Below are 110,718 nucleotides of genomic sequence, written 5' to 3'. Positions count from 1 at the left end.
TCGGCTATCAGGCCTATCCTCTCAACGACGCTCCGGACGAAAATGACAAAAAGGCGGCCTCGGAGTTGCTTCGCGCATTGGCGGTTGCCGGTTTTGCAGCCATGAACGTGATGCTGCTTTCGGTGTCGACCTGGTCGGGGGCTGATGGGGCAACCCGTGACCTGTTCCATCTGATTTCCGCGCTCATTGCCATTCCGGCCGTTGCCTATTCGGGGCGTATCTTTTTCCGCTCGGCCTGGTCGGCCCTTCGCGGCGGCCATCTCAACATGGATGTGCCGATATCGCTTGCAGTGCTTCTTGCCGTGGGGATGAGCCTATATGAAACGCTGAACCATGGTCAGGAAGCCTATTTCGATGCGGCGGTATCCCTGCTGTTCTTTCTGCTGATCGGGCGCTATCTCGACCAGATGATGCGCGACCGGGCGAGAAATGCCGTCATCGGGCTGAGCCGCCTTGCGGTTAAGGGTGCCAATACGGTCGGCCCGGATGGAAAAACGGTGTACCGTCCCATCGACGAGATCGAACCTGGGATGCGCATCCGCGTTTTGCCGGGGGAGCGGATCCCGGTAGACGGTGTGATCGTCAAGGGATCAAGCGATCTCGACCTTTCCCTTGTTACCGGCGAAAACCAGCCGGCCATTTTGGGCAAGGGCGATGCCTTGCAGGCTGGCACCTACAACCTGACGGGGCCGCTTGATATCGAGGTCCTGCGGCCGGCCTCACAGTCCTTTCTGGCCGAAGTCTCCACCATGCTGGCTGCGGCGGAGAAAGGGCGCGGCCACTACATGCGCATTGCCGACCGGATGGCGCAGATTTATGCCCCGGCTGTTCATCTGCTGGCGCTCGTTGCCTTCCTGGTATGGATGGCCATCAACGGGGACTGGCATCAGGCGCTTTATGTGGCGATATCCGTGCTGATTATCACCTGCCCTTGTGCACTCGGTCTTGCCGTTCCCGTGGTGCATGTCGTTGCTGCTGCCCGGCTGTTCGAGGAGGGAATTCTCGTCCGTGATGGCAGCGCCCTGGAACGGATGGCGGAAATCGACCATGCGGTCTTCGACAAGACCGGAACGCTGACCCATGCAATTCCCCAGATTGTGCGCGCGCCGTTTTCGAGCGTGCGCCATGAGCAGATGGCCTATTCGCTGGCGGTGCTGTCCTCGCATCCGGCATCGCGGGCACTGGTTCAGCACCTTGGCGAGCGCGCCGTACTGCCGCTTGATGATGTGCGCGAGGTTGCGGGCTGCGGTATTGAGGCGCTTGCAGGCGGAAAGCGGGTTCGCCTCGGAAATCAGGCGTGGGTGGCGAAGATCGCAAAAGGCGAAGTGCCGGACCGGGCTTCCTCCGGTATCTCCTTTGCTGAAGAAGGCGGCGGCCTGATACATTGCGAAATTCGCGAGCGGGTCCGGGAGGATGCAGGCGCTGCCATCAGGGAACTTGAGGCAGATGGCATCGCCGCCGAGCTGCTTTCCGGCGACAAGCCGGGCCCTGTGGAGGCGATTGCCAAAAAACTTGGACTGCAACGCTGGATGGCGGAACAGAAACCGGCGGACAAGATCGCGCGGATCGAGGCGCTGAAGGAACAAGGGGCCCGGCCGCTGATGATCGGAGACGGGCTTAACGATGCCCCGAGCCTTGCGGCTGGTTATGCCTCCATGGCACCAGCGTCTGCTTCCGATATCGGCCGGGCTGCGGCGGATTTTGTGTTTACGCGGGACGGCATTGACGCGGTTCCCTTCACCTTTCGACTGTCGCGGTTTGCGGGAAGGCTGGTGCGGCAGAATTTCGGTCTTGCCATCCTTTACAACTGTATCGCGGTGCCGCTGGCTTTCCTCGGTCTGGTAACCCCGCTGTTTGCGGCGATCGCCATGTCGCTTTCTTCCATCGTGGTCGTGACAAACAGCTTGCGGCTGTCGCGCTTTGGCGTGCGAAAACGCCGCAATGCAACCATGCGGGAAGACCGGCGAACCGGCCACGCGATCGGGAACCAGGCAACATGAATGTACTGCTGTTTCTGATTCCCGTGGCGCTGCTGATGGGATTGGCCGGACTGGTCGCCTTTATCTGGAGTCTCAATTCGGGACAGTATGAGGATCTTGACGGCGCTGCAGCGCGCATTCTCGAAGATGACGACGAAAAGCCGGGCAAAGAGGAATAACCGGCAGTACTGCCTTTCAGGCTCGCTCACATGATGAGCGCGGCAACCGCAAGGCCGGCAAAAGCTGCGAAAAGCCCGGTTGCCAGCCCCAGCCAGTACCCGTCGACAATCATCGATTCTGGCGTGGACTTCTGACCAAGCTGCATGCCGACCAGTTCCGACAGGGCGGTTTTGAGTTCAGTGTTGTTCAATTCATCAATTGAGCGATTTTTCCAGCGCACCATTTTGGCACTCCCATTGCAATCTGTGCAACGGGGTTCAAGTTTCGTGCCAGTATGTTGAGTACGGCTGTGCCGGTCCTATCAAAGGTTAACTGCGCTGGGAAAGTACATCGACGGACTTTCTAACCGCGCCGTCGGCTTTTTCGATCAGGTCGCTGACCGCCTCAAAATTGCGCTGTACCGTGATCAGGTTGGCCAGCTCGCGCATCGGGTCTGTGTTGGAAGCTTCCACATAGCCCTGCGCGATGGAGGTGTTTGCGCCAAGGGCTATCGGCTGAAGTTCCTGTTTTGCCGTGAAAGCGGAATTGCCATAGCGGGCGCTGACCATTTCGGGCGGAAGATCAAACACCCCGATATTGCCGACGGTCTTGCCGCCATCAAGAATTCGTCCGTCGCCGTGAACAACGATGTCCTTGCCACGGGAGGGCACCAGGATGGGTGCGCCGGACGCGTCCAGCACCGGATAGCCCTCCAGGCTCTGCAGTTCGCCGAAGGGACTTACCATCATGCGGCCATCCCTTGTGTAGACGGTGCCGGCGGGAGTCTGCAGGGAAAGATAGCCCTTTCCGGTAATGGCTATGTCCAGCGCATTGCCGGTCTGTATCTTGGCGCCTTCAGAATGGGAGAACTGGACATCGGCAACTTCCACGAAATGCGTTCTGTCCGGCGTCGCGTTGGAGACAATGCTCTCAAAATCCACCGATTCTGAACGAAAACCGACCGAGTTGGCATTGGCGATATTGTTGGCGACGACATCGAGCTGCCGCAGGAATGTGCGCTGGGCCGATAGGGCGACGGAAATGGAGGTGTCCATGAAAGTGCCTTCAGAGTTTCTTGAAATTTTGCAGGGAAGCGAGCAAGTCGACGGAAAACCCGGTAATGCCTCCAGCGCCGGAAATCAGCGGCGGAATGGTAACGGGCGGCGCATTAGAGAGATCCCAGAGCGGCAGAAAGCGGTCTATGAGTTCATCCACCTTTTGAGGATCGGACAATTCGGTGATGTCGAGCCGCTGGTCGATCATTTCTGCCTGGTCTTCGATGGGGCGGAAGCTCATTTCCGCCGGCAGCTGGAAGACGGTCTGGACAACCTGAAGCAAAGCGGGGTCGGCCAGAATGTCGTAGGCGGTGGTGATGTCTTCGGCCTTGCGCTCAAAGTACATCGCAAGCCGGGCACCGTCGTTCTGGTTGCCGGCATCGATTTCCATCGTCTGCACAAGATATTTGTCGATGACGCCGGAGCGTGTCCGTTCGAATGTGGTAGTGGTCTCCCCGTAGCGTGCGAAGTTGAAATCGGCCGCAAGTTCCTTAAAGCGCGGGTCGGTCATCTGGTTGGCAAGGGCTTCGGGGTCGTCAATGCCTTCCTCAAGCACTTTTCTGACCAGCGCCTTGGCATAGGACAGTTCTTCAAGGCCATAGGCCCGCATGACGAAGTCCAGGACGCGGCGATCTGAAACGAGTGCTTCGGCGCTGTCTATTCCATCGATCGTTTGACGATAATATTCGACTTCCCGGCTGACCTGGGGACGCCGGGATATGTCTGCCAGTGTGCGTTCTGAATCCGCCGCAAACAGCTTGTAGACGGTCAAGGCCTGCATCAGGGGTCCTGCTGGTCATTGCTACCGGAGGCAGTAAAACCTCGCATCCTTGTGCAAAGCTGGTGAACTTCTCTCCTTTGGCTGAAACGATCATTCGCCTGCAGCGAAGGTGGAAAATTCAGCTTCGCGCAAGCTGCAGTGCCTATTCCAGAATATAGCCTGCATCGGCAGGGTTACTGGGCAGGTTTACTGGGAAGATACGGAGAGTTGCCGGAATGACGATCATTATAGGTCTGGTTGTTGTTTTCGGATGCCTGCTTGGCGGGTTTGCTGCGATGGGCGGGAAACTCGGCGTTCTGATGCAGCCCTGGGAGTATTTCATTATCGGGGGTGTTGCGGTTGGCACCTTCATCGTTGCCAATCCCATGGCAACGATCAAGGATACCGGGAAGGCGACCGTTGAAGCCTTCAAGGCCAAAGCACCAAAAAACAGCGACTATCTGAGCATTATCGGCTTGCTGTTTGTCTTGATGCAGGAAGTGCGCTCCAAGACACGGGCCGAGATCGAGGCGCATATCGACGATCCTGAATCATCCTCCGTTTTCACCCAGTTTCCCGATATTCTGGAAGACACGGACCTGCTCAGTTTTATTACCGACTATCTGCGGCTGATCATTCTCGGCAATGCACGGCCTCATGAAATCGAAGCGCTCATGGAAGAAGAGATTGCGACGATTTCCCGCGACAAGCTCAAGCCCTATCAGGCAGTACAGGCGGTTGCCGACGGGTTGCCGGCGATCGGGATCGTTGCCGCGGTTCTGGGTGTCATCAAGGCGATGGGCTCGCTCGACAAGCCGCCGGAATATCTGGGCGCCATGATTGGTGCGGCATTGGTGGGAACCTTTGCCGGTATCCTGATGTCCTATGGCCTGGCCGGGCCGATCGCCACTTCCATCAAGGTGGTGCGGGAAAAACAGAACCGGCGCTTTGTGGTGGTCAAGCAGACGCTGATTGCCTTCATGAACGGGGCAACGCCGCATCTGGCTGTCGAATACGGGCGCAAAACCGTTTCCTCCAAGGATCGCCCAACCCTGGAAATGGTCGAAGAGCAAATGCTCAACGCACCGGTTCCGATGGCGGCGGAGTGAGGGGCGGCTGAACGATGCAAGGCGAAAGCAACCAATCTTCTGCTGGAAATGACATCGGCCTTGGTTCAGACAGCCAACTCGCCGCCGATGGCAGCTTTGTCGACTCCTCACAAGCCGACATGTTCATTGAATTGCTGAAAACCCGTGACCAGGCCGATGAAGGCAATGCCGAGCTGGCCGGCGTGGAGGCAGCCGTCGAGACGATCCGCACTACGCTCAACGAATTGATGGCCACCCTGGTACGCAAGCGCAGCAAAACCGGCCTGGTTTCCGTCGGCATGTTCGAATCAACATGGCTGGAGCCTTCGCCGGAGCAGCAATCCTGCGCTCGGATTGACAGCACGCAGGGTGAGCCAATCGGCTTCATCGGCATGCAGAACAAGGTTTTTCGCACCCTGACGCAGGCCATGATGGGAGCGGCAGCCGGTGGCGAGGAAACAGATTCCGGACCGCTGGCCAACTCTGAAAAACAATTGCTCGCAGTGGTCGCGGACCGCCTGCTTGGCAAGCTCTACACATCGGATGATCCGATCGAGTCCATCGCGATGCCGGCGCCTGCCAAAATCTGCCAGCCGGAAGATGTGCTGGATCTTGCCGACCGTGGACATGAACTGGTGCTCGTCAGGTTTGAAGTAAGGCCTGGTACGCTGGTTCTGCCGGTGGAAATGCTGTTTCCGATGGAAATCCTGGAAACTGCGATGGCAGAGGACGGCGCTGCCGGTTCAAGGCACGGAAACCGGTCCCAGGCGACAGACAGTGACGCCCCCGATCCGCATGCGGGCGCAACGGCAAAGCTGGCGATTGACGATGTCCCGGTGGCGGTCAACTGCGAATTGTTTTCAGCCGAGTTTCCGCTTTCTGACGTCAATCAGCTTTCCCCCGGCCAGGTGTTGGGGGAGGGCGGACTGATGGGGGATGTTAGCATTCTCGATGCGGAGATGAGGCCGTTTCTTTCCGGTGCGCTGCAGGTTGAAAACGGCAGGCTGAGAATGGTTGCACGGCACGCGATCAAGAACACCAATGATGGAGCGGCACGATGACCGGTATTGTCGAACAGTTGTTGCTGGCGGGCATCCTTGCGGTTGCCGCAGGAGGGCTGGTGTTTGCCGTTCGTGCCCGGCGCAAGACGGCTTCGCGGCTGGAAGCGCTTTCCGATACCGTGTCGATCCTCGTCAAGACGAATTACCACAACTCCAAGCAGCTTCGCGAATCCGGCGACCTGTTGAAGAATGTTCATCAAACAGGCCTTGAATCCCTCGCCTTTCAGCGCAAGGCTCATGACCATCAACGTGTTCTGATGGCTTCGCTCAACCGCCAGGCGGCACAAATCGGGCAGATGCTGGGTGCGCCGGAACAAGGCCGGGAAACCAATGGCCAGGAAAGGCGAGCAACCTCTCAACCTGCTTCGCGCTTGCCGCGACGCGCCGGGTTCCGCATGGCACCGGTTCTCGGGGCCGGTCAAACCGGCCGGGTCGGAACCGTTCCGCTGGCAAGCCTGCTTTCAAAACAGCCGCAGCAGGCGCCCGCCCCGCAGGTTCACAACAAGGACAAGGTCGTTGCAGTTGAAGAACTGTTTGGCGAAACGGCAGGCGGACATCAGAGCAACGCCGACAGCGAGCTGGATAATGCGGCTGATGCACTGGCCGAGGAATTACGCCAGATGGCAAACACAAATCACATGACAGCACAAAAGGTGGCCAATGGCTGATCCGATGCAAAATGAACGCGGCGGGAGTGCCGTAAATGCAATGGTCGATCAGGCGGCGGAGGAAAGCGCTCCTTCGGCTGCACAGATGCAGGCAGAAGCTGCGCCGGTTGCAGCAAGCCCAACTGCGGCGAAACCGGCTGCTGATGGCCAGACTGGTGGTAGCCAGGGGGGAGACGGCGAAGCCGTTGCCGCCGCTCCAGCAGAACAGGCTTCCACGGGGGGTTCTGCAGCCGAGACCGCCGGAGAGGCGCCAGATGCTTCCCGCGCTGCGGCCGCATTGTTCGACACCGGCCGAATCCAGTCCATCAAGGTCAAGGTTCAGGCGATGCTGGGCGGCGCCACACTGACCGTATCGCAACTTTCCGAACTAAAGCGGGGGGATACGGTTTCCCTGAACTCGAAGATTGGCGACCCGGTGCAGATACTGGCCAATGGCCAGTTGATCGGACATGGGCAGCTGGTGGTGGTGGAAAGCGACCCGCCAAGCTTCGGTGTCCGTCTGGAAAGCATCGTGGACAACGGCTAAGCGAGGGTTGCGGGAAGCGATGGCGGCAACAACGTCTCAGCAGGATTTGCGATTATCGGGGCCGCAGAAGGCGGCTGCCCTGCTGCTGGCAATGGGCAAGGACAATGCCCGGCGCGTGACCGAGCACTTCAATCAGGATGAAATGGCTGCCGTTGTTGCAGCAGCCAAGAGCCTGCCGGGCCTGAGCATCGGACAGGTGGCAAGGCTCCTGTCGGAGTTCGGTGAGAACTACGAGCGAAGCGGGATTTCGGTCGGTGCCGATGACTTTGCCAGCCTGCTGGGTGACAAGGATCAGCCGAGCACACCGAAGACGGGGGATGGCGGCACCGGTGAAGCCGAAGTTCTTGAACCCGATCCTGAATCGGTAAAGGCATTTTTCGAGAATGAACCGCCGGCCATGTGCGCTGTGCTGCTGGGCGAACTGCGTGACGAGATGGCTGCCAGTGTTCTCGGGGAATTGGACGCTGACAAGCGAAACCGGATTGTTGCAGCCTTCTTGACCCGCACACAGCTTGAACCCGAACTGGAAGGGCCGCTCCGGAAATCCATGATCAGCCTGGTGGCAGGCCAGGCCACAGAGTCGGAAGACAATGCCCAGGTTGAAAAGACAGTGTCCCTGATAACCTTTCTGCAGCAGGAAGACGGAGAGGCAATGCTCGCAGCCATCGAGGGAACGGATCCGGCGCTGGCCGCCGAAATTCGAAAGATGATTTTCCGCTTCTCCGATGTGAACAAGCTGGAAGCCAAGGATATTGCCTTGCTTGCCGACAAACTGGAGACCGATGACATTGTTGCCGCCTTGTCGGGTGCACCGGACGATATCACGGAGGCCCTTGTGGCGCCCCTTAGCCAGCGCAACCGCCGCATTGTCGAATCCGAGCTTGGGCGTGGCGGAATTTCAGAGGAGCGAACCGAGACCGCCCGCCGGAAGATCGCCGGAACAGCCGTAACGCTGGCCAAGGACGGCGTTATCGAACTGCCTTCCGGCTGACGGGTAAAATCTCTTGGCGGAAGAGGCAGCGGACAAGAGTGAAGACCCAACCGAGAAACGGTTGCAGGATACGCTCGACAAAGGCAATGTTCCTTTTTCACGGGAATTTGCCGCCGCTGCATCCATCGGTGCCATATTGGTTGCCTATTCGCTTTTCCTTCCCGATTTCATCTATGATTTGACGCTCCTGTTGCGATCCCTGCTGGGCAATTTGCATGACTGGCCACTCGATACACCGTCGGACGCGCAAAACCTTATGTCGCTGGTCGCGCGCTTTCTGATACTGGCAATGGCACCGATAATCCTGCCGCTGATTGCCGCCGGTGTTATTGCCTCTCTCGTTCAGAATCAACCCAGGCTGGTCTTGAACCGGATTGTCCCGAAGTTCAGCAAGATTTCGCCCGCCGCAGGTTTGGGCCGCCTGTTTGGCAAGCATACGGTGGTGGAGCTGTTGCGCTCGCTGACGAAATATGGCGCTGCGCTGATTGTCGGTCTTGCCGTGTTCGGATGGTGGTGGCAGGACGTCATGTCGCTCTATCAGCGCCCGGTCATTGCCATTCCGCCAAGCATCCTCGATGCGTCTCTCAGTGTCATTGGCAGCATTCTGTTCTTCGTGATGATTCTCGGTGCGGCGGACTTTTTCTATGAACGGCACCGCTGGTTCGGTGAAATCCGAATGTCGAAGCAGGAGGTCAAGGACGAACACAAGCAATCGGAAGGTGATCCGGCGATCAAACAAAAAACACGCGCGGTTGCCCGAAGCAGGGCTCGCGCAAGGATGATGAGTCAGGTTCCCGACGCGACCGTAGTGATTGCCAACCCCACGCACTTCGCGGTCGCGCTGCGTTACCGAAACGGGGAGGACCGTGTGCCGAAAGTTCTTGCCAAGGGACAGGATTTGATCGCCCTGAAGATCAGGGAGATTGCCGAGCAAAACGGAATCAATGTTGTCGAGGACAAGCCTCTGGCCCGTACCTTGTACAAGGCGGTGCGGGTTGATGCCGACTTGCCGGTTGAGTTTTACGTTCCGGTTGCGCAGATCATCAAGACGGTCATGGAGACCGAGAAGGCGCGAATGGGCCGATGATTGCGACCTTCACGAATTGCGTTGCCGAGCGGGAGAGCATTCTTGCTGAAGCCTGCGGCAAACTGGCATCGGATCTGCGCCTTATCGATCCCCTTTCCTATGCGAACTTCTTTCACCTGAGCCAGTCGCCAGGGGTGTATGAGGACATTTGCCGGCTGGTGATGGCGAATTTTCCTTCCGGCAGCATGCAGTTTTCCTGCAGCGGTGATGCGCTGATAGCCTGGTCGGGCAGTCCGGTTGTCGCGATCGACCTGGAGTTTTCCGACGACAGCCTGCACGTGTTCTTCAGGCTCGTTCTCAATGGCGAAAAAACGGCTGTTGAGCTGCACCACATCGCATTTCAGGCAGCAGATGGCGGTGAGGAGCCCCAGCCGCAGGAAAACAACCAGCGCCTGTTGAATGCTCTTCAATCCGCCCGCAGGGCAGCCTGAATCGGCGATCGGCATTCCCCACCCTTGCTGCAGCAAGCTTCACGCAAGCCACTCCGCCTAGCCTGACTTCGGGATATGGAGGTCTTTGACGGGCTATGTCGGAAATCTATCTTGGAAAACTGGCTGACGTGCATGCGCAATGGTCGAGCGTGCGGCAATCGGTGATTGCCGGGAATATCGCCAATGCGAACACGGTGGGGTTCAAGGCTTCCGACGTAACCTCTTTCGACACGGTGCTGAACAATGTTTCTTTCGACAAGCCGGGCGAAGGCGCTGATATCTCCATTCATCAGGACAAGCCGTGGGATGTGCTGCATTCAGGCACTGCGGTCAGTCTTGCCAATGAGATGATCAAGGCGGGAGAGACCGCCGGCGGATTTGAACTCAACACCTCTGTCATGCGGTCCTTCCACCGCATGGTGATCTCGGTGTTCGGTAGCTGAGGAAACCGGGAATGGATCCGATCAAGGCCTCAATGAGCGTTTCGGGTAGTGCGCTGGCGCTGCAGAGCCTGCGCATGCGGGTAATCTCCGAGAACATTGCCAATGCGGAAGTGGCGCCGACCAAGCCCGGTGAGGAGCCTTACCAGCGCAAATATGTCAGCTTTGCCTCCATGGTCGACCGCTCGTCCGACGTCACCTCGGTCAGGCTCGACAAGATCGGTTCCTTCAACAACGAATACCGGCTGGTCAGCAATCCGGGGCACATTGCCGCCGATGAAAACGGCCTGGTGAAAATGCCCAAGGTCGACATGTTCATGGAGATGGCGGACATGCGCGAGACAATCCGCTCCTATGAAGCCAATCTTCAGTCGATGAAACGCGCCAGGTCGATGATCTCGATGGCGATCGACATGATGCGAGGATAACCATGGCAATAGAAATGACCTCCCTGGTGTCGGGATTGCAGCAATCGGCTGCGCTTGAAAAAGCCTTTGGCGCGCAAGAGACATCGGCGGGCCAGAGCCTTTCAACGCACCTTGCCGATACCGGGAAGAACTTCGTCGATACGCTTCAGTCAGCAGAGGCCATGTCGATCAAGGGCATCAAGGGCGAGGCTTCAGCCTATGAGGTGGCTTCCGCCGTCATGGAGGCCGAACAGGCAATCCGCATGGCAGTCTCCGTGCGTGACAAGATCGTCAACGCCTATCTTGAAATCAGCAGAATGCAGATCTGACCACAGGTCGGAGGGGATAAATCATGACAATCAACGCTTTGGCCATTGCTGCAACGGGCATGAAAGCCCAGCAAACCAATCTTGATGTAATCGCCAACAACATCGCCAACATCAACACAACCGGCTTCAAGCGTGCGCGGGCGGAATTTACCGACATCATGTATGAAACCATCCAGGCACACGGCATGGCGCGGCAGGCCGGCCTTGAAGTCATTCCCGAGGGAGCAAAGCTCGGTATCGGTGTCAAACTGGCGGCGATCCGTGATGTTCATCTGCAGGGAGTGATGAACCAGACCGGCAACTCCTTCGACATCGCGATCAATGGCGAGGGCTGGTTTCAGGTAGCTGCGCCTGACGGGTCGACAATCTACACAAGAGCCGGGGCCTTCAATCTCAATGAACAAGGTCAGTTGGTGACGCTTGGCGGCAATCTGGTGCAGCCGCAGATTACGGTTCCGGTCGAGGCGACCAAGGTGACCGTGACACGCGAAGGCCAGGTCTATGCCTATATCGACGATCTGACGGCGCCGGTGGAGCTCGGCCAACTGACCCTTAGCCGGTTTGCCAATGAGGCGGGTCTGGAGCCGCTTGGAAACAATCTGTTCGCGGAGACTGAAGCTTCAGGCACTGCGACACAGGGGACACCCGGCAGTACGGAATTTGGAACCCTGAGCCAGGGCTATCTTGAAGCATCGAATGTCGATCCGATGCGTGAGATCGCAGACATGATTTCAGCGCAGCGTGCCTATGAAATGAACTCCAAGGTCATTCAGGCTGCCGACGAAATGAGCAGCGTCATCACGAAGGGTATTCGATAAACCATCATGACCGTGACCGGCCGCAGGATAATTAATCGGTTCCTTCCAGCACTTGTCTGGCTGTTTCTGGCTGCCGTGTCCGTCAGGGCTGCGGAGACTGTCGATATTCCCGTGCCCAATGGCGTCATATACCCCGGACAGCAGATTACAACCGCAATGTTGATGCCGCGCAGCGTGCCATTGGCCTATCTTGGCCGTGTGCACGTGTTTGCCGGTCATCCGGGGCTCGTGGGCAAGGTGGCCAGAACCACGCTGTTGCCCAACCGCCCCATCCAGCTCAATCAGGTGGTCGAGCCAAATGTCGTGCAGGCCAATGTGCCGACCATCATGCGCTATGAAAAAGGCGCGCTTCTGATCACGGCCGAGGTACAGCCGCTGAATTCGGCCAAGGCCGGGGAACTGGTGCGGGTCAGAACGCGGTTCTCGAAAATGATTGTTTCCGGGGTGGCACAGCCGGACGGAACGATTTCCGCCGGTCTGCAACCTGCCAGCCGGCAATAGGTGTGAAAAGGTTGAAAGCGCGATGCCAGCGTTTGTACGGATTGCTGCCAATATCGTTTCAGGTCTGTTTCTAGCAGCCTGCTTGATCTTTCCGCTCGCCACGGCGCAGGCGGACGTGCGCATCAAGGACATTGTCAGCATTCAGAGCGCCCGGCCCAACCAGCTGGTTGGCTACGGATTGGTAATCGGGCTCAGCGGCTCTGGCGACAGCATGCGCAATTCGCCGTTTTCTGAATCTTCCATCCGTTCGATGCTCGATCAGCTCGGCGTCGGCGTCAACGAGGTGGATATCAGAACCAACAACGTTGCGGCGGTTCTGGTGACGGCGGACCTGCCGGCTTATGCCGACAAGGGCACGCGGATCGATGTCAACGTTGCCTCGATCGGAGATGCCTCGTCGCTGCGTGGGGGAACACTGGTGTTTACCCCGCTTTATGGCGGTGATGGCAAAATCTACGCGTCGGCTCAGGGCAGTCTTGTGGTGAGCGGCTTTGCTGCTGAAGGTGATGCGGCAGAAATTTCCAACAACACGCCAACGGCGGCGCGCATTCCCAATGCAGGCATTGTGGAACGTTCGGCCCCTGGCAGCTTTTCAGACGAGGACCTGCTGGTTCTTTCGCTTTCCAATCCGGATTTCGAAACGGCAATCTCCATTACCGACCGCATCAATCAGTATACCAGAGAAGTCTTCGGCCAGAAGCTTGCCCAGGAAGTCGATAACCGGTCCGTGCGTGTCGCCGTTCCGAAATCCTCAACACCGGCGCGGTTTTATGCCTCCATCGGCAAGCTGATGATTTCTCCCGATACACCGGCCCGGATCGTGGTTGATGAGCGGACGGGAACGGTCATCATCGGTGCGGACGTCAAGGTGTCCAGGGTGGCGATCACCCATGGCGGGCTGACGGTCAGTGTTGCAGAACAGCCCGCCGTCTCCCAGCCAAATCCGTTCTCACGGGGTGAAACGGTGGTCGTGCCGCGCACGGACCTTGTCGTTCAAAGCGGCGACTATCCGATCAGCATTGTCGATGGCACCGATCTGCAGCAGTTGGTGAACGGCCTTAACATGATGGGTGCGGATGCTACCGCGATCATTGCCATATTGCAGGCGATGCGGACGGCAGGCGCGCTGCAGGCGGAGCTTGTGGTGCAATGAGGTTTGGCCGCTCCCGCATACCGTTCTTCCGGCCAGTACCGCTTGCAGCATTTGCCCTGTTGAGCATTTCGGTTGCGTTTGCGCAGCAAACGGACGGAGCAGGGAACACTTCCATCCTTGTCGATCCCTATGCGGCAGGCCAACAGGTTCAGGCCTCGGCCACCGTGACGGGAGCTGACGGCGAGATCGATCAGGTGGAAACGGGAACCGTGGTCAGTGAGAACGAACTGCTTGCCTACTGCATGAACATATCGAGCTCGGCTGTCGAATTGCGGGGGCTTATGGTCAAGGAAACGCTGACCAAGGTCGAAGACGAGGTCGATGGCAAGCTGACGGAACTGGAAAGCAGAATTGGCGAGCTAAAGAGCTGGCTTGAAAGAAGAGAGGCTTTTCTTGCCAGTGCCAATGAGACGATGGTCGAGGTCTATCAGAAAATGCGGCCGGATGCGGCAGCATCGCAAATGATGGAACTCAATCCGATGCTTTCTGCTGCCATTGTCGCCAAGCTCGATTCGCGGGCAGCGAGCGCCATCATGATGGAAATGAAGCCGGAATCTGCCGCCCGTATCACCGAACTTCTGGCAAGCGCTGCAGGAGGGATCGATGTTACCAATTAGGGCACTCTTGCTTGTGGCTTGTGCCGCACTGTTGTCAGCATGCGCTGCGCCCTCATTCCATGACATGGGCACTCCGCCGCCGATGTCGGCGGTATCGACCAGCGAACCGCTGCAACAGTCGCTGATTCAGCCGGAACCTGCGGTTATCAAGGCCAGCCATCGCGTGGAGATGGAGGACAACGGCATCTGGAACCGTCAGGATGCGATCTATTTCCGCGATACCCGTGCCTACCGGGTGGGTGACATTCTGACGGTACGCATTCTGATCAACGACAGTGCGCGGCTCAACAACCGTTCTGATGTCGATCTGGAGGCGAACGGCTCTGTGGGTCTCGACTTTTCCGGATCGTTGCTCAATCACGACCTGTCGGCGACCGATCTGGGCGGCAATCTCGATGCAAAAACCGGATTGGCCAAGGGCGGGACGGTAAACCGGGCCGAGCGCATTCAGTTGCAGATTGCAGCCTCGATCATTGATGCGTCACCGAATGGCAACCTGCTGATCCGGGGTAGCCAGGAAGTCCGCGTGAACCACCAGATGCGGGTGCTGACGGTGACCGGCATCGTTCGTGCAAAGGACATTCTGCCCGACAATTCAATTCCGTACGAGAAAATCGCAGAGGCCCGGATTTCCTATGGCGGCAATAACAGCCGTTATGTCACCGAAAGACCCCGCTCCTTTCTTGCCCGGCTGACACGGACACAATAGGGCGATGGCAAAACCGGAACCAAAAGAGGAAGAACAGGAAGAGGCGCCAAAAAAGGCGTCTCCGCTGATTTCAATCGCCGTTATCGCGGTATTGTCCCTGGTTTCGGTCGGTCTGGGCTTTTTCATGGGCCAGATGATCCAGGGATCGGCTCAATCCGACACGAAGATGGCAACTGCCGCCGGAGCTGCCGCTCACGGCACAGGGTCGAAATCCGGCCGCGGCGATGAACTCTCCCATGGTTCGCAAACGGTGATGCTTGAACCGATCATTGTAACGCTGCCGAAAAACGACAATGCCTGGCTGCGTCTTGAACTGGCCCTGGTGCTTGAGGACGGTCAGTCGGTTCCCGATGAAACGGCAAAGACACGCATTCTGGCCGATGTCGCACGGTATCTGCGCAGTTCCGACATGAACCTGCTCTATTCTCCCAGCGGGTATCTGCATTTACAGGATGATCTGCTGGACCGGGCCAGGCTGGCAACCGATGGCTCCGTCAGCGATGTGCTGATCCTGACCATGGTGGTGGAGTGAGCGGCGTGCGCTGGTTTGCGGCATTGCCGGCAGTGGCATTGGTGATACTGGCGCCGACCGTCGTGCTTGCCCAGGATGCCAATCTGCTGACGGATCTCATTCCGGAAGGGTCAGCGACTTTTTCAGGCCGTATCATTCAGGGCATTATCCTGCTCACAGTGCTTTCGCTGGCACCGGGAATCTTGATCACCACGACCTGCTTTACCCGCTTTATCATCGCGTTTTCCTTTCTGCGAAGCGGATTGGGCCTGCAATCGACACCGTCGAACCTGATTGTCATCTCGCTTTCCATCTTCATGACCTATTTTGTCATGGAGCCGGTTTTTCAGAAGGCCTGGCAGGACGGCGTCCAGCCGCTGCTCGACAATGACATATCGCAGGAACAAGCCTATGAGCGCGTAACCGGCCCGTTCAAGGGCTTCATGATGCGTAACGTTCGCCCGGCCGACATTGCCTTGTTCGAGGACTTCAAGCGCGGCAACCGGCAACGCAGTGCCGATGAAGACCAGTCGCCTCAATCCGGCGAGTCAGAACCCGTGCAAGACCAGGATGCGCAGATCGGTGGCGATGAAGGGCAGGCAGACAGTGGTTCAGCCTTGCCTACGGCTGAAAACATCGCCCTGGGCACGATCATACCCGCCTTCATGCTTTCTGAACTGCGCCGCGGTTTCGAAATCGGCTTTCTGATTTTGCTGCCGTTTCTGGTCATCGACCTGGTCGTCGCCACCGTCACCATGTCGATGGGCATGATGATGCTTCCGCCGACGGTCGTCGCGCTTCCTTTCAAGGTACTGTTCTTCGTCCTGATCGACGGATGGAACGTGTTGGTGGGCGAATTGCTGGAGTCGGTTACCTTCGTGCTGTAGCTCATGACCCAGGCCCATTTCAGCCGGCAATGAGCAGTCCAATCGCACAAATATGACAGCGATTGCGACTGCCAGGCGGCTCGGTTAACCAATTTTTATTTTTTGCGATCTAGAGTTTCGGCAACCTCGCGCAACGGACCCGGGGAAGGGGTCTGTGGCATGATGCCCAGCGTGTGAGCCGGAATTCCGGAATGTCCCAATTGCTTTTTGCTAATGAAAAGGGACGTAATCAATGTCCAGTATCAATACAAACGTCGCGGCGATGACGGCTTTGAAGTCGCTGCAGATGACCAACGCGTCCTTGGAAAAGACGCAGAATGCAATCTCTACGGGGTACCGGGTTGCAGATTCCAAAGACAACGCTGCCTACTGGTCGATTGCGACCACCATGCGCTCCGACAACAAGGCCCTTGGCACGGTGCAGGACGCACTGGGTCTTGGCGCTGCCAAACTCGACACCACGTATACTGGTCTTAACGCCGCTATCGATGTGGTTGACGAGATCAAGGCCAAGCTGGTGGCTGCTCGTGAACCGGGTGTTGACAAGGCCAAGGTGCAGGCAGAAATTTCCGAGCTGCAGAGTAACCTGACATCAATTGCCACTGCGGCTTCATTCTCAGGTGAGAACTGGTTGAGTGTTGATTCCGGTGCAGCTGACTATTCAGGCACGAAAGATGTCGTTGCATCTTTCAATCGTGCTTCGGACGGTAGTGTTTCAGTTGGCACGATCTCAATCGATATCACCAGCACGGAGCTGTTCGATGCTGATGACCAGAGCGGTATCCTGGACACTACTACTACTACCACCGGTGGCGGTGCTGTAACTGTCTCGGTCTCCACGCTCGACATTACCGCTGCCAACATCGACGATACGGATATGGATGAACTCATTTCCCATGTCGATAGTGCGCTGCAGGACATGACCACAGCTGCCGCCGACATTGGTTCGGCTGCCAAACGTGTTGATCTTCAAACCGACTTCATTGGCAATCTGATGAATGCCATTGATCGTGGCATTGGCCAGCTCGTCGACGCCGACATGAGCGAGGAATCAACCAAGCTGCAGGCGCTGCAGACGCAGCAACAGCTGGGTATTCAGGCCCTGGCGATCGCCAACGCCGGTGCTCAGAGCATCCTGTCGCTGTTCCGCTAATAAGGGGGCACTCCCTCAACTGACGCCATTTTTCGTATTGAAGGGAAGGCATCAGTCACAGGAAATCGATTGGCCGCTGCCCATACGGGCGGCGGCCTTTCCATTTTCGCGCAAGCTTTGGCTGCTACCTAGCGACAGGTGCCAGAGGGTTTGAACTGCATTCCAACTTCGCCTGGCAGCCACGAATGTCAGCGAGGTAGACCATGTCCAGTATCAATACCAACCCCTCGGCCATGACTGCTCTGCAGTCTTTGAAGGTTACGAACAAGGCTCTGGAAGATACCCAGAACGCCATTTCGACCGGCTTCAGGGTTGCGTCAGCGCGGGACAATGCAGCCTATTGGTCGATCGCGACAACCATGCGGTCGGACAACAAGGCACTTTCCACGGTGCAGGATGCACTCGGCCTGGGCGCTGCTACTGTCGACGTGATGTATACTGCGGTTTCTTCCAGCATTGATGCAGTCGACGAGATTAAGGCCAAGTTGGTTGCTGCCCGTGAGCCTGGCGTTGACCGGGCAAAAATCCAGTCCGAAATCAGCGAATTGCAGGCCCAGTTGCGGGGAAACGCGGAGGCAGCTTCATTCTCCGGAGAGAACTGGCTGGCAGTCGATTCAAGCCTCCCGAACTATACAGCGACGAAAGAGGTGGTCTCTTCCTTCAGCCGCAGCGATACAGGTGTGGCAGTCAGCACGATTACCATCGACCTGACCACTGTGAAGCTTTACGACGACAACGACCAGAGCGGCGTTCTTGATACGGAAACCACTACCACCGGCGGCGGGGCGGTCACGGTTTCGGTTTCCACACTGGATATTACCGCCGCCAACATCGACAACACCGATATCGACGAGTTGATCTCGTTCGTGGATTCGGCGCTTTTGCAGATGACAACCACGGCAACCCATTTGGGTTCTGCCCAGGCACGCATTGAATTGCAGCAGAGTTTCGTGAGCAATCTCATGGATGCGGTGGATCGCGGCATAGGCCAACTGGTTGATGCCGACTTAAACGAGGAATCAACCAGGCTGCAGGCGCTGCAGGTGCAACAGCAGCTTGGCATTCAGTCGCTTTCCATTGCCAATGCCAACAGCCAGAATATTCTGTCGCTGTTCCGCGGCTAGCAGAACAGCCTCCCAATCAAGCCCAGACCCCAGAACCAGGCTCCTCCCTCAAACTTGCAGCGCCCTCTATGGCGCTGTTTTCTTGCAGCGGCGCCAACCTGCAATTTTCAGGCAAGGTAGCTGATCCATGGTGGTTTCATTATCGGAGGTCACATGGATATCCAGTCTCGTTTGCTTAACCTGCTCAACGTCCTGAACGGGCTCGATACACGCAAGAAAATCGGCATCATCGCCGGCGTGATGATTTCGATCATTGCGGCTCTTGTTATCAGCGTCACACTGAACAAGCCTGCGACCCAGTCGATCTATACCAATCTGAGCCGCGAAGACATCAATGCGATGAGCCGGATCCTGGCGGAAAACAATATCGGGTTTTCCGCCAATCCCGATTCAGGATCGCTCAGTGTGGGGCCGGCGATGGTCGGGCGTTCGCGAATGATATTGGCAGAACACGGCCTGCCCTCCAGCCAGGAAAGCGGGTACGAACTCTTCGACCGCATGAATACCATCGGCCTTACCTCCTTCATGCAGGATGTTACCAACAAGCGGGCGATCGAGGGAGAACTGGTGCGGACCATCCAGATGATCGCCGGCATCAATTCTGCACGGGTTCACATTGTGATGCCTGAAAAGAACGTCTACCGCCGCGCGCTTGGAGGCGCGCCCACTGCGTCGGTGGTATTGAAGACTTATGGCCGCCTGCCATCTTCCTCGATCTATGCAGTGCGTCACATGGTGGCTGCAGCAGTGCCGAGCCTGGATGTTGCCAATGTCACGATCGTCGATGCCAATGGCACCTTGCTGACGTCTGCGGAAATGACCGCGACCAACAAGCTGGTCGACCTTGAACGGGAATTCGAGAAAGAAGCACAGGCCAAGGTTGCCAGTGCACTCGGAGCCCATCTTGGCGGCGAGAACTATCGTGTTTCGGTTACTGCCAAACTCAACAGCGATCTGCGCCGTTCGGAGGAAACCCTGTTCGATCCCGATTCGAAAGTCGAGCGTTCGACCCAGATCGTGCGCGAAGCAGGATCGAGCCAGAACAAGGAAACTTCACAGGCCACAACGATAGAGCAATCCCTGCCGGATGCTGCAGCAGAAGGTGCTTCAGGACAGTCATCGCTTGAAAACAACGAGCGGCGCGAGGAAAGCACCCAGTACGAGATCAACCGCAAGCGCGTTGAGGTGGTGTCGGAAGGTTATGCGGTGGAATCGCTGTCCGTGGCTCTGGTGGTCAACAAGGCCCGCATCAACGCACTGCTGGGCGCCAACCCGTCCCAGGCAGATGTTGATGCCAAGCTTGCTGATCTTGAAGCCATCGTGCGGTCTGCCTTGTCGATCCGTGACGACAGGGGCGATGCGGTAAAGGTCAGCATGGTGGAGTTCATGCCGACCGAGGCAGAAGCTGCCGCCGGCGAGCCGTTCTCGCTGATGCGGCTGTTTACGATGCATACCGGAGCGCTGATCAATGCAATAGGCCTCATCATCGCCGCCTTGCTGTTCGCACTTTTGGGTATTCGCCCGCTGCTAGCCTTTCTCAGCCGCTCCAATCCCGATTCTGCACCCCGAGTTGGCGCGTTGCCGCCAAACGGCGGAGCCGCTGTGGCGCAGGCTGAGGGAAGTCCGCAACTGACGGCAGGTGCGGCTGCCGGAAGCAATCCGGCCTTGTCGAGCCAGGGGCAGACTGCCGGCCTGGCCGGGGTCAATCCTGCCGCCGAATCAATTGAGGCCATCGCCCGACAGGAAGCTGAACTGCGCGACAAGCTGGAAGAGTTTGTTTCAGAAGGCGGCCACCGCTCCGCCATCGCCATTCGCCAGTGGCTCAAGCAGGATGGCGTGCCGGTGACCGTCGATGCGTAGCAATTGGTTTTGTGAAAGCGATATTGCCAGGAGGATCGCATGAAGGAAGATGAGATGGCCCATGGCGAGATCATCATCATTCGGCGCGGCCATGGCGATCATGACGACCATCACGGCGGCGTGTGGAAGATTGCCTTTGCCGACTTCATGACGGCAATGATGGCCTTCTTTCTTGTCATGTGGCTGATCAATGCATCCAACGAGGAAACCAAGAAGGCCGTTGCCAGCTATTTCAACCCGGTCAAGCTGATGGATACGACCACCAATCCGCGGGGTGTGAAGAATCCGAAATATGGTGACATCACGCAGGATGAGGACATCGAGTCCGATACGACAACGATTACATCCAATCGAAGCCCCACCGAGGAAGGCGAGCAGAAGCCGGTTTCAAAATATGAGGAACAGGCAATCTTCGTCGATCCGTTTTCACTGATATCGGATATTGCCGGCGGGATTGGCGATGACACCAGCAAGCCGGAAGCGATTGCCGACGGCAAGAAGTCCGCTTCCAACGCCAAGGGGCTGTCGGATGGCAAATCCTTTCAGGACCCGTTTGACCCGACCGCCTGGAATCTGAAATTCGGTGATTCTGAAAACACCGGAGAAGGGGCGGTGCCCCAGCCATTTCCCAAGGAGGCCGAGGAGCAGGTTACCACGCCAGCCGGCGAAGAGGCGGTAAAGCCGCAATCTGCAGAGAAATTGCAGGCCGAAGCAGCAGAGGGTGGGGGAGAGGAAACTCAGAACGTTTCTGATGCGGATGCGGAGAAAACCGCCGATGCCAATCAGAAAATCGCAGAGGATATTCGTTCAGCGCTGGAAAACCAGCAGCCGGTGGATGGCGAAAAACTTCCCTTTGAAGTGGAAAACATGGCGGACGGAACGATCAAGGTCGCCCTCATGGAGGGAAAGTCTGCCCTGATGTTTTCAGTTGGTTCGGCAAAGCCGACAAAGGCGATGATCATGGCGTTACGCGATGTGGCAAACACAATTTCCGGTTCCGGGAAGAATGTATCGATCCTGGGGCACACCGATGGTCGGCCCTATCGCGGCAAGGACTACGACAATTGGCGCCTGTCTACTGCCCGTGCGCACATGGCGAGGTATGTGCTGATTGATGGCGGATTATCCGATGAACGGTTTGAACGCATTGAGGGGCATGCCGACCGCACGCTCAAGTTTCCCGATAACCCGTTTGCTTCCGGCAACCGGCGCATCGAATTGATTTTGCGGAGCAAGTAACCGTGGCGCTGTTTCGACCCGCAACTGTTTTTCCAGTCCTGCTTGCCATGCTGGTCGCTACAGCGCTGCCACAAGATGCTGCAGCCGCTGGTGCCAAAGACGGTTCTCACGGCGCGGCGGAGCATGCACAAGCTGAAGGGGAGCGTGCAGAAGGCGCGGAAGAAAGCGAACAAAAACCGCAACGGCGGCAACTTTCCTATCAGCCTTTGCCGATAGAAGGTATTCAGCCCTGGGTTCTGTTGCGCGATTTGCAGCTTCTTCAGGATACGCTGGTCAACGGCAAAGCCAGCGCACTGGAACAGTACCGCCAGGAAATTCTGGTTGTTGGCGCCCGCATGAAGCGGGCCGACTGGTCGGTGTGGAACAACCAGCGAAATCTTGATGCAGCCGCTGTCTTTGTGCTGATCGGCGGCGATCCACTGGTTGCTGAAATCGCGCTGAAGGCAACGACGTTGTCGGAGGGCGATACCTTGCCGTTGAGGATAGCCAAGGCATATGCCGACAAGGACATGAAGGCAGCGGAGCGGTTTTTTTCCGGTTTCTCGCCGCTTGATTATCCACCCTCCATGCGCGGGCAATTTGCTTTCGCTGCTTCCATTGTCGTGGGGAATGCCGACATGGCAAAGGCCGAGAAATTGCTGAATACGTCGCGGCGGCTAGCGGTTGGAACCCTGATTGAAGAGACCGCATTGCGGCGTCTGGTTCAGATTGCCGGCATGAAAAAGGATGCCCGCCAGCTCAGCCGCGTGGTGAGAAATTACAATGAGCGCTTTTCGAACTCGCCCTATTTCGGCGATTTTGTCCGGGTTTTCTACCAGTCATCCTTGTTGATCACCGAGCAGGATTTCCCTTTGATCGAGCCGCAATTGCGCGAAGTGATCACCAGGCTGAGCCCTGAAAAACAGCTAAAGGTCGTCTCGCTGATTGCGCAGAAAGCGGTTGGTCTTGGCAGGTTACCCCTTGCGCGCTGGGCAGCCGACACGGGACTTGCGTTGACGGCTTCCAATAGCGCGGTCGAGCACCGGCTCAATCTTTACCGAGCGGCAGCTTTATTGCCGAACCGCGAAACCATGGATGAAGCCAAGATGCTGCTTGGTGGCATTTCGCGTGAAAAGCTTGACCACAACCATATTCGCCTTCTCGACGCTGTCACCGAACTGGCCGGCAGGCTGGGTTTCGATTTTCAGCAACGCGAAGAGGCACCGCGTATCAAAACCGCAATGCTGGGCCGGATGGCAGGCAAGCAGATGGCAGATGCACAGACGAAAGAAGGCATAGCGGACGAAGTTGCCACTGAAAGCCAGAAGGTCATTGCACGCCGAGATGCGTTGTTTGAACAGCTGAATGAACTGGAACCCGTGGAGTTGAAATGAACACTGCCAATTTCATCAGCGGTTTGTTGAATGCTGCCGGGCTGAAGGAGCGGCTGGTAGAGCATGGCGGAAAAGCCAAGCTTCATTTGCCCGAGTTTCCGGCGAACGATCTTCCGAAAGCAGCTTCCGAGCCCGCAAGCAACACCTCGTCAGGGCAAACTGATGACTTGACCGACGGTTGGGATATCGAAATCGTGCCTGTTGGCCATGAAGTAGATCCCGACGCGGCGCAGGCCGGCGAAAAAACGGCTGATATTTTCGATGTGGGTGCGGGGGCGTTGCCGCTGGATTCGATCGAACCGGAAGAACCGGAAGCTGCCGGGTCCTTTGTAGTGGAAAATAAAATGGTAGAGGACGCTTCCGATGTTGCCTCCGGCACGCATACAGAAACTCTGCAGTCATCTGCCCCGGAGGATGAAGCCGCCTTCCAGGCCGCGCCGGTGGCGGCTGAAGTCCCGATGGAACAACAAGCAGCGCAGATTGTCATGCCGGCCCATGCGTCAGTTGCCGGTTCGCCGGCAGGAGCAGGTGAAACCGGGTTTGCAAAGGCTGCGAGTGCGGAAGTGCGTCCCTTGCACGCCAGCCTGAATGCCGCCCATACAGGCATTGACGTTCGCTCCCGGCCAGTGAAATCCGCTGATGCGGGGAGCATGCAGCGTGCGTCATCGACTTCTGAATTCCGGCCGCTTGTCAGTGTCACCGAATTTAGAATGTCTGCCGGAAGAGCTGACTATCCGCAGAATTTCTCAGCCAAACTCTCAAACCAATTGGACATGTTGCGTCCGGCATTTCAATCCGTGACGGGCAGGGAGGGTTCGATCCGGGCAGGCGAGGCTGGCGGACAGACGGCTGCACTGTCGTTCGCAAATGCGGTGACCGCGACAGTACCTCAGGCCCAGCAATCGGTACAAACCGCACTCATCAGTCTTGCCAGGGAGAATACTAGCACTACTCCCCTTGCAAGAACGATGGAGCTGTCCCTGGTCCCGCGCAGCCTGGGCGAAATAAAGGTCCATATGGTGCGCAGCGCAAGCCGTATCGATGTAGAGATCATTACAAACAGCGCCTCGGCGACCCAGGCGATGGAAACGGCCAAGGCCGATATTGTCAAAGGCTATTTGCTGATCGGAATCCAGCCGGAGGAAGTCAATATCAGGATTACCGAAAGCCGTGAGGCTGTGCATACTGCTCTGGCGCCAGGTTCCGAACAGGACCGCAACGGCCAGGGCCCTGCACGAAATGGTCCTGGCTCCACAATGAGCGAACAGCCCTCACATGGCCGGCAGGAACGCGAGCCGGCAAGCCGGGATGACAGCGATGATCCACACGAGTCAACCGGAAGCGAAAGGCGGCCGGATGGCGGGGTAATGGGGAAGGTCCAGTACTTCTGAAGCAGATCCGAATTCGCTTCGACATGCCTGCCGCTGCCGGGAAATTCAGTCAGCCAGATGACAGTTCAGTGCCCTGGAGACCGCCAAAGGGGCAGGGCGATTTTAGCGGGATGGCTTTATAAACCAGTTATATTACCCTTGGTAAAACCCGGAGATAATTGAAGAAAGTTAACAGCAAAACGGCCTCTGTTTTTCTTGTGGATAACGATATTGGCAGCCGATTGACCACGGCCGCTGGCGGGTAAACGCCACGTGCCAGTTCTGCCTACTAGTAAGAAATCACCTATTGTAAAGTTAAAGATTTGAGAAAATCTCTATAGCTCTAGATAAAATATGTAATAAATCACGTATTGGTCGATATGTGCCTGCGCTTTTAATCCTTTGTTTACGGGGAAACAGAGTGATTCGGAGGGCGGGCGATGATCATCTTTTCAGAGTCTCGACAGATTGTAGTTGAAAGTTACCGCAAGCAGTTTGAGCGGGTCGGAGAGCTTCTTGTGCAGATGCAGGGAGACGACCTGATTGAATGGCTGACCTTGTCCGGCAAGGATGAGGTATCAGCGGTGGAAGCGGTATTGATCGGCGACGGCGAAAAGGATCTCGAACACGTCACTGCCATCAGGCACCGGCTTGAAGTGCCGGTTATCGCTCTACTCGACAATCGCAATCTTCAGGATCTTGTCAGCCTGTATCACGCCGGTGCCGACGACGTGGTTTGCAAGCCGGCTCACTGTGAAGAGCTGATGGTGCGCATTGCCGCAATCAAGAAACGTATTCTTCGCGTCCCCAACGAAATGCTGGGTCAGCACGCTGGCGGCTGTTCGGAGGGGCAGGACAGAATTACCATCTTCTTCGATGGTGCCGATCCCATGATCAATGGCGAGCCTTTGAGCCTGCCGCGGCGCGAGCGCCGGATACTCGAATATCTTGCGAGCGTTAACGGGCGCCGTGTGACGAAAGCGCAACTCTTCAGCGCGATATACGGCCTGTTCGACGACCATATCGATGAGAATGTGATCGAGAGCCACATCTCCAAGCTGCGGAAAAAGCTCCGCGAGGCGCTGGGCCGCGATCCGATCGATTCAAAGCGCTATCTCGGCTACCAGCTCGACCGGCAATTCGTGACGATGGTCAACGACAGACCGATGGCCTTGAGTGCCTGAGGATGCGGGATTGCAGGCCTGCGGTCAGTTTCAGGCAAGATTCAATTCCTAACATCGTTCCATCCAAGGCAAAATTACGGGGACTCCCATGAGCTTGTACGGAATGATGAGAACCAGCGTTTCCGGAATGACGGTTCAGGCGGACCGGCTTTCCACCGTAGCTGACAACATCGCAAATGCCGGTACCACCGGCTACAAGCGCACCTCCATCGAGTTCAGTACACAGGTGCTCGACAACGCCACGGCGAGTTATGAATCGGGCAGCGTTCAAAGCGTTTCGCGTGCGGCGATCAGCCAGCAGGGCGCGCTTCGCGGAACCAATTCGGCAACGGATCTTGCAATCAGCGGTGAAGGGTTCTTCATCGTTCAGGATGAAAGCCAGGAATTTTACCTGACCCGAGCAGGCTCGTTCAATACCGATGAAAACGGCAATCTGCTCAACGCGGCAGGGTATGCCCTGATGGGTTACGACATTGCCAACCAGACCAGCGCTCCGGTTGCCAACGGGTTTGCCGGCCTTGAGCAGATCAATGTTTCGACTCTAGCCCTGACTGCGGTTGCCAGTACGCAGGCGGAAATGGTGCCGAACCTTCCGGCCGGTGCAACTGTTGTGGCGCCGGGGGATCTGCCGTCAGCCAATACCGCCACCGCAGAATTTTCCGGCAAGACCTCATTGCTGGCCTATGACAGCCTGGGCAACGAAAAAACCATCGATGTCTATTTTGCCAAAACGGCGCCTGAGACCTGGGAAGTCACAGTCTATGACAAGGATGCCTCCACCAATGGCGGGTTTCCCTACTCTTCAGGCCCGCTTGCCCAGGAGACGCTGGATTTTGATCCTGCCAACGGTTACCTGCTGGGCAGTTCGCCAAGCACTTTGACCGTACCGTTCGCGCCGCCGGCGCAATTGGAGCTCGACCTGACCGGCATCAGCCAGCTTGGCACCGGCTATTCCGTGCCGACTGCCAATGTTGACGGCAATTCGCCTGCTGCAGTCGAGCGCATGGAAATTGACGGTAACGGCATTGTCTACGGCATCTACCAGAACGGATATGCAGAACCGCTTTATCAAATTCCTCTGGCCTCGGTGCCCAGTGCCGACAATCTCAGGGCGCTTCCCGGCAATGCCTATGCGGCCACCATTGAATCGGGCGACGTGCTTGTTGGCCTTCCCGAGCAGCCCGGCTTCGGCAGCCTGGTTTCCGGTGCTGTGGAGGAATCCAATGTCGATATGGCGACCGAATTGACGATCATGATCGAATCGCAACGCAGCTACACAGCCAATTCCAAGGTGTTTCAGACCGGATCAGACCTGATGGATGTGCTGATTTCGCTGAAACGTTAATGAGCCGCCATGACCCTAACTGATGCGCTAAGGACTGCAACGCATTCGCTCAACACCAGTTCGAACGTGTTGTCGACCGTTTCGCGCAACATCACAGGGGTCAACAATCCGGACTATGTAAGACGCGATCCGCGAGTCTATTCCGACACGCTGTTTTCATCACGGGTACAGGTGGCCCGGGAAGTCAACACTTCGATTTTCAGGGCATCGCTGTCGGCTGGTGCCAATCTCTCGCGGTCCGGCGTCATCCAGGCTGGCGTGGATCAACTGACCCAGTTGCAGGGTGGCGAAGGTTTTGCCAACACGGCGGCATCATCCCTGCAGCAGCTCAAGCAGAGTCTGGAACTGGCGGCAGCAAATCCGTCGAACGAAATGCTGTTGTCGCAAGCGGTATTAGGCGCGCGGGGCTTCGCCGGTACGATCAATCACAACTATGAGGGCGTTCTGCGCCTGCGCCAGGAAGCCGATGCTGCAATCTCCGATGGCGTTTCGCGACTTACCGAACTTTTGAGCCGGTTTGAGGAAGCAAACGATACCATCGTCAAAGCGGCCGCGGCAGGCCAGGATGCGTTTGACAGCGAGGACACACGCGACACGCTTATTGGCGAGATTTCCGAATTGATCGGGGTTTCCGTCCTGCGGCGCGAAAACAACGACATGATGCTGGTAGCGTCGAACGGGGCTGTCCTGTTTGACCGCAGGCCCAGGGAAGTAAGCTTCGAGCCGATTCCGCTCTATGGGCCCAACACCACCGGCAATGCGGTGCTGGTCGATGGCGTTCCCATTGCCGGCAACAACTCCCTGCCCATTCATTCGGGCAGCCTGGTAGGGCAGATGGAGTTGCGTGACACCATTCTTGTGCAACAGCAGGACCAGATGGACGAGATCGCCCGTGCTGCCATTGAGCTGTTTGCGGAAACGGATCAGACCGGGGGTGGCAAGCCGCTGCTGGCCGGGCTGTTTACCTGGAGCGGCGGCCCGGCAGTGCCGGCATCAGGCGTGATTGAACCAGGCATTGCATTGAGCCTCGTCGTCAACCCGCTCGTGGATCCCGCAGCAGGAGGCGATGTTCGTTTGCTGCGTGATGGCGGCATCAACGGCGATGCGGATTACATTTCCAATACCGGCAATGCGGCAGGCTATGCCGACCGGTTGTTCGAACTTTCCATGGCGTTGGATAGGCAGGTTTCCTTCGACCTGCAGGCGGGCCTCGGCGCCAGCCTGAGTTTGGCTTCCTTTGCATCGGGTTCGCTGGACAGCCTGCAGCAATACCGTCAGGAAATCAGCGACAAGGTTGCCTATCAGCGTGATCTTGCCTCGCACATCAAGGAGACCCTTCAGGAGGATTCAGGCCCCAATCTCGATTATGAGATGGCGGCGCTGCTACAGGTCGAACGCGCCTATCAGGCGTCTGCCAAGGTGATGAACACGGTAGACAAGCTGCTGGCGCAGTTGTTGCAGGCGGTGTGAGGCAGCAATGAAGCTTGGGCAGATCAGCACCTACGCACTCCATCACAGCCTGCAATCGCGCACGCAGTCGGTGCAGCAGCAGCTTAACGTGGCCAATCAGGAAATGCTCTCCGGGCGTGTTTCCGATATCGGCAAGAGTCTGGGCGGGCAAACCTCGCAATATGTCGACATGGAATCCCAGATCGGATTTCTCGATCAGATCGGGACGCTCAATGGCCTTCTCGGCAACCGCCTTACGGGTATGCAGACCGCCATGGGAAGCATGGTCGATGCCACGAACGGCTTCATGGAAAACGTATCGGCCGCGCTTGGCGGCAACATCGAACGTGCGACGCTTAAAGCCATCGGTGAACAGCTCACCGGCAGCATGGTTCAGGCGATGAATACCAGCTTCAACGGCGAGTTCGTGTTTTCCGGCATCAACACCGACCAGAAGGCACTGATTGATTTCGCCGGCACGGAAGGGGCGGCGGCGCGCTCAATGGTGGAAACCGCCTTCCAGACCCATTTCGGATTTGCGGCGACGGACCCGCTGGCTGAAAACATCACCAAAGCGCAGATGGAGGCATTTATCGACGGCCCTTATGCCAGTCTTTTCGATGATGCGAACTGGAGTACGGTTTGGAGCGGGGCTGCCGACCGAGGCATGCGGTCGCGCATTTCCCAGCGCGAGATCGTTGAAAATCCGGTGACGGCAAATGCACAGGGCTTTCGCACTGCCGTTTCGGCTGCCGTGCTCGTTGAGGTGTTTTCCGATACGGCGATTGGCGATGGAGCATTGCAAGGCGTTGCAGACCGCGGTTTCAAGCTGGCCGCTGAAAGCGTCGCCGACCTTGCGGTTTCACAGGGAAACCTCGGTGTCATGGAACAAAGGGTCGATGACGCCAAGGAGCGCCTCTCCCTGCAAAAGGATGTGCTGACCACACATGTGGAAGAACTGGTGGGCATAGACGCCTATGAAGCGGCCACCCGCATCAACCAGCTTATGATCAGTCTTGAAGCTTCATACGCAGCAACATCGCGCCTCCAGGCGCTTTCGCTGATCAATTACCTGTAAGGCCGCGGTTATGCTCAATCATGCTTACATGGATACGCTGGAAGACGATCAGCAGGATGCCCGCGCACGCGAGCAGGAAATCTTTGCTGAAGCAATCCGGCTGATCGATGAATCCATCGCAAACCCGGGCAACCCTGCCGCAAGGGCTACAGCGATACACCATAACGTCCGGATGTGGAGTTTCTTCATGGAAGATCTTGCCCAGCCGGACAACGATTGCAGCAAGGAATTCAAGGCCGGGTTCATCTCGGTCGGAATTTTCGTGCTGAAACATCTGCAATCCATGCGATCGCAGGCTGACGTAGAATTTGGCATCGTCAGGGAAGTCAACGAAACCATGTTAAAAGGTTTGGGTGGGCCAAAATGAAAATTTTCCTCAGAGCGAATGAACGCATCTTCATCAACGGGGCTGTCTTGCGGGTCGACCGCAAGGTCTCACTGGAACTGATGAACGATGCCACCTTCCTGCTCGAGAACCATGTTCTCCAGCAGGAGGACGCGACAACCCCCCTGAAGCAGCTCTATTACGTCGTACAGCTCATGCTCATGGACCCGTCGGTATCCGAGGACGCACGGGTGCTATTCAAGGACATGGTGAAAGGCTTGCTGGACAGCCTTGAAAACCGCGAACTGGTTGAGGGGGTAAAGGCGGTGGATATCGAAGTTTCCACCGGAAAGAATTTCCAGGCACTGAAGACGCTGCGCGGCCTGTTCGATATCGAGGCCGATGTCCTCGACTCGCCTTCGGTGGGCGCTGCAAAGTTTGCTGCCTTTGCGCAGGCACAAGGCACCGAAAAGGGAATTCAGGAATAATCCTTCCAGGAGAGGAAAGAAACGTGGCCAATATCCCGCCCGTGGTTTCGTCCGGTGACAATGCGCACCTGATCTCGAAAACCGACAACAATTCGAAGACGGCAGACTATGATGCCTTCTTGAGCCTGCTGGTTGCGCAGCTCAAAAACCAGGATCCGACCAATCCGTCTGATCCTGCACAGTTCCTGTCGCAACTGGCATCTTTCTCCAGCGTTGAGCAGCAGATCAAAACCAATGAACATCTGACCTCGATGCTTTCCATGGGAAATGCGGGTGAAGCGGTACAGTTGATCGGCGCGACCGTCGCTTCGGCCGATGGCAGCACAGAAGGCGTGGTTGCCTCGGTCACGCTGAACAACAGTGGCGTGATTGCCAATCTTGAAGACGGAAGCACGGTGCAGATGGGCGAAGGCGCGCGCATTCTGTCACGATAAGCTGACGACCAGCCGGCCCTGGCCGGCACTAGCAAACGGGGAACAACAATGAACGAGGCAGAAGCGCTGGAACTGGTGCAGTTTGCCTTCAGCGTTCTGATCAAGTCTGCTGCGCCCATGATCATCACCGCGATGGTTGTCGGTACGCTGATCGCTTTGCTGCAGGCGCTGACCCAGGTTCAGGAAATGACCCTGACCTTCATTCCCAAGATCGTTGCCGTGCTGGTGGTTGCCTCTTTCACGGCACCCTACATGGCTGCCCAGTTCGGCTTGCTGGCCAGGCTCACTTATGACCGCATCTCGACCGGTTTCTGACCGATGTTCCGGGGCAAAGAGATGACAGAAGCAAGGTAAGTCGGGCATGTCGAGTTCAGCAAACCCATCAGCAGTATCTTCTCCGGTTGATCCGATTTCCAAACACAGCCGGGATGTGATCTTTGCGATCGGTATCCTGGTAATACTTGCCATTCTGTTTTTACCGATTCCGCCGGCGTTGATCGATATAGGGCTTGCTTTTTCCATTGCCCTGTCGGTCCTTATCCTGATGGTGGGATTGTGGATTCAGCAGCCGCTCAACTTCTCATCCTTTCCGACGATCCTGCTGATAGCCACCATGTTGCGCCTGTCGCTCAACATTTCGACAACCCGGTTGATCCTGTCCAACGGTCATTTGGGGGAGCGTGCCGCCGGCGATATCATCAGCGGCTTCTCAAAATTCGTCATGGGCGGCGATTTCGTCATCGGGGTTATCGTCTTCATCATCCTGGTAACGGTCAATTTCGTGGTTATTACCAAGGGTGCGACGCGCATCGCCGAGGTTGGCGCACGCTTCACGCTGGACGCAATACCCGGCAAGCAGATGGCAATCGACGCCGACCTTTCTGCGGGCCTGCTGGATGAAAAGGAAGCGCAGAAACGCCGCCGTGAACTGGAAGAAGAGAGCTCCTTCTTCGGTTCAATGGATGGTGCCTCAAAGTTTGTGCGCGGGGATGCAATTGCCGGCTTGATCATTACCGCCGTCAACATTTTTGGCGGCATCATCATCGGCGTGCTGCGGCATGACATGAGTGTTGGCGAGGCGGCAGATGTGTTCACCCGCCTGTCGGTGGGGGATGGGCTGGTTTCGCAAATCCCGGCGTTGATCGTGTCGCTTGCCGCCGGCCTGCTGGTCTCCAAGGGCGGCACGCGCGGCTCGGCCGATCAGGCGGTTATTTCCCAGCTTGCCGGCTACCCCAAGGCACTGGTGGTTGCAGCCGGCCTGCTTGCCTTCCTAAGCCTGACGCCGGGCCTGCCGTTCTTTCCGTTCATCCTGCTGGCCATTGCGATGGCCTCGGTCGCCTACATCATCCCCGTCAGAAAAGGACAGCGGGAACGCGCTGCCAAGGAGGCCGATGAAGCAAGGGTTCTTGAGCAGGCAGAACTGGATGCCGACTCGATCCAGACCTCGATGGAAGTCGCCGCGCTGGAATTGTCCGTCGGCAAGCAGCTTGGCCTGAAGGTTCTGGTCGACAATCAGGAGATGGGCTACCGCATCTCCCGGATGCGCAAGAAATTTGCCAGCGAGTACGGCTTCGTCATTCCGGAGGTGAAGGTGCGTGAGGACCTGAGCCTTCCGCCCAGAAGCTATCAGATCAGCCTGTTTGGAACGTCGGTCGCCCAGCACAAGGTGAGCCTGACGGATGTCATGATCATTACCGGCAAGCCGGAAGAGATACCTTATGAGGCAGAGTCGGTCAGGGAACCGGCATTTGGCGGTACGGCCTGGCTGGTGCCCGATATCTATGCTGCCGAACTGAAACTGCAGGGCTTCCAGGTCATTGATCCGATGTCCCAGGTTCTGACTCATCTGAGCGAAGTGGTGCGGAACAATCTCGACCATTTGTTCTCCTACAAGGACATGCGTCAGCTCATGGACGGGCTGGACCGCGAATATGCCAAACTCGTCGAAGAGATCACGCCGTCGCATCTTTCCTTTTCCGGCTTGCAGGCAGTCTTCAAGATGCTTCTGGCGGAGCGGGTGTCGGTCCGAAATGTCACGAAAGTACTGGAGGCAGTCGCGGAGATTGCTCCGTATTGCAAGCGCGGCGAACAGATTGCCGAGCATGTACGCATGCGCCTTGCCCAGCAAATCTGCGGCACGGTTTCCCAGAACGGGCAATTGAAGGTTCTTCGTATGGGCGCCCATTGGGATGAAGCCTTCAACAAGGCCCTGCAAAAGGACGCCAGAGGCGAACTGATGGAGTTCCAGATGCCCAGTGAGGAGCTGGAGCGCTTCGGCCTCAATGCCAAGAAAAAGATCAAGGAATTGTTTGACCAGGGGCACCAGTTCGCCGTCGCCACAACGCCGGAGTCACGCAAATATGTGCGCATGATCATCGAGCGGCTGTTTCCCTCGCAGCCGGTAATCTCCAATCTGGAAATCGCCGGCGGCATCGATATCGAGGTGCTTGGCGAAATCGGCGATGGAGCAGCTTAGGGTCAGGACCCATTAGTTGACACGAAATGATTGGAGCAGATTTGTGCGGGGATTAGGAGCAAGGCGGCAGGTAACCTGCCTGGTTTGCAACGCTTTGCGACGCGATCATCCGTGCAAATCTGCCCAAACTGAAAGACGCTCCGTTTTGAAGGCGAACTACATCGTCAAAGCTTGTCACCGGGGGATAAACCCCGCTTTTCAAGCTTTTCCCCGTATTTCTTGTCAAATCGGGCGCCATTTCGCGTTAATTAATGGTTCCTGACCTTAGCCCCTATTTTCTGGCGATCTTTGCAATCGCGGTACGCACCACGACTGCATTCATGATTCTGCCGGGCTTTTCTGCAGCACAGATTCCGATGCGGGTAAGGCTGTTCCTTTCGCTGGCTGTAACCTATTCGGTTTTCTTTCTGGCTGGCGATCTGGCTGCCCAGCCTCTGTTTCAGCAGGAGCCGACGCCGGGCTGGTTTGTGGTCGTGACCATTCGCGAGATGCTGGTTGCGGCAATTCTGGCCGTGCCGATACGGTTTCTGTTTCTGGCGCTTGGTTTTGCCGGCGAGATTTCGATGCAGTTTGTCGGCATGAACCCCATACCGGGAACGCCGATTGGCGATGACCAGCCAACGACTTCGCTGTCGGCATTTTACAACATGGCGGCGCTGATATTGTTTTTTGTCACCGGGCTGCACCTTCACTTCATCATGGCGCTGGCGCTTTCTTTCGAGGCTTTTCCGCCTGGCGAAGTGCTCAATGCATCGGTGGTGGTGGAACGTTTTGCCACGGACCTTTCAACTTTCTTCAACATTGCCTTGCGGCTTGCGGCGCCAATCCTGGTCTATTCGGTGATCGTGAACCTCATTGCCGGCCTGGTGAACAAGCTGACACCGCAAATTCCGATCTATTTCGTGTCGACGCCGTTTTTGATCTTCGGCGGGCTGTATATCCTGCTCCTCATCGGCAATGACATCATTTTCAGCTTCAATGTTGAGGCAAGCCGGCTGGTGGATTCACTTCTTTAGAGCATCGATCCTGCTGTTGGGTCCGTGACCCAGGCCGCTTTTCCAGCTTCAGATAAGCTAGCCTTTCTAGCATTGCGGCAGATCGTGGAAGCATAGACAGGGACCGCCTTGCCGCAGCCTATCAACCCGGTAAACCTGACGACAGCAGGGGCGGCCCCAGCCCAGGGGGCAGCTTGTGCTCCTGGCGCCCACCATCGAGTTGGGGACTGCAGCATTCCGTTCCCGCTTGAAAGTGTCCGCCCAGGCGGGAGCGTTACCGGCTCTGAAACGGGCAACATATCAGAGCCGCAGCACAAGCCTGACGCGGCGAAGCAATTCGAGACCATGGTGGTTTCCTTCATGCTGAAAGACGTCGTCGAAAGCGATCTCAAGAACGTCCTGGGAGAAGGGGCGGGTGGTGACTTTTATCTTTCTGTATTTACCGATGCTGTTGCCAGGCAGATTGTTGAAGCAGGTGGCATCGGTATCCAGCAACACATAGGCCCCAAAGCCAATGATTGATCCGTTTAATCAGGCCGCAAAACCGGCCAGCCACCTTTCCCAGGTGGTCGCCAACCTCACACGGCTGCTTGACTACGAGCATCGCCTGCTTGCTGAAAACGACTATGCAAAGCTCGATTCCGTTGTTGCCGACAAGCACCGCATCATGAACCAGCTGGCGGCGTTAACTCCGGGGCCGGAGCAACAAAAGCCGCAGGCGCTTGAGGCGGAACTGGGTGATTTGAGGTCCCGGTTGGAACGCAACATGAAGGCGCTGAAAATCCGTTCAGGTGCGATCAGCGAACTTGCCGGGACAATCGAAGACGCCATGCGCAGCGCCCAAAGTGACGGCACCTACGGCCCCAACGGTGCCGGTGGGTTTTAGGTCATGTTGAAGACGATCGCCATAAGTGTCTGGCTGATGGGCCTTCTGGCAGGATCGATGTTCTATTTCTCGACCCAGCCCCTGCCGAGTGCAGGGTCGGGTGAAGGCAAGCCTCAGCTCGAATACGTCAATCTTCCACCGATCACATCGGTTATCATCCGCGACCGGAAGATCCGCGGCTATGTCATTGCGGAGTTTTCGGTTTCCATTGCAAAAGGCAAACGCGAACAGATCAAGCGCCCGCTTGAACTGGTGCTGCGCGATCTGGTGATCAAGGGCATGCATGCCAACAAGAAGCTGGACATTTTCAAGCTGGACGATTTTGACGTTGCTGCGTTTTCCGACGAACTTCGCGAGAAGCTGAATGAAAAACTGGGCGAAGGCTTTGTCGATTCGGTCCTGGTGCAGGATTTGAATTTCGTCAGCAAGGAAGACGTTCGGGACATGCTGATGCGCAAAAGCTGATTATGCCGGCACTGTTGTCAGCGCTTGAACCAGCGGCAAGCCGAGAAAAAGCCCGGCGAGATTTGTGCCCGTACAGGACGGCAAACTGCCAATTGTGTTGGCGAAACAACCAAGCGGTTGAAGAAATCATGCTCGGCAACTGTTGAGATTGCAGGTGCCGAAACCTGTATATTTGCAACTAAATTGCTTGAAAGACCTCTAGCCAACAAAAGGCACGCAACCTAATGTGTGTGGGTAAGGGAGTCGTCTAGATCAAGTCAATATCGTCTACCACCGGCACGAGTCTGAAATCCCCCGACGCGCTGGAAGAAGCTGCGATTCCGCAGCAAATTCGCCTGGCGGAGTCTGATGGTGATCTTGAAGGCGTGTGCCTGCGTATCTGCCGTTTGAACGGCCTTTCCCATTATTGCGTGGTTGGACGAACCGATGAGAATCCGGATATGCCAGGCTGGGAGGTGTTGGTCAGCAATTGGCCTGACGGGCTAACCGGAGCGCTGACTGAAACACTTTCTGTGGACCCTGACAAACCGTCCGTGCCGATTCTTGGTACTGCCGGGCCGTTTTGCCTCACGGGAGAAATGACGGAAGACCCGCAGGTGTTGCGGCTTGTTGATGCGGGCTTGACCTACACCCTGCTTTTCAAGGTCCATCACCTGGCTGGAGGTGATGGGGTTGTCTGTTTTTCCGGTGACCGCCATGCCGCCAGCGAGATGGAGCTCATGTGCCTCCAGTTTTACGCGATGTTGCTTTATGATCGCATCGTAGAGCTGGCCATCCGCAGACAGGGCAGAAAGAACGGTGAACTTTCCCGCCGCGAGCTGGAATGCCTGCGATGGATTGCCAAAGGCAAAACCAGCTCTGAAATCGGCATTATTCTTGGCCTGTCGGAAAATACGATCAACAATTACATCGTCAATGCGTGCCGCAAGATCGGCGCGGTAAACCGCATTCACGCCGTTTATCTCTCCCTGAAGATGGGCCTTATATCCTGACAATCCCCTTTTTGGTTCCGCTGGCAAGCCCTGCAAAAGGCTGAGCCTGTAGCTTTGCTTCAGCGAACGAGGGGAGCCGAATCATGCGCTTCAGGTACCGGGCGGCCGCAATTGCCAAAGCGGTTTTGGGGTTCACAATTTTTTCGGCCGTTTTCATTGGGGCCGGTGAGGCCAATGCAGGCGCCTGCAGCCAGGATGGACTGATCAATCTGTACGCCTCAAAGTGCGGTGCAGCGCGGGCTGAGCACCCGTCCGGCCCCGCGCCGGTGCAGGATCTTGCAAAGCAGACCTCATATGATGGCAGTCAGCGGCTGCAGCCTGTCCGGTTCGAAAAAGCAGTTGTTCTGGAAGTTGAGTCGCGCGCTGCCAGGGGCATTCCTGCCGGGTTTGTACGGTTTGGTGTGCGGTGTTTTCGAAACGAAACCAATCTGGCATTTTATTTTCCGCAACAGGAAATGTCGGACTACCGCGAGAGATCGGAAATCCTCTATCAGGTGGATGGTGGTGCCGAGAAGGTTCTCGAGCTGAAGCTGGCTGGCACAGCCAACAATATCCTCGGAGTTTGGGAGGGATACAGGGCAGTACCGTTTCTTATGGAGATACTGCAAGGCGGCTCCTTGTATCTGAATGCCCTCGACAAACAGTATTCGGAGATCGAGGTGGAATTCGATATCGATGATCTGCGTACGCGTATCAATTCGGTGCGCGATCAATGCCACTGGTAAAGACAGGGGTTTGATTTGCCGGTTGGCGTGATGCAATCTTAAGGTTTATAATATTCATAGTACACTTTTATATATGCCTGTTTCCATGCAGTCTTGCATTCCGGGTTCATGGGCGAGTGCTTGCCAATCGCTGATCACCGCAAGTTTCGGGCAAGGACAGGCTGACAACATCTCCGCAGTCTGGAGAACAACATGACCATTTCATCTGCGCAGCTGCATTTGTACTTACATGACGCCCGTCATTCTACTGAACATTACGGAAGAAGCAGTGCAGTGCGCCTACAGAATGGGTCAGTGCGGGAAAGCATGCCGATTGGAGCCGCCGAGGCTTCCGCGGTACCGTCAGCAACTGTAATACAAGCTTCATCCCCGATTGTGCACGGCTTGGACACTGGTACACTTCTGCCGGCACGCCAGGGTTCGGGGGCGCCGGGTACAATATCCGGTGCAGACAGAAGCAGAGCCTATGCTGAAGCTGCCGGGCCGGTAAGCGACAACGCGCATCTTGCGACTGCAGCGCATCACAGCGAAGCGGAATACTCTCTCAATCCCTGATGTCCGTTTCGGACACGCTCTAGGCACGGATGCGCTGCTGGACAGCAAACCGCGCCGCAGCCTGCAGGTTGGTTTTTGCAGCCAGTTTCCGGCGAACGGTTTTAAGCACCGACCCAATCAACAGGTTCGACAGCCCAAGCCGCTCCGCGGTCTCACCGACCGTCAATCCGGAGACCAGATACTTCATGACATTTTCCTCAATGGAGGAAAGCTCAGCAGGCGCGCCCATTGGACCATTTGACCCCTCAATGACCCCAGATGCGCTCTCTTGTGCCCCACGCTACAAGAGACGCATGAAACAGAATAGCAGCAAGATTTTGCATTCATCAACCACTGGAACCGCCACTCCTGTTGGAAATTGCACTCCTCTTGCATTAAGGTTAACGTTAGATAAACTCTTTCCCTGCGTCTCAACATGAACTATCCCATTGACGCCCCAAGATTCGACCGGCCAGAAATGGCTGGAAGGGGAATGTCGACCTAGACCACCCCAAACGAGCAACCGGCATATGCTCCTCGACAAGATTGAACAATTCAGGCTTCTTCGATCCAGGATTGAAGACCTACTGCTGGCGGGCGACGATGGAAAAGTTGCCGACCTTGATCAGCAATTGTCGGCATGCCTGCAGTCGATCCTCGGCCATTCTGCAGCCAGTGCAGCTGAATCCCGGCTCAAGGTGGAATTTGTGCTGGAACTTCTGGTGACCGAACTTGACCGGACGAGCACGGTCGATTCACTCGTTGAGTTGATCTTGTCCGAATTCGACAAGACCTTCGCGGAAGTATCCTGAGCGGATGCCGAGGATACGCCAGGCACAATCAACCTGATGTTTCCAAGGGTAGGGCGGTGCGTATTTGAACCGCATTTGCCATACACAAATTCAAGCCAGCCTATTGTATTTGTTCGCTATTTTTCTTTTCAGATTTCGGGAAAAGAAAATTCACGGGCCGGCTGCTCAGGATTTGAGATCCCTGGCAGAAAAAGAAAAGACGCCAGGCCGGTTGTGGGCGGCCTGGCGTCTTAGCAATATCGAGATGCGATCAGTTTGTGGTCAGGAGAGCATACCACTGTGCAAGGGCACCCCAATATTGAACGAATCAGATCAACAGCGGCAAAAACCAGTCACGGTTTTGCTGCAGCCTGGCTTCACAAAGCCAGTGCATGAGTTGATTTCGTATTGTCGACAAAGGAGCGTGGTCACGACGGCTGCATGTTTCTTGCTCAAGCCCGGCCCAATGGCGCGGAGCACTTTCAGGAAACATTCCTCGTCGTGAGGTCCGGCACTGCATCATGCATGGAATATATCCAGCCGGTGATGGCACTGTGTCATTCATTCATTAAGAAATGGTTGTTGGGCTGACCGGGCACCAGATTTGAGCCTGTCAAAGGGATGTTGGCCCACATCATGCCAAAGACCGGGAACCGCGAATTGTGTGGATAAGCAAGGTCCCACCAAAGGGGAGTTTGTTGTTTGATTGGTGCTTGAAGCCCAGAATGCGGTTCAGGTACGGTGATTCGGAGATCAAAATGACGGCATTGTCGTCGAAGAATGCTGCCGCGGGCGGCGGCCCGCCCTCGCTTCCGCAACTGGTCCGTGCCGTGCGCACTTGCAGTGACATTGAAAGCGCCTGCCGCCTGTTGGAATCACTCCTTCAGGAACTTCAAATAGCGCTGCTTTCAGTAAAGTTTTGCGATATTGACGACAAAAGACCGGCCATCAGACCCTTTGGCCGCTATCCATGCGTAATTTCACAGCTGGCCGTAGACATGCGCGAACGTGGCGGTTGCCCCATGACCAAAGAGGCCGTCAAGCGTTTGGTGCCGTTTGATGCGCTTGCCATAAGCGAACAGGACTATCCCGATTTTCTCAGCAAGCGCTTCCTGCAGGAACTTCGAAAGGTCGAGCACAGTCACATCGCCGTTGTTCCTGTCGTTATCGGACAAGGATTGATGCTCATCACCGCTGGGCTTGGAAAGCGGGAATTCGAGGGTGAGCTCCGCGACCAGCTTGTTAGCGTCGTTTGCTGTTTTGGCGCTGCAATCGTGAACCGGTTCAGCGAAATCGCGGTGCTTTTTGAATCGGAGATACTCAGCAGGCTGGAGGCGCGGGTACTGTTCCTGTTTTGCAGCGGTTTTCGCCCCAGCCAAATTTCCGAGACCATCGACCTGAATGAGGTCACAATCATGCTTATTCTGCGCAGCGTGATTCGAAAATTGGGTGCTGCGAATATCGGTGAGGCTATTGCCAAGGCTCTGGCAATGGGCGAAATCGGAAACCTGCAGCCGCATATGTCGCACCCGTCGGATAGCGCTGATTTGCGTGGGGGCAAATAGCACAAGGATTGCGCCGGTGACGTACCGGCTTGCGGGCACTGCGCACAAGGCCGGGCGGAATGGCCGTGGCCTTGTTTTTGCGCGAGGAGGAGAACGGTTTGATGCTAGCCATGTTGGTCAAGCAGTTTCACCTGTTGGAGGAAGAGATCCTTCAGGCCATTGGGCTGCACAACGAAGATGCAGTCAATCGGCTTGACAGGGAACTGGAAAAGAAAAGACAGGAAATCGTTCGCCTTCGCCCAGCCGACTTGTGGCAACGAAAGCAGCAGGTCGATTTCCTTCTCAAGCTCGCACTGACAGGCAATGACCATCTCCTGGGAACTCAGGCTTTGGAGGACGTCAATGAGCTGATAGGTGAGTATATCGAGGGGCAGGGTGCCCCGCGCGCACCCGTTGCAGAGCAACAGATGTCGGAGCGGATTGACCGTGTTTCCGGCAATCCCCGGGAATTGGCAGAGCTTCTGGATAGCGAGTGTTCCGATGATCTGTTTTCCTCGAACCTGCGCATATCCATCATAGACTGCACCAGCACCTATCGCCGCACCAGCTGCGGCAATGCACTTTTCTACAATCGAATTCCGAACGATATCGCTGGCCGCCGTGTGGCAGAACTCATTGGCGCCGAGCGATTTGAAGGACGTGCCCGCACATATCTGGAGCAATGCTATCAGGGGCAAAGCGTTCAGTATTATCACCTGTTGGATCATTGCAAGAAGCCGGGGGAAAGCGCCATCATGCACTGCGAGATGATTCCGCATGTTGGTTCAGGCGGGAGTGTTCGCGGCGCCGTCGTGATCATGCGGGATGTTACCCTCGAATGCACCCGGCCCGACCAGCTTGAACTGGCCGGGTTGAACTGAATGCTGTTTTGAACGTTTGCCGGATCAGGCCTGCGCCTGAAGTGCCGATCAGAATTTCCTGAAAAAGCGGGTTTCGTCGAAGAGCTGGTCGAGTTCCTCCATGCGCTTGCGCGTGTTCGGCCAGATACGTTCCTGCACTTCGGCGATCACCAATTCCGACAACAACATGCAGGTCACCAGAGAATCCCAGGCTGACGGTACCGCGATGCGGTTGCAGAAACAGACGCTTGCCCGCGATGCAATCGGCGACTTCCACTGGTCGGTGAACAAAATGATTTCCGCTTTCTTTTTGGCTGCCATTTCAGCGAGCCGGAGCGTGCTGTTTTCGTAGCGGCGGATATCGAAGATCACAACAACATCACCTGCCTTGATGTCGAGCAGATAATGGGGCCATGCGTTGGAGTTGGAATTGATATGGGTGACCTTTTCTCGCATGACCTGCGAAAGCAGAAAGAAATAGTCAGCCAGTGTCCGCGTGATCCGTCCGCCTACGACATAAACCGTTCGCTTGCGGTCGCTCAACAGAGCACATGCCCGATCAAAGGTTTCCGGCGCGATATCGCCAAGGGTTTGGCGAATGTTGCCGATCACCGAGTCGGTAAACCGATTCATGATGTGGGCATCGGGCGCATTGTCTGCCCAGACATCCCGCCGTGCAATCGGGCCGGATATCTTCTCGTTCAGTTCATGGCGCAAAGCTGCCTGAAAGTCCGGGAAGCCTGAAAATCCCAGCTTTTGAACCAGGCGTGCGACAGTAGGTGTGGAGACGGCTGCGGCTTCGGCCATCGTGGTGATGGTGCCAAGTCCGGAGGCCGGGTAATTCATCAGGATGATGTCTGCAAGCTGCCGCTCGGCGCGCGTAAGGCTGTCGCCTTTCTCCCTAAGGCGCTCAGCAACGGTGGTGGTGCTCAATGCCGTTCTCCTTCATGGCAACATAGGATGAACTGCGATCCCAGAAAAGAAAAAATATTGACATTTTGAAAAGAAGTGAAGAGAAATATTCAATTCTGCCCGATGGCAGCAAACTGTGAGGAGGAAAGCTTGGCGGCACCGGCAGCAGAAAGTCAGACCGAGGGGAGCGTTGTTACCACGCTTAATTCGGGTGGCCGGTTTCCGGCTCTGATCGTTTGCGAGCATGCTTCCAACCACATTCCCGAAGCTTTTGCAGGCCTGGGAGTTTCCAAGGAAGTTGCCAGCAGCCATGCTGCCTGGGATCCCGGTGCCCGGCAGGTGTCGCTCTTTCTTTCCGAACTGCTGAATGCACCGTGTGTGCTTGGTGAAGTCTCGCGGCTTGTCTACGACTGCAACCGGCCGCCTTCGGCATCAGATGCCATTGTGGAGCGAAGTGAAATCCACCGGATACCCGGCAATGAGCGTCTTGCAAGTGAGGACAGGAAGCAGCGTGTCTCGCGCTATTACATGCCGTTCAAGCAGGCTGTAGAGGACGCGGTAAAAGCACTGCCTGCCGGATCGGTGCTGATTACCATCCACAGCTTTACACCAGTGTATTTCGGCACGCGCCGTGAGGTGGAGCTTGGCATATTGCATGATGAAGATTCGCGGCTGGCAGATGCAATGCTTTCCTCCCTGCCGCGCCACAGCAGCCATGTCGTGCGCCGCAACGAACCTTATGGACCGCAAGATGGTGTTACCCACACCCTGAAACTGCATGCCATTGCAAATCGCCTTCCCAACGTGATGATAGAAATCCGCAGCGATCTGATTGCCAGCGACCTTCAGTGCCGGGAGATGGCACAGCTTCTGCACAAGGTCCTGCTGGAAGCGCTGACGGGTTTCGAATTACAATGGGAGCAGCAGGCGTGAATTTCGCAATCTCATTTGTCCGGCTTGTTGACAGGATGAACCGCCGCATCGGCCGCATCATCATGTACGGGATTTTTGTGATGATTGGCGTTTTGCTGTGGTCGTCCATCTCAAAGACCTTCTTCCTGCCGTCGCTGTGGACGCTCGAAATCGCGCAGTTTGCCATGGTGGCTTACTATATGCTGGGCGGTCCTTACTCCATTCAGCTTGGATCGAATGTGCGCATGGACCTGTTTTACGGCGAATGGTCGGCCAGGCGGAAAGCCCAGGTCGATGCGATCACGGTGCTGTTCCTGATTTTCTATCTGGGTGTTTTGTTGCATGGGGGGCTGACGTCCACTGCCTATTCGCTGGGGCACTTTGGCGGGGATGCCTACGGTTTCTTGACGGGTCTGCTGACCGGTTCTTCCGAACTGGGTTTTCTGGAACGCAGCCCGACTGCGTGGCGGCCCTATTTGTGGCCGATCAAGACCATCATGTGTATTGGCGTGTTCCTGATGCTGTTACAGGCGATTGCCGAACTCATCAGGGACATTGCCAAACTCCGGGGAGTTGAAATCTGATGTCCCAGGAGATGATCGCGATCTTCATGTTCGCCACGATGATGGTGATGCTGTTTACAGGCCAGCGCGTGTTTGGAGCAATCGGGGCAGTTGCCGCCATTGCTGCCATTGCCCTGTGGGGAACCGGTGGCTCGGACATTCCCTTCTCATCCGCCATGAAGCTGATGAAATGGTATCCGCTGCTCACCCTGCCGATGTTCATCTTCATGGGATATGTGCTGTCGGAGTCCCGCATTGCGGATGATCTTTACAAGATGTTCCATGTCTGGATGGGGCCGGTAAATGGCGGGCTTGCCATCGGTACCATCGGGCTGATGGTGCTGATCTCGGCAATGAACGGTCTGTCGGTTGCCGGCATGGCAATCGGCGCAACGATCGCGCTGCCCGAACTGCTGCGGCGCGGCTACGACAAACGCATGGTTACCGGCGTCATTCAGGCCGGCTCCTCCCTCGGTATTCTGGTGCCGCCGTCGGTCGTGCTGGTGCTCTATGCCATGATTGCCCGACAGCCGGTCGGCCAGCTCTGGCTGGCAGGCGTTGTCCCTGGTCTTTTGATGGCGGCGCTTTTTGTCGTTTACATTTATGTGCGCTGCAAATTGCAGCCCGCGCTCGGCCCTGCATTGCCGGAAGAGGAACGCAAGGTTCCGCTGGCGGAAAAGCTGCGGCTTTTGCGGGCGGGGCTGCTGCCGCTGATAATCTTCGCTGCTATGATGGTTCCATTCATCAATGGCTGGACATCGCTGGTGGAGAGTTCGGCCATCGGTGCGCTAACCGCTTTCGGTGCCGCGGTGCTGAAAGGACGAATGACCCGCAAGGTCTTTGAGGTTTCGGTTCGTCAGACGCTGGCGATTTCCTGCATGTTCATGTGGATTATTCTTGCCGCGCTGGGATTTGGTGCCGTGTTTGACGGCCTGGGAGCGGTGGGTGCGATCGATGATCTGTTCACCGAACGGCTGGGCCTTGATCCATGGACCATTTTGATCCTCATGCAGTTGTCGTTCATCCTGATGGGAACCTTTCTCGACGACACGGCGATGCTGGTCATTGTCGCCCCGCTCTACGTGCCGCTGGTCAAGTTGCTTGGCTTCGATCTCATCTGGTACGGCGTGCTTTATACGATCACCACCCAGATCGCCTATATGACGCCGCCCTTTGGCTACAATCTTTTTTTGATGCGGGCGATGGCGCCGCCCGAAATCACGCTCCGGGATATCTATTCTTCCATTGCACCTTTCGTTGGTGTGATGGTCCTGGCGCTGATCCTCATCATGTCATTTCCGCAGATCGCGCTTTGGCTGCCTGAAACGGTCTACGGAAAATAGAAAGCACTCGGTCATGCCCCATATAATTGACCCTGTTTATGAGTCGATGACCTAACCGAGCTTTCAAACAACAGGCAGAGCACTAAAGGAGGACGATATGACGACACGACGTAGCTTTATCAAGGGAGCGGCAGCTGCCGCACCGGCTGCGGCGCTTGCCACACCGGCACTTGCACAGTCGACCATCAAATGGCGCATGCAGACCTATGCAGGCCCTGCGCTTGCCGAGCACGTGGTCAAACCGGCCATCGACAAGTTCAACAAGATCGCCGGCGATCGCATGCAGATTGAACTGTTCTTCGCAGATCAGCTGGTGCCAACCGGTGAACTGTTTGGCGCCATGCAGCGTGGAACAATCGACGCCGTGCAGTCGGACGATGATTCCATGGCGTCACCGACGGAAGTCACCGTGTTCGGAGGCTACTTCCCGTTTGCCAGCCGTTACTCTCTCGACGTGCCGGTGCTGTTTAACCAGTACGGGCTGAACGAGATTTGGGATGGTGAATACTCCAAGGTCGGCGTCAAGCATGTGTCGGCCGGCTCGTGGGATCCGTGTCACTTTGCCACCAAGGATCCGATCAACAGCCTTGCTGATCTCAAAGGCAAAAGGGTCTTCACCTTCCCGACAGCAGGGCGTTTCCTCAGCCAGTTCGGTGTGGTGCCGGTGACGCTGCCATGGGAAGACATCGAGGTTGCCGTGCAGACCGGTGAACTCGACGGAATTGCCTGGTCAGGCATTACCGAGGACTACACGGTCGGCTGGGCAGATGTGACCAACTACTTCCTGACCAACAACATTTCAGGCGCCTGGATTGGCCATTTCTTTGCCAATATGGACCGCTGGAATGAAGTGCCTGAAGATCTTCAGACCCTGTTCCAGGTCTGCTGCGAACAGTCGCACTATTATCGCCAGTGGTGGTATTGGGGCGGTGAGGCAAGCCTTCGCGTGAACGGCAGCAAAATGCAGCTGACCTCGATCCCCGATGCCGAGTGGCAGCAGGTTGAGGACGCGGCCCAGAAATTCTGGGAGGAGGTTGCCGCCGAGTCGGAAACCAAGGCGAAGGTTGTCGAGATCTTCAAGAAATACAATGCCGACATGAAAAAGGCAGGACGGCCATACCGCTATTCCTGACCACGATAGGGGGCGGATTTGTGCCGCCCCCTTTCCAATTTTCCGCCAATCGATGGCGGAAACGTCAGAACAATTCGGGTTTTGGCGGGGGAAACGAAAAACCTGAGTGCAAAACACAGTTGATGGAAAGTCGCTGTCCCCGGCGCACGGCGCCAATCAAATGCAAAACGGTCCAGAAAAGAGAACTGCCATGTCCGCGAATCTGTCCTTTGATGAATTGAAACGCCTTGCCGGCGAAGGGAGCATCGATACCGTTCTTGTCTGCCTGATCGACATGCAGGGCCGGCTGATGGGCAAGCGGTTCCATGTGCAGAACTTTATCGAGTCGGGCCATGAGGAAACCCATTGCTGCAACTATCTGCTGGCAACCGATCTGGAGATGGGGACACCCGACGGCTATGCGGCGACCAGCTGGGAGGCCGGCTATGGCGATTACGTCATGAAGCCCGATCTTTCGACGCTGCGTCTTCTGCCCTGGCTTGAAGGCACAGCGCTGGTGCTGTGCGATCTCATGGACCATCACACCCATGAGCCGGTGCCCCATTCACCGCGGCAGATATTGAAGGCGCAAGTGGCGCGGGCCGAGGCAATGGGCCTTACGCCTTACATGGCAACGGAGCTTGAGTTCTTTTTATTCGAGAACAGCTATGACGAAATCCGCCAGGGCGGCTTCCGCGATCTGGCGCCGATAAGCGGATACAATGAGGATTATCACATCCTTCAAACCACCAAGGAAGAACATGTGATGCGGCCGATCCGCAACCTGCTGGTCGGCGCCGGCGTACCGGTTGAAAATACCAAGGGTGAGGCGGAAACAGGCCAGGAAGAACTCAACATCCGTTATGCGGATGCCCTGCTTGCAGCAGATCACCATACGATCGCCAAGCAGGCGGTGAAGGAAATCGCCGATGCCTATGGCCATGCGGTGACCTTCATGCCGAAGTGGGACCACCGCAAGGTCGGCAGTGCGGCGCACATTCACCAGTCGCTGTTCAAGGGCAAGAACAACGCTTTTCATGACCCTGACGGGGAACGTTCGATGTCTGCCCTGATGGGCCATTACGTTGCCGGTCTGATCAAATATGCGCCGGATACCATGGTGTTTCTGGCACCCTATGTGAACAGCTACAAGCGGTTCGTTGCCGGGACCTTTGCCCCCACCAAGACGGCCTGGTCGGTCGACAACCGCACCGCCGGGTTCCGGCTTGTGGGAGAAGACACCAAGGGCGTGCGGATTGAGTGCCGCATTCCCGGTTCGGACATCAACCCCTATCTGGCCTGCGCGGCCCAGCTTGCGGCAGGACTTGCCGGCATAGAGGAGGGGCTGGAACTGCCGCCACCGGTCACCGGTGACCTTTACGCCATGAAAGATGTGCCGGAAGTTCCGAACACGCTTCGCGCTGCAACCGAAACCCTGAGAAACTCGAAAATGCTGCGCAAGGCGATGGGGGACTGGGTGGTTGATCACTACACCAGGGCAGCGGAGGTGGAGCAGGAAGAGTTTGACCGCGTGGTGACCGACTGGGAGGTTGCACGGGGCTTTGAAAGAGCCTGACCCCTGGCAAAGGCATTATCGAAGCATATCCGCCTTTTCATATGGCAATGATCGACGACGGCACATGGAAAATCCGGGCCATGAGTCTCAACACCAGTTTCCGGATGTGGACACGACCAATGACAAAATCAGTAGACCTTGTTTCACCGATCGACGGCTCGGTTTACCTCACCCGTGAGGTGCTCAGCCGTGAAGATGCTCATGCAGCGGCTGACCGTGCCCGCAAGGCGCAATCTGCCTGGGCTGAAAGACCGCTGCAGGAGCGTATCGACCTTGTGCTGAAGGCCCGGGATATTATCGGCGCTGAAACCGACCGCATGGCAACGGAACTGGCCCACCAGATGGGGCGGCCTGTGCGGTATGGCGGTGAATTTGGCGGTTTTTCCGAGCGTGCGACTTATATGGCGGAAATTGCCGCCGAAAGCCTTGCGCCCATGATGGTGGAGGACAGCGATGCCTTCACCAGAATGATCAAGCATGTTCCCTGGGGAACGGTGCTCGTGGTGGCACCTTGGAATTATCCCTACATGACCGCGATCAACACGATCGCACCGGCGCTGATTGCCGGAAACACAGTTATCTTGAAACACGCCCAGCAAACCCTGCAGGTCGGTGAGCATCTTGCAGAGGCATTCCAGAAGGCAGGGGTGCCCGCAGACGTGTTTCAGAATGTGGTTCTCGATCACGACAGCACATCTGCCCTGATTGCCGAACGGCGGGTGGATTTTGTGAACTTTACCGGTTCCGTTGGCGGTGGCCAGGCCATGGAGCGGGCTGCTGCCGGTACGTTCATTCCCGTTTCCACCGAGCTTGGCGGCAAGGACCCCGGTTATGTGCGCGCCGATGCCGATCTAGAACAGGCTGTCGACACGCTGATGGATGGTGCCATGTTCAACGCCGGCCAGTGCTGTTGCGGCATTGAGCGCATTTATGTTCACGAGAGCCTGTATGAAGCGTTTGTTGAGAAGGCTGCCGTCTGGGTGAAAGCGCAAAAGCTGGGAAACCCGCTTGATCCTGACACCACCATGGGACCAATGGCGAATGTCCGCTTTGCCCGTGAAGTTCGTGCGCAAATCGAGGAGGCGCTGGCCGATGGTGCCGTGGCGCACATTGAAAAAATGCCGGCCGATGATGGTGGCGCTTACCTGACGCCGCAAATTCTCACCAACGTTACCCATGACATGCGGGTGATGCGCGATGAGAGCTTCGGTCCCGTCGTGGGCATCATGCCGGTCAAGGATGACGAGGAAGCCATTGACCTGATGAACGATTGCCGCTTCGGGCTGACTGCCTCGGTGTGGACCAGGGACAGTGCGATTGCCGAAGCCATTGGCGATCGCCTTCAAACCGGAACGGTTTTCATGAACCGCTGTGATTATCTCGATCCGGCCCTATGCTGGACGGGGTGCAAGGATACCGGCCGCGGCGCCGGTCTTTCGAAACTGGCCTATCAGGCGCTGACCAGGCCGAAATCCTATCATCTGAGGAAACAGTAATGACGCTTACCGCAAACTGGTCTTATCCCAATGCCATTCGTTTCGGGGCCGGCCGTATTGCCGAATTGCCGGATGCCTGCGCTGCAGCAGACATCAAAAAACCGCTGCTGGTAACCGACAAGGGGCTTGCGCCACTGCCGATAACGGCAAAAGCGCTTGATACTCTGGAAGCTGCCGGGCTTGGCCGTGGTATCTTCAGCGAAGTCGATCCCAATCCGACGGAAAAGAACCTTGATGCCGGTCTTGGCGTTTATCGCGAGGGCGGACATGACGGCGTGATCGCCTTTGGCGGCGGCTCCGGGCTTGATCTTGGCAAGATGATCGCCTTCATGGCAGGGCAGACACGTCCTGTCTGGGATTTCGAGGATGTCGGCGATTGGTGGACCCGGGCGGATTCAGATGCCATTGCACCGATTATCGCGGTACCGACGACCGCCGGCACCGGTTCCGAAGTGGGCCGCGCCTCGGTGCTGACGAATTCCGACACCCATGAGAAGAAGATCATCTTTCATCCCAAGGTGCTGCCGAGCGTCGTCATTGCCGATCCCGAACTGACGGTGGGCATGCCTCCGGCGATTACGGCTGGCACGGGAATGGATGCCTTTGCCCATTGCCTTGAGGCCTATTGTTCGCCGCACTTTCACCCGATGAGCCAGGGCATTGCCCTGGAAGGCCTGCGGCTGGTGAAGACCTATCTTCCGCGTGCCCATGGGGATGGCACGGACATTGAAGCGCGCGGGCAGATGATGGCCGCCGCCGCCATGGGTGCTGTGGCGTTTCAGAAGGGGCTTGGCGCGATCCATGCGTTAAGCCACCCGGTAGGCGCCATGCACAATACCCATCATGGCACGACCAATGCGGTGGTGATGCAGCCGGTTCTGCAGTTCAACCGTCCGGCGATTGAGGAGCGAATCGGCCGGGCCGCCGCTTATCTTGGCATCGAAGGTGGCTATGACGGGTTTTATGGCTTTGTTGGTGATCTCAACCGTTCGCTCGGCATTCCCGCCAATCTGACGGAACTGGGTGTGAAGAACCCGGATATGGATGCTCTGGTCAAATCGGCTCTGTCCGATCCCTCAACGGGGGGCAATCCGGTGGAAATGACAGCGGACAACACAAGGGCGCTTTTCGAGGCTTGTTTCTGACGGCGGCATATCTTTGCGGCCGTTGTCACAGGACAATTGCAGGCATTGGTCCTTTTTCGCCTGAAGGGGTTCGCGATACGATCTGCATGTGTCTGAGCGGAGTACTGGCATGGCAGAAGACATGAGCGGCTGGACCCCGCGAGAAAGGCCAAAGCGCGTGGTGCTCGAAGGGCGCTATGTGCGGCTGGAACCGCTCGATGCCAGCCGGCATGGACACCAACTGTTCGAAGCCTCCTGCGTGGAGGATGCCGAGGACCGGTTCCGCTGGCTGTATGAAACGCCGCCGGGGGATATCACGTCTTTCCTTAAATGGGTGGAAACCGTATCGGCCAGCGAAGACCCGCTGTTCTTTGCCGTTATCGACAAGAAAAGCGGAAGGGTTGGCGGGCGCCAGACCCTGATGCGGATTGATGCGCAAAACGGGGTTATCGAGATCGGCAACATCTATTGGGGGCCGGTGATTGCGCGCACTCGAATTGCAACGGAAGCACTGTATTTGTTCATGCGCCATGCATTCAAGGAGCTCGGCTACCGGCGCTTTGAGTGGAAATGCAACAATGACAACGAACCCTCCAAGCGGGCCGCGTTGCGGTTCGGGTTCCAGTTTGAAGGCATTTTCCGGCAACATTTGATCGTCAAGGGATTGAACCGCGACACGGCATGGTTTTCCATCATCGACAAGGAATGGCCGCAGCTTGAAAGAGCGTATGAAGGCTGGCTTGATCCGGAGAACTTCGAACCCGATGGCAGGCAACGGCGCCGCTTGGAGGAATTCCGTGACCTTGAATCAGCCGGGCAATGACAATGGAGACGGAAATGGCGATCAACATACGGCCTGTGGAAGAACGTGATCGCGGCGAATGGGAAAAACTCTATCAGGGTTATGCCGAATTCTATGGCACCGAGCAGAGTGCAGAGATGCGGGCGCGGGTCTGGTCCTGGCTGTTTGATCCTGACCATGAAGTCGAAGGGCTTGTTGCGGAAGAGGATGATGGCCGTCTCATCGGGCTGACACATTTCCGGCCGTTTGCCCGGCCGCTGGCGGCGGCCACCGGCGGATTTCTTGACGATCTGTTTGTCGATCCGGCTGCCCGGGGATCGGGAGCCGCGGCAGCCCTGATTGACGGGGTTCGGGAAGAGGGTGCCCGGCGCGGCTGGTCGCTGATCCGCTGGATAACGGCAGAAGACAATTACCGGGCGCGGGGATTATACGACCGCGTTGCAGATCGCACCCATTGGGTGACGTACGACATCAGTCTTTGATGTCCGCTGTTGAGAACGCCAGCCGCAATTGATGCTGCTGGGCATTTTGTCCGCCGGCTTTCCAGTGAAATTCAGCTGCGGCTGAACCTTTCGCGGTTGTGGGGTGCATCGAAATCGAGTTTGGGGCCCAAAGGCACGATGCGGGTCGGGTTTACCGTCTCGTGGCTTTGATAGTAGTGGTTCTTGATGTGATGCAGGTTCACCGTTTCGGCGATGCCGGGATGCTGGTAGATGTCCCGCAGATAGTTTGAGAGGTTGGGATAGTCGGCAATGCGCTGCCGGTTGCACTTGAAGTGACCGACATAGACGGCGTCGAAGCGCACCAGCGTGGGGAAGAAACGGATGTCGGCCTCGGTAAGCTGGCTTCCCACCAGATAGCGCTGGTTCGATAATCTTTCCTCCATGGCATCGAGGGTTTCGAACAGCTCACCAAACGCGGTTTCATACGGGCCTTGTTTGGTGGCGAACCCGCATTTGTAAACGCCGTTGTTGACGGTATGGTAGATGCGTTCGTTCAACGCATCGATTTCGGCTGCATGTTCGGCGGGATAATAGTTGCCAGGTGCTGCACCGACCACATCGAATGCGCTGTTGAACATGCGGATGATTTCCGAGGACTCGTTGGACACGATGGTTTTGCGCTCCCTGTCCCAGAGCACGGGCACCGTCACCCTTCCGGTGTAATCGGATTTTGCGGCAGAATAGATCTGGTGCAGATGGGTTGCACCGATTTCAGGGTCGGCGATGGCACCGTCGCGGTCCGAGAACTGCCAGCCCTGGGTGCCCATGAACCAGTCAACGACGGAAAGCGAGATCATGTCCTCAAGCCTTTTCAGCTTGCGCAGGATCAGGGTTCTGTGTGCCCAGGGGCAGGCATAGGAGACATAGAGGTGATAGCGGCCGGCTTGTGCGGCAAAGCCTCCCTCGCCATCGGGTCCGGGCGAACCATCGGCGGTCACCCAGTTTCGGAATGTTGACTTGTTGCGCTTGAAAGCCCCCTCCGCGGTTTTAGGAATGAGGTTATCTTCCTGCCATTTGCCGTCCACCAGCATACCCATTGCCAACTCCGTCCTGCTGCGGTTTCTTCCAGGAAGATCGATACCGCCTTGTGCTGCCAGGATAAACCGTTGCTGCGTGAACGTTGCGTTCAGCCTTTCTCCGCCGGAATGTGCTTTGGAAATTCCCGCTGGACGCATGTGCGCCGGCATGATAGTTCCACGCGCCATGAAAAGGTGCATGATGATCTCGATCCGACGACGAACCGCTGAACGCAGCGCTGGCAGACTGCCAGCCATGCGGGCTATAGCGGCTGGTTGACGGATTTTCCGTTTCTCCGGCCACACTCCCTCCGGCCGGAATGAAATGCCATGACAGACATGACTCCTTTGAGCCTGATTACCATCAGGCAGGAAACCCCGAAGACGAAGAACAGATCGAAGCGCTGGGTGCTGCCGCTTTCGGCCCGGGACGTTACAGCCGCGCCGCATTCCGCCTGCGCGAAGGGGTGAGCAGTGAAGCCGAACTATCCTTTGTTGCCGTTCTGAATGATGAGCTGGTTGGTTCGGTGAAACTGACCCGCATTCACATCGGCGAGGAACAGGCGCTTGTGCTTGGCCCGTTGATGGTCGATCCGCAGTTCCGCAAGCTTGGCGTTGGACGCGAACTGATGAACCGTTCGTTGTTCGAGGCCCGCCGACAGGGCCATCGCTATGTCGTGCTGGTGGGCGATCTTGCCTATTACCGGCCCTTCGGTTTCGAGCGCATTGAGCCTGGGCGTATTACCTTTCCCGGCCCCGCCGATCCCCTGCGTATCCTGGGCTGTGAACTGGTCGAGGGCGCCGGTACGGCGTTTGCCGGTCCAACGCAGCGTTGCGGATAACCGCCGGCAGTCAGCGGCCTTCGCGTGTCCACATGACGGCAAGGGCAAACAGCAGCAGGGCAAGACCGAGAAAACCGGCAAACAGGCTGATCCTGTTGATGCCCGTCAGTTTTGTAGCCCCTGTATTGTTAAGGCCGACCCAGCCATTGCCGAAGGCGGCTGCCCCGCTTCTTACCGGAATGATGCGCGGCATGTCGCCGGCATCGCGGGCAACGCGCAGGGTGTTGCCGCCCAGTGCTTCCAGCGCCGGGGAAAGAAGCTCAGGCGTACTGACCACATTGGCGAACTCGCGCGGGTTGGGAGGGCCTGAATGAACCAGGGTTGAGAGGTCCTCGTTGCGGATCTGGTAAAGTCCCATCTGGGGTTCATCCAGTTCGGCCACAAAAATGCCGGCACCGGCTTCCTCAAAAGCCAGCAAGGTGGACGTACCGTCCGGTGCGATGATTTCTGCATCCGGCGGCAGGCCGCCAAGGGTCTGGCGGCGGATGATGAGCTGTTCGCCGTCCTGATAGGCAGACAGCCGTTCTTCTTCCAGTTCCGGTTCCTTCATCAACCAATGGGCCATGCGGCGCAGCAGTTGCACATGGGGCCCGCCGCCCTCAAAACCCCGTGCCCACAGCCAGGCGTGGTCCGACAACAAAAGCGCGACGCGGCCTTCATCGAAACGCTGCAGAACGAGCAGAGGGCTTTCCTCCGCCCCGCTCATCACGACGTCGCCGGTCAACCTGTCGGTGCCAATGGTGCGAAACCAGCGACTCCAATCGGGCTCTTCGCCGCGGCCGTTGTCGATCCCGCGGGTCACCGGATGCCGGTTACCGGTATCCGTCAGCATGGGCTTGAAGGGGATTTCGGAGATCAGCCCGTCCGGCTGGGCCGGCAGGACGGTGTTGAGCGGTGTTTCCGCGATGCTGCCCGGCTTGCCGAATTCAGGCCCGGCCGCGACCAGCACTGCACCACCATCGCGCACGTAACGGGCAATGTTGTCGAAATAGAGCACAGGCAAAACCCCGCGCCGGGAATAACGGTCGAAGATGATCAGATCGAACTCGTCGATTTTCTCAACAAACAGTTCGCGTGTTGGAAAAGCGATGAGCGATAATTGGCTGATCGGTGTGCCGTCCTGCTTTTCGGGCGGGCGCAGAATGGTGAAATGTACCAGATCGACACTGGCATCGGATTTCAGCAGGTTGCGCCATGTGCGCTCGCCAGCATGTGGTTCGCCCGAGACCAGCAGCACACGAAGGTTTTCGCGAATGCCGTTCAAAACCGTAAAGGCACGGTTGTTGGCGGTGCTGATTTCTTCGGGATGAACCTCGGCGCGCAGTTCGATGATGTTCTTGCCGCCATGGGGAATGTCGCCAATGAAGGAATAGGATTCGCCTGGCAGCACTTCCTCGACGGTGACCAGTTCGCCGTCCATATAAACAGAAACCGCGACAGCGGAATTGGGCATGCCCTGCTGGCGGACTTCGTAAGTCAGTTCGAAACTCTCGCCCACCACGCCATAGCGCGGGGCCTTGGTGACGACAATCCTTCGGTCCTTTTCATCCTTGCTGCCGGTGATGAAAGCGTGAACCGGCGCGTTCAGGCCAAGTTCGGCGGCAATTTCCGGAATGTCGTGCACCTGGCCGTCGGTGATCATGACGGCTCCTGCAAGACGGTCTTCCGGCACGTCGCGGATGCCGCTTTGCAGGGCACGGAAAAGGGCCGTTGAAACATCGCTTGAGCGGGTTATCTGTTCGCCAGCGGCGATCTCGCGGATTTCAAACGTATCCAGCTGGGAAAGGGATGCGAGCAGCCTTTTGCGGATTGCGTCAGTCTGGCCGGGGCGTTCATCCAGCAGCTGGCTGCCGCTTTGATCGACAACCACGGCGACAACGCTTTTCAGGTTCTCGCGTTCTTCCTGAAGCAGAGAGGGGTTCATGAGTGCGGCAAACAGGAAAGCCCAGCCAGCAAGGCGAAGCCAGGCGCCCCGCGTTCTGTTGAAGAGGCCATAGAGCGCCAGCACAAGGGCGGGAACGGCCGCAAGGCCGATCAGCCAAAGGGGGAGTTGCGGGGCGAGGGAGAAGCTCCAATCCATGTCTATTGCCCCAGACGTTCCAACAGGGCAGGCACGTGTACCTGGTCGGCCTTGTAGTTGCCGGTCATCGTGTACATGACGATGTTGACACCGACACGGAAGGCGTATTCGCGCTGTCCGGGAACCGGCGGCGTAATCGGCAGCAGCGAACGGCTTTGTTCATCGATCGCCCAGGCGCCGGCAAAATCGTTACTGGTAATCATGATGGTCGACACCCCGTCGCCCGCACGGGCAGGGCGCAGTTCTGCTTCATCGGCAACGCCGATCTGCTCCACCCACAGATCGCCGCCCTGGAAGCGGCCGGGGAAGGAGTCAAGCAGGAAGAATGCCTTGGTCAGCACATGATCGGTGGGAACCGGTTCAAGGGGAGGAACATCCAGCGAGGCGAGAATCTCGCGCAGTTTCCTGTTGCCGCCGGAGCCGTTGTTGAGCACGCCGCTGATCTGGTCGCGGGTGTCGAACAGCACGGTGCCGCCCTGTTTCATGTAGGCGTCCACCCTTGCCATCGCTTCCTCGCCCGGAGAGGGAGTGCCCTGATCAACCGCCCAGTACAAAAACGGATAAAACGACAGTTCGTCAGTGGCCACATCCACACCGACGGGATCGCCAGGTTCGAGCGCGGTGCGCGAAGCGACAAAGCGGGTTAGCCCGAGAAGGCCGGCACGGCTTATCCGGTCGATTTCGTCATTGCCGTTGACGACATAGGCAAAGCGGGTTCTGAGCGCGGCAGAGTAGTCAAGGCCGTCTTCTGCCGTGGCTGACTGCGCCATGGCTTCAGGAACGTATGCGCCCCCCCACGCGAACAGGCCAAGAATGGCGGCAAGCAGGATGGCGGAGTTTGCCGAAGCCGGTCTTGCCAGCGGTTTTGCCGGTTTGCCGGCAGAGCCCTTCAGCAATCCCGCAAACCACAACACGGCCAGGCAATCCGCCAGGAACAGCACCATGGCGGCCAGCAGCAGCCATGGCCGCAGGGTAAGACTGGAAGAGGTGGCAAGCGTCATCGTTTGTGTTCCGGCAGGAACCATTGAGGGTTGAAGTGTCGTAAGGGTGTCCGCTTCGCCCATCAGGTTGAGTGCCCTGAAGCCGTCTTCCGTTCCATAAAAGCCGGGCGGGTTTTCGAGCGATACCTGCGGTTCGGCTGTGCCTTCCAGCACCAGCGGCTTGACCCCGAGTGGTGGCGGAACCATGCTTCCCCTGCCGTCAAGCACTTCCATCGGTGGAAGCCGCAATTGCGCGTCGTCCAGAGGTTTGACTCCGGTGGAGCGGGCAAGATTGACGGTACGGCGAAGCATTTCGACGAATGTGCCCGAAAGCGGAAGGTTTGACCAGTTGTTGTCGGAATTGACGTGAAACAGGACCAGCCATCCTTCGCCGAGCTGGCTTGCGGTGACCAGCGGCGTGCCATCCTCAAGGCGTGCCCAGGTACGGTTTTCCAGATCCTGGGACTGCAGCGCCAACACCTGCCGGCTGACGGTGACATCGCCAGGTGTTTTCAGGCCGAAAAAGGGTGAGGCTGGTTCGAAGGGCGCAACGGATTTGGGCGTTTCCCAGGAAAGTGCGCCACCAATGAAACGGTCACCCTGGACAAGCTCGACGGGAAGCAGGGCACTTGCCGGATTGGCGGCGAGGCGTGGTCCGGCAAAGCGGATGACGAGGCCGCCTTCTTCAAGAAAGCGGGTAATCTGCTCACGGGCCTGTTCGGGCAGGGTGCCGACATCGGCAAGCACCATGGCTGAAACATTCTGGTTCAAAAGATCGTCAACGGCTTCGTCGATGTTGGCAGTGTCTGCCGCCCGTAAGTCGGAGAACGGCAGGAGTGCCCGGTTGATATAGTAGAGCGGTGACAGCAGCGGCTGGGAAATATCGGCGCTCTGACCGGAGATCAGGCCCACCACGCGGCGGCGGTTGCTGTCGTCGAGCAGTTGGACGGCACCCGCATTTTGGGCATTGTCGACCACAACGCGTACGATCTGGTTGCGTATTTCCACCGGCTGGGAAAGTTCGAAATCAGCTTCGGTTTCACCGGCGGCAAACAGCGCAGGCGCGGTGGCCAGCGGCAGGCCGTTCTTGTCATAGGCAGTGATGCGTAACGGCAGACTGGCGGCGCTATCGCTGCGAATCGCCGTTCCCACCATGTTTGAGGGTCGGTTTTCTACCGGCCGCAGGGCAACCAGGCTGGAAGTTTGCGGCCGGGCAAGAAGCAGCGGCCCATTGATGGTGGCGAGCATCCCCAGCAGGGCGCGGGTTTCCTCACGCCGGGCAAGACCGTCCGAGAAGAAGACCGCTTCGCCGAACTGTGTTTGTGCAATTGCCGTCTGGACACGCTGGGCTGTGAGGGTGTGATCGGGACGGGCAGCGCGATTGTCCCCGCTCTCCAGCAACGCCCTTGCGTCAGCGGCCCTGAGCGGTTCGATGGCAACGTCCGCCAAATCCGTTGTTCGTGCGATGGCAACGGTTCGCCCGGCTTCTTCGGCAGCCGACACCATTGAAAGCGCGCTTTTTTGGACCAGTTCCACACTGTCGGCGCTGGCCCAGCCGTCGTCGATGACCACCAGAAGCGGTCCTTCACCCCTAAGCGGGGTTTCGCCGGGATTGAATACCGGGCCGGCCATGGCCAAAATCACGAGGGCTGCCATGGCGAGCCTGAGCAGGGTAAGCCACCAGGGGCTTTGGGCTGGTGTATCTTCCGTTGCCCTGAGTTGTTCGAGAATGACAAAGGGCGGAAAGAACTCGCTGCGCGGCTTGGGCGGGGTTAGCCGCAGCAGATACCAGATCACCGGCAGGGCGAGCAGGGCCAGCAAAACCCAGGGGGAGGCGAAGGCGAGGGGCAATCCGGCCATTATCCACCTCCGTCAAATGCGTTTTCGGACAAGGCGATGTGCAGGGACTGTAGCGCCAGGGAAGCCAGCCGGTCGGTGTGATGCAGCGTGTGGGACCAGCCAAGCCGGGCGCAATAATCTGCCAGCAACCGGGTATGGCCGCGAAACAGCGCTTCATAGTCCTGCTTGACGGTCTGGGCTGCGCCGAGGTTCAGTCGGTGGCCGGTTTCAGGGTCGCGGAATTCCATTCTGCCCGAATAGGAGAAGACTTCCTCTGCCGGGTCGACAATCTGTACCAGATGTCCCCGCACGCGTTTGTTGGAAAGATCGCGGAAGACGGCAAGGTGCGCTTCCTCATCCTCCCGCGATTCAAGAAAATCGCTGAACAGAATGACTTCGGCATGATCGCCGATCCGCTTCATGTCGGGCCAGGTTTCCTGGGCGCCCGACACCAGCAGGTCATTGGCCAGCCTTTCGGCGGCATGGCGGTGAACGATCGGCTTGGAAACGCCGAGCCAGCCTATGCGTTCGCCGCTGCGGGCAAGCAGTTCTGCCATGGCCAGCGCCAGCACCAGTGCGCGCGACTGCTTGGAAACTTCCGTGCCGCTTGATTGGTACAGCATGGACGGGCTCTCATCGACCCAAAGCCAGATCGTGTGGGAAGCCTGCCATTCGCGATCCTTGATGTAGACATGGTCGTCGCGGGCAGAGCGCCGCCAATCGATTGCCGCAAGGTTTTCGCCCTGAACGTAAGGGCGGAACTGCCAGAAATTCTCACCAATGCCGCGCCGCCTGCGGCCATGCCAGCCGGCAAACACATTGTTGGCGACGCGATGGGCTTCCACCAGAAGGTCGGGAATAAGTGCGGCCCGGGCACGCGAACGTGCCAGCACGGTCTGTGCCTGAAGTGCATCGACCAGTTTTCCGGTGGTCTGGCTCATGCTGCCTATCCCGGCCGCCTACCCGATTGCCGAGCGGATGTCGGCAATCACGTCCCGGACCGAAACTTTCTCTGCCCGTGCCGAGAAGGAAAGCTGCATGCGGTGTTGCAGCACCGGTTCTGCCAGAGCCAGCACATCGTCGACGGAAGGCGACAGCCTGCCATCCAGCAGTGCGCGGGCCCGTGCCGTGAGCATCAATGCCTGGCTTGCCCGCGGCCCCGGACCCCAGGAGATGTACTTGTTCATCGGCCGGTCGCTGGCGCCGGGGCGGGCCGAACGCACAAGTTCCAGAATGGCGTTGACGACGCTTTCGCCGACCGGGATGCGGCGGACCAGCGCCTGCATTTCCTGAAGCCGTTTGGCATTGAGCACCGGCTTGGCAGCGGCTTCCTTGGCGCCGGTCGTCTCCAGCAGAATTCGTCGCTCGGACTCCATGTCGGGATAGTGAACATCAATCTGCATCAAAAACCGGTCGAGCTGGGCTTCGGGAAGCGGATAGGTGCCTTCCTGCTCGAGCGGGTTTTGTGTTGCCAGAACGTGAAACGGCGCCGGCAGGTCGTAGCGTTGGCCGGCGATGGTCACATGATATTCCTGCATTGCCTGCAACAGGGCTGCCTGGGTTCGCGGGCTGGCGCGGTTGATTTCGTCGGCCATCAGAAGCTGGGTGAAGACCGGTCCCTTGGCGAAGCGGAAGGAACGTTTGCCGTCATCGTCCTGCTGCAGGATTTCCGAACCCAGAATATCGGACGGCATCAGGTCGGGGGTGAACTGGACACGGGCAGCCTGGATGCCGAGCACGGTGCCAAGCGTATCGACCAGCTTGGTCTTGGCAAGGCCCGGCAGGCCGACCAGCAAGCCGTGACCGCCCGAAAGGATGGTGACCATTGCCCGTTCGACGACCGTTTCCTGGCCGAAGATGACTTTCGCCGTTTCCTTCCTTGCCTTGGCAATGTCGGCAACCGCTGTCTCGGCAGCCTCGATTACGGCTTTGGAATTGCCGGCTTCGCGTCCTGCCTTGGGGTCTACAGCACTCATGGTTTGTCCTTCCTGCTGGCATCAGATTCGGCGGTGGCTTTCCGCATGGTAGTTTGGCGCTCCGTCATTGCAATATGCCATACTTGCGAAACGGTTGGTGAACGCTATTTTCGGCAGAACGCTCGATATGTGTTGAACACTTTGTTACCACCGGTTTGTGCGGCAAGCCGGATTTACAAGTACCGGCGGGACAATACTGGATAAAGAGAATGGCAGAATCAGGGAAAGCTGCATCATCGGGCGCTACGGACCCGGTTTCCGGCAATGACAAGCTTTCCGGCCTTAAGGCACTTGTTGAACGTGCCGGGACGCGCAAACGCGGTCCTGCGCCGGTCGAGAAGTGGGACCCTGACTTTTCCGGTGACCTTGATCTTGAAATCCGTGCCGATGGCACCTGGTTATACATGGGAACACCGATTGCCCGAAAGGCGCTGGTTGAATTGTTTGCAACCGTGTTGCGCAAGGATGAAGATGGTTTCACCTATCTCGTCACGCCCGTAGAGCGCTACAAAATTGGCGTGGAAGATGCGCCCTTTCTGGCCGTTGAAATGGATGCGTCCGAAGGCGAAGCGGGCCCGGTGCTCACTTTCCGCACGAATGTCGGCGATGTTGTCGAGGCGGGACCGCAAAATCCATTGCGTTTTCAAAACGCGCCGGAAAACGATGGTGTCAAACCCTATCTGCTGGTGCGTGGCAGGCTTGAGGCGCTGTTGACGCGGCCGGTGATGTACGAATTGGTGACCAAGGGCGAGGAAGTTGAACTGGAAGGCAAAACCGTCTTTGCCGTACGCAGCAACGGAGCGGTCTTCCCGATCATGGCGGCAACTGAACTGCACCGGCTTGCCAGCGGCGGTGAAGATGCATGACCTGCCGGCACAAATGACGAAAAGCCCCATGCAGACTTTGCCCGATAGTAAGAATCTCGACGCTGAAGGATTCCGCCAGCTTGCCGGCAAGCGGCTGTTTGCCCCGGCAACAGAACCCATTGGCGATTTTGCCATTAATCCGGAATTCCGCAACTGGGTATTAAAACAGGCAACCAGGCCGGCGGCGGTTCTGATTCCCGTTGTTGATGGCGGTGACGCGCTCTCGGTTATCCTGACCAAGCGCACGGAAAAACTAGCCTCACATTCGGGCCAGGTGGCCTTTCCCGGCGGTAAGATAGACGCGGAAGACGGCGGGCCGGTTGAAGCGGCCCTTCGCGAAGCCAATGAGGAAATCGGTCTTGATAGTGCAGAAGTGGATGTGCTGGGGGTGATGCCCGAATATCTGACCGGTTCGGGCTTTCGAATTTCGCCGGTGGTGGGTCTGGTAGCTGAAAAGCCGAGCCTTGCTCCCAATCATGACGAGGTCGAGTACATATTCGATGTGCCGCTGGCTTTTCTGCTCGATACTGCCAACCATCGGGTCGGCAGCAGGATGTTTCAGGGAAAGCGCCGGCATTATCTCGAAATGCCATATGGAGAACATTACATTTGGGGCGTGACCGCCGGCATTATCAAACATTTCCAGGAGCGGCTGACTGGCGGCGGTTCGTCCCGCTGGAGTAACTAACATATCCATGAAACTCGAAGCAAAACAGGTTCCCTGGCTTCATGACGCACGGCTGCAGGCGGTGTTTGACGCCATTGAGGCGGCTGGTGGAGAGGTGTGTGTTGCCGGCGGTGCGGTGCGCAACGCGCTGATGGGAGAGCCAGTGAGCGATGTTGATCTTGCCACCACCCTCGTTCCGGAAGAAGCGATGCAGGCATTGGCGCAAGCGCATCTGAAAGCGGTGCCGACGGGAATTGCGCATGGAACGGTAACCGCTGTCAGCGATGGGGTGGGCTATGAAATCACGACCATTCGCGACGATATCGAGACCGACGGGCGTCACGCGGTGGTGCGTTTCGGCACGGACTGGAAGCGCGATGCGTTGCGGCGCGACCTGACGATCAACGGGCTTTATTGCGATCGCAACGGTAACATTATCGATCCGCTCGGCAATTTGGACGATGTTGCGGCTCGCCAGGTGCGCTTTATCGGCAAAGCGGCGGAGCGGATCGAAGAAGATTATTTGCGCATTCTGCGGTTTTTCCGTTTCTTCGCCCAGTATGGCGCGGGCCGGCCCGACGCCGAGGGGCTGAAGGCGGCTGCCTGGCTGAAGGACGGCCTGAAACAGGTGTCCGTTGAACGCGTCTGGATGGAATTGCGCAAGCTGCTGGCGGCCAAGGATCCCTCCCGGGCCCTGTTGTGGATGCGTACGAGCGGAGTGTTGAACCTGATCCTGCCGGAAAGCGAAAAGTGGGGGATCGATTTCGTTTCGCCGCTTGTTGAGGCCGAAGCACGGTTTGGCTGGCAGGAAGATGCAGTTTTGCGGCTTGAAGCGATAATCCGGCCAGATGGCGCGGTTGTGCGCAAACTTGCCAAGCGGCTCAAGCTGTCCAATGCGGAGCGTAACCGGCTGCTGGCCTGGGCGATGGCGGAGGTGCCGCAGCCGCCAATTGCAGAGGACGAGCTGAAACGCAGGATTTATTATGGCGACCGGCAAGGGGTTGTCGATGGTTTGCGGATCGCCACGGCGGTTGCCATTTTTCGACAGGAAACAGCGGACAGGATCGAGGCGATTGCCGGCAATGCCGCGTTTGCGGCGGACTGGCCGGTTCCCCGGTTTCCCGTCCGCGGCAAGGACCTGGTCAACAGGGGCATCCCCGAAGGCCGCGATGTCGGGCGGGTGCTCAAGCGGCTCGAAAAGGCATGGGTTGAAAGTGGCTTCAGCCTGACGGCGGAAGCATTGTTGTCGGACCTCTGAACCGATTGCTCAGGCGGCCTTGCGGTCGCGAATGCGTGCCTTGATGGCTTCAACCATGGTTTCGCGGATTCTCGGTTCGTCATGGGCAAGCTTGATATGCTCGACGGCGCGGCGCACGATTTCAGCTTCCTCTTCGGCTTCCGTCTGCCATTGGCAACCGGGCACGAGCGTTCCACATTCAAAGGATTTCATGGTTTTTCCTCACGTTACCTGGGGTTCAGACCCTTTATTCTGCCCTATCTGCAGGATGCGGGACACTGGCGTCGCCCTGCAGCGTCAATGTTCTCGACCGGGCAGATGGCCCGCCTTTTGAACGTTTCCTTGCATTGCTTGCCATTGTCCGCGCCATTCAGGTCACAATAAAGAGTCCAAACCCTACCATTGCCGACTGCCGGAGGGCGCCGGCTGCATGGGAGAGCATAGCATAAATCTGGCAGGTTTTGTGGCTGCTCCGGGTTTGCGGAGGGTTGACCATGAATACCCTATTCGCCGCGAAACGTTCCCAGGCTGTTCAGGCCGGAAATGAGGGTTTCGCCGTTCTGCTTTTCAACATTCCGTATCGGGCAGGCAGTGCGTTGCTCAAGGCTGCCGGCCAGTTCGGCTGAATGGGTAACGACAATGATCTGGGTGGTTTCGGCAGCATTGGCAATCAGGGTTGCAAGGGCCGGCATCAGGTCCGGGTGAAGGCTCGCCTCCGGTTCGTTGAGCACGACAAGACGGGGTGCATGGTAGGAAAGCAGTGCGCCGCACAGGGCGAGGAATTGCAGGGTTCCGTCGGAGAGTTCAGCCTGGCTGAACAGGCGGTTCGGGAAGTCCGGCCACTGGATAAAGAACGCCGCCTGTTCTTCAGGATGCGGGATGATCAGTTCTGCTCCGTCAAAGGCTTCCCTTACCAGTGATTTCAGATCTGTTGTGTCCTGGCGAATGTGTTCCAGTGTCGCGAAGACGGCTGCAAGGTTGGCGCCATCGGCGTCGAGTTTGGTCGCTGTTACGGCGGCAGCCGGCCGGCGCAGTGGTGAGTCTGTATCGACCCGGAATCGGTGAAAGAAACGCCAGCCCAGCAGCGTATCCCGCAGGCCGGCTACATCGGTGGCTGCGACCTCGGCGGGCAGCCGGGAAAGCGCCGTTTCACTGGGCAGTAGAAGGCCGTCCCATTGCTGTTCGCGTCCGTTCAGGCCGGATATGGTCACAGACGGGCCGCGGCGCTTCATCAGGGTTTTCACCCGCCCGCTGTAGCGGGCCTCGATTTTCTCCTCCTTGATCAGGGGTTCGTTCAAAAACGCCGCTGTGGTGGGTGTAGGATGACCGACCTCGATGTGATAGCGCAGATCGCCAACCGTAACGGAAATCGCGATCCGGGCCTTTTCATGGGTCCTTGTTGGGCCGCTCCAGCGGCAGGAGGCAAGGCCTCCCTGTTTTGCCAGCCACAGGGAGAGGTCGCCGAGCGCTGCATGGCGGCAGAATTCCAGTGCCCGGTAGATGTTGGTCTTACCGGTTCCGTTTCCGCCCTGATAGACGGCAATATGGTCAAGCGGCAGGGTTACATTGCGCAGTGAGCGGAACCCCTTGACGGAAAGTTGCCCGACCCTTCCGGCGATCATGGCCACCGCACGGTGGGCGGCATGGAGGACAAAATGGAGGCGACGTTGCCGCCGGTCTTCAGGCCGAAAATCGTGCCGCGGTCATACAGCAGGTTGAATTCGACATAACGGCCGCGCCGGACCAGCTGTTCCTCGCGCTGCTGCGGCGTCCATTCAAGGTCCATGTTGCGGCTGACAATCGCCGGATAGGCAACGTTGAAGGCCTTGCCGACATCGCGGGTAAAGGCAAAATCGGCATCCCAGCCTCCGTCTTCCTCCGGCGAGCGCAGATAATCGAAGAAGATGCCGCCAATGCCGCGCATCTCGTTGCGGTGCTTGAGGAAGAAATAGTCGTCGCACCATTTCTTGTACCGGTCGTAATCGGCAATTGCATGGCGCTCACAAACGAATTTCATCGCCTTGTGGAAGATCTGGCTGTCGGGATCCTCCTGGGTGCGGCGCGCGTCCAGTACCGGCGTCAGGTCTGCGCCACCCCCAAACCAGTTGGAGGTGGTAACCACCATGCGCGTGTTCATGTGTACGGTGGGAACGTTCGGGTTCCAGGGATGGGCGATCAGCGAAAGGCCCGATGCCCAAAAACGGGGGTCTTCGCTGGCGCCGGGGATCTGTTTGCGAAAATCCTCGGCAAACTCGCCATAGACCGTGGAAGTGTGAACCCCGACCTTTTCAAACAGCCGGCCGCGCAGCATGGACATGATGCCGCCACCTCCGTGCCCGCCATCACGCTGCCAGGGCGTGGCAACAAACTTGCCGGGCTCGTGTTCGGAAAACGGACCGGTAAGCTGGGTTTCAAGTTCCTCGAAGCGTGTGCAGATCATGTCGCGAAGCTCGTGAAACCAGGCTTCGGCGCGCTGCTTTTTTTCCTCGATGTTCTCTGAAAGCCCGTTGGGCAGGTTCGGCCGCTCGCTGCTCATCTTGATATCCGCATTTCAGGTCACGGGCCCGTCGGGGAGATCGCAATTGGTGCGTGACTGCCCATTAAATCGTGACGTAATCCAGCGCGTCACTAACAACAGTCCGGCGGCGCTGTCCAGAGAACATTTGTCAGCATCATGACCCTGCAGGACTGCAAGGAAGGGCGTGCGCTTGACAAGCCCGGCACCTGCGGTGTTCTCATAGGGGTCTGCTGCAAGAGGCAAACCGTTGGAGTTGGACATCATGACCGCCAACAGGTACGGCGCGGAAAATGGCGTTGAAGGCGAAGCCGAACAGGAATGGCAAAGCCGCCGCAAGGCGCCGCAGGGCTATTGGCAGCGCCAGTCCGAAGCGTTGGGCAAGGCGCGAAAACGCCACGAAGACTGGACATCCAAACGCCGCAAAAACAGCGGCGGCAGAAGCGATAGTGCCTGGAAGCGGGTAACGCTTACCCTGCCGCGGGCTGAAGCCCAACAGAAGGCGCGGGAGTTTCTGGCGAAGTATCCCAAGGCAGCCTACTGGTCGGAAGTGGAGAGCTGGCGGGAACTGCCTGGAGACATCATCGAATTTACTTTGCGCCGCCTGCCCAGCGCCGATTGAGTGCGGGCCCGCGGAAACGCGACCGCCAGGTGAAAGCAAGGCTTTGAGCCTGCAATCTTCTGGATTTTCTGTCCGTCAGCCGGCCGTTGGAAAAGCCGAAAGCTGGCGCAGTGCTTCCGACAGAATGATGGCTCCTGATACCGCCTGATTGATCGAGCGGGCGTCCTGGTGCATCGGGATGACAATGCGGGCGGTGGCGCGCTCATGGACGTCATCGGGAACACCGCTGCTTTCGCGGCCCAGCAGCAGCAGATCTCCGGCTGTAAAGGCAAAGTCTGTATGGGGAATGTTGCCCCTTGTGGAAGCGAGGATGATTCGCCGGCCTTGTGCACTGGCCATTTGGGCAAAGGCGGCAAAATCGTCATGCCGCACAACAGAGGCAAGCGCCGCATAATCCATGCCGGCGCGCCGCAGGGCCTTGTCGTCGTGGCGAAAACCGGCGGGCGCGATGATGTGCAATTGCGTGCCCAGGCAGGCGGAAAGGCGGATCAGCGTGCCGGTGTTGCCTGCTATGTCCGGCTGATATAGGGCAAGGGCCGGTTTTTGCTGTTGCATGGGCATACTACCGTTTTCTGACGGGGGTTAGACAACTGCCATAACGTTGTCAGGCAAATTCCCTATAAGGACGGCTGATCGGCAGCTTGTGAACACCACAAAATCATGAAAACGTGGCGGGCTGCCGGAAAGGACAAGCATGTTTCGCTATTTTGAGTCGCGCGTAAACCCCTATCCGCCGGGGGAGCCCAGCCCTCCGCCGCAGGGTCTGGTTGCGTTCTGCTGGCACTATACCAAGCCGGTATGGCCATGGGTTGCCATCATGTCTGTTGCAACGGCTTTGCTGGCAATCGGCGAAGTGGTGCTGTTCGGGTTTCTCGGTTCCCTGGTCGATTGGCTCAGCGAAGCTGACCGGGCCGGATTTCTGGAACGTGAAGGAGCCGGACTGATTGTCATGGGCGCCTTTCTCCTGATTGGCCTGCCGTTGGTTTCGATCATCCACAGCCTGGTCATTCATCAGACCCTGCTCGGCAATTATCCCATGATCGCGCGCTGGCAAATGCACCGCTACCTGCTGCGCCAGAGCATGAACTTCTTTGCCAACGAATTCGCAGGCCGGGTGGCAACCAAGGTGATGCAGACCTCCCTTGCGGTGCGTGAAGCGGTCATGAAAATCGCTGATATTCTGGTGTATGTGGTCGTGTATTTCACCTCGATGCTGATGCTCGTGGCCTCCTCCGACTGGCGTCTGGCGCTGCCGCTCGTGTTCTGGCTCATCTGCTATGTAACGATCATCCGATATTTCGTGCCGCGTCTCAAGATCATCAGTCAGGAACAGGCGGATGCGCGTTCACTGATGACCGGACGGGTGGTCGACAGCTACACCAACATCAATACCGTCAAACTGTTTTCCCATGCGGGCCGCGAGGCTGCCTATGCGCAGGAGGGGATGAACGGTTTTCTGGATACCGTCTACCGGCAGATGCGGCTGGTTACGATCCTGCAGTTCCTGGTGCACTACAACAACGCACTTGTTGTTTTCCTCATTGTCGGACTTTCCATCTGGCTGTGGCTCGGTTCGGCGGTATCGATCGGGGCGATTGCCATCGCTGTCGGCCTGGCGCTCAGGCTGAACGGCATGTCGCAATGGATCATGTGGGAAGTGTCGGCGCTGTTTGAGAACATCGGCGTGGTTCATGACGGCATGGCGATGATGGCCAAACGCCGGGAGGTGCAGGATCATCCGGACGCTGGCGACCTCGAAGTGAAGGAAGGCGGTATCGTGTTTGACAACATTTCCTTCAATTACGGCAAGCGCGCCGATGGCGGCGATCAGGTGATTGACGGGCTCAACCTGTCAATCCAGCCAGGCGAAAAGGTTGGCCTTGTGGGCCGGTCGGGGGCCGGAAAAACGACGCTGGTCAATCTTCTGCTGCGGTTTTACGACCTTGAAGAGGGGGCAATCCGCATCGACGGTACAGATATTGCCGGTGTCACCCAGGACTCCCTGCGCCAGCAGATCGGCGTTGTCACCCAGGATACATCTCTCTTGCACCGCTCGATACGCGACAACATCGCCTATGGCAGCCCGCAGACCGATGACGAAGCAGTGATTGCGGCTGCCCGGAAGGCCAAGGCATGGGAGTTCATCGAGGATCTTGAGGATCAGGAAGGTCGCAAGGGGTTGGATGCCCATGTTGGCGAGCGTGGTGTCAAACTTTCCGGCGGCCAGCGCCAGCGCATCGCGATCGCCCGGGTGTTCTTGAAGGATGCCCCCATTCTGGTGCTGGATGAGGCTACTTCGGCACTTGATTCGGAAGTGGAAGCTGCGATCCAGGAAAGCCTGTTCGATCTGATGGAGGGAAAGACGGTGATTGCCATTGCGCACCGGCTTTCCACCATTGCCTCCCTTGACCGGCTGGTGGTGATGAATGAGGGCGAAATCATCGAGGAGGGGACCCATGGTACCCTGTCGGCCGCCGGCGGGCTTTATGCCGAACTATGGGCGCGGCAGTCCGGCGGGTTCCTGGGGATTGAAGACGCTTCTCAGGCTGCGCAGTAAACAGCCTTACCCAGCCGATATCCGTTGGAGCGTCTGGTTGAAGAAATGAAAGGCACTGCATGTTCGACCGGATTTTCAGTTGGTTTGAAAACCGGTTCGATCCATTTGCTCCACATGCCGGTGCCCCGCCGCACGGGCTTGTTGCGTTCAGCTGGCATTTTGTTCGCCAGTTCCGCTGGGCGTTCCTGTTCATGCTGGTTTTCGGCTTTGCCAATGCGGCGGTCGAGGCGGCAATCTTCACCTTTGTCGGTGAGCTTGTCGACATTCTGACGGTTTTTGAAGCCCGGCATGGCAGTGGTGTTGGCAAAGGCTGGGGCGCGCTGCTGGCGGCTGCTGGTCCGACCCTTGCGCTGATGGCGGCTGTAACGCTCGGCGCACGGGTGATCATCGTTGCGATCGGAGCGCTGATCGAGGAACAGCTTGTCGTTCCCAATTTTTTCACAGCCGTGCGCTGGCAGAGCCACACCCATGTGGTGCAGCAATCGCTCGGGTTTTTCCAGAACGATCTGGCAGGCCGCATCGCCCAAAAGGTATTCCAGACCGGCCATGCCATGGGCGACATGATGGTTGCCCTGGTCCAGACCATCGGTTTCATCGCCGCCTATGCCTTCACGACATTTGGCCTGCTGCTGGCGCTTCACGTGGAATTGGGCATTTCCGTGCTGGTCTGGCTTGTGGCCTTTCTGCTGCTTGCCCGCTTCTTCGTGCCACGCATTCGCGAGCATGGGCGCAAGACAGCCGAGGCCGCAGCGCTGGCGACCGGCCGGATGGTGGATGGCTATTCGAACATTTCAACCGTGAAGCTCTATGGCTCCACTTCAGGCGAAAACGACTGGGTAAAGGAAGGTCTCAAGGGCCAGTATGATGCGCTGAGGCTGTTTACGCGTGATCTGACGGGCGTCAGGATTTCGCTGTCGGTGATCTCCAACATTGCGGTGTGCTTCATTGCCTGGCAGGCGGTTGACCTGTGGCTCGGCGGAAAGATCACGCTTGGCGAGGTTGCTTTCTCAACCGCGCTGGTTTTACGCCTGACCTTACTGCTCAACCGGTTGATGGGCATTCTCAACGGCTTCTTCCGAAATGTCGGCGTAACGCAGAACTCGATGGAACTGATTGCGCAGCAACCGCAGATCAGGGACCTGCCGGATGCGGACGAACTGGAGCCGGGCGGAGGAAAGATCGAATTCGACAACATTGTTTTTCACTACGGCAAGGGGGAAGGGCTGTTCGACGGGTTTTCGCTCATCGTGCAGCCGGGCGAAAAGCTGGGCATTGCCGGCCCGTCGGGCGGGGGCAAATCGACGCTGATCAACCTGATGCTGCGCTTTTTTGAACTGGAAAAGGGGGTGATCCGCATTAATGAGCAGGACATTCGCTCAGTAACCCAGGACAGCCTGCGCGCCGCCTTTTCGCTGGTGCAGCAGGATCCTGCCATGTTTCACCGCTCGGTCAGGGAAAACATCGCCTACGGCAAGCCGCAAGCAGGCCTGGATGAAATTATCGAGGCGGCACGACAGGCGAACGCCCATGAATTCATAACCGGGCTCAAAGACAGCCGTGGCCGCACCGGTTACGATGCCCATGTGGGCGAGCGCGGCGTACAGCTTTCCGGCGGCCAGCGCCAGCGCATCGCCATTGCCCGGGTGTTCTTGCGAGATGCCCCCATTCTGATTCTCGATGAAGCTACATCCCAACTCGATTCCGGTGTCGAAGCTGCGATCCGGGAAAATCTCGATACAATGATGAAAGGCAAGACGGTGATCGCCATCGCCCATCGCCTTTCCACCCTTGCCGAGATGGACCGGCTGGTCATCGTCGACAAGGGCAAAATCACGGAAGTGGGCACGCATCGTGAACTGCTCGAACGAGAGGGATTATACGCAAACCTGTGGGCGAGACAGGCTGGCGGGTTTCTGCCTCTTGAGGCTTAACCCTTTATTTATCTTTGCGTTACAACCGGTTACACAGTTTGAATTGATTTTTGTTGCGCAATCCTATTTTTGCCGCATTGCGGCATGATTGCTTGCCGGCCGGAAGGCAGCGGGGATCATTGCGCTTGCCGCCGGCAGGATGAACTTCACGTAAATCCATCCGCTTTATCGTGACAACAACAAAGGGGCAGAGATCGGCCGTCTTCGGGCCGGGCAGTGGCGGAATCCGCAACAGCTTCCTCTCTTCAAAAAATACATGAAAACCAGAAAACCCACGCGGTTGGCGCAAGGCGCGCTGGCCGGACTTCTCGCCGCTGTGTTTCTTTTCGGCGGCAACGACTTTTCTACCGATGCAGCATTTGCAAATCCGGCCCGTCTTGCGGCCATCAAGCGCGTAGAAGGCTTGCATGAGCGCAAGCACCGCAAGCAGATTCAGGCCATGGTAGGTGTCAATCCCGCTTCAACTCCGTGGTGCGGTGCAGCGGCAGCCTATGCCGTCCGCAAGGCTGGCGGAAAGCCGCCTGCAGGTCACAACCGTGCGATCAGTTGGCGCAAATGGGGCAAGGCGGTTTCCCTCAAGAAAGCCCGCAAGGGCGATATCGTCGTCTTTCGCTTCAAGCGCGGCCACCATGTTGCCGTATACAATGGTGCCGCCGGCAAGGGCCGCATCAGCGCCTGCGGCGGAAACATGTCGAACCGTTTCAAGTGTTCCAATTACCGCGCTTCCAGCGTGGTAGCGGTCCGGCGATAGCCGTTTTCGAGTAAGCCGGAGCCGCAGGGGCCGGAGGTGAGTCTATGCTCAGCCTCCGGCCTCCTCCCGCAATATTTCAAGTTCTAGCCACTGCTGCTCCTTTTCGGCCAGCGCCTTTTCGCGGGCTGCAAGGGCTTCAGCATATTTGTCGAAGCGTGCCTGGTCACGGACATACAGGTCAGGCGCTTCAAGTGCGCCGCGCAGTTTTGCGATTTCGCTTTCCAGCTTGCTGATTTCGCCGGGCAAGGTCTCGAGCGCATGCTTCTGTTTGAAGGAAAGCCTGCGCCGCGCAGGCGGTGCGCTTGCGGCGGGATGATCGTCATTTGAACCTTCAGAGCTGCCGGCCCGTGTTTTTTCGTTCCCTGACGGCTGCTTGCCGGCAGGGCGTCTGCTGCCTTCGTTCTGCAGTGTCTTTTGCTGGGCAAGCATGTCGCTGTACCCGCCGGCATAGCGCACCCACTTGCCGTCTTTCTGCGGTGCGATGATCGATGTGCAGATGCGGTCCAGAAAATCTCGATCGTGGCTGACGAGCAGCACCGTACCGGAGTAGCCGGCGATAAACTCCTGCAGAAGATCGAGCGTTTCCAGATCAAGATCGTTGGTCGGTTCATCAAGCACCAGCAGGTTGGAAGGCAGGCGCAGGCCGCGCGCCAGCATAAGGCGGCCGCGTTCGCCGCCCGACAGAGCGTGGACGGGCGTTCGCGCCTGTTCGGGAAGGAACAGAAAGTCCTTCATGTAGCTGATGACATGGCGGGTTTCCCCGCCGACCGAAACCTTGTCGCCCGCCCCGTCGGTCAGCGCTTGCTGCAGTGTCCAGCCGGGATCGAGCATCTGGCGCTTTTGATCAATGACCAGCGCATCGAGGTTGAGGCCGAGGCGGACGGTGCCCTGATCGGGTTCAAGCTTGCCGGTGATCAGGTTGATCAGGGTCGTTTTTCCCGCGCCGTTGGGCCCGACAATGCCGACGCGCTCTGCGCGCATGATGATGGTGGAAAAATCCTCGACGATCTTCTTGCCGCCGAGCGACTTTGAAACGCCATCGAGCTTTGCAACCAGCTTTCCCGACAAGCCTGCTTCGGCGCTGGCGAGGAGAACAGAGCCGCCCGCTGATGTCTGATTGGCCTGCTTTTCCTTCAGTTCCTGCAATTCGCGGACACGGCGCATGTTGCGCTTGCGGCGGCCTGACACGCCGTGAACGATCCAGTGTTCCTCGCGGGCGATCTGGCGGCCGAGCTTGTGGGCGGCCAGTTCCTCCTCCTCCAGCATCTTGTCGCGCCAGTCTTCAAATCCGTCGAACCCACGGTTGAACGTGCGGGTGGTACCGCGATCCATCCACACCGTGCTGGAAGACAGACGGGATAAAAAGCGCCGGTCGTGGCTGATCATGACGATGGCCGAGGCCATTGAGCGCAGTTCCGTTTCCAGCCATTCGATGGCAGGCAGGTCCAGATGGTTGGTCGGTTCATCCAGCAGAAGGATGTCCGGTGCGGGCGCCAGGGTACGGGCAAGTGCAGCGCGCCGCGCTTCGCCGCCGGAGAGATTTTTGGTCCCGCCATTTTCGGCAAGGCCCAGTTGCTGCATCAAATAGCGGGCACGATGAACATCATCGCCGGGTGCAAGCCCTGCCAGCACATAGCCTTCGATGGTTTGAAAATCCGACAGGTCCGGCTCCTGCGGCAGATAGCGAAGGGTAGTGCCGGGCTGAACAAACCGCTCCCCCTTGTCGGGTTCGATCATGCCGGCAGCAATTTTGAGCAAGGTCGATTTGCCCGAACCGTTGCGGCCAACCAGCGCGATGCGGGCCGAAGCGTGAATTTGCAGGTTGGCATCGCTGAGCAGCGGTGTTCCGCCAAAGGTCAACGCGATGCCGGACAGAAATAGCAGGGGTGGCTGCAATGGATTACCGTTTTCTTCTCGGGCGTTTTGTCTGCCGGAGGCCATTCCTGCCCAATCCGGGTTCATAGCGCAACCGTATTGGCAATTCAGATCGCGCAAATGCGATTGCGTGGTCATCTGAGCCGGGGCTATTGTCTGTGGGCAGACGCGACAAACTGCCCTTTAAGCCTTCAAATGGCTGGACAAATGGGGGCTTGGGAGCATAAACACGCGCACAAGACCGGGAGCACGCGTTCTGGCGATCCTTCAGCTTGGCATCATGGCCCGCATCCGGCGGTCCGTTGCCGGCAGGAGAAGATGCCCAACAAGCAGCGCACTCGGCCTTTTTGTTGGACCTTTTTAGGGCGGAAACAGGGCTTCCGCCGCACAAAAGCGAAAGGATGGTATGCCGTGAGTGCAGCCAAAACCGACCACGATCAGAGCCGCAGGGACTTTCTCTACCTGGCAACCGGTACCGCAGCCGCTGTCGGTGCCGCCGCTGCCGCCTGGCCGTTTGTTTCGCAGATGAACCCGAGTGCCGCCACAAGGGCGCTTGCTTCCATCGAGGTTGACGTTTCAGCGATTGAGCCCGGGCAGGCGATCACCGTCAAATGGCGCGGCAAGCCTGTCTTCATCCGCAACCGCACCGACGAGGAAGTGGAAGCGGCCAGGGCAGTGGAACTGGCCGACCTGAAAGACCGCAATGCGGAAAACCAGAATATCGATCCCGGCGCCCCGGCAACCGATGAAAACCGCTCGGCCGGCGAAGGCAAGGAGAACTGGATCGTGATGATCGGTTCGTGCACCCATCTGGGCTGTGTGCCGGTCGGTCTTGCCGGTGATTTCGGCGGCTGGTTCTGTCCCTGTCACGGGTCGCACTACGACACGGCGGGCCGTATCCGCAAAGGGCCTGCGCCTGAAAACCTGCATATTCCGCCATACACATTTGCCTCCGATGCCACCATCGTGATCGGCTGACGGGACGGGGAGAGAAGAACATGAGTGCTGGACATTCCACCTACACGCCCAAGTCTGGCTTTGGAAAATGGCTGGATGAACGCCTGCCGCTGCCGCGGCTTGTCTATGACAGCTTCGTTGCCTATCCCGTACCGCGCAACCTCAATGCCTGGTACACCTTTGGCGGCATTCTATCGCTGATGCTCGTCGTGCAGATTTTGACCGGTATCGTTCTTGCGATGCACTATGTTGCTTCGGTATCCGGCGCCTTTACATCGGTCGAGTGGATCATGCGCGACGTGAACTACGGCTGGCTGATGCGCCGTCTGCACGCAAACGGTGCGTCGATGTTCTTCGTTGCCGTCTACATTCACATTTTCCGCGGTCTTTACTACGGCTCCTACAAGCAGCCGCGTGAGGTATTGTGGATTTTGGGCGTGATCATCTTCCTGCTGATGATGGCGACAGCCTTCATGGGCTACGTGCTGCCATGGGGCCAGATGAGCTTCTGGGGCGCCACCGTGATCACCGGTTTCTTCTCGGCCATTCCTGTCGTTGGAACCGCCATTCAGGAGTGGCTTCTGGGCGGCTATGCAGTCGACAACCCGACGCTCAACCGCTTCTTCTCGCTTCACTACCTGCTGCCGTTCATGATTGCCGGCGTCGTGGTGCTGCATGTTTGGGCGCTTCACGTTACCGGCCAGAGCAATCCGACGGGCATCGAGGTGAAAAACATCCGCAAGGAGACCGTGCCGTTCACGCCGTACGCCACGATCAAGGATGCGTTCGCCATGATCGTCTTCCTGATCGTGTTTGCATGGTTCGTTTTCTACCTGCCGGATTATCTGGGCCATCCGGACAACTACATCCCCGCCAATCCGCTCAAGACGCCGGCGCATATTGTTCCTGAATGGTACTTCCTGCCGTTCTACGCCATCCTGCGTGCAGTTACCTTCAACATATCGATCCCGTTCACCGATGTGGTGCTGATCGATTCCAAGCTTGGCGGCGTGATTGCGATGTTCGGTTCGATTGCCGTGCTGTTCTTTCTGCCGTGGCTTGACCGCTCGCCGGTTCGTTCGGCAACCTACCGCCCGCTCTACAAGCAGTTTTTCTGGATCTTTGCTGTGGTCTGCGTGGTGCTTGGCTGGCTCGGTTCACGGCCTGCGGAAGGGGGCTATGTCATTGCCGCGCAGATTTTCACGGCTTGGTATTTCATCCACTTCCTGGTGGTGTTGCCATGGTTGTCGCGGGTTGAAAAACCCAAGCCGATGCCGGCCAGCATTGCCGAAGCCGTTTTGGCGAAACACTGACCTGCAAGCAGAAGCCGGGCGGTCTGTCCGGCGGAGATAACGGGATTTCCCAAGAGGGACTGGAGACATGAAACTGAAATCGATTTTCACCGCACTGGCCGGATTGGCCGCAGGCGCGATGATCGCCCTTGGTTCGGCGCAGGCAGCCGAGGAAGACGGCGGCACGCCGCATTATCCCATCAAGCATCCCAAGCATGTGCATTGGAGCTTTGCGGGGCCTTTCGGTCACTGGGACCTCGGCCAATTGCAGCGCGGCTTGAAAGTCTATCAGGAAGTTTGCTCGGCCTGCCACGGCCTGGAGCTGGTGGCGTTCCGTAATCTGGAGGAGCTTGGTTATTCGGAAGAGCAGGTAAAGGCCTTTGCCTCTGAATATACAGTGACTGACGGCCCGAATGCCGAAGGCGAAATGTTCGAACGCCCGGCAGTACCTGCCGACAGGTTCCCCTCGCCATTTCCCAATGAGGAAGCTGCCGCATACGCAAACAACGGAGCTGCGCCGCCGGACTTCTCCCTTCTGGCGAAGGCCCGTGCGCCAGAGCGCGGTTTTCCGACCTTTATCTTTGACGTGTTCACCCTGTATGCGGAAAACGGACCGGACTACATCTATTCGCTCCTGACCGGTTATGAAGACGTCGCGCCGGAAGGCGTCGATGTGCCGGAGGGGACCCATTACAATCCGTATTTCATTGCTGGTGCGACGCTGGCCATGGCGCCGCCACTGTCAGAGGGCATCGTGACCTATGACGATGGCACCGCCGAGACGGTCGACCAGTATTCAAGGGATGTGGCTGCCTTCATGATGTGGGCAGCTGAGCCGAGCCTGGTTGAGCGCAAATCGCTTGGTTTCAAGGTGATGATTGCGCTGCTGCTGCTGGCGATCTTGTTCTACCTCTCCAAGAAAGCTGTCTGGTCGGCGCTTTACAGTGAAGGGGCTTCCTCTTCAGCACGGGCGGTTCCTGCCACCGCCAGCGCTGCTGTCGGTTCCGCACCGCGTGCCGGGGTGGATTTCATCGATGATATCGAGCTTATCGACGGCATCGGTCCGACCATCGCCAAGCGGCTGAAATCAAAAGGCGTAAAGAGCCTGGCGAAGATTGCCGCAATGAGTGCTGGGGAGCTCGACAAGCTGGCAGAAAGTGTCAATGCGAAAAACCGTCCTGTGCGCGAAGAATGGCAGGCTCAGGCCCGCGAACTGATCGCCGGAAAGCCACCGCGTGCGGCCATCGACCGCGCCAAGGTCGAAAAGCTGCTCGGCAAGAAATTCTGAGACTGCAGCATTGCGCTGCCAGACAGAGCCCGCCCTTGTGCGGGCTCTTTTTATGTTGCGGTTATCTGACGGAGTACGATATCAAGCTGTTTGCGATCTGACCCACCCAGTTCGCCGATTGTGCGGATTATCAATTCGTTTGGAATGGTCGCAAGGCGCAGCCTTGCAAGGCAAGGCACTTTCAGTCCTGCTGAAGTCAGGTCGGTGAGGGCAACGCCGGACGACCATGCCGAGCCTGCCAGGCTTTCCATATCTCTGCCATGGCACCAACCGGTCTTATGCCCCTCGTCGGTCGCCCATCACGCAGGACACCTCGCAAGGATGTTCTCCGCGCTCAAGGCGCTCGATCAATATCTCTCGACCTTTCGGCGTCAAACGGGCATTCTTGTGGATGTTCATTCGGTCCCTCTCCTGATCACTGATGGTTTACAACTTCAGCTTTTCAGAATGGGACCGAATGAACAACCTGGTGAGAACTCACATCTAGTGAAGCGAACCGGCAACGGGAAATCGCCAATTGCCGAGTTTCCTTTTGACTGATTGATTGGCATGCGCTTATTGATATGGCCACTGCAAGAAACGGTGAGACCATCATGGATTCTTCCCTGCGTGCGACGCTTGAAGGCGCCATCCGCACGATTCCCGACTATCCTCACAAAGGCATTCTTTTCAGGGACATCACGACCCTTTTGGGCAATGCGCGGGCGTTCCGCCGGGCGGTGGATGAATTGGTCCATCCCTACAGCGGCAGTGGCGTCAAGCAGGTTGCGGGCGTGGAGGCGCGCGGCTTTATTCTCGGTGGCGCCATGGCGCATCAATTGTCCTGCGGGTTCGTGCCGATCCGCAAGAAAGGCAAGCTGCCGCATGAGACTGTTCGCATCGCATATTCGCTTGAATACGGGGTCGATGAAATGGAGATGCACAAGGATGCCGTCAGCAAAGGGGAAAAGGTCATCCTGGTCGATGACCTGATTGCGACGGGTGGTACCGCGGAAGGTGCGGTGAAACTGCTGCAGAAGATGGGGGCGGATGTGGTGGCGGCCTGTTTTGTCATCGACCTGCCGGACCTTGGTGGACGCAAGAAGATCGAGGCGCTGAACGTTCCCGTGCGCACACTGATCGAATATGAGGGACACTGACCCGTGGCCTTCCAGATCAAGCAGCGGGACAAAATGCGCGGCGCATTTGATCAGGATCAATTTCTTTAAATCGAACTATGCTTATATAAGAGTTATCCTAATAACCGCCTCACTGTTTCTGGAAAAAGTGAGGTCATTTTGGAGGCCCGGCCATGTTCAAGACCAATGTTGGCGGTATCGACCGCGTGTTGCGCATCCTTGCAGGCGTTGCTCTGCTTGCAGTGTTTTTCCTCTATCCCGATGCTTCCTGGCGCTACTGGACGCTGATCGGAATCATTGCGCTGGCGACCGGCCTGCTGTCGACGTGTCCGCTCTACAGCATTCTGGGCCTTTCCAGCTGCCCTGCGAAGGCCAGGTAGAGCGGCACACCTTCATTCAACCGGCGGGCGAAGTGCCGCTCAGTCACCTTCGTCAAGCGCCGCGTCGGTTCCCTTTATGCCGAAGGTCAGGGACGACCAGTAGCTGTACCATTCGGGGATGTCGGTCTCGGGGTTCTCATCGCCCGGATAGATTTTTACCGCGTTGAGAAGGAACTTGCCGCCGCCCGACAGGGGGATGCGGGCACGGCCTGATTCATCGGTGCGAACCGTGCCGGTCTGGGTGGCGTTGCGGTGGCGGAACCAGCGTATCTGGATGTTGCCCGCCGGTTCTCCCTGCCAGTAGAGTCTGACCGGCAGGGTATCTTTTTCGTCCAGCATGTAGGGGTTTTCCTCCGCTACCAGCTCAAATACCAGCCCGGTCAAGTGATCGCCAGCGTCGTCCGGCCCTGCTTTGCCAACCTGGACAAGTGCCTTTGCGCAGCGCGCATAGTGTTCCTGCAGCCGGTCCTTGGCCAGCCCGCGCTGGACATGTTGCTGCAGCAGGCCGGTCAAGCCTTCATAGTCCTCATAAAGCTGCATCTTGGCCGGATCGGTAAAGGTGATGCGCTCAAATTTTCCCTGATAGGAAACGCTGTAAAGTCCGGCTTTTTCTGCGGTGGCAATCAGCGCCGGCCTGTCGCCATCGCGCCCGGCGACAGGGGTGCTGCCGGAGGGCGTGTTTATTGTGAAGCGATCGAAACGGCTTGCGATATAGGCAAAGTTGGTCCCCTTGAAGTTCTGGCCGTTCTTGAGGTTACCTGCAATTTCCCCGCCTGGCCGGATCTGGAACTTAACGGGTTCAAGCCAATATTCGTGCGCCTGTGCACTTGCCGCCAAGCCCCATGTGCTCCATGTGATCAGGACGGACAGTATGACAAATCTTGTTTGCATGGCGGTTTTACTACACTGATAATGCGGGGTGGTTTCGGTCTGCGGCAAGAGTAGCGAAAGCAATTTACCATGCAATTCAAATTCCCTGTTATCGCGCATTACAGCTGCAATGGTTTTCTCCGGACGGCACAATTGCTGGCGGTTGTTTTCTTCGCCCTTGCGTCAGCGGCAGCTGCCCATGAGGTGCTTCCGGCCATTGCCGATTTTCATGCCAATGACGAGAAGGCAGGCGAAGGCCGGTATGCCATTGAAGTTCAGGTAAATGCTGAGGCCATTCTTTCAGGGATTGGTGCTGAACACGAGGACACCGATGATGCGCCACAGGTTGAAACCTACAATAAGCTGCGCCTGCTGAAGCCCGATGCGCTGGCCGAACGCTTTAATGCTTTCATCCCGCAGTTTGGCAAGGATGTGGGGGCCTACTTCGATGATGTGCGGGTTATGCCGGATGATATCACCATTGCTGTCCCGGAGGTGGGCGATACGGGACTGGTGCGCGAGTCCGTCGTGACACTCAGAGGCGTCCTTCCGGGCGATGCGCAAACCCTGCGCTGGGAATGGCCGGAAGCCTATGGCGCCAGCGTGATTCGGATGAACCCGCCGGGTGCTGCGCGGGGCGAGGGATATTCGGCCTATCTTGGCCCAGGCGAGGTGAGTGAAGCCATCTCCCTCACTGCCACCGGGCAGCAGGGGCTTGGCGAGGTAGTCGCCAACTATCTGAAGATCGGCTTTGATCACATCATTCCCAAAGGGCTTGATCACATTCTCTTTGTTGTCGGTCTTTTCCTGCTTTCCACCCACTGGAAGCCGCTTTTGTGGCAGGTTACCGCTTTCACGATTGCCCACACCATCACCCTGGCGCTGGCCACCCTGGGATATGTTTCGCTTTCTCCGGCCATTGTGGAGCCTCTTATTGCCGCTTCCATCGTCTATGTGGCAGTCGAGAACATTTTTACCAGCCGTCTCAATCCGTGGCGGCCCGTCATCGTGTTCGGGTTCGGCCTGCTGCACGGGCTTGGTTTTGCCGGGGTCCTTGGGGACATCGGGCTTTCCTCTTCCCATTTCATAGCCGGGCTGATTGCTTTCAATGTTGGCGTTGAACTGGGCCAGTTGGCGGTCATTGCCCTTTGCTATCTTGCGGTGGGAATCTGGTTTGGAAGCAAACAGTGGTACCGCCATTACATCGCCGTTCCGGCGTCGGTAGCGATCGCCGTGATCGCTGCATGGTGGTTCTACGAGCGTGTTTTCCTTGCATAGGGCGCAACGCTTTCGGCTTTCGTCGCAATCAATGCGAAAGTGTCGCGTTTTGCCGCTTGCGCGACCGCGCAGCATTGCGTTTTCTCCCGTAACAAAGGGAGACCCATATGAAAGTCGGATTTATCGGCCTTGGCAATGTCGGGGCCAAGCTGGCGGGCAGTTTGCTCAGGAACAATATTGACCTGACCGTACACGATCTGAACGAGAAGCTGGTGAAGGAATTTGCCGGCCGTGGTGCGAAGGCGGCAAAAGATCCTGCGCAGATGATGCGGGAGTGTGATGCGGTTATCACCTGCCTGCCATCGCCTGCCGCCTCTGACGCGGTAATGCAGCAAATGCTGGGGGAAGTGGGCAGCGGCAAAATCTGGATGGAGATGTCGACCACTGACGAAACCGAGGTCAAGCGGCTCGGCGCAATGGTCATGGAACGGGGGGTGCAGCCGTTGATTGCCCTGTGTCGGGTGGATGCCACCGGGCGGAGACCGGCAACATTTCGATCTTTGCCGGATGTGACCGTCCGACTTTTGAGCGCATTGCCCCAATGTTGAAAACCATGGGCAGGCGGATCCTGCACACCGGAGACCTGGGTTCGGCTTCCGTTCTCAAAGTGATTACCAACTACCTTGCAACGGCCAATCTGATCACCTGCTGCGAGGCGCTGGTAACTGCCAAGGCCGCCGGCATGGACCTCAACACCGCCTATGAGGCGATTGCCATCAGTTCCGGCACCTCCTTTGTCCATGAAACGGAAAGCCAGGTCATCCTCAATGGCAGCCGCGACATCAATTTCACCATGGACCTGGTCAAGAAGGATATCGGCTTGTTTCAGGCCGTTGCGGACCGTGCCGGGGTGCCGCTGGAAATGAACCCGCTGATGATCAGCATATTCGATGATGCCATCGCCCGTTATGGGGAGCGCGAGTTTTCACCGAACATCATCCGCAGGCTGGAAGAAGCGACCGGGCTCGACATCCGTGCACCCGGATTTCCGGCGGAGATGACGGACGACGAACCCGAGGAGCCAGGGTACGAGGTGATACCGAAGGGACGTGCGCAAGGTTTGTGAATTCCATGCCTGGCCAGCAGGAGAAAACGCCATGACACAATCTGCCGAAGAGCTCATCGACCTTGAGCGCTACCCGATCGATCAGCCGCAAAGCGATGGCGGAAAGCAGTTGATCGCCGGGATGCGCAGCAGGCTCGATGTCGATGGCTGCGCCGTGCTCAAGGGGTTCGTACATGCTGATGCCCTGGCTGGCCTGGTGGCAGAAGCCGACCGGGCAGTGCCCAATGCACATATGTCCAAAAACCGGACCAATGCCTATTTCACCCAGGATCGGCCCGACCTGCCGCAGGACCATCCGGTGCGCAGGTTTTACGACCGTTCCAACGCCTTCATACCGGCTGACAATTTCGGACCGGGCTCGGGACTTCGGGCAATTTATGAATATCCGCATTTTGCGCCGTTCATTCGTCAGTGCCTGGGCGAGGAAGCCGCGCGCTTTTTTCCCTATGCCGATCCCCTGGCCGATGTGATCGTCAACATGGCGGATGCGGGCAATGGTTTCCCCTGGCATTTCGACACCAACAACTACACGGTAACGCTGGCCCTGCAGAATGCCGAAGCGGGTGGCGAATTCGAGTATGCGCCAAATATCCGCTTGAATTCTGACGGGGGTGATGAAAATTTCTCCGAGGTGGCACGGGTGCTGGACGATCAGTCAAAGCTTGTCAAAACCCTGGTGCTGGAGCCGGGGGACTTGCAGATTTTCAAGGGGCGTTACTCGCTGCACCGGGTGGCGCCGCTGAAAGGGAACAGACGGCGCTATGTGGCGATCTTCTCCTATGTGGAGGAGCCGGGCATGGTAGGCAGCGTCGAGCGTACCATGCAGCTTTACGGCAAAACGCTGCCGATCCATCATGAGCGTGAGGGAAAGCGCGCTGACGCCTATCTCGATTAGGTCATGAACGCATAACAGGGTTTGTAACACGTTGACCTTGGCGCGGGCATCGGACAGGTTGCAACAAACCCGTTCTGTCTGGATGCCGTCTTAATCGTGACCAACGCCCTTGCTGCGCTAACCACTGCCGATCACTTCGCGCTGGCTGCCTTTTTTGGCATCTGGCTGGCATTCGAAGTACTCACTCAACACACGTCCTTAAAGCACAAAAGCCTGTCCGGCATGATGGCGCACAAGCGGCGAGAATGGATGCTGGTGCTGGCGGAGCGGGAATTGCGGATCGTGGATACGTCAATTCTCAACGGTCTACAGCATGGCACGGCCTTTTTCGCCTCGACGTCCATTCTTGCCATCGGGGGCTGTTTCGCGCTGCTGGGATCGGCCGATCTGGTGGTGGAAATCTATCAGGACCTGCCACTCGATGCCACGCCGAACCGGGGCATATTCGAACTTAAAGTGCTTGGGTTGACGGTACTCTTCGTCTATTCCTTCTTCAAGTTCGGCTGGGCGTTCCGGTTGTTCAACTATTGCTCCATTCTGATGGGCGCCGTTCAGCAGCCGGAAAGTACGCCGCTGGAAGAGCGCCGCAAACAGGCGCTGCAGGCGGCGGAAATGAACATCATCGCCAGCCATCATTTTACCGCCGGTCTGCGCGGCATTTTCTTCGCGCTCGGCTATCTTGGCTGGTTCGTCGGTCCATGGGTGCTGATAGCCACCACGGTGTCCGTTGTGCTGGTGCTGGCAAGGCGGCAATTCCTGTCCAAGGCCAGAGCCGTTCTGGCAGATGAGGAAATCACATGAACGATGTCGTTTCGTTTCTGAAAATTGCGCGTGAGCGCTCGGCGATTGATGAGGCGACCCATGGGCGGCTTCAAGCCCTGCACCAGGAGTTGGCCGGAACCGCCTCAACTGATGCGGCAGGTAGAGTTTTCATTGAGCTTGCAGAGCCGAGCAACGCCGATGACGGTACCCTTCCCGATGCCTCCGAAGCGCCGCGCTTCATCCGCGGGTTTCACGACATCCTGATAACCATCGGCATTATCATAGCGCTGGGCGGTCTTTGGGCGCTGGCCAGTGCGATTGCAGTCATCCCGGCAGTTGTCCTGCTGGCTGAATGGTTCGTCAGACGCCAGCGCCTGGCGCTGCCGGCCTTCACGCTGACGGTCATGCTGGTGCTGTCGGTTGGCGTGGCCATGGAAGGGGCGATCGGTAATGCAGGCAATCTGACAGGGATTGCCATTTTCCTCGCCGAGGTTGCCGCGCTTTCGCTGTTTTACTGGCGCTACCGTGTCCCGGTTGCGCTTGCCGCGCTTATATGGGCTGGATTCAGCCTGGCGTTTTTCCTCATCCTTGCAGCTGTTGGCGGCGGCGCCACACCGAACTCCCTGTTCAGCAATCATCCAAGACTGATTGGTGTAATCGGCCTTGTGGTGACGCTTGCCATGTTTGCGGTGGCGCTGCGTTTTGATGCTGCCGACCGGCTGCGGGTAACCCGCCGCTCGGACGTTGCCTTCTGGCTGCATCTGGTGGCAGCGCCCCTGCTGCTCTATTCGGCGTTTGCCGTGCTGCTGGGTCCGGACGGCTTTTGGTGGGCTGACAAGCCTGACGCCAGTGAAGCGATGGCGGCCATCGGCATCGTCACCCTCATGGTGCTTGTCGGCATCATCATCGACCGGCGGGCTTTCGTTACTTCCGGACTGATTTCACTGGGCGTCGCGCTTGCCGTCATCATGCGGGAAACGGGCATCGACATTTCCTCGATCACCGCCTTCGCCTTTCTGGCTGTCGGCGTGATCGTATTGCTGCTCGGCTCCGGCTGGCAGCAGTTGCGGGCACTCTTTGTCGGGGCGATGCCCGATGCGATCGGCGCCCGGGTGCCGCCAGTTCAGCCTTGAAGCATCTTGCAACGTTGATGACGCCTACAATGTGGCGGTGACGATCATGTCCGCTGCCGCGGGACTGCAGGCCATCGGCGTATCATGCTGGATTGCAAGGCGAAGAAGCGCCAGCAGATCGAAATCGCCGGAACTGTCGGGGTCGGCAAAGAAGATCACCGCATCCAGTTCGCCGGTCGCCACCAGGGCGCCCAGTTGCTGGTCGCCGCCATGGGATCCGCGCTGAAGGCGGTGGATGGAAAGTTCCGGCCTGTCCTTGCCGAGCATGGTGCCGGTGCCGCCGGTGCAGACGATCCTGTGGCGTTTGAGAATATCGACATGGCGGCCAACCCATGCCGTCAGATGGGATTTTCGGTTGTTATGGGCAACCAGCGCGATCTGCTTGGGAGCGGAGGAATGCTGCCGTGCCCTGCCGGTCATTGCCAAAATGGCCTGGACCTGGGAAACGAGGCCCTTCTCAGCGGCAGGGAAGGTTTCGGCAAACGCCGCCGTGCCGACCGTAAAGCCCGCTGCACCGGCCTCGGCAGCTGCCATGATGCGGTCTTCCTGGTCGATGGAACCTGCCATGATCACCGGCTTGTCAGTCGCTTCACACACAGCCTTCATCAGTGCGGGTACGTCGCCATCGAACCGGTAGGCGAGAAGGTCAAGCCCGTGCACGGTTTGAAGATCGGCCAATTGTCGCGCGCTTTTGGCGATTTCCTCAACCGTTCCGGCAAGCACGCTGGGGTGTCCGGTGATCTCCCCGGGAAAAGGATAATAGCGGATCGGATGATGGCGCAGGAGGGGCGCAACGGTCGCCGCCCGTGTGCCGCCCAAAAGACAGTCGACCTCCAGGTCGATGGCGGCTCTGGCCGAGCGTAGCTCGCTTTCCTCGTCAAGGCTGACCACTTCCAGATAGGCCCGCCCGCCGGCAGCGCGAATATCGGCGGCAAGCGCCTTCAGCTCCTCGAAGGGCAGGCCGACATCCTTGAACCCGATATGCCGGGCACCGCCTGCCAGCACGTCTTCCAGGCGCGCACGGGCATCGGGGATGGTGCTGTCATTGGCCGTCAGCATGAAGATGAAATCAAACGCCATGGCGGCGATCCTATCACCGTTCGTGCCCGCTGCTACTCTTTTATGTATTGAACTTGAACAGCATCACGTCGCCGTCCTGGACGACGTATTCCTTGCCTTCGTCGCGGGCCTTGCCAGCTTCCTTGGCGCCCTGTTCGCCGCCCAGCGCGATGTAGTCGTCATAGGCGATTGTCTGGGCACGGATGAAACCCTTTTCGAAATCGGTGTGGATGACGCCCGCTGCCTGTGGCGCCTTCGAGCCGCGCCTGACGGTCCAGGCACGGGTTTCCTTGGGGCCGGCGGTAAAATAGGTTATGAGATCGAGCAGACGGTATCCGGCAGCAATCAGCCGGTCGAGGCCGGATTCGCTCAAGCCGTTCATTTCCAGAAACTCCGGTTGTTCTTCTTCCGGCATCTGGGCGATTTCCTCTTCGATGGCCGCTGAAATGACAACGGTTTCCGCGCCTTGTCCCAATGCCATCTGCGCAACGGCTTCAGATTGGGCGTTGCCGTTTGCGGCATCTTCTTCCGCCACGTTGCAGACATAGAGCACCGGCTTGGAAGTCAGCAGGTTCAGGCCCTTTAGAATCTTGAGGTCTTCAGCCGCAATGCCGTCGAGCAGCAGGCGTACCGGCTTGCCATCCTGCAGCAGTTTCAGCGCCGCCTCCATCATCGGCAGAACGGTCAGGGCTTCCTTGTCCTTGCCGGTCGCCTTTTTGCGGGTCTGGTCTGCGCGGCGTTCCAGCGATTCCAGATCGGCAAGCATCAGTTCGGTTTCGATGGTGTCGGCATCGGCTACCGGATCAATGCGCCCTTCTACATGGGTGATGTCGTCATCCTCGAAACAGCGCAACACATGAACGATGGCATCGACCTCGCGGATGTTGGCGAGGAACTGGTTGCCCAGGCCTTCTCCCTTGGACGCGCCGCGCACCAGGCCGGCGATGTCGACAAAGGAAATGCGGGTCGGGATGACTTCCTTCGATCCGGCGATTTCGGCAATCTGCTTCAAGCGGCTGTCGGGCACGGCCACTTCGCCTGTGTTTGGCTCGATGGTGCAGAAGGGATAGTTGGCAGCCTGTGCCGCCGCCGTCTTGGTGAGCGCATTGAAAAGCGTGGATTTGCCTACGTTGGGCAGGCCCACAATGCCGCATTTAAAACCCATTTTGCTATTCTTTCCCGAACAGTTTCTTCAGCATGTCTGCCATCGGTCCCTTTTGGGGCAGTTCCACCCTGGGGCGGGTTGTCCGCGCCTGATGGATGTGGCTTCCCGCCTTTTTTGTTGCGTTGCTGCCGCTGGCCTTTTCGCCATTGGCAGGCTGTGCGACACGGTTCATGAAGGTCGAATGTTCGCCTGAAACAAGCAGGTGCGCATTCTCGCCGATTGCCTCCAGCAGCGGGTCGAGCCATTTGAGGTCGGCCTTTGAAAAATCGCCGAGAACATGGCCGGTAACCCGCGCCTTGTCACCGGGATGACCAATGCCGAGCCGCACCCTGGCATAGTCCTTGCCGCAATGGGCATCGATCGACTTGATGCCGTTATGGCCGCCCGAACCGCCGCCGGTTTTCACCCGCACCTTGCCGGGAGCAAGATCGAGTTCATCGTAAAATACAGTGATGTCGCCGGGCGCCAGCTTGTAAAAGCGCATTGCCTCACCGACGCTTTCACCTGAAAGGTTCATCATCGTGAGGGGCTTTACCAGCAGGACCTTTTTTCCGGCCAGTTCGCCATCGGCCACTTCCGCCCTGAACTTTTTGCGCCAGGGAGAAAAGGAATGGCGGCGGTGTATTTCATCCGCCGCCATGAATCCGATGTTGTGCCGGTTACCGGCATATTTGTCCCCCGGATTTCCCAATCCCACGAGCATGCGCATGGTGGAACCTCCTTGCGGGGGCAGCGTACCGGCAGGGCCGCACGAGGATTATTCCTCGCCGCCCTCGGCTTCTTCTTCGCCCTCGTCGCCGGCCGGAACCGCGTCGGCAGCAACTTCTTCGCCTTCTTCCTCGTCAGTAGCGGCCGATACGGTCGGTGCTGCGACCGAACACATGGTCGGATCGCGGTCGGTAACCGTCTGGGTGACGCCGTCCGGCAGGGTGATCGCGGACGCATGCACCACGTCCTCGATTTCAAGGCCGGTCAGATCGATTTCGAAATATTCGGGAATTGCGTCAGCGCGGCAGGAAACTTCCAGCGCGTGGCGGACAACGTTGAGAACGCCGCCCTTGCGAAGGCCGGGGCTTTCTTCTTCATTGATGTAGTGGACCGGAATTTCAACCGTAACCTTGGTGTTCTTGCCAACACGCAGGAAATCCACATGGGTGAAGAAGTCGCGCACCGGTTCACGCTGATAATCTTTCGGCAGCACACGGTGCTTGTCGCCGCCGACTTCAACGTCCAGAACGGTGTTGAGAAAGCCGCCGGAATTAACCAGTATCGACAGCTCCTTGTAGGGAATGGCTATCGGCAGGGGATCCTTGTTGTCGCCGTAGATGACGGCAGGCACCATTGAGTTGCGGCGTAGTTCGCGAGCGGCCCCCTTGCCGACCCGGTCACGCGCCTGTGCCTTGAGCTCGATGGAATCGCTCATGGTAGTTCCTTTCGCGTGTAGAGTGAGGTTTCCCGGCGAACCGGGAAATTGCCGCTGTCCGGCGCATGATATGCGGTGCCGAAAAACAGCAAACCCGCGCTGCCTCCAAGGGTGTCTGCACGGGCAGGCGGCTTATAGGGCAAACTGCTGCCGCTGGCAAGCAGGCAAGAGGCGCTTTACCGGCCGGCAAAGAGGTCCGGTTTTTCCAAGGGTCTGGTGTAAGCGCGCAGGATTTTTCGGGCTTCTTGCTGTGTCAGCAAACCTTCGCGCACCATGGGAAAAAGGGAAATATCGGCCTCACGGACAATGCGCACACCGCTGCTCAGGGTAACCAGGGCCTCGGAAAATCCCAGATGTGCCATCACGGCGATGCGGTGCTGGCCGTCCTTGACGTAGAATGCCCAGTTACCGTCATCATCGATGATGAAATGCCCCGCCGGCAGGTCATTGGTTTTACGCATACCGTGTTTTTGAAACGAGGCGAGCAGGCGGTCCAGATGAGAGGCCTCCATTTCGAGCTTTTCGCGGCTGACCGGGCCGTGATGCTGGTGGCCATGGTGTGCTGCAAGCCCTTTTTCCGAAGGCACGCCGCGGTCAAACTCTCCATCGCCATACTCGATCCAGGGCAGGCCCCTGAGCGGGGTATCTGGCCTGCCGGACGCTGGCAGAAAGTGCTTTTCCAGAACATCACCGGGCTGGTGGTTGCGATAAAAAGCGGCAAGGGCATCAATCCCGTCTTCAAGATATCGGACGAAGTGATGTTCGCGAGCGGAAAAGCGCAGGGCGCCGGCATAGCGCATGCATGAAACCGGCAGGCAGATTGCAGGCTGGCCGGCCAGAAAGGCAAAGCGCTGGGGCCCGTTATTGCCAACAGTGAAAGGGGCATCGTTGCGGTCGCGCAGCAACTCTGCCTTGCCGCGTTTTGCGGCAGGTTTTCCAGCAACCCAGCGCCAAAGCAAAGGCGGAGTGATGTCGTGCAGCGCCTTGCTGCCCGCCTTTTTCAACCGCAAGGCCAGGTAGGCGCGCCGGCGCCTGTCTTGATTACCGTTTTCCACGCAGGAGCCCAGCCATTCATTACTGCTCGTGTGCGAACAGTTGCCCGTAAATGGCGTGTTTTTCAAGTTACACTGAAAAGTCCGGTCGCTGGCTTGACGGCCGGTTCGATCCTGTTGCACCTTGCCGCCTTGGGGTTTGCGACGACCCCGTGAGGCGTCAGCCCAACGTTCGCATCCTTGAACCTTTCAACCGGAGGATGGATGCATGACGTCTCCAGACCAGATTACCGTTTCCCAGCTTGCAGGACTTCTCGGACGCCCGGATATGCCGGTTTTGGTCGACATATGTCTCGATGAGGACTTCGAGGCAGATCCCCGGCTCATTCCAGGAGCGTTTCGCCATCCGTTCGATGATATCGAGGCGCTTGTTCCCGAACTCGGCAGCAAGGAAGCGATTGTTATCTGCCAAAAGGGGCTGAAACTCTCCCAGGGGGCCGCTTCCCTGCTCAGAAGTCACGGCATTGCGGCGGGCAACCTTGAGGGCGGCAATTTCGCCTGGCGCGATGCGGGCCAGCCGCTGATACCTGCCGGTGCCATGCCGCCCCGGCACAAAAGCGGAGGCACATGCTGGGTAACCGGGGTCGGGCACGAAATCGGCCGGATTGCCTGCCCGTGGCTAATCTCCCGGTTCATCGATCCCAAGGCACGATTTTTGTTTGTGGAAGCCTCTCAGGTGATGGCAGTTGCCGAACGGTTTGGCGCTGCGCCCTTCGATATCGAGGGCGCATTCTCGAGCCCCAGGGCGGAAAGGTGCACCTTCGACATCATGCTGGAGCAATTTCAGCTTGAAACCGGGCCATTGCTGGAACTGGCAAGGATTGTTCGTGGTGTTGAAACCAACCGGCGCGATCCGGCTCCCCAATGTGCCGGACTGCGGGCGGCGTTGCTTGGAATTTCCCGAATGTACAAGAACCATCAGGAGCAGCTTGAGGCCGGTTTTGCACTATACGATGCCTTCTACCGCTGGGTTTTGGATGCTCGCGGGGAAGGCCATGACCATTCGCCGGCAAGCAGGGAGCAACCGGCATGACCGGTTACGGCGAACTGATAAGAACCTTCGGCAAGATCGGTTTTCTCTCCTTTGGCGGTCCGGCGGGCCAGATCGCGCTGATGCACCGCATGCTGGTGAATGAAAAAAACTGGCTTGATGAGCGCCGTTTCCTGCATGCGCTCAACTTCTGCATGCTGCTGCCGGGACCTGAAGCGATGCAACTTGCTACCTATTCGGGCTGGCTTCTGCGCGGTGTACCGGGCGGGTTGATTGCCGGTGGATTGTTCGTGCTGCCGGGTGCGCTGTTACTGACTCTGCTTTCGGCCATCTATGTCTATTTCGGTGAGGTTCCGTATGTGGAAGGAGCATTGTTCGGCCTGAAGGCCGCGGTGTTGGCCATTGTATTCCAGGCACTGGCGAGGATTGCCGGCCGCGCGCTCAAGACCCGGCTGCATTATGGCCTGGCGCTGGCGGCCCTGACCGCCCTGATGGTGTTCAACATTCCCTTTCCCGTCGTGGTTCTCTGTGCGGCGGTGGTCGGCGCGTGTTTTCCGGGGAGCTTTTCAGGGCAGGGCGAACGGGCAGCCGATGAGCCCCAGCCGGTTTCGCTTTCGCGTTCAGCACTTGTGCTTTGTGCCGGGCTGTTGGTCTGGTTCATCCCGGTGTTGGCGCTCTATCAGATGCTGGGGCCGGGCACGTTTTTCGATCAGGCGGTGTTTTTTTCGAAAGCATCGGTGGTGACGTTTGGCGGTGCCTATGCGGTGCTTGCCTATGTGGGTCAGCAGGCGGTGGATGTTTACCACTGGCTGATGCCACAGGAGATGCTCGCCGGTCTGGGCCTGGCGGAAACGACACCGGGGCCTTTGATCCTGGTGCTGATTTTCGTGGGATTTGTCGGTGCGTTTCGCGACACCGGCGGTTTCGATCCGTTGACCGGAGGACTAATGGGGGCCGCGGTTACCCTCTGGGTGACGTTCGTTCCCTGTTTCCTGTGGATATTTCTGGGCGCGCCCTTCATGGAACGCCTTCGCGCCAATCTAAGCCTGTCCGGAGCGCTTGCGGCGATCACGGCAGCGGTGACCGGGGTGATGGCAAATCTTGCGATCTGGTTCGGACTTCATGTGTTGTTTGCCGAAGTGCGGCCGGTTTCGTGGGGGCGTGCGTCGGTGGAAATGCCTGTGCTGGCAAGCGCTGATCCGGCAGCATTTGCAATCATGCTGATTGCCGGTCTCTGGCTTTGGCGCGGTGGCGGGTTGCTGAACGTTCTTGCGGCCGCACTGGCCATCGGCATGGCGATGCGGCTGCTTGCCTGAATGGCCTATTCAACTGATTGGGGATCGTTTTCTGAATCTTCAGGTGCGACCGCCACCTGCTGCAGTTGCATGCGGGTAATGCCGATGGCGATGTTGATGCCTTGCTGTTTGGCGACCTGAACGGGCTGCAAGGCAAAGTTTTCGCTCAAGCCGCCGACGAGAACGCTTGCGCCAAGCCCGAAGGTGACGCTGGCATTGGCCGAAGCGCCGGCATAGTTTCCGGCAAGGGCGCCGGGTTCATAGGTCTTGCCGTTTGCAACAAAGACATCCCACACCATCAGGCTTTCTTCCGTAAAGCCGATGTCGACGCCGTATTTTTTCAACTCACCAACGTAGTGCTCCAGTGCCTCATCGTCCTCGCCATAAAGGACGCAGCTTACATCCTTGGTCGAACCGACAACGTAGCTGCCGCCGGCATCAACGAAGCATTCCAGTGCACCGAGTTTCATCGCCTCGGCGTGTGCAGGTGAGACAGATATCGGGAAAGCGGACAGCGCCAGTGCCAGCATCGCGGAGCTTATGGTGAGAAGACGGTTCATGACCTAGTCGAAAAGGCTGGAAACAGATTTTTCCAGCGCGGTTCTCTGGATTGCCTCTCCTACCAGTTCGGCAACGGAAACCACGCGGATGTTTCTGGCGGTTGCAACGGCGGAGGTGGGTTCGATGGAGTCGGTGATTACCAGTTCCTTCAGTTTGGAAGAGGTAATACGGGAAACAGCGCCGCCGGACAGTACGCCATGAGTAATATAGGCGGTAACGCTGGTCGCGCCTTTTTCCAGCAGCGCTTCGGCAGCGTTGCAAAGGGTGCCCCCGAGTCGATGATGTCGTCGATCAGCAGGCAATCCTTGCCGTCGACATCGCCGATGACGTTCATGACTTCCGATTCGCCGGGACGGTCACGGCGCTTGTCGACAATTGCCAGCATGGAGTCGAGGCGTTTCGCCAGAGCCCGGGCACGAATAACGCCGCCAACATCCGGTGAAACCACCATGACGTTTTCAAGGGCGTAGTTTTCCTTCACGTCCCTTGCGAGCACCGGAACGGCGAAGAGGTTGTCGGTCGGGATATCGAAAAAGCCCTGAATCTGTGCTGCGTGCAGATCAAGGGTCAGGATACGGTCGGCGCCTGCGGTGGTGATCAGGTTTGCCACCACCTTTGCGGAGATCGGCGTGCGGGGGCCGGGTTTGCGGTCCTGACGGGCATAGCCGAAATACGGTAGCACCGCCGTGATACGCCGCGCGGATGCCCGCCGCAGCGCGTCGATCATGATCAGCAGTTCCATCAGATGGTCATTGGCGGGGTAGGAAGTGGACTGCAGAATGAAGCAGTCCTCGCCACGAACGTTTTCCAAAACCTCGATGAAGATTTCCTGGTCGGCAAAACGGCGGACGTTTGCCTTTCCAAGCTGGATATCGAGATAGTTGCAGATTTGCCCGGCCAGCGAGCGGTTGGAATTGCCTGCAAACAGTTTCATGAAGCCAGCCCGGATTGCCGATGGTGCTGATGGGTGCGCTTTTGCCCGTCGTCTATAGGGGAAGCTGCGGAATGCTTCAATGCGTGATTGGCCGCCAATCTGCCGCAAGGCGCATTAAACTGTAGAAAACTCCCGATGAAGCGCCGGCAGCGTACATTGCTGCAAACTTCACCTTGTGGAGAGCCAGCTTTTCAACTGCGCCATGGTCGACTGGGCGACTCGATCCAGCATTTGCGGCGTGACCGCTGCCCAGGGGTCTGAGCTGCGGCCCCCGGCCTGCTCCTGGCCATTGATGCGGTAAACGCGCTTGTTGTTGCGGTCGAGAATATCCCAGACATAGACCAGCAGCGTGCCGGAACCGTCCTCCAGTGCGGAAAAATAACCCTTCACCTGATAGGCCGCGCCCTGCTGAACGGAGGCGACCACAGGCACGCCCTGTTTTTGGGCCTCGCTGCGAATTGAGCGCGCAAGGTTGGTGACGGCCGTTTGCGGGGCGTTTGATACCGGCAAAAAGGTCACGGAATTACCGGCAGGAAGCGCCGCGGTCTGCTGGCCGGCCTGGCCTGCCGGGTTGGTTGCAGCGCCATCCAGTGTCGCTGTGCCACCGCTGACATTGCCCGGCTGGTTTCCTACCGACTGGGAAGGCTGCGGACCGGCAGCACTTTGAAGGCCTTCGGTGAGCGATCCGGAGTTGCAGGCACTCAGGATGACAAGCATCGTCAACAGGCTGAGCGCCGCAATGAGCCTGCCGGTGGCCGCAAGGGGCCAGGTTGAAATCATATGACCGTGAAGTTGCCGCATCCCCGTAATTCCCGCACTCAAATAGCCTGTTGCCGCCAGGCGGATGATTGTCACCGGACACCTTTTTTGCAGCGGAGCCCGGTACGGCAGGTACGGTTTTGATCCCGGCAGGTTTTTACAACGAGAATCACCAAGCTGCCATGGCACTATTCTTGCCGCTAACAGCGGATCAGGTCAATTTCGTGGCGCGAGAGGCATTCAGGTCCCTTGCGGGTTGCAATGTAGCTGCAACCCAGCGTCATCGCTGTTTTGCTGTCGCTGTCGGCGATGATCATGTGGTGAAAGAGCACCATGTTTTCCTCAATCACCGTGGGGTTGGCCTCATAGATCATGGGCGGGTCCATCCAGCAGGGTGTGAAGGAAGCGCCCATGGAATAGCCGCAGGCATTGAGCCGGTGATCGTGCAGGCCCGCATCATCCAGTGTCCTGGCATGGGCATTGAACATGTCCCCGAACGTGTTGCCGATCTGCATGGCATCAGCCACCGCGGTGAGTGCGTCGCGGCTTGCTTCGTAAAGCTGCAAATGCCGTTTCTTCGGTTTGCCGATGACAATCGTGCGCATCATGGCGGCGTGATAGTGCCGGTAGGCACCAGCCCATTCGAGCGTCAACTGGTCATTTTTCGACAGCTTTCGGCGGCCCGACTTGTAGCGGCACAGCAGGGCGTCTGCAGCCGATCCGATGATGAACTCGTTGCCGGCATAATCGCCGCCCTTCGAAAAGATTTCAGAATGCATGGCGGCCAGAATGTCGCCCTCGTCGGCGCCTGCCCTTGTAGTGGCGATGGCTGCGTCCAGCGCATCGTCTGCCAGTTCGCCGGCTTTGCGGATATATTTCAGCTCCGCCGCCGATTTGACCATTCTCAGGGTGTCCACCATTGGTGATTGGTCGGTCAGCTTGACGAAGCCTGTCAGAACACGGTTGATCGCATCGCCGTAATAGGCGTTAAGGCCTACGGTCTTACGCTCAATGCCCAGCGTCTTGTTCGCATAGCCCAGATCGGCAAGCGTGTCCTTCAGATCGGTTTCCGGTTTGGCGCTGGCATGATCGTTCCAGATGCGAATGTCTTCAACGATGGAAGTGTGTTGAGCCTGACGCAGATCCGGTGCACGGGTCAGCAGGGTGATTTCGCCTTTTGCCGAGACGATCATGCACTGGAAAAAGCAGTATCCGAACGTGTCATAGCCGGTGAGCCAGTACATGCTCTCCTGGGCAAACAACAGCATGCCGTCCACGCCAGCTTTATCCATTTCAGCCTTAAGACGGTCCATCCGGGCAGCATATTCCTTGCGGGTGAAGTGCAGCGTCATGCTTTGTGCCCTTTCTTTCGGGAAAAATCAGTGCAGGCAGATCGCCGAAATCTGCCGGCCGTAATCCGGTTCGCCCCGGTGCGTTGTGCGGCGGTATGAATAAAAACGCGTCTCATCTGCATAGGTGCACTGTCCGGTCCATTGGGCCGTGCCGCACAGGTTTTGCAGACGATTGACGATATGACCGGGCAGGTCGAACATGGCGTGGCCTTCGCGCCTGGAAGGGGCAAGCCAGCGTTCATTGGCAGGATCAAGCGCCAGCAGCCGGTCCATGAATTCCGGGCCGACTTCATAGTTTTTCCGGCTTATGGTGGGGCCAAGGATGGCGCGAATGTGCGCGCAGCGCGCACCAATTGCCTCCATCGCCTTGACGGTGTTTTCCAGAACACCGCTGGTTGCCCCTTTCCACCCGGCATGGGCCGCGCCGATGACGCGGTTTTGCGGATCGGCAAACAGGACCGGTCCGCAATCGGCACTCAAAACACCGATCGCAACTCCCGGCGTTGCGGTGACGAGCGCATCGCCCTTTGGGCGTTCACCTGACGGCACTTCGCTGATTGTCAGCACATCGCTGGAATGGATCTGGTAAATCGTTGCAAGGTCTTGCGGGGGAACCTGAAGGCAGGCCGCGACGCGGCGCCGGTTTTCCAGCACGTTTGCGCGCTCGTCGTCCGAGCCAATGCCGGTGTTAAGTCCCCGGTATATGCCTTCAGACACGCCGCCCTCACGGGTGAAGAAGCCGTGTTGAACGCCAGCGGCAGCCAGCGGCTCCGCGATGATGGGGTTTGGTTCGGCGGCGCCGTCCTTCATTCTTCGCCTGCTCTGCTGGCAATGTCGGTCCGGCGATGTTTCACGGCTCGACCGTTGCATGTCAAGCGGACGGTGCGGACAGTGCTTTGCCGTGACCGGGCAATGCCAGTACCGGGTTTGTGATGCGCAACACCTTGAACAGTCCGCCCATCTGATCTGCGCCTGCCAGGCGCTCGACCTGACGGCGAAGGGTTTCCTGCACGGCGGCGCTCTTGCCGTGGCCAAGTGCCCCGGCTCGCTCCAGCAGGCCAAGTTCGATCAGGAAATCGCTCTGGCTGGCAAGCGCTGCGGGCGGCAATCCGGTCCGGTTTGCAGCAGCCACCAGCCGGGCAAAATCCACATGAGAGGTGACGTCATGAGCGCCGGGTTCAGCAAGTGGGCCGGTGTAGCCATGGTGGCGCACGGCCTGAAACGTATCGCCAAAACCGGAGGCGGTGTGGCCATAGTCGATGAAAAGCGCCGCGCCCTCGTGGTCCATCAGGCGGGTGGCAACCTCTTCAACCACTGCTTCCCGGGCGGGTGCATGTTCAAACACCGCGCCCGGCGGTTGATCGTCCGCGCCGTCGGGCAATATGGCCGGATCGGCGAGGCAGGGAAGGGTCACGCGGATCAGCTTGCCGGCGTCATTGGCGGCGATGCCGGCCTCCCGCCAGCCGTTTTCGGCCTTGATATATTGCCGGAATGGCAATGCATCGAGAAACTCATTGGCGACGGCGACAAGGGGCATGCCGGGCAGGGCGGATATGTGATCAGCCCATTCAAAACCGCCGAGCGCATTTTTCCACTTTTGCAGCGCTGCCTTCTGGTGTTCGCGCATCAGCGGGCTGGTTTCGACCAGCACAAGATGAGCCGCCTTTGTAAATCCCTCAGCCTTTTTTGCTGCCCGCAGCAGGTCTGCCATCAGCGTACCTCTGCCCGGGCCGAATTCTGCAAGGCAGAACGGGTCAGGCCGGCCGAGCTGCTGCCAGGCGGCAACACACCAGCCGCCTATCAGTTCCCCGAACATCTGGCTTATCTCCGGCGCGGTTATGAAGTCGGCGCTCTCACCAATCCCCTGCCGCTTGGAATAATACCCGAATTGCGGGTCGGCGAGGCAGGCATGCATGTAGGCAGCCAGGGAAAGTGGCCCCTGCCGGGCGATCTGGAAGGCGAGTTTTTCTTCCAGAGATGCGAAGGGACGATCGGTCATTCGTCATCCCGCGCCGGTTTGCCGGGAGTGGTTTTGCGAAAGGTCGGCTTGCGGTCCTTGGAGGTTGCGATGCTCCACAGACCTATGGCGATAAAGGGAAGCGAGAGCACCATGCCCATGGTGAGCCAGCCGCCGAAGAGATATCCGATCTGTGGATCGGGAAGACGGACGAATTCCACTGCGATACGGGCCATTGCATAACCGCAGACGAAGGCGCCGGCGACGAAACCGGGTTGGCCCAGTTTGCCCTTTGAATGGGTCAGGTATCGCAGGAAAACGAACAGTACGAGGCCTTCGAGCACGCCTTCGTAAAGCTGGCTTGGATGGCGGGCAACACCGTCTCCGGTGATCGGGAAGATGACGCCGAGGAAAAAATCGGTCGGCTTTCCGTAAAGTTCCTGATTGATGAAATTTGCCACCCTTCCCAGAAACAGGCCGATGGCGGCGCTTGGCCCGATCACGTCGAACAGGTGAAAAACCGAGAAGCCGCGCGAGCGGGAAAAGGCGATCATGGCAAGGATGCATCCGGTAAGACCGCCATGAAAGCTCATGCCGCCCTGCCACAGCATGAACACACGCAGCGGGTTTTGAAGATAGGCCGGAAGGTCGTAAAAAAGCACATAGCCGAGCCTGCCGCCCAGGATGATGCCGACAACGGCCCAGACCAGGAAATCGTCGATATCGACGGGATGAATGGGCAGGTTCTTCGCGGTATGGCGCGGCCAGAGCGCGGCGTTTGAAACAAGCTGCCGGGCATACCACCAGGCAAACAGAAAGCCTGCCACATAGGCAAGGCCGTACCAGTGTACCGATAGCGGGCCGATGGAAATTGCCACCGGATCGATCTGGGGAAAGGCGATTGCGCTGGCAGGTGTAGCAAATGACATGAAGCGGTTTCCCTCGCGCTGGATTGTCTGTCCCCTACAGGAGGTGGTGTTGTGCGGCAAGGACGGACCTTTTTCGCCTGTCCGGCCTGTGAGCATAGCCGTTACCATGCCCTTGCAGGTGGTTGATTTGGCGCGGTCGTGGTCCTATTTCTATTGAGCCGCCGCGATTGGCGGCAAAGCCTCCAGGAGAGATGTCATGACCGACGGTCCAAATCGCGTATTTGATGAATTTGCAAAATTGATGACCGATGCGGCCGGGGTTGCCCAGGGCATGCGCAAGGAAGCAGAAACCGTCTTCCGCCATCAGGCGGAGCGCATGCTCTCCAATCTCGATCTGGTCAAGCGCGACGACTTTGACGCGGTGAAGGAAATGGCAGCCAATGCACGCAGCGAGAACGACCACCTTGCCGAACGCATCGACAAGCTGGAAGCAAAAATCGCCGCGCTGGAAAAATCGGCCAAACCCTCCGCCAAGCGTTCTTCTGCAAAGAAGTAGCCGATCCTCCTGTCCTGCCTGCCCGGAAGGCGGCGGGCGGCAAATTTTTCTGAAAAATTATCCACAGGCTTGCCGGGCGAAAAAGCGGAGTCAGAAGAATCTGTTAGCGAATCTTCTGAAGAGGTTGATTCCGCTCTTCTCCACAGATTCGCGGCCCAAACGTTCTGCCATCGGTGGCGGGGCGGCCTTTCGCGGGTACACTGAATTCAGGTTTTGATTCGCGGCGGACCTGGGCAACTTCCTCCTCCCGGTTGCCTAAGGTGGAGCGGGCAGGTCGCAACGGGGCACCTGTTTTCAGGGTTTGCAACCTGTCCGCTTCCGATTTCAGGGCCCGGCCGTTGCAGCGGCCGGCTGGGCGCCTTGTTGCACTGATGCAGCCGGGCAGAGGTAGATGACGGGGACAAGGAGTTTACGGGCAATGGGGCTTTTCGAGTTGGAAGTAGAGCGCGATACCAATCCGGTTGATCTGCTTGAGCAGGTGGCCTCCCTCAATGACTGGCAGTTCGAACGCATTAACGACGAAATCAGCATGACGGTTGGTGGCGTGTGGTCCGACTACGACGTGTCTCTTTCCTGGATGGAAGAATTCGAAGCCCTTCATCTTGCCTGTGCCTTCGATCTGAAAATCACCGAAAACCGGATAAACGAAGCGGTAAACCTGATCAGCCAGGTCAACGAGCAATTGCTGATCGGTCATTTCGACCTGTGGCGCGAGGACGGCGCGGTGATGTTTCGCCAGACCCTGTTGCTCAACGGTGGTGCGGACCCAACCGCCGAACAGCTTGAATGTCTCCTGACCAGCGCGCTAGAAGCCTGTGAGCGCTATTATCAGGCATTTCAGTATGTTGTCTGGGCGGGCAAGAGCAGCAAGGAGGCGCTTGATGCCGTGCTGTTCGAAACCCACGGCAACGCCTGACCGGCTTTCCGTTTTTTTTACTACCAGCAATATTGATCGGCGCCCTTAGCCGCTTGCTCTGCTTGAGTCGGTGGAAACGCTATGGCAGTGAACTGCCATCATGAATTCTCCAAAGGAACGAATGGATGGCGGACGCGTTTGAGCTTTGCCTTATCGGGGCTGGAAACATGGGCGGGGCGATGCTGGCCGGCTGGATGGAAGGCGGTTTTCCAGCGGAACGCGTGACGGTAATCGACCCATCGCCGAGCAAGGCCATGGTGGAATTGCTGTCCAGCCACGGCATTCGCTGCTGCTCCGAGCCTCCGAGTGGCTATCAGCCCGATGTGATGGTGATTGCGGTCAAGCCGCAGGTCATGGATACGGTGCTCCCATCGATTGCTTCGGCAGCGGGGCAAGAGACTGTTTGTGTGAGCGTTGCCGCCGGGACAACGCTGGCGCGTCTTGCCACGCATTTGGGCGAAGTGCCGGTGATCCGTTCCATGCCGAATACACCGGCGATCCTCAGAAAAGGCATCACGGTATGTTGCGCCAATGCGCGGTGCAATGAAATGCAGAAGGAACGGGTCGGGAGCCTGCTTTCGGCAATCGGCAAGGTTCGCTGGGTGGAAGACGAGAGGTTGATTGATGCAGTTACCGCGGTTTCCGGCAGCGGACCTGCCTACGTATTCCATCTGGCTGAATGCATGGCCGCTGCAGGTGTGAATGAAGGTCTGCCGCCTGATCTGGCCGATGCATTGGCGCGTGAAACCGTTGCAGGAGCCGGTGCGATGTTGTCTCAACTTGACGAACCATCGGGTGCGTTGCGCGAGAACGTCACCTCGCCCAACGGCACAACGGCTGCTGCGCTTGGCGTGTTGATGGGTGACCAGCAGCTTGAAATGCTGGTCAAAAGGGCTGTTCACGCAGCGCGGCTGCGTTCTGAGGAACTTTCAGCATAGGTAGACAAATGAGTGAAATAAGCATTGACGACTTTCTTAAAGTCGACATTCGCGTTGGCACGGTGGTCGCGGCGGAGACTTTTCCCGAGGCGCGGCACCCTGCCTACAAGTTGCAAATTGATTTCGGTGAAGAAATCGGTGTGCGCAAATCTTCAGCGCAGATCACGATACATTACCAGCCGGAGGATCTCGTAGGCCGGCAGGTAATGGCGGTTGTCAATTTTCCTCCGCGGCAAATCGGCCCCTTCATGTCACAAGTGCTGACGCTCGGCTTTTCCGATCCAGACGGTGCCGTGGTGCTGGCAGCGCCGGACAAGCCGGTGTCCAACGGCAGCCGCCTGCACTGAGCGCTGCGGAGCAGTTCCTGCTTGACCTGTGCTTCGAATTAACAAGGCCGACCCAGTTTCGTGCGGCAGGCTAATGCGGCAGGCGGATGGTAGCCCGCAGCCCGCCCAATGGACTGTCTTCCAGCTTGATGTCGCCGCCATGCAGACGGGCGATGTCGCGGGCAATGGGAAGGCCGAGCCCGGTGCCGCTCTCATCCTGGTTTCTGGCCTCGTCAAGCCGCAGGAAGGGCTTGAACACTTCCTCCCGGTTCTTGGCCGGAATGCCCGCGCCGTTGTCGTCGATCCACAGGACAACATCCTGCCCGTCGTCAATTGCGGCCACCTTTACTGTATCGGCATGGCGGAAAGCGTTGGTCACCAGATTGCCGACCAGGCGGGCCAGCGCATTCGGCCTACCGCGTATCGACAGGTTCTTTGGACAGGAAACGGTGTATTTGCAGTTTTTCAACGAAGCCTCGTTGCGATGGCGCTCGAACAGGTCGATCAGGCGCACACTCGCGATTTCCTCCCCGGTCTCGCCCTTGGCGAAATCGAGATAGCCCTGAAGCATGCGCTGCATTTCATCAATGTCGCGTTGCAGTTCCTCCGTCTCGGGGCCGTCTCCCTGCAATGCGACCTGCAATTTGAAACGGGTCAGGATGGTGCGCAGATCGTGGCTGACGCCGGTCAGCATGGCCGTGCGCTGGGTGATCTGACGGTCGATGCGTTCGCGCATCTGCAGGAATGCCTGCCCTGCCTGGCGCACTTCCCGCGCGCCGCGAATCTGAAAATCGATCGGCAGGTCGCGGCCCTTGCCGTAGAGCTCAGCGGCCCGGGCAAGGTTCTGGATGGGTCGGATCTGGTTGCGCAGGAAGAGAATTGAGACGACGATCAGGAACAGTGAGGCACCCACCATCCACAACAGGAAGATGTGCGAGTTGGAGGCGTATGCCTGACTGCGGCGGGCATAGACGCGCAGGACGCGCTGGGGTTCTTCAAGGCGGATGCGGATTTCAATCAGGTTGGAATCGCCCACCGTATCGATCCAGAAAGGCCGGCCGATCTGCTTTGTGATTTCCTCCTGCAGGACGTCGTCGAGAATGGAGAAAAACGGCTTGGCCGTTGCGGGCGGGAAGGGATCGGGCGGCAGGATGGCGACGTTGAGACGCAGGCGCTCCTGGGCGATCCGCGTGATCTCGTCATAGGTCTCATCCTGGGGATAGGATTCGATCACGTCAATGATGGCGGCCAGATCGGCGGTCACCGATTTCGACAGGCGCTGGGTGACGGTCTGCCAGTGCCGCTCCATGAACACATAGGCAATGACGATCTGCAGGATCACCATCGGAGTGATGATGATCAGAATGGAGCGGGCATAGAGCCCTTTCGGCATTTTGCGGCCGAACCAGCGCAGAAACCGGGCTGGCGGACTGCGGCGCCAGCTTCGGTAATAGGTGTTGCTTTTAAGAATCCCCAAACCCGGTCCTAAGCGGTAAATAGCGTTGCCGCATCCTTATCCCGGAAACAGCCGGTAGCCAATGCCGCGCACGGTCTGCAACCACTTGGGGTCACCCGGGTCGGTCTCGATCTTGCGGCGCAGACGGTTGATCTGGACGTCGATCTTGCGTTCACCGGCATCGGAGCCTTCACTGAGCAGCTCATGGCGGGCCACCGTTTCGCCCATCCGGCTTGCAAAGACAATCATGATTTCCTGTTCGCGCTCGGTCAGACGGATCAACTGGCCGTCGCGTTTGAGTTCCCGGCGGGTCACCGAAAACTGGAAGGGGCCGAAACTGACGTTTTCCACCGCCGGAGTTTCCGGCCGGCTGGTGCGCTTGAGGATGTTGTTGATGCGCAAGACGAGTTCACGCGGATCAAAGGGTTTGGGCAGGTAGTCGTCCGCGCCCGATTCCAGACCGTCAATGCGGTTTTCCGTTTCCGCCAGTGCCGTCAGCATGAGCACCGGGACATCGTTTTTCTCCTTGATGTCACGCGTCAGGCTTAACCCGGTCTCGCCCGGCATCATCACATCCACGATGAGAAGGTCAAATTCCAGCCCAGCCAAATGGCGTCTTGCTTCGGCGGCATCAGCGGCAACCGTGATACGAAATCCGCGTTCGGCAAGGTAGCGGCGGATCAGCTCGCGAATTCTGCGGTCATCGTCTATGACCAGAAGGTGGGGTGCATCGTCTTCCAGAAAGGCAGGCTCTCTTTCGGCCACGGTTTCGGTTGTTGCAGGGTTCATCGTTGTGCCTTTGCATGTATCTTTGCAATTCCAGCCCGTTTTTATCTTGCCGGGGGATTGCGCATGGCGCCCAGAAACGCGGCAATTTCTTCCCGGCTGACGGTGCTGACAGCCTTCAATGCCGTGTTGATGCGGCGGGACTGTGGCGCGGAGAGCCTGAGAATCAGCTCCCTGCCGGCAGGCGTGGGGAAAAGCAGGCGCTGGCGGCGGTCTTCGCGGCCGGTTTTTTGAACGATGTAGCCCGACTCGACAAGCTGTTTGAGAACGCGGGCAAGACTCTGTTTGGTTATCGCCAGCAGGTCGAGCAGTTCGGCCACGGTCATCGAGGGCCTGCGGTTGACAAAATAGAGCACGCGGTGGTGCGCTCGCCCGAAGCCCAATGCCTCCAGAATGCGATCAGCGTCGCCGACAAAATCGCGATAGGCAAAGAACAACAGTTCGATCAGCTCGATCTCGCTGACATCGTTACCGGTCAGCGGTTCGGCGTGGTGTTCTGCATCGGGTTCGGTGGTGGCGGTCATGCTGGGCTGCTTGTTTGTTGCGGCGTTTGGCCGTTGTGGGCCAGGCCCCAATAATCCCTAACGCAATGTGGTTGCAAGGTTTCAGCTCTCTTCGAAATATGTCAGTACTATTGACATATTTTTTGGTCAAGCATAGGCTTTTTTCGTTACCTCGACTAACATGTCGGGCAGAACAATGTCCGGCCGGCACCGCCAGTGCAAAACCGGACACGAGAAAAAACAACGGGTTGGAGAATTCCGATGGCAGGCGTTCCTTACGATCAAATGGGTGGCCATATCTGGTTTAACGGTGAATTCATCGAATGGGGCGATGCCAAAGTTCACGTGCTGACCCACGGGTTGCACTATGCAAGCTCGGTGTTTGAGGGTGAGCGGGCTTATGAAGGCAAAATATTCAAGCTGCGCGAACACACCGAAAGGCTGTTTTATTCGGCTGAAACGCTCGGCATGGAAATTCCCTACACGGTTGAGGAAATTGACGAAGCCTGCATTGCCTCGCTGGAAAAGCAGGGGCTGAGGGACGCCTATATCCGGCCGGTCGCCTGGCGCGGCAGCGAAATGATGGGCGTTTCGGCGCAGAAAAACCGCATCAATGTGGCGATCGCGGTATGGGAATGGCCAAGCTATTTCGATCCGGAGGAAAAGCTCAAGGGCATTCGCCTGGACATCGCCGAGTGGCGCAGGCCGGATCCGACGACCGCACCGTCCTTTGCCAAGGCCGCAGGGCTGTACATGATCTGTACGCTTTCCAAGCATGCAGCGGAAGCCAGGGGCTATGCCGATGCCATGATGCTGGACTATCGCGGCCAGGTAGCGGAGGCGACGGGCGCCAATCTGTTCTTCATTGCAGGCGGTGTCATTCATACACCGACGCCGGACTGTTTTCTTGACGGCATTACCAGACGCACCGTCATCGATCTGGCCAAGACACGGGGGATCGAGGTCGTAGAACGCGCGATCATGCCGGATGAACTGTCCGGGTTCAGCGAGTGTTTTTTGACGGGAACGGCAGCTGAAGTGACACCCGTTTCGCAAATCGGCTCTCATTCGTTCACACCGGGCGAGATCAGCCGTTCGCTGATGAACGACTACGAAGCCCTGGTGACCGGCAAGGCCGGTGCCACCAAGGCAGCCTGATCTGCCCATGTTGGTGCACAGGAAGCATTACCGGGCGTAAGTAGTTTACGCTTGGTAATTCAATTTGCCTTTTACCCGACAAAAGTCTAATACACCGCCAGAGCCATTCCGGCTCTTCATCTTTGGGTGCGGGCAGAGCCCGTCTATGGGAGAAGAAATATGATGGAAGTAATCGTACCGCTGATCATTCAGGCCGTTTCTGGTGCTGTTGGTGGTGGTGTTGTCGGCAATCTGATCAAGACGGTCGGCATGCAAATGGTTACCAAGCTGCTCCTGGGCGGCGTCGGTGGCATCATCGGTGGCGGTATGGCCAGTGGCGCCGGTCCGCTGGGTGCCTTACTGGGTGCTGCTTCGGGCGATCCGGCTGGCGGAATGGACATGGGCAGCATTATTGGCCAGGTCGCAGGCGGCGCAGTTGGCGGCGGTGCACTGACCGGCATTGGCGGCCTTGTGGCCAACATGATGAAGAAATAAGCCTTCGCGATTATCGTGAAGTTTTGACGGGCGGCTTGCCGCCCGTTTTCTTTTGCAAAACCGGTTTCCTTGCTGATGAAGGGCGGCTATCCCTACAACCGGGAGAACCAAAAACCGGAAGCAATCATGGGAAAACTCGCCGCGGCCATTGTTACGGTTACGCCGTTTCAGCAAAACTGCACCATCCTGTGGGACGATGAGACCAGGGAGGGTGTGGTTATTGATCCGGGCGGAGAAGTGGAGCGCATCAAGGCGGCGTTGGAGGAAACGGGCGTTACCGCCAAAACCATCTGGCTAACCCATGGCCATATCGACCATGCCGGCGGAGCCGAAGCGCTCAAACAGGCACTTGGGGCAACCATCATCGGCCCGCATGAGGCCGACCGGGAGCTGCTCGAAAGCATCGAACAGCAATCGGAGATGTTCGGCGTGCCCGGCGGCTTTCAAAATGCCTATCCCGACCAGTGGCTCGCAGAAGGCGATACCGTCAGCATCGGCGAACATGTTTTCGAAGTATTGCATTGTCCGGGCCATGCGCCCGGTCACGTGGTATTTTACAATAGCGCCCACCGGTTTGCCCATGTGGGCGATGTGCTGTTTCAGGGTTCGATTGGCAGAACGGATCTGCCTGGCGGCGACCATGACACGCTGCTGCGTTCGATCCGCGAGAAGCTGTTGCCGCTTGGGGATGATGTATCGTTCATATGTGGCCATGGGCCTGGCAGCACGATAGGCCGCGAACGGCTCAACAATCCCTTTCTGACCTAGAGCGTGTCCGGCTTAAATGGAAGCAGTTTGCATGGATGGATTTTTCGTTTCTGGCAAGGAGAATACCGCAGAGCGATGCCATGGCATCGGACGAGGACTTCGACGAAGCCAGCGCGGAAAAGACACCTCAGCTAATCCAATACCATGTGGAATACCCTTTTGTTCTGCAATCGCCTGAACCTGGTTCCCGGGTCTCTGGGCTGTGTTGCAGAACGCTGACAGTGCCTGCACTGCGTCGCATTTTCCTCCTTGCCAAAGACCAAACTCCCGGCGTTCAAACGAACCCATCCAACCAGGGCACGCTCTAGCCTGTGAAGCGTCACATTCAGCGGCAGGCTTAATTTCTTTGATGCAAGGTGCGAGAGGACGGAATGTTCTCAAACCAGCGTCTCAACGCTAGAGAACACCTCGGCTTCAGGTGTGGGGTCGTCGCCGACGTTCGTGTGGGGTGAACGCCGCCTCTCGCAAGCGCCAAGATATACGGTTATGGTTACCGAACCGTAAAGCACCCCAATATGCCCAGCAAATTCAACTTATTGTGAGAATTGACGCTCTTCAGGCGACGAGTTCGGCCTGCTGCCGATTGCGATTTCGCCACCAGTTGTTGAAGCTTTCCACCGGCAGCGGCGTCGAAAAATAAAAGCCCTGCAATTCGGTGCACCCCAATTCTCGCAGGATTGCGGCTTCCTCCGCGGTTTCCACGCCTTCTGCAACGGTCTTGCAGCCAAGGCCGCGCGCCATGTTGACGGTTGCCTCGAAAATGACCCGTGTTCGGCGGTCCCTGGTCAACCTGGCGGTCAGCGGTCCGTCGATTTTGAGCGTGTCGACGCGCAGTTCCGACAGGCGCGAGAGGTTGGAATAGCCCCTTCCGTAATCGTCCAGTGCCACCTTGAAGCCGATTTGCTGCAATTCGCTGATCGTGCTGGAGGGCTCATCGTAACGCGAAAGTGCGGTTTCCTCCGTTACCTCGATTTCAAAACGTCCGGGATCACACCCTTGCGAGGTAACGATGCTGCGAATGCGTTCGGCAAAGCCGTCAGACATGAAATGCCGTGTGGCGATGTTGACGGCGATGTTCATTTTCATGCCCTGTGCTTCCCAGGACTTCATGTCGGCACAGGCCCGCCGGATAACCCACTCACCCAGCATGCTGGTGGTTTCATGGTTTTCAATTGCCGGAATGAAGTGCCCCGGATTGATGACGCCCTTTTGCGGATGCACCCAGCGCACCAGCGCTTCCACCGAACTGACGGCGTTCGAAGCTGCATCGATTTTTGCCTGGTAGAACAATTCCATCTCATCGTTCTCGATGGCCTTTTGTACGCTGCTGCGAAGTTCAGCGAGACTTACTTCACCGGTTTCCATGCCGTAATAACGGATGCCGGATTTGCCGGACTTTTTGACGTGGTACATGGCGACGTCGGCGCGCTTGATCAGTTCAGGAAAGGTCAGGCCGTTTTCGGGAAAGATGGCAGCACCGATGCTGCAGCCAAGGGAGTGATTGCTGGGAATACCGGGAATTGCCGCAGAGACCGAATCCAGGATTTGTTCTGCGATGGCGTCCTTTTGTGCAAACCCCCTGTTTTCAGGCAAAAACAGTGCAAACTCATCACCGCCAATGCGGGCAAGACAGGGGCTGGGCGCGGCCTTGCCGGTACGTGCGTCGAAGGAGAGATCCGGTTTGACCGGGGATTGGCCGGTATTCAGTTCGACAATGTCTGCGATGCGGGCGCCCAGATATCGCAGAACCTGATCGCCTGTCTGGTGACCATGGGTATCGTTGATCTCCTTGAAGTTGTCGATGTCGATGAAGAAGAGAACAGCTTCCATGCCTGAATTGGCCAGCTTGCTGAGATCGCGCTCGCCCAGCCGGTTGACGGCATCGCGGCTTGGCAGGCCTGTGACGTCGTCGAAATAGGCAAGTCTTGCCAGTTCACGCTGGGCGCTGCGCAAATTTTCAGCCATGGCGTTGAATGAGCTTTCCAATTCGCGCTGCTCTGCGGGCAGAAACGGCGGGCGCTTTTGGGTTAGCGGTGCAACTTCACCGGTCTCAAGAAAATGCCGGAATGCAGCCTGCATGCGCTCCATCGGCTCGGAAATGAGATGGGACAACAGGATTGAGACAAGGGCGGCTACGGCAAGGCTGAAGCTCGTTGGAACCAGCATGGAACTTCCGGCGATTGCCCCAGCGCCGGCGTCAATCCTGTTCTGCGCCCATGCGCCGAGGAAAATGACCGGCAACATCGACAACGCGCCGAAGAACAAATACAGCCAAAACCGGATTCGCATGATTTCGCCCACTACCCCACTGCTAACATGGCAACGATAGCAGCCGGTGGCAGACAGATCGTTAAACCGGGCGAAATCCGGCAGTGAAACTGGCACAGTGGTTAAGCTGCGGTAACAAATTCCGGCAAGTTTTTCCTATCTGTATGCCATGGGTTGTCCGTTAAGCCTGATCTGAGCGAATGTTCACAATTCGACATGCTTGCTTGTCTCAATCGGGTTCCGGGTTTAAGGTTGGGATGTGATGGAAGTCACATCTGGGTTGGGGGCGGCCTGGTAGTTTAAGGCTATCTCGCAAGTGCGAGCGTCAAAAACAGGTGCGTTTGGCACCCGACCGAGAGGAGAAACTCCATGAGAAAAGCAGTTAGCGCTTTTGTGGCGGCTGCGATGCTGGCAACGGTGCCGCTTGCCGCATCCACACAACCGGCCGCCGCTGTTCACAAGCAATGGCACAAAGGTCTTGCAACCGGAATCGGTGTTGGTGTTGGCCTTGGCATTGTGGGTGCTTTGACCCGCCCCCGCCAACAGCAGGTAATCGTGCAGCAGCCGGCTCCCGTCTATGTACAGCCGGCGCCGGTCGTGCGCCCCGGATACAGTCAGGCGCATTACAACTGGTGCTTTGCGAATTACCGTTCCTATGATTCAGGATCGAATACCTATATGGCATTTTCCGGCGTTCGCCGGGCCTGTAATTCGCCATACGATTGATCGCTTCGCCAAATTGGCGTTTTGAACAAACCCTCCGGTTGTGTGCCGGAGGGTTTTTGTTTGGAGGGATAGGGTGACGGAGTTTGCCGGTATACCGAAATCGCTGCCGGCGTTTCTGGCGGAACTGGCCGAGAACAACAGCCGGGAATGGTTTGCTGAAAATCGCGACCGGTTTCAAACGCTTGCAGTAGGGCCTTGCCTGGCGCTGATTGATGCACTTGCGCCAAAGCTGGCGGCGATGAACCCGCCGCACAAGGCAATTGCCGCCACAAACCGGTCGCTGCGGCGCATCTACCGCGACACACGGTTTTCAAAGGACAAGACGCCTTACTACACCTATCTGCACCTGATCTTCTGGGCCGGGGATCATCCCATGCGCTCGCCGGGGCTGCATGTCGTTTTTACTGCAGGCGGCCTTGGGCTTGGTGCCGGCTTGTGGGGCTTCGACAAGCAAACGCTCCGACGCTACCGCGAGGCCATTGCCGATGGCGGCAAGCGCAAAGCGCTGGGAGATGCTTTGCAACAGGCCCGGCAGGCCGGTTGTCATCTGGAAGCTCCTGTGCTCAAACGCGTGCCGGCCGGACTGGAGGTGCCGCAGGAAGCAGAGAAACTTGCGCGTCAAAAGGGCATTGTCGTGCGCAATCGCAATGAGGCCTATGACGATGCCGTATTCTCCTCAAACTGTGTTGACTACCTGATCGGACGCCTGGAACCGTTATGCGGGGTGGACCGGTGGCTAATGGGGCATGTTTTCGCTGATTGACCGGCGGCCATCGGCGATAAAGTCCGAAAAAAACCCGGCGCGATGGCCTCAAGCTCACTGCTTTTGCTTGCAATCGGCCACAGCGAGTCCTATCAGTTTTGCCGCATTTTCCACTGCCCACCGGAGTCCGTCATGGCGTTTCTTGCCGACATTCTTTCGCGCGTTAAACCATCGGCCACAATTGCCGTTTCCCAGAAGGCCAGGGAGCTTAAAGCTGCCGGCCGGGATGTCATCGGCCTTGGTGCCGGAGAGCCCGATTTCGATACGCCTGACAACATCAAGGCGGCTGCCAACAAGGCGATAGCCGACGGCAAGACAAAATACACACCAGTCGCCGGCATTCCAGAACTGCGCCAGGCGATTGTGGACAAGTTCAAACGCGAAAACGGGCTTGAATATACAACCGAACAGACCATCGTGGGTACGGGCGGCAAACAGATCCTGTTCAACGCCTTCATGGCAACGCTCAACCCGGGCGATGAAGTCATTATTCCGGCGCCTTACTGGGTGAGTTATCCGGAGATGGTATCGATTTGCGGCGGTACGCCGGTTTTTGTCGAAACCACCATTGAAGACAATTTCAAGCTGAAGCCTGAGGCTCTGGAAGCTGTGGTAACGGCGAAGACCAAATGGCTGATTTTCAACTCGCCATCGAACCCGTCCGGTGCAGCCTACAGCCATGACGAATTGAAGGCGCTGACCGACGTACTGATGCGGCACGACCACGTGTGGGTGCTGACCGACGACATGTATGAACATCTTTGCTATGGCGGCTTTGAGTTTGCCACGCCCGCGCAGGTGGAACCCGCCCTTTACGGGCGCACGCTTACCATGAACGGCGTTTCAAAAGCCTATGCAATGACCGGCTGGCGCATCGGTTATGCGGCAGGGCCCAAGGAACTGGTCAAGGCCATGGACATGATCCAAGGTCAGCAGACTTCCGGGGCCTGTTCGATCGCCCAATGGGCAGCGGTGGAAGCGCTGAACGGGCCGCAGGACTTTATCGGCGAACGGCGCAAGGTTTTCGAGGAGCGCCGTGATCTTGTGGTCTCCATGCTTAATCAGGCAAAAGGGATATCCTGTCCGGTCCCGAAGGGGCTTTTTACGTCTATCCTTCCTGTGAAGGGTGCATTGGCAAAACCGCTCCCTCCGGCAAAACCATTGAAACCGATGAGGATTTCGTCAGCGAATTGCTGGAAGCCGAAGGCGTTGCCGTGGTGCATGGCTCGGCTTTCGGACTGGGGCCGAACTTCCGCATTTCCTATGCCACCAGCACGGAAGACCTGACCGAGGCTTGCGAGCGAATCCAGCGGTTCTGCGCTGCGCTGCGCTAGGCAGAATCGGCCGGGCGCGTGCCTTCTTCAATGCGGTAGGCCAGCGTTTTATGGTTAACCAGCGCCTGTCCGAACGGCTTTAACCCCGGCAAACGTTGCCGGATTGCCACAGTAGGCAGGTATCAGGCATCTGACAGCTGCCTGAAGCCGGGGAAAAGCGGTATTTTCTTTGCCAGTTCGGCGAATCTGGCCTAGTTAATCTACTTCCTGGGAAGGCTGGCCCGGGTTCTTGACGCAACCGGGGATGGTGGGCTGTCCATTGATGAGGGCAAAGATCAAAGGCTGGGGATTGACAATCGCCGCGGCTGCCATGCTGGCAAGCCCTGC

The 110,718-nt window shown here is 57.8% G+C and carries 116 protein-coding genes and 4 pseudogenes (2 of these 120 cut by a window edge); 85 read left to right on the top strand and 35 right to left on the bottom strand.

Translation table 11 applies throughout. From position 1 onward, the window contains the following. A protein-coding gene (locus BVL55_RS11980) for a heavy metal translocating P-type ATPase (protein ID WP_083649514.1) crosses the window boundary here: on the top strand, positions 1–2,000 show its 3' portion. It extends 304 nt beyond the left edge of the window; the window shows 2,000 of its 2,304 coding nt (coding positions 305–2,304); the start codon falls outside the window, past its left edge; its stop codon occupies positions 1,998–2,000. Continuing rightward, positions 1,997–2,158, top strand: a complete 162-nt coding sequence (gene ccoS, locus BVL55_RS11975; RefSeq protein ID WP_075997093.1) for a cbb3-type cytochrome oxidase assembly protein CcoS — start codon at positions 1,997–1,999, stop codon at positions 2,156–2,158. The genes BVL55_RS11980 and ccoS overlap by 4 nt, the downstream gene beginning before the upstream one ends. 26 nt (positions 2,159–2,184) lie before the next feature. On the opposite strand, the gene BVL55_RS11970 is transcribed toward ccoS, so the two are convergent. The 3 genes from BVL55_RS11970 to BVL55_RS11960 all read right to left on the bottom strand — a co-directional run bounded on the left by BVL55_RS11970 (position 2,185) and on the right by BVL55_RS11960 (position 3,974). Further along, positions 2,185–2,382 carry a hypothetical protein gene (locus tag BVL55_RS11970; protein ID WP_075997092.1) on the bottom strand — a complete coding sequence of 66 codons (198 nt, stop codon included), beginning with the start codon at positions 2,380–2,382 and terminating at the stop codon, positions 2,185–2,187. An 85-nt stretch (positions 2,383–2,467) separates the two neighbouring features. Further along, positions 2,468–3,193, bottom strand: a complete 726-nt coding sequence (locus BVL55_RS11965; protein ID WP_075997091.1) for a flagellar hook-basal body complex protein — start codon at positions 3,191–3,193, stop codon at positions 2,468–2,470. A gap of 10 nt (positions 3,194–3,203) precedes the next feature. After that, positions 3,204–3,974, bottom strand: coding sequence for a DUF1217 domain-containing protein (locus BVL55_RS11960; RefSeq protein WP_083649513.1), 771 nt, complete (start codon positions 3,972–3,974; stop codon positions 3,204–3,206). A gap of 215 nt (positions 3,975–4,189) precedes the next feature. On the opposite strand from BVL55_RS11960, the gene motA reads away from it, so the two are divergent. From motA to BVL55_RS11775, 38 genes are all read left to right on the top strand, one after another. Continuing rightward, positions 4,190–5,062 (top strand): flagellar motor stator protein MotA, encoded by an 873-nt coding sequence (gene motA, locus BVL55_RS11955; RefSeq protein ID WP_075997089.1) that lies wholly within the window; start codon positions 4,190–4,192, stop codon positions 5,060–5,062. A 14-nt stretch (positions 5,063–5,076) separates the two neighbouring features. After that, entirely contained in the window at positions 5,077–6,102 is a 1,026-nt protein-coding gene (locus tag BVL55_RS11950) for a hypothetical protein (RefSeq protein WP_075997088.1), read from the top strand. Continuing rightward, on the top strand, positions 6,099–6,770 hold the full coding sequence (locus tag BVL55_RS11945; RefSeq protein WP_075997087.1) for a hypothetical protein: 672 nt from the start codon (positions 6,099–6,101) through the stop codon (positions 6,768–6,770). The genes BVL55_RS11950 and BVL55_RS11945 overlap by 4 nt, the downstream gene beginning before the upstream one ends. Beyond that, positions 6,763–7,296: a FliM/FliN family flagellar motor switch protein gene (locus BVL55_RS11940; RefSeq protein WP_075997086.1), complete on the top strand. Its 534-nt coding sequence runs from the start codon at positions 6,763–6,765 to the stop codon at positions 7,294–7,296. Before BVL55_RS11945 ends, BVL55_RS11940 begins: the two co-directional genes overlap by 8 nt. A 19-nt stretch (positions 7,297–7,315) precedes the next feature. Next, positions 7,316–8,287 (top strand): FliG C-terminal domain-containing protein, encoded by a 972-nt coding sequence (locus tag BVL55_RS11935; protein ID WP_075997085.1) that lies wholly within the window; start codon positions 7,316–7,318, stop codon positions 8,285–8,287. Between the two features lie 13 nt (positions 8,288–8,300). Further along, on the top strand, positions 8,301–9,374 hold the full coding sequence (locus BVL55_RS11930) for an EscU/YscU/HrcU family type III secretion system export apparatus switch protein (RefSeq protein WP_075997084.1): 1,074 nt from the start codon (positions 8,301–8,303) through the stop codon (positions 9,372–9,374). Then, positions 9,371–9,805 (top strand): hypothetical protein, encoded by a 435-nt coding sequence (locus tag BVL55_RS11925; protein WP_075997083.1) that lies wholly within the window; start codon positions 9,371–9,373, stop codon positions 9,803–9,805. Before BVL55_RS11930 ends, BVL55_RS11925 begins: the two co-directional genes overlap by 4 nt. 95 nt (positions 9,806–9,900) lie before the next feature. Further along, positions 9,901–10,248, top strand: a complete 348-nt coding sequence (locus BVL55_RS11920; RefSeq protein WP_075997082.1) for a flagellar basal body protein — start codon at positions 9,901–9,903, stop codon at positions 10,246–10,248. A gap of 11 nt (positions 10,249–10,259) precedes the next feature. Further along, positions 10,260–10,673, top strand: coding sequence for a flagellar basal body rod protein FlgC (gene flgC / locus BVL55_RS11915; RefSeq protein WP_075997081.1), 414 nt, complete (start codon positions 10,260–10,262; stop codon positions 10,671–10,673). A 2-nt stretch (positions 10,674–10,675) separates the two neighbouring features. After that, positions 10,676–10,981, top strand: coding sequence for a flagellar hook-basal body complex protein FliE (gene fliE, locus BVL55_RS11910; RefSeq protein ID WP_075997080.1), 306 nt, complete (start codon positions 10,676–10,678; stop codon positions 10,979–10,981). Between the two features lie 29 nt (positions 10,982–11,010). Next, the gene (flgG, locus tag BVL55_RS11905; RefSeq protein WP_075998121.1) at positions 11,011–11,799 is read left to right on the top strand and encodes a flagellar basal-body rod protein FlgG; all 789 of its coding nucleotides are present in this window, start codon (positions 11,011–11,013) and stop codon (positions 11,797–11,799) included. A gap of 6 nt (positions 11,800–11,805) precedes the next feature. Next, positions 11,806–12,300: a flagellar basal body P-ring formation chaperone FlgA gene (gene flgA / locus BVL55_RS11900; protein WP_075997079.1), complete on the top strand. Its 495-nt coding sequence runs from the start codon at positions 11,806–11,808 to the stop codon at positions 12,298–12,300. A gap of 22 nt (positions 12,301–12,322) precedes the next feature. Next, entirely contained in the window at positions 12,323–13,453 is a 1,131-nt protein-coding gene (locus BVL55_RS11895) for a flagellar basal body P-ring protein FlgI (RefSeq protein ID WP_075997078.1), read from the top strand. Beyond that, positions 13,450–14,070 carry a MotE family protein gene (locus BVL55_RS11890; RefSeq protein WP_075997077.1) on the top strand — a complete coding sequence of 207 codons (621 nt, stop codon included), beginning with the start codon at positions 13,450–13,452 and terminating at the stop codon, positions 14,068–14,070. Before BVL55_RS11895 ends, BVL55_RS11890 begins: the two co-directional genes overlap by 4 nt. Positions 14,071–14,152: 82 nt before the next feature. After that, complete coding sequence (locus BVL55_RS11885; RefSeq protein ID WP_205410795.1) at positions 14,153–14,779, top strand: flagellar basal body L-ring protein FlgH; 627 nt, start codon at positions 14,153–14,155, stop codon at positions 14,777–14,779. Positions 14,780–14,783: 4 nt separating this feature from the next. Continuing rightward, positions 14,784–15,311 carry a flagellar basal body-associated FliL family protein gene (locus BVL55_RS11880; RefSeq protein ID WP_075997075.1) on the top strand — a complete coding sequence of 176 codons (528 nt, stop codon included), beginning with the start codon at positions 14,784–14,786 and terminating at the stop codon, positions 15,309–15,311. A 5-nt stretch (positions 15,312–15,316) separates the two neighbouring features. Continuing rightward, positions 15,317–16,177, top strand: coding sequence for a flagellar type III secretion system pore protein FliP (locus BVL55_RS11875; RefSeq protein ID WP_428977285.1), 861 nt, complete (start codon positions 15,317–15,319; stop codon positions 16,175–16,177). A 232-nt stretch (positions 16,178–16,409) separates the two neighbouring features. After that, complete coding sequence (locus tag BVL55_RS11870; protein ID WP_075997074.1) at positions 16,410–17,330, top strand: flagellin N-terminal helical domain-containing protein; 921 nt, start codon at positions 16,410–16,412, stop codon at positions 17,328–17,330. Positions 17,331–17,533: 203 nt separating this feature from the next. Then, positions 17,534–18,454, top strand: a complete 921-nt coding sequence (locus BVL55_RS11865; RefSeq protein ID WP_075997073.1) for a flagellin N-terminal helical domain-containing protein — start codon at positions 17,534–17,536, stop codon at positions 18,452–18,454. A gap of 153 nt (positions 18,455–18,607) precedes the next feature. Further along, positions 18,608–20,314, top strand: coding sequence for a flagellar basal-body MS-ring/collar protein FliF (gene fliF / locus BVL55_RS11860; protein ID WP_075997072.1), 1,707 nt, complete (start codon positions 18,608–18,610; stop codon positions 20,312–20,314). Between the two features lie 39 nt (positions 20,315–20,353). Next, the gene (locus BVL55_RS11855; protein ID WP_075997071.1) at positions 20,354–21,553 is read left to right on the top strand and encodes a MotB family protein; all 1,200 of its coding nucleotides are present in this window, start codon (positions 20,354–20,356) and stop codon (positions 21,551–21,553) included. A gap of 2 nt (positions 21,554–21,555) precedes the next feature. Beyond that, positions 21,556–22,926, top strand: a complete 1,371-nt coding sequence (locus BVL55_RS11850; RefSeq protein ID WP_075997070.1) for a hypothetical protein — start codon at positions 21,556–21,558, stop codon at positions 22,924–22,926. Next, positions 22,923–24,317, top strand: a complete 1,395-nt coding sequence (locus tag BVL55_RS11845) for a hypothetical protein (RefSeq protein WP_075997069.1) — start codon at positions 22,923–22,925, stop codon at positions 24,315–24,317. The genes BVL55_RS11850 and BVL55_RS11845 overlap by 4 nt, the downstream gene beginning before the upstream one ends. Before the next feature lie 419 nt (positions 24,318–24,736). Further along, positions 24,737–25,480 carry a response regulator transcription factor gene (locus BVL55_RS11840; RefSeq protein WP_075997068.1) on the top strand — a complete coding sequence of 248 codons (744 nt, stop codon included), beginning with the start codon at positions 24,737–24,739 and terminating at the stop codon, positions 25,478–25,480. Between the two features lie 88 nt (positions 25,481–25,568). Further along, the gene (locus BVL55_RS11835; protein WP_075997067.1) at positions 25,569–26,825 is read left to right on the top strand and encodes a flagellar hook protein FlgE; all 1,257 of its coding nucleotides are present in this window, start codon (positions 25,569–25,571) and stop codon (positions 26,823–26,825) included. A gap of 9 nt (positions 26,826–26,834) precedes the next feature. Beyond that, positions 26,835–28,295 carry a flagellar hook-associated protein FlgK gene (gene flgK, locus BVL55_RS11830; RefSeq protein WP_075997066.1) on the top strand — a complete coding sequence of 487 codons (1,461 nt, stop codon included), beginning with the start codon at positions 26,835–26,837 and terminating at the stop codon, positions 28,293–28,295. Between the two features lie 7 nt (positions 28,296–28,302). Beyond that, entirely contained in the window at positions 28,303–29,352 is a 1,050-nt protein-coding gene (locus BVL55_RS11825) for a flagellar hook-associated family protein (protein WP_075997065.1), read from the top strand. Between the two features lie 10 nt (positions 29,353–29,362). After that, complete coding sequence (locus BVL55_RS11820) at positions 29,363–29,719, top strand: flagellar biosynthesis regulator FlaF (RefSeq protein WP_075997064.1); 357 nt, start codon at positions 29,363–29,365, stop codon at positions 29,717–29,719. Next, a complete protein-coding gene (gene flbT, locus BVL55_RS11815) occupies positions 29,716–30,165 on the top strand; it encodes a flagellar biosynthesis repressor FlbT (RefSeq protein ID WP_075997063.1) in 450 nt (149 codons plus the stop codon). The genes BVL55_RS11820 and flbT overlap by 4 nt, the downstream gene beginning before the upstream one ends. 23 nt (positions 30,166–30,188) lie before the next feature. Then, the gene (flgD, locus tag BVL55_RS11810) at positions 30,189–30,599 is read left to right on the top strand and encodes a flagellar hook assembly protein FlgD (RefSeq protein ID WP_244530500.1); all 411 of its coding nucleotides are present in this window, start codon (positions 30,189–30,191) and stop codon (positions 30,597–30,599) included. 48 nt (positions 30,600–30,647) lie between these two features. Next, the gene (locus BVL55_RS11805) at positions 30,648–30,914 is read left to right on the top strand and encodes a flagellar biosynthetic protein FliQ (protein ID WP_075997062.1); all 267 of its coding nucleotides are present in this window, start codon (positions 30,648–30,650) and stop codon (positions 30,912–30,914) included. Between the two features lie 46 nt (positions 30,915–30,960). Further along, a complete protein-coding gene (flhA, locus tag BVL55_RS11800; protein WP_075997061.1) occupies positions 30,961–33,075 on the top strand; it encodes a flagellar biosynthesis protein FlhA in 2,115 nt (704 codons plus the stop codon). A 251-nt stretch (positions 33,076–33,326) separates the two neighbouring features. Continuing rightward, the gene (locus BVL55_RS11795; RefSeq protein ID WP_075997060.1) at positions 33,327–34,091 is read left to right on the top strand and encodes a flagellar biosynthetic protein FliR; all 765 of its coding nucleotides are present in this window, start codon (positions 33,327–33,329) and stop codon (positions 34,089–34,091) included. A gap of 324 nt (positions 34,092–34,415) precedes the next feature. Then, complete coding sequence (locus BVL55_RS16595) at positions 34,416–34,592, top strand: rod-binding protein (protein ID WP_162841500.1); 177 nt, start codon at positions 34,416–34,418, stop codon at positions 34,590–34,592. Beyond that, positions 34,585–34,956, top strand: a complete 372-nt coding sequence (locus BVL55_RS11790) for a hypothetical protein (protein WP_075997059.1) — start codon at positions 34,585–34,587, stop codon at positions 34,954–34,956. Before BVL55_RS16595 ends, BVL55_RS11790 begins: the two co-directional genes overlap by 8 nt. Positions 34,957–34,959: 3 nt before the next feature. Further along, positions 34,960–35,421, top strand: a complete 462-nt coding sequence (locus tag BVL55_RS11785; RefSeq protein WP_075997058.1) for a hypothetical protein — start codon at positions 34,960–34,962, stop codon at positions 35,419–35,421. 440 nt (positions 35,422–35,861) lie between these two features. Further along, positions 35,862–36,413 (top strand): helix-turn-helix transcriptional regulator, encoded by a 552-nt coding sequence (locus tag BVL55_RS17225; protein ID WP_075997057.1) that lies wholly within the window; start codon positions 35,862–35,864, stop codon positions 36,411–36,413. Positions 36,414–36,496: 83 nt separating this feature from the next. After that, positions 36,497–37,138, top strand: coding sequence for a hypothetical protein (locus tag BVL55_RS11775; protein WP_075997056.1), 642 nt, complete (start codon positions 36,497–36,499; stop codon positions 37,136–37,138). Between the two features lie 574 nt (positions 37,139–37,712). Here BVL55_RS11775 and BVL55_RS11770 read toward each other — a convergent pair. Next, positions 37,713–37,922 (bottom strand): LuxR C-terminal-related transcriptional regulator, encoded by a 210-nt coding sequence (locus tag BVL55_RS11770; RefSeq protein ID WP_075997055.1) that lies wholly within the window; start codon positions 37,920–37,922, stop codon positions 37,713–37,715. 280 nt (positions 37,923–38,202) lie between these two features. Here BVL55_RS11770 and BVL55_RS11765 point away from each other — a divergent pair, with 280 nt between their 5' ends. The 3 genes from BVL55_RS11765 (at position 38,203) to BVL55_RS11755 (ending at position 40,888) form a co-directional block, all read left to right on the top strand. Beyond that, positions 38,203–38,484, top strand: coding sequence for a hypothetical protein (locus tag BVL55_RS11765; protein ID WP_075997054.1), 282 nt, complete (start codon positions 38,203–38,205; stop codon positions 38,482–38,484). Between the two features lie 737 nt (positions 38,485–39,221). Continuing rightward, a complete protein-coding gene (locus tag BVL55_RS11760; RefSeq protein WP_162841499.1) occupies positions 39,222–40,028 on the top strand; it encodes a helix-turn-helix transcriptional regulator in 807 nt (268 codons plus the stop codon). 101 nt (positions 40,029–40,129) lie between these two features. After that, on the top strand, positions 40,130–40,888 hold the full coding sequence (locus BVL55_RS11755; protein ID WP_205410794.1) for a PAS domain-containing protein: 759 nt from the start codon (positions 40,130–40,132) through the stop codon (positions 40,886–40,888). Between the two features lie 48 nt (positions 40,889–40,936). Here BVL55_RS11755 and BVL55_RS11750 read toward each other — a convergent pair whose 3' ends face one another. After that, the gene (locus BVL55_RS11750) at positions 40,937–41,800 is read right to left on the bottom strand and encodes a MurR/RpiR family transcriptional regulator (protein WP_075997051.1); all 864 of its coding nucleotides are present in this window, start codon (positions 41,798–41,800) and stop codon (positions 40,937–40,939) included. 129 nt (positions 41,801–41,929) lie between these two features. Between BVL55_RS11750 and BVL55_RS11745 the strand changes: the two genes are divergently transcribed. From BVL55_RS11745 to BVL55_RS11705, 9 genes are all read left to right on the top strand, one after another. Next, the gene (locus BVL55_RS11745; RefSeq protein ID WP_205410793.1) at positions 41,930–42,712 is read left to right on the top strand and encodes an N-formylglutamate amidohydrolase; all 783 of its coding nucleotides are present in this window, start codon (positions 41,930–41,932) and stop codon (positions 42,710–42,712) included. A gap of 35 nt (positions 42,713–42,747) precedes the next feature. Then, positions 42,748–43,275 carry a TRAP transporter small permease subunit gene (locus BVL55_RS11740; protein WP_244530499.1) on the top strand — a complete coding sequence of 176 codons (528 nt, stop codon included), beginning with the start codon at positions 42,748–42,750 and terminating at the stop codon, positions 43,273–43,275. Then, complete coding sequence (locus tag BVL55_RS11735; protein ID WP_075997048.1) at positions 43,275–44,597, top strand: TRAP transporter large permease; 1,323 nt, start codon at positions 43,275–43,277, stop codon at positions 44,595–44,597. The genes BVL55_RS11740 and BVL55_RS11735 overlap by 1 nt, the downstream gene beginning before the upstream one ends. Positions 44,598–44,694: 97 nt before the next feature. Then, entirely contained in the window at positions 44,695–45,729 is a 1,035-nt protein-coding gene (locus tag BVL55_RS11730) for a TRAP transporter substrate-binding protein (RefSeq protein ID WP_075997047.1), read from the top strand. 190 nt (positions 45,730–45,919) lie between these two features. Beyond that, entirely contained in the window at positions 45,920–47,284 is a 1,365-nt protein-coding gene (locus BVL55_RS11725) for a glutamine synthetase family protein (RefSeq protein ID WP_075997046.1), read from the top strand. Positions 47,285–47,403: 119 nt separating this feature from the next. Further along, a complete protein-coding gene (locus BVL55_RS11720) occupies positions 47,404–48,780 on the top strand; it encodes an aldehyde dehydrogenase family protein (RefSeq protein ID WP_075998118.1) in 1,377 nt (458 codons plus the stop codon). Continuing rightward, positions 48,780–49,925 carry an iron-containing alcohol dehydrogenase gene (locus tag BVL55_RS11715; RefSeq protein ID WP_075997045.1) on the top strand — a complete coding sequence of 382 codons (1,146 nt, stop codon included), beginning with the start codon at positions 48,780–48,782 and terminating at the stop codon, positions 49,923–49,925. The genes BVL55_RS11720 and BVL55_RS11715 overlap by 1 nt, the downstream gene beginning before the upstream one ends. Before the next feature lie 109 nt (positions 49,926–50,034). After that, positions 50,035–50,727: a GNAT family N-acetyltransferase gene (locus tag BVL55_RS11710; RefSeq protein ID WP_075997044.1), complete on the top strand. Its 693-nt coding sequence runs from the start codon at positions 50,035–50,037 to the stop codon at positions 50,725–50,727. A gap of 14 nt (positions 50,728–50,741) precedes the next feature. Continuing rightward, complete coding sequence (locus tag BVL55_RS11705; RefSeq protein WP_075998117.1) at positions 50,742–51,188, top strand: GNAT family N-acetyltransferase; 447 nt, start codon at positions 50,742–50,744, stop codon at positions 51,186–51,188. Between the two features lie 71 nt (positions 51,189–51,259). On the opposite strand, the gene BVL55_RS11700 is transcribed toward BVL55_RS11705, so the two are convergent. Continuing rightward, positions 51,260–52,246 (bottom strand): glutathione S-transferase family protein, encoded by a 987-nt coding sequence (locus BVL55_RS11700; RefSeq protein ID WP_075998116.1) that lies wholly within the window; start codon positions 52,244–52,246, stop codon positions 51,260–51,262. Between the two features lie 299 nt (positions 52,247–52,545). On the opposite strand from BVL55_RS11700, the gene BVL55_RS11695 reads away from it, so the two are divergent. Continuing rightward, entirely contained in the window at positions 52,546–53,067 is a 522-nt protein-coding gene (locus BVL55_RS11695; protein WP_083649511.1) for a GNAT family N-acetyltransferase, read from the top strand. A 10-nt stretch (positions 53,068–53,077) separates the two neighbouring features. Here the strand turns inward: BVL55_RS11695 and BVL55_RS11690 are convergent, their stop codons facing one another. The 4 genes from BVL55_RS11690 to BVL55_RS11675 are packed head-to-tail and all read right to left on the bottom strand — an operon-like array spanning position 53,078 to position 59,942. After that, positions 53,078–55,147: a hypothetical protein gene (locus tag BVL55_RS11690; protein WP_075997043.1), complete on the bottom strand. Its 2,070-nt coding sequence runs from the start codon at positions 55,145–55,147 to the stop codon at positions 53,078–53,080. A gap of 2 nt (positions 55,148–55,149) precedes the next feature. Continuing rightward, positions 55,150–57,987 carry a DUF4159 domain-containing protein gene (locus BVL55_RS11685; protein ID WP_075997042.1) on the bottom strand — a complete coding sequence of 946 codons (2,838 nt, stop codon included), beginning with the start codon at positions 57,985–57,987 and terminating at the stop codon, positions 55,150–55,152. After that, positions 57,987–58,907 carry a DUF58 domain-containing protein gene (locus BVL55_RS11680; RefSeq protein ID WP_075997041.1) on the bottom strand — a complete coding sequence of 307 codons (921 nt, stop codon included), beginning with the start codon at positions 58,905–58,907 and terminating at the stop codon, positions 57,987–57,989. Before BVL55_RS11680 ends, BVL55_RS11685 begins: the two co-directional genes overlap by 1 nt. 18 nt (positions 58,908–58,925) lie before the next feature. Beyond that, complete coding sequence (locus BVL55_RS11675) at positions 58,926–59,942, bottom strand: AAA family ATPase (RefSeq protein WP_075997040.1); 1,017 nt, start codon at positions 59,940–59,942, stop codon at positions 58,926–58,928. 209 nt (positions 59,943–60,151) lie between these two features. On the opposite strand from BVL55_RS11675, the gene BVL55_RS11670 reads away from it, so the two are divergent. The 3 genes from BVL55_RS11670 to BVL55_RS11660 are packed head-to-tail and all read left to right on the top strand — an operon-like array spanning position 60,152 to position 62,733. Further along, positions 60,152–60,808: a DUF1285 domain-containing protein gene (locus tag BVL55_RS11670; protein WP_075997039.1), complete on the top strand. Its 657-nt coding sequence runs from the start codon at positions 60,152–60,154 to the stop codon at positions 60,806–60,808. A gap of 28 nt (positions 60,809–60,836) precedes the next feature. Then, entirely contained in the window at positions 60,837–61,496 is a 660-nt protein-coding gene (locus BVL55_RS11665; RefSeq protein ID WP_083649670.1) for a CoA pyrophosphatase, read from the top strand. A 7-nt stretch (positions 61,497–61,503) separates the two neighbouring features. Then, complete coding sequence (locus BVL55_RS11660; protein WP_075997038.1) at positions 61,504–62,733, top strand: CCA tRNA nucleotidyltransferase; 1,230 nt, start codon at positions 61,504–61,506, stop codon at positions 62,731–62,733. Between the two features lie 9 nt (positions 62,734–62,742). On the opposite strand, the gene BVL55_RS11655 is transcribed toward BVL55_RS11660, so the two are convergent. The 3 genes from BVL55_RS11655 to hemF form a co-directional block, all read right to left on the bottom strand. After that, positions 62,743–62,925: a DUF1059 domain-containing protein gene (locus BVL55_RS11655; RefSeq protein WP_075997037.1), complete on the bottom strand. Its 183-nt coding sequence runs from the start codon at positions 62,923–62,925 to the stop codon at positions 62,743–62,745. A 290-nt stretch (positions 62,926–63,215) separates the two neighbouring features. Further along, on the bottom strand, positions 63,216–64,334 hold the full coding sequence (locus BVL55_RS11650; protein ID WP_075997036.1) for an AAA family ATPase: 1,119 nt from the start codon (positions 64,332–64,334) through the stop codon (positions 63,216–63,218). Continuing rightward, positions 64,331–65,248, bottom strand: coding sequence for an oxygen-dependent coproporphyrinogen oxidase (gene hemF, locus BVL55_RS11645; RefSeq protein WP_075997035.1), 918 nt, complete (start codon positions 65,246–65,248; stop codon positions 64,331–64,333). Before hemF ends, BVL55_RS11650 begins: the two co-directional genes overlap by 4 nt. 355 nt (positions 65,249–65,603) lie before the next feature. Here hemF and BVL55_RS11640 point away from each other — a divergent pair, with 355 nt between their 5' ends. Next, positions 65,604–65,849: a hypothetical protein gene (locus BVL55_RS11640; RefSeq protein ID WP_075998114.1), complete on the top strand. Its 246-nt coding sequence runs from the start codon at positions 65,604–65,606 to the stop codon at positions 65,847–65,849. 75 nt (positions 65,850–65,924) lie between these two features. Here BVL55_RS11640 and BVL55_RS11635 read toward each other — a convergent pair whose 3' ends face one another. After that, positions 65,925–66,404: a tRNA (cytidine(34)-2'-O)-methyltransferase gene (locus BVL55_RS11635; RefSeq protein WP_075998113.1), complete on the bottom strand. Its 480-nt coding sequence runs from the start codon at positions 66,402–66,404 to the stop codon at positions 65,925–65,927. Positions 66,405–66,543: 139 nt separating this feature from the next. Between BVL55_RS11635 and BVL55_RS11630 the strand changes: the two genes are divergently transcribed. Both BVL55_RS11630 and BVL55_RS11625 read left to right on the top strand, forming a co-directional pair. Further along, positions 66,544–68,406, top strand: coding sequence for an ABC transporter ATP-binding protein (locus tag BVL55_RS11630; protein ID WP_075997034.1), 1,863 nt, complete (start codon positions 66,544–66,546; stop codon positions 68,404–68,406). A gap of 59 nt (positions 68,407–68,465) precedes the next feature. Continuing rightward, on the top strand, positions 68,466–70,337 hold the full coding sequence (locus BVL55_RS11625; RefSeq protein ID WP_075997033.1) for an ABC transporter ATP-binding protein: 1,872 nt from the start codon (positions 68,466–68,468) through the stop codon (positions 70,335–70,337). Positions 70,338–70,356: 19 nt separating this feature from the next. On the opposite strand, the gene BVL55_RS16750 is transcribed toward BVL55_RS11625, so the two are convergent. Next, positions 70,357–70,746: a hypothetical protein gene (locus tag BVL55_RS16750; RefSeq protein WP_162841497.1), complete on the bottom strand. Its 390-nt coding sequence runs from the start codon at positions 70,744–70,746 to the stop codon at positions 70,357–70,359. Between BVL55_RS16750 and BVL55_RS11615 the strand changes: the two genes are divergently transcribed. Continuing rightward, the gene (locus BVL55_RS11615) at positions 70,741–71,088 is read left to right on the top strand and encodes a C40 family peptidase (protein ID WP_162841496.1); all 348 of its coding nucleotides are present in this window, start codon (positions 70,741–70,743) and stop codon (positions 71,086–71,088) included. The genes BVL55_RS16750 and BVL55_RS11615 overlap by 6 nt on opposite strands. A gap of 48 nt (positions 71,089–71,136) precedes the next feature. Here BVL55_RS11615 and BVL55_RS11610 read toward each other — a convergent pair whose 3' ends face one another. Further along, positions 71,137–72,984, bottom strand: a complete 1,848-nt coding sequence (locus BVL55_RS11610) for an ABC-F family ATP-binding cassette domain-containing protein (RefSeq protein WP_075997031.1) — start codon at positions 72,982–72,984, stop codon at positions 71,137–71,139. Between the two features lie 390 nt (positions 72,985–73,374). Here BVL55_RS11610 and petA point away from each other — a divergent pair, with 390 nt between their 5' ends. The 4 genes and pseudogenes from petA to BVL55_RS17370 all read left to right on the top strand — a co-directional run bounded on the left by petA (position 73,375) and on the right by BVL55_RS17370 (position 76,500). Then, positions 73,375–73,941, top strand: coding sequence for a ubiquinol-cytochrome c reductase iron-sulfur subunit (petA, locus tag BVL55_RS11605; RefSeq protein WP_075998111.1), 567 nt, complete (start codon positions 73,375–73,377; stop codon positions 73,939–73,941). A 20-nt stretch (positions 73,942–73,961) separates the two neighbouring features. Next, a complete protein-coding gene (locus tag BVL55_RS11600) occupies positions 73,962–75,233 on the top strand; it encodes a cytochrome b (protein WP_075997030.1) in 1,272 nt (423 codons plus the stop codon). Positions 75,234–75,306: 73 nt separating this feature from the next. Next, positions 75,307–76,146 (top strand): annotated as a pseudogene (locus BVL55_RS11595) (cytochrome c1); the annotation flags it as partial. An 87-nt stretch (positions 76,147–76,233) separates the two neighbouring features. Continuing rightward, entirely contained in the window at positions 76,234–76,500 is a 267-nt protein-coding gene (locus tag BVL55_RS17370; RefSeq protein ID WP_487391205.1) for a helix-hairpin-helix domain-containing protein, read from the top strand. A gap of 50 nt (positions 76,501–76,550) precedes the next feature. On the opposite strand, the gene BVL55_RS11590 is transcribed toward BVL55_RS17370, so the two are convergent. After that, the gene (locus BVL55_RS11590) at positions 76,551–76,751 is read right to left on the bottom strand and encodes a hypothetical protein (protein WP_075997028.1); all 201 of its coding nucleotides are present in this window, start codon (positions 76,749–76,751) and stop codon (positions 76,551–76,553) included. 25 nt (positions 76,752–76,776) lie between these two features. After that, positions 76,777–76,899 carry a hypothetical protein gene (locus tag BVL55_RS17220; RefSeq protein ID WP_280161324.1) on the bottom strand — a complete coding sequence of 41 codons (123 nt, stop codon included), beginning with the start codon at positions 76,897–76,899 and terminating at the stop codon, positions 76,777–76,779. Between the two features lie 194 nt (positions 76,900–77,093). On the opposite strand from BVL55_RS17220, the gene BVL55_RS11580 reads away from it, so the two are divergent. Beyond that, complete coding sequence (locus tag BVL55_RS11580) at positions 77,094–77,639, top strand: adenine phosphoribosyltransferase (RefSeq protein WP_075998110.1); 546 nt, start codon at positions 77,094–77,096, stop codon at positions 77,637–77,639. Between the two features lie 152 nt (positions 77,640–77,791). Then, positions 77,792–77,998 carry a YgaP family membrane protein gene (locus tag BVL55_RS11575; RefSeq protein WP_075997026.1) on the top strand — a complete coding sequence of 69 codons (207 nt, stop codon included), beginning with the start codon at positions 77,792–77,794 and terminating at the stop codon, positions 77,996–77,998. A gap of 39 nt (positions 77,999–78,037) precedes the next feature. On the opposite strand, the gene BVL55_RS11570 is transcribed toward BVL55_RS11575, so the two are convergent. Beyond that, a complete protein-coding gene (locus BVL55_RS11570; protein ID WP_162841495.1) occupies positions 78,038–78,889 on the bottom strand; it encodes a DUF4198 domain-containing protein in 852 nt (283 codons plus the stop codon). Positions 78,890–79,021: 132 nt separating this feature from the next. Between BVL55_RS11570 and BVL55_RS11565 the strand changes: the two genes are divergently transcribed. The 6 genes and pseudogenes from BVL55_RS11565 to BVL55_RS11545 all read left to right on the top strand — a co-directional run bounded on the left by BVL55_RS11565 (position 79,022) and on the right by BVL55_RS11545 (position 84,002). After that, positions 79,022–80,146 (top strand): HupE/UreJ family protein, encoded by a 1,125-nt coding sequence (locus BVL55_RS11565; protein WP_075998109.1) that lies wholly within the window; start codon positions 79,022–79,024, stop codon positions 80,144–80,146. A gap of 107 nt (positions 80,147–80,253) precedes the next feature. Beyond that, positions 80,254–80,666 (top strand): annotated as a pseudogene (locus tag BVL55_RS17105) (NAD(P)-dependent oxidoreductase); the annotation flags it as partial. Positions 80,667–80,687: 21 nt separating this feature from the next. Continuing rightward, a complete protein-coding gene (locus BVL55_RS17100) occupies positions 80,688–81,212 on the top strand; it encodes an NAD-binding protein (RefSeq protein ID WP_205410791.1) in 525 nt (174 codons plus the stop codon). Positions 81,213–81,243: 31 nt separating this feature from the next. Continuing rightward, complete coding sequence (locus tag BVL55_RS11555) at positions 81,244–82,107, top strand: HalD/BesD family halogenase (RefSeq protein WP_075997024.1); 864 nt, start codon at positions 81,244–81,246, stop codon at positions 82,105–82,107. Between the two features lie 96 nt (positions 82,108–82,203). Continuing rightward, positions 82,204–82,908: a DUF599 domain-containing protein gene (locus tag BVL55_RS11550; RefSeq protein ID WP_075997023.1), complete on the top strand. Its 705-nt coding sequence runs from the start codon at positions 82,204–82,206 to the stop codon at positions 82,906–82,908. Beyond that, complete coding sequence (locus BVL55_RS11545) at positions 82,905–84,002, top strand: hypothetical protein (RefSeq protein WP_083649506.1); 1,098 nt, start codon at positions 82,905–82,907, stop codon at positions 84,000–84,002. Before BVL55_RS11550 ends, BVL55_RS11545 begins: the two co-directional genes overlap by 4 nt. A gap of 24 nt (positions 84,003–84,026) precedes the next feature. Here the strand turns inward: BVL55_RS11545 and BVL55_RS17295 are convergent, their stop codons facing one another. From BVL55_RS17295 to BVL55_RS11520, 5 genes are all read right to left on the bottom strand, one after another. Beyond that, positions 84,027–85,082, bottom strand: coding sequence for a methylglyoxal synthase (locus tag BVL55_RS17295; protein WP_075997022.1), 1,056 nt, complete (start codon positions 85,080–85,082; stop codon positions 84,027–84,029). Positions 85,083–85,122: 40 nt separating this feature from the next. Then, positions 85,123–86,226, bottom strand: coding sequence for a redox-regulated ATPase YchF (gene ychF, locus BVL55_RS11535; protein WP_075997021.1), 1,104 nt, complete (start codon positions 86,224–86,226; stop codon positions 85,123–85,125). Positions 86,227–86,230: 4 nt separating this feature from the next. Next, positions 86,231–86,935, bottom strand: a complete 705-nt coding sequence (gene pth / locus BVL55_RS11530; protein ID WP_075997020.1) for an aminoacyl-tRNA hydrolase — start codon at positions 86,933–86,935, stop codon at positions 86,231–86,233. Positions 86,936–86,983: 48 nt separating this feature from the next. After that, on the bottom strand, positions 86,984–87,649 hold the full coding sequence (locus BVL55_RS11525) for a 50S ribosomal protein L25/general stress protein Ctc (RefSeq protein WP_075997019.1): 666 nt from the start codon (positions 87,647–87,649) through the stop codon (positions 86,984–86,986). A 176-nt stretch (positions 87,650–87,825) separates the two neighbouring features. Then, a complete protein-coding gene (locus BVL55_RS11520) occupies positions 87,826–88,704 on the bottom strand; it encodes a hypothetical protein (protein WP_075997018.1) in 879 nt (292 codons plus the stop codon). A gap of 205 nt (positions 88,705–88,909) precedes the next feature. Between BVL55_RS11520 and BVL55_RS11515 the strand changes: the two genes are divergently transcribed. Both BVL55_RS11515 and chrA read left to right on the top strand, forming a co-directional pair. Further along, entirely contained in the window at positions 88,910–89,734 is an 825-nt protein-coding gene (locus BVL55_RS11515) for a chromate resistance protein ChrB domain-containing protein (protein WP_075997017.1), read from the top strand. Next, the gene (chrA, locus tag BVL55_RS11510; protein ID WP_075997016.1) at positions 89,731–91,008 is read left to right on the top strand and encodes a chromate efflux transporter; all 1,278 of its coding nucleotides are present in this window, start codon (positions 89,731–89,733) and stop codon (positions 91,006–91,008) included. Before BVL55_RS11515 ends, chrA begins: the two co-directional genes overlap by 4 nt. Positions 91,009–91,013: 5 nt before the next feature. On the opposite strand, the gene BVL55_RS11505 is transcribed toward chrA, so the two are convergent. The 7 genes and pseudogenes from BVL55_RS11505 to lgt form a co-directional block, all read right to left on the bottom strand. Continuing rightward, positions 91,014–91,547: a DUF992 domain-containing protein gene (locus tag BVL55_RS11505; RefSeq protein WP_075997015.1), complete on the bottom strand. Its 534-nt coding sequence runs from the start codon at positions 91,545–91,547 to the stop codon at positions 91,014–91,016. Positions 91,548–91,550: 3 nt separating this feature from the next. After that, positions 91,551–92,482: pseudogene (locus BVL55_RS11500) on the bottom strand (ribose-phosphate pyrophosphokinase). Positions 92,483–92,650: 168 nt separating this feature from the next. Next, the gene (locus BVL55_RS11495) at positions 92,651–93,283 is read right to left on the bottom strand and encodes a hypothetical protein (RefSeq protein WP_156892526.1); all 633 of its coding nucleotides are present in this window, start codon (positions 93,281–93,283) and stop codon (positions 92,651–92,653) included. A 158-nt stretch (positions 93,284–93,441) separates the two neighbouring features. Continuing rightward, positions 93,442–94,593 carry a M24 family metallopeptidase gene (locus tag BVL55_RS11490; RefSeq protein ID WP_075997013.1) on the bottom strand — a complete coding sequence of 384 codons (1,152 nt, stop codon included), beginning with the start codon at positions 94,591–94,593 and terminating at the stop codon, positions 93,442–93,444. A gap of 27 nt (positions 94,594–94,620) precedes the next feature. Then, the gene (gene pgeF / locus BVL55_RS11485) at positions 94,621–95,403 is read right to left on the bottom strand and encodes a peptidoglycan editing factor PgeF (RefSeq protein ID WP_075997012.1); all 783 of its coding nucleotides are present in this window, start codon (positions 95,401–95,403) and stop codon (positions 94,621–94,623) included. A 61-nt stretch (positions 95,404–95,464) separates the two neighbouring features. Beyond that, the gene (locus tag BVL55_RS11480) at positions 95,465–96,592 is read right to left on the bottom strand and encodes a class I SAM-dependent methyltransferase (RefSeq protein ID WP_075997011.1); all 1,128 of its coding nucleotides are present in this window, start codon (positions 96,590–96,592) and stop codon (positions 95,465–95,467) included. After that, a complete protein-coding gene (lgt, locus tag BVL55_RS11475; protein WP_075997010.1) occupies positions 96,589–97,479 on the bottom strand; it encodes a prolipoprotein diacylglyceryl transferase in 891 nt (296 codons plus the stop codon). The genes BVL55_RS11480 and lgt overlap by 4 nt, the downstream gene beginning before the upstream one ends. Before the next feature lie 196 nt (positions 97,480–97,675). Here lgt and BVL55_RS11470 point away from each other — a divergent pair, with 196 nt between their 5' ends. From BVL55_RS11470 to BVL55_RS11455, 4 genes are all read left to right on the top strand, one after another. After that, a complete protein-coding gene (locus BVL55_RS11470; protein WP_075997009.1) occupies positions 97,676–97,975 on the top strand; it encodes an accessory factor UbiK family protein in 300 nt (99 codons plus the stop codon). A 418-nt stretch (positions 97,976–98,393) separates the two neighbouring features. Next, positions 98,394–98,891, top strand: coding sequence for a type III secretion system chaperone family protein (locus BVL55_RS11465; protein ID WP_075997008.1), 498 nt, complete (start codon positions 98,394–98,396; stop codon positions 98,889–98,891). Between the two features lie 125 nt (positions 98,892–99,016). Further along, positions 99,017–99,829, top strand: coding sequence for a pyrroline-5-carboxylate reductase (proC, locus tag BVL55_RS11460; protein ID WP_075997007.1), 813 nt, complete (start codon positions 99,017–99,019; stop codon positions 99,827–99,829). An 8-nt stretch (positions 99,830–99,837) separates the two neighbouring features. Next, entirely contained in the window at positions 99,838–100,176 is a 339-nt protein-coding gene (locus BVL55_RS11455) for a tRNA-binding protein (RefSeq protein ID WP_075997006.1), read from the top strand. A gap of 70 nt (positions 100,177–100,246) precedes the next feature. Here BVL55_RS11455 and BVL55_RS11450 read toward each other — a convergent pair whose 3' ends face one another. The 3 genes from BVL55_RS11450 to BVL55_RS11440 form a co-directional block, all read right to left on the bottom strand. Continuing rightward, positions 100,247–101,548: an ATP-binding protein gene (locus tag BVL55_RS11450; protein WP_075998107.1), complete on the bottom strand. Its 1,302-nt coding sequence runs from the start codon at positions 101,546–101,548 to the stop codon at positions 100,247–100,249. Between the two features lie 120 nt (positions 101,549–101,668). Further along, on the bottom strand, positions 101,669–102,400 hold the full coding sequence (locus tag BVL55_RS11445; protein ID WP_075997005.1) for a response regulator: 732 nt from the start codon (positions 102,398–102,400) through the stop codon (positions 101,669–101,671). A gap of 41 nt (positions 102,401–102,441) precedes the next feature. Beyond that, positions 102,442–102,921 carry a MarR family winged helix-turn-helix transcriptional regulator gene (locus BVL55_RS11440; protein ID WP_075997004.1) on the bottom strand — a complete coding sequence of 160 codons (480 nt, stop codon included), beginning with the start codon at positions 102,919–102,921 and terminating at the stop codon, positions 102,442–102,444. A gap of 240 nt (positions 102,922–103,161) precedes the next feature. On the opposite strand from BVL55_RS11440, the gene BVL55_RS11435 reads away from it, so the two are divergent. From BVL55_RS11435 to BVL55_RS11425, 3 genes are all read left to right on the top strand, one after another. Then, on the top strand, positions 103,162–104,058 hold the full coding sequence (locus tag BVL55_RS11435; protein ID WP_075997003.1) for a branched-chain amino acid aminotransferase: 897 nt from the start codon (positions 103,162–103,164) through the stop codon (positions 104,056–104,058). A gap of 162 nt (positions 104,059–104,220) precedes the next feature. Further along, the gene (locus BVL55_RS11430) at positions 104,221–104,532 is read left to right on the top strand and encodes a hypothetical protein (RefSeq protein ID WP_075998106.1); all 312 of its coding nucleotides are present in this window, start codon (positions 104,221–104,223) and stop codon (positions 104,530–104,532) included. A 126-nt stretch (positions 104,533–104,658) separates the two neighbouring features. Next, positions 104,659–105,300 (top strand): MBL fold metallo-hydrolase, encoded by a 642-nt coding sequence (locus tag BVL55_RS11425; RefSeq protein ID WP_075998105.1) that lies wholly within the window; start codon positions 104,659–104,661, stop codon positions 105,298–105,300. Positions 105,301–105,855: 555 nt separating this feature from the next. Here the strand turns inward: BVL55_RS11425 and BVL55_RS11415 are convergent. Next, positions 105,856–107,589 (bottom strand): putative bifunctional diguanylate cyclase/phosphodiesterase, encoded by a 1,734-nt coding sequence (locus tag BVL55_RS11415; RefSeq protein ID WP_075997001.1) that lies wholly within the window; start codon positions 107,587–107,589, stop codon positions 105,856–105,858. Positions 107,590–107,937: 348 nt separating this feature from the next. Here BVL55_RS11415 and BVL55_RS11410 point away from each other — a divergent pair, with 348 nt between their 5' ends. The 4 genes and pseudogenes from BVL55_RS11410 to BVL55_RS11395 form a co-directional block, all read left to right on the top strand. Further along, entirely contained in the window at positions 107,938–108,294 is a 357-nt protein-coding gene (locus tag BVL55_RS11410) for a BA14K family protein (protein ID WP_075997000.1), read from the top strand. Between the two features lie 73 nt (positions 108,295–108,367). Next, positions 108,368–109,057: a TIGR02453 family protein gene (locus BVL55_RS11405; RefSeq protein ID WP_075996999.1), complete on the top strand. Its 690-nt coding sequence runs from the start codon at positions 108,368–108,370 to the stop codon at positions 109,055–109,057. A 42-nt stretch (positions 109,058–109,099) separates the two neighbouring features. Next, positions 109,100–110,391, top strand: a pseudogene (locus tag BVL55_RS11400) (pyridoxal phosphate-dependent aminotransferase). 262 nt (positions 110,392–110,653) lie between these two features. Next, positions 110,654–110,718, top strand: the 5' end (the start) of a protein-coding gene (locus BVL55_RS11395; RefSeq protein ID WP_075996998.1) for a hypothetical protein. Its footprint extends 847 nt past the window's final position; only the first 65 of its 912 coding nucleotides appear in the window; it begins with the start codon at positions 110,654–110,656; the stop codon falls past the right edge of the window.

The organism is Salaquimonas pukyongi, from assembly GCF_001953055.1.
Taxonomy (GTDB): Bacteria; Pseudomonadota; Alphaproteobacteria; order Rhizobiales; family Rhizobiaceae; genus Salaquimonas; species Salaquimonas pukyongi.
This window is presented reverse-complemented; position numbering and strand designations above follow the sequence as displayed.

What these genes read in the sequence shown, in the direction of transcription:
- BVL55_RS11720 (WP_075998118.1), top strand. Translation starts at nt 47,404, where the DNA reads ATGACAAAATCAGTAGACCTTGTTTCACCGATCGACGGCTCGGTTTAC.
- BVL55_RS11435 (WP_075997003.1), top strand. Translation starts at nt 103,162, where the DNA reads ATGGCAGGCGTTCCTTACGATCAAATGGGTGGCCATATCTGGTTTAAC.
- flgC (WP_075997081.1), top strand. Translation starts at nt 10,260, where the DNA reads ATGGATCCGATCAAGGCCTCAATGAGCGTTTCGGGTAGTGCGCTGGCG.
- BVL55_RS11755 (WP_205410794.1), top strand. Translation starts at nt 40,130, where the DNA reads ATGCTAGCCATGTTGGTCAAGCAGTTTCACCTGTTGGAGGAAGAGATC.
- BVL55_RS11770 (WP_075997055.1), bottom strand. Translation starts at nt 37,922, where the DNA reads ATGGGCGCGCCTGCTGAGCTTTCCTCCATTGAGGAAAATGTCATGAAG.
- BVL55_RS11675 (WP_075997040.1), bottom strand. Translation starts at nt 59,942, where the DNA reads ATGAGTGCTGTAGACCCCAAGGCAGGACGCGAAGCCGGCAATTCCAAA.
- BVL55_RS11760 (WP_162841499.1), top strand. Translation starts at nt 39,222, where the DNA reads ATGACGGCATTGTCGTCGAAGAATGCTGCCGCGGGCGGCGGCCCGCCC.
- flgK (WP_075997066.1), top strand. Translation starts at nt 26,835, where the DNA reads ATGACCCTAACTGATGCGCTAAGGACTGCAACGCATTCGCTCAACACC.
- BVL55_RS11735 (WP_075997048.1), top strand. Translation starts at nt 43,275, where the DNA reads ATGTCCCAGGAGATGATCGCGATCTTCATGTTCGCCACGATGATGGTG.
- BVL55_RS11880 (WP_075997075.1), top strand. Translation starts at nt 14,784, where the DNA reads ATGGCAAAACCGGAACCAAAAGAGGAAGAACAGGAAGAGGCGCCAAAA.
- fliE (WP_075997080.1), top strand. Translation starts at nt 10,676, where the DNA reads ATGGCAATAGAAATGACCTCCCTGGTGTCGGGATTGCAGCAATCGGCT.
- BVL55_RS11960 (WP_083649513.1), bottom strand. Translation starts at nt 3,974, where the DNA reads ATGCAGGCCTTGACCGTCTACAAGCTGTTTGCGGCGGATTCAGAACGC.
- BVL55_RS17220 (WP_280161324.1), bottom strand. Translation starts at nt 76,899, where the DNA reads ATGAACATCCACAAGAATGCCCGTTTGACGCCGAAAGGTCGAGAGATA.
- proC (WP_075997007.1), top strand. Translation starts at nt 99,017, where the DNA reads ATGGCGGACGCGTTTGAGCTTTGCCTTATCGGGGCTGGAAACATGGGC.
- BVL55_RS11825 (WP_075997065.1), top strand. Translation starts at nt 28,303, where the DNA reads ATGAAGCTTGGGCAGATCAGCACCTACGCACTCCATCACAGCCTGCAA.
- BVL55_RS11590 (WP_075997028.1), bottom strand. Translation starts at nt 76,751, where the DNA reads ATGGAAAGCCTGGCAGGCTCGGCATGGTCGTCCGGCGTTGCCCTCACC.
- BVL55_RS11970 (WP_075997092.1), bottom strand. Translation starts at nt 2,382, where the DNA reads ATGGTGCGCTGGAAAAATCGCTCAATTGATGAATTGAACAACACTGAA.
- BVL55_RS11790 (WP_075997059.1), top strand. Translation starts at nt 34,585, where the DNA reads ATGATTGATCCGTTTAATCAGGCCGCAAAACCGGCCAGCCACCTTTCC.
- BVL55_RS11505 (WP_075997015.1), bottom strand. Translation starts at nt 91,547, where the DNA reads ATGAACCGTCTTCTCACCATAAGCTCCGCGATGCTGGCACTGGCGCTG.
- BVL55_RS11895 (WP_075997078.1), top strand. Translation starts at nt 12,323, where the DNA reads ATGCCAGCGTTTGTACGGATTGCTGCCAATATCGTTTCAGGTCTGTTT.
- BVL55_RS11660 (WP_075997038.1), top strand. Translation starts at nt 61,504, where the DNA reads ATGAAACTCGAAGCAAAACAGGTTCCCTGGCTTCATGACGCACGGCTG.
- hemF (WP_075997035.1), bottom strand. Translation starts at nt 65,248, where the DNA reads ATGAGCAGCGAGCGGCCGAACCTGCCCAACGGGCTTTCAGAGAACATC.
- BVL55_RS11710 (WP_075997044.1), top strand. Translation starts at nt 50,035, where the DNA reads ATGGCAGAAGACATGAGCGGCTGGACCCCGCGAGAAAGGCCAAAGCGC.
- BVL55_RS11635 (WP_075998113.1), bottom strand. Translation starts at nt 66,404, where the DNA reads ATGCAACAGCAAAAACCGGCCCTTGCCCTATATCAGCCGGACATAGCA.
- BVL55_RS11725 (WP_075997046.1), top strand. Translation starts at nt 45,920, where the DNA reads ATGTCCGCGAATCTGTCCTTTGATGAATTGAAACGCCTTGCCGGCGAA.
- BVL55_RS11545 (WP_083649506.1), top strand. Translation starts at nt 82,905, where the DNA reads ATGAACGATGTCGTTTCGTTTCTGAAAATTGCGCGTGAGCGCTCGGCG.
- BVL55_RS11765 (WP_075997054.1), top strand. Translation starts at nt 38,203, where the DNA reads ATGCTCCTCGACAAGATTGAACAATTCAGGCTTCTTCGATCCAGGATT.
- BVL55_RS11890 (WP_075997077.1), top strand. Translation starts at nt 13,450, where the DNA reads ATGAGGTTTGGCCGCTCCCGCATACCGTTCTTCCGGCCAGTACCGCTT.
- flhA (WP_075997061.1), top strand. Translation starts at nt 30,961, where the DNA reads ATGTCGAGTTCAGCAAACCCATCAGCAGTATCTTCTCCGGTTGATCCG.
- BVL55_RS11415 (WP_075997001.1), bottom strand. Translation starts at nt 107,589, where the DNA reads ATGCGAATCCGGTTTTGGCTGTATTTGTTCTTCGGCGCGTTGTCGATG.
- BVL55_RS11625 (WP_075997033.1), top strand. Translation starts at nt 68,466, where the DNA reads ATGTTCGACCGGATTTTCAGTTGGTTTGAAAACCGGTTCGATCCATTT.
- BVL55_RS11655 (WP_075997037.1), bottom strand. Translation starts at nt 62,925, where the DNA reads ATGAAATCCTTTGAATGTGGAACGCTCGTGCCCGGTTGCCAATGGCAG.
- BVL55_RS11490 (WP_075997013.1), bottom strand. Translation starts at nt 94,593, where the DNA reads ATGACGCTGCACTTCACCCGCAAGGAATATGCTGCCCGGATGGACCGT.
- BVL55_RS17225 (WP_075997057.1), top strand. Translation starts at nt 35,862, where the DNA reads ATGCCAGGCTGGGAGGTGTTGGTCAGCAATTGGCCTGACGGGCTAACC.
- BVL55_RS11870 (WP_075997074.1), top strand. Translation starts at nt 16,410, where the DNA reads ATGTCCAGTATCAATACAAACGTCGCGGCGATGACGGCTTTGAAGTCG.
- BVL55_RS11885 (WP_205410795.1), top strand. Translation starts at nt 14,153, where the DNA reads ATGTCGGCGGTATCGACCAGCGAACCGCTGCAACAGTCGCTGATTCAG.
- BVL55_RS11845 (WP_075997069.1), top strand. Translation starts at nt 22,923, where the DNA reads ATGAACACTGCCAATTTCATCAGCGGTTTGTTGAATGCTGCCGGGCTG.
- BVL55_RS11600 (WP_075997030.1), top strand. Translation starts at nt 73,962, where the DNA reads ATGAGTGCTGGACATTCCACCTACACGCCCAAGTCTGGCTTTGGAAAA.
- BVL55_RS11935 (WP_075997085.1), top strand. Translation starts at nt 7,316, where the DNA reads ATGGCGGCAACAACGTCTCAGCAGGATTTGCGATTATCGGGGCCGCAG.
- BVL55_RS11730 (WP_075997047.1), top strand. Translation starts at nt 44,695, where the DNA reads ATGACGACACGACGTAGCTTTATCAAGGGAGCGGCAGCTGCCGCACCG.
- BVL55_RS11700 (WP_075998116.1), bottom strand. Translation starts at nt 52,246, where the DNA reads ATGGGTATGCTGGTGGACGGCAAATGGCAGGAAGATAACCTCATTCCT.
- BVL55_RS11665 (WP_083649670.1), top strand. Translation starts at nt 60,837, where the DNA reads ATGCAGACTTTGCCCGATAGTAAGAATCTCGACGCTGAAGGATTCCGC.
- pgeF (WP_075997012.1), bottom strand. Translation starts at nt 95,403, where the DNA reads ATGAAGGACGGCGCCGCCGAACCAAACCCCATCATCGCGGAGCCGCTG.
- BVL55_RS11445 (WP_075997005.1), bottom strand. Translation starts at nt 102,400, where the DNA reads ATGAACCCTGCAACAACCGAAACCGTGGCCGAAAGAGAGCCTGCCTTT.
- BVL55_RS11555 (WP_075997024.1), top strand. Translation starts at nt 81,244, where the DNA reads ATGACACAATCTGCCGAAGAGCTCATCGACCTTGAGCGCTACCCGATC.
- BVL55_RS11630 (WP_075997034.1), top strand. Translation starts at nt 66,544, where the DNA reads ATGTTTCGCTATTTTGAGTCGCGCGTAAACCCCTATCCGCCGGGGGAG.
- pth (WP_075997020.1), bottom strand. Translation starts at nt 86,935, where the DNA reads ATGCGCATGCTCGTGGGATTGGGAAATCCGGGGGACAAATATGCCGGT.
- BVL55_RS11430 (WP_075998106.1), top strand. Translation starts at nt 104,221, where the DNA reads ATGGAAGTAATCGTACCGCTGATCATTCAGGCCGTTTCTGGTGCTGTT.
- BVL55_RS11570 (WP_162841495.1), bottom strand. Translation starts at nt 78,889, where the DNA reads ATGCAAACAAGATTTGTCATACTGTCCGTCCTGATCACATGGAGCACA.
- BVL55_RS11865 (WP_075997073.1), top strand. Translation starts at nt 17,534, where the DNA reads ATGTCCAGTATCAATACCAACCCCTCGGCCATGACTGCTCTGCAGTCT.
- BVL55_RS11695 (WP_083649511.1), top strand. Translation starts at nt 52,546, where the DNA reads ATGAAATGCCATGACAGACATGACTCCTTTGAGCCTGATTACCATCAG.
- BVL55_RS11835 (WP_075997067.1), top strand. Translation starts at nt 25,569, where the DNA reads ATGAGCTTGTACGGAATGATGAGAACCAGCGTTTCCGGAATGACGGTT.
- flgA (WP_075997079.1), top strand. Translation starts at nt 11,806, where the DNA reads ATGACCGTGACCGGCCGCAGGATAATTAATCGGTTCCTTCCAGCACTT.
- BVL55_RS11470 (WP_075997009.1), top strand. Translation starts at nt 97,676, where the DNA reads ATGACCGACGGTCCAAATCGCGTATTTGATGAATTTGCAAAATTGATG.
- BVL55_RS11525 (WP_075997019.1), bottom strand. Translation starts at nt 87,649, where the DNA reads ATGAGCGATTCCATCGAGCTCAAGGCACAGGCGCGTGACCGGGTCGGC.
- fliF (WP_075997072.1), top strand. Translation starts at nt 18,608, where the DNA reads ATGGATATCCAGTCTCGTTTGCTTAACCTGCTCAACGTCCTGAACGGG.
- BVL55_RS11705 (WP_075998117.1), top strand. Translation starts at nt 50,742, where the DNA reads ATGGCGATCAACATACGGCCTGTGGAAGAACGTGATCGCGGCGAATGG.
- BVL55_RS11690 (WP_075997043.1), bottom strand. Translation starts at nt 55,147, where the DNA reads ATGGATTGGAGCTTCTCCCTCGCCCCGCAACTCCCCCTTTGGCTGATC.
- BVL55_RS11795 (WP_075997060.1), top strand. Translation starts at nt 33,327, where the DNA reads ATGGTTCCTGACCTTAGCCCCTATTTTCTGGCGATCTTTGCAATCGCG.
- BVL55_RS11805 (WP_075997062.1), top strand. Translation starts at nt 30,648, where the DNA reads ATGAACGAGGCAGAAGCGCTGGAACTGGTGCAGTTTGCCTTCAGCGTT.
- BVL55_RS11465 (WP_075997008.1), top strand. Translation starts at nt 98,394, where the DNA reads ATGGGGCTTTTCGAGTTGGAAGTAGAGCGCGATACCAATCCGGTTGAT.
- BVL55_RS17295 (WP_075997022.1), bottom strand. Translation starts at nt 85,082, where the DNA reads ATGGCGTTTGATTTCATCTTCATGCTGACGGCCAATGACAGCACCATC.
- BVL55_RS11455 (WP_075997006.1), top strand. Translation starts at nt 99,838, where the DNA reads ATGAGTGAAATAAGCATTGACGACTTTCTTAAAGTCGACATTCGCGTT.
- BVL55_RS11855 (WP_075997071.1), top strand. Translation starts at nt 20,354, where the DNA reads ATGAAGGAAGATGAGATGGCCCATGGCGAGATCATCATCATTCGGCGC.
- BVL55_RS11920 (WP_075997082.1), top strand. Translation starts at nt 9,901, where the DNA reads ATGTCGGAAATCTATCTTGGAAAACTGGCTGACGTGCATGCGCAATGG.
- ychF (WP_075997021.1), bottom strand. Translation starts at nt 86,226, where the DNA reads ATGGGTTTTAAATGCGGCATTGTGGGCCTGCCCAACGTAGGCAAATCC.
- BVL55_RS11685 (WP_075997042.1), bottom strand. Translation starts at nt 57,987, where the DNA reads ATGGCCGGATTGCCCCTCGCCTTCGCCTCCCCCTGGGTTTTGCTGGCC.
- BVL55_RS11925 (WP_075997083.1), top strand. Translation starts at nt 9,371, where the DNA reads ATGATTGCGACCTTCACGAATTGCGTTGCCGAGCGGGAGAGCATTCTT.
- BVL55_RS11650 (WP_075997036.1), bottom strand. Translation starts at nt 64,334, where the DNA reads ATGATCGCCGGAAGGGTCGGGCAACTTTCCGTCAAGGGGTTCCGCTCA.
- BVL55_RS11425 (WP_075998105.1), top strand. Translation starts at nt 104,659, where the DNA reads ATGGGAAAACTCGCCGCGGCCATTGTTACGGTTACGCCGTTTCAGCAA.
- BVL55_RS16595 (WP_162841500.1), top strand. Translation starts at nt 34,416, where the DNA reads ATGGTGGTTTCCTTCATGCTGAAAGACGTCGTCGAAAGCGATCTCAAG.
- BVL55_RS11715 (WP_075997045.1), top strand. Translation starts at nt 48,780, where the DNA reads ATGACGCTTACCGCAAACTGGTCTTATCCCAATGCCATTCGTTTCGGG.
- ccoS (WP_075997093.1), top strand. Translation starts at nt 1,997, where the DNA reads ATGAATGTACTGCTGTTTCTGATTCCCGTGGCGCTGCTGATGGGATTG.
- BVL55_RS17100 (WP_205410791.1), top strand. Translation starts at nt 80,688, where the DNA reads ATGTTGAAAACCATGGGCAGGCGGATCCTGCACACCGGAGACCTGGGT.
- BVL55_RS11670 (WP_075997039.1), top strand. Translation starts at nt 60,152, where the DNA reads ATGGCAGAATCAGGGAAAGCTGCATCATCGGGCGCTACGGACCCGGTT.
- flbT (WP_075997063.1), top strand. Translation starts at nt 29,716, where the DNA reads ATGAAAATTTTCCTCAGAGCGAATGAACGCATCTTCATCAACGGGGCT.
- BVL55_RS11480 (WP_075997011.1), bottom strand. Translation starts at nt 96,592, where the DNA reads ATGACCGATCGTCCCTTCGCATCTCTGGAAGAAAAACTCGCCTTCCAG.
- BVL55_RS11495 (WP_156892526.1), bottom strand. Translation starts at nt 93,283, where the DNA reads ATGCGGCAACTTCACGGTCATATGATTTCAACCTGGCCCCTTGCGGCC.
- BVL55_RS11515 (WP_075997017.1), top strand. Translation starts at nt 88,910, where the DNA reads ATGACGTCTCCAGACCAGATTACCGTTTCCCAGCTTGCAGGACTTCTC.
- BVL55_RS11950 (WP_075997088.1), top strand. Translation starts at nt 5,077, where the DNA reads ATGCAAGGCGAAAGCAACCAATCTTCTGCTGGAAATGACATCGGCCTT.
- BVL55_RS11840 (WP_075997068.1), top strand. Translation starts at nt 24,737, where the DNA reads ATGATCATCTTTTCAGAGTCTCGACAGATTGTAGTTGAAAGTTACCGC.
- BVL55_RS11740 (WP_244530499.1), top strand. Translation starts at nt 42,748, where the DNA reads ATGAACCGCCGCATCGGCCGCATCATCATGTACGGGATTTTTGTGATG.
- BVL55_RS11410 (WP_075997000.1), top strand. Translation starts at nt 107,938, where the DNA reads ATGAGAAAAGCAGTTAGCGCTTTTGTGGCGGCTGCGATGCTGGCAACG.
- BVL55_RS11580 (WP_075998110.1), top strand. Translation starts at nt 77,094, where the DNA reads ATGGATTCTTCCCTGCGTGCGACGCTTGAAGGCGCCATCCGCACGATT.
- BVL55_RS11945 (WP_075997087.1), top strand. Translation starts at nt 6,099, where the DNA reads ATGACCGGTATTGTCGAACAGTTGTTGCTGGCGGGCATCCTTGCGGTT.
- BVL55_RS11440 (WP_075997004.1), bottom strand. Translation starts at nt 102,921, where the DNA reads ATGACCGCCACCACCGAACCCGATGCAGAACACCACGCCGAACCGCTG.
- BVL55_RS11785 (WP_075997058.1), top strand. Translation starts at nt 34,960, where the DNA reads ATGTTGAAGACGATCGCCATAAGTGTCTGGCTGATGGGCCTTCTGGCA.
- chrA (WP_075997016.1), top strand. Translation starts at nt 89,731, where the DNA reads ATGACCGGTTACGGCGAACTGATAAGAACCTTCGGCAAGATCGGTTTT.
- lgt (WP_075997010.1), bottom strand. Translation starts at nt 97,479, where the DNA reads ATGTCATTTGCTACACCTGCCAGCGCAATCGCCTTTCCCCAGATCGAT.
- BVL55_RS11450 (WP_075998107.1), bottom strand. Translation starts at nt 101,548, where the DNA reads ATGCCGAAAGGGCTCTATGCCCGCTCCATTCTGATCATCATCACTCCG.
- motA (WP_075997089.1), top strand. Translation starts at nt 4,190, where the DNA reads ATGACGATCATTATAGGTCTGGTTGTTGTTTTCGGATGCCTGCTTGGC.
- BVL55_RS11965 (WP_075997091.1), bottom strand. Translation starts at nt 3,193, where the DNA reads ATGGACACCTCCATTTCCGTCGCCCTATCGGCCCAGCGCACATTCCTG.
- BVL55_RS11820 (WP_075997064.1), top strand. Translation starts at nt 29,363, where the DNA reads ATGCTCAATCATGCTTACATGGATACGCTGGAAGACGATCAGCAGGAT.
- BVL55_RS11575 (WP_075997026.1), top strand. Translation starts at nt 77,792, where the DNA reads ATGTTCAAGACCAATGTTGGCGGTATCGACCGCGTGTTGCGCATCCTT.
- BVL55_RS11775 (WP_075997056.1), top strand. Translation starts at nt 36,497, where the DNA reads ATGCGCTTCAGGTACCGGGCGGCCGCAATTGCCAAAGCGGTTTTGGGG.
- BVL55_RS16750 (WP_162841497.1), bottom strand. Translation starts at nt 70,746, where the DNA reads ATGCAAGCCTTCTACGCGCTTGATGGCCGCAAGACGGGCCGGATTTGC.
- BVL55_RS11680 (WP_075997041.1), bottom strand. Translation starts at nt 58,907, where the DNA reads ATGAGCCAGACCACCGGAAAACTGGTCGATGCACTTCAGGCACAGACC.
- BVL55_RS11940 (WP_075997086.1), top strand. Translation starts at nt 6,763, where the DNA reads ATGGCTGATCCGATGCAAAATGAACGCGGCGGGAGTGCCGTAAATGCA.